This window comes from Mesorhizobium sp. M0037 (genome assembly GCF_040323635.1).
Classification (GTDB): Bacteria; Pseudomonadota; Alphaproteobacteria; order Rhizobiales; family Rhizobiaceae; genus Mesorhizobium.
This window is the reverse complement of the sequence record NZ_JAMYVB010000011.1, coordinates 1-115343: the sequence shown is the minus strand read 5'-3', so window position 1 is coordinate 115343 and position 115343 is coordinate 1. Positions and strand designations below refer to the sequence as shown.

At 59.4% G+C, this 115343-nt stretch carries 106 protein-coding genes and 6 pseudogenes (1 of these 112 running past the window's edge); 53 read left to right on the top strand and 59 right to left on the bottom strand.

Annotated elements, in window-relative coordinates; translation table 11 throughout:
- The 3 genes in view from NKJ78_RS18070 to NKJ78_RS18060 are tightly spaced (at most 50 nt apart) and all read left to right on the top strand, a layout consistent with a single transcriptional unit that may run on beyond the window.
- Positions 1-131 carry the 3' portion of an MOSC domain-containing protein gene (locus NKJ78_RS18070; RefSeq protein WP_352562599.1) on the top strand. 361 nt of this gene lie to the left of the window's left edge, so 131 of the gene's 492 nt are visible here — the last part of the coding sequence; the start codon falls outside the window, past its left edge; its stop codon occupies positions 129-131.
- Between the two features lie 5 nt (positions 132-136).
- Positions 137-1087: a PDR/VanB family oxidoreductase gene (locus tag NKJ78_RS18065; protein WP_023697831.1), complete on the top strand. Its 951-nt coding sequence runs from the start codon at positions 137-139 to the stop codon at positions 1085-1087.
- A 50-nt stretch (positions 1088-1137) separates the two neighbouring features.
- Complete coding sequence (locus NKJ78_RS18060; protein ID WP_352562562.1) at positions 1138-3534, top strand: transketolase; 2397 nt, start codon at positions 1138-1140, stop codon at positions 3532-3534.
- A 169-nt stretch (positions 3535-3703) separates the two neighbouring features.
- Here NKJ78_RS18060 and NKJ78_RS18055 read toward each other — a convergent pair whose 3' ends face one another.
- The 3 genes from NKJ78_RS18055 to gmd form a co-directional block, all read right to left on the bottom strand.
- Positions 3704-5125, bottom strand: a complete 1422-nt coding sequence (locus NKJ78_RS18055) for a phosphomannomutase (protein ID WP_352562561.1) — start codon at positions 5123-5125, stop codon at positions 3704-3706.
- Between the two features lie 340 nt (positions 5126-5465).
- Positions 5466-6410, bottom strand: a complete 945-nt coding sequence (fcl, locus tag NKJ78_RS18050; protein WP_352562560.1) for a GDP-L-fucose synthase — start codon at positions 6408-6410, stop codon at positions 5466-5468.
- Positions 6410-7480 (bottom strand): GDP-mannose 4,6-dehydratase, encoded by a 1071-nt coding sequence (gene gmd / locus NKJ78_RS18045; protein ID WP_352562559.1) that lies wholly within the window; start codon positions 7478-7480, stop codon positions 6410-6412. The genes fcl and gmd overlap by 1 nt, the downstream gene beginning before the upstream one ends.
- A 973-nt stretch (positions 7481-8453) precedes the next feature.
- Between gmd and NKJ78_RS18040 the strand changes: the two genes are divergently transcribed.
- From NKJ78_RS18040 to NKJ78_RS18030, 3 genes and pseudogenes are all read left to right on the top strand, one after another.
- Entirely contained in the window at positions 8454-9440 is a 987-nt protein-coding gene (locus NKJ78_RS18040) for a nodulation protein NodZ (protein ID WP_352562558.1), read from the top strand.
- Positions 9441-9680: 240 nt separating this feature from the next.
- Positions 9681-11096 carry a mannose-1-phosphate guanylyltransferase/mannose-6-phosphate isomerase gene (locus tag NKJ78_RS18035; RefSeq protein WP_023808367.1) on the top strand — a complete coding sequence of 472 codons (1416 nt, stop codon included), beginning with the start codon at positions 9681-9683 and terminating at the stop codon, positions 11094-11096.
- A 211-nt stretch (positions 11097-11307) separates the two neighbouring features.
- Positions 11308-12349, top strand: a pseudogene (locus NKJ78_RS18030) (IS481 family transposase).
- Here NKJ78_RS18030 and NKJ78_RS18025 read toward each other — a convergent pair.
- The 4 genes from NKJ78_RS18025 to NKJ78_RS18010 form a co-directional block, all read right to left on the bottom strand.
- A complete protein-coding gene (locus NKJ78_RS18025) occupies positions 12346-13902 on the bottom strand; it encodes an E2 ligase fold family C protein (protein WP_352562557.1) in 1557 nt (518 codons plus the stop codon). The pseudogene NKJ78_RS18030 and the gene NKJ78_RS18025 sit on opposite strands and share 4 nt — an antisense overlap.
- A 3-nt stretch (positions 13903-13905) precedes the next feature.
- Entirely contained in the window at positions 13906-14292 is a 387-nt protein-coding gene (locus NKJ78_RS18020) for a hypothetical protein (protein ID WP_245261414.1), read from the bottom strand.
- A 98-nt stretch (positions 14293-14390) separates the two neighbouring features.
- On the bottom strand, positions 14391-15008 hold the full coding sequence (locus tag NKJ78_RS18015; RefSeq protein WP_023746214.1) for a putative metal-binding protein: 618 nt from the start codon (positions 15006-15008) through the stop codon (positions 14391-14393).
- Complete coding sequence (locus NKJ78_RS18010; RefSeq protein ID WP_352562556.1) at positions 15001-15297, bottom strand: DUF2604 domain-containing protein; 297 nt, start codon at positions 15295-15297, stop codon at positions 15001-15003. The genes NKJ78_RS18015 and NKJ78_RS18010 overlap by 8 nt, the downstream gene beginning before the upstream one ends.
- Before the next feature lie 244 nt (positions 15298-15541).
- Between NKJ78_RS18010 and NKJ78_RS18005 the strand changes: the two are divergent.
- Positions 15542-16113 (top strand): annotated as a pseudogene (locus NKJ78_RS18005) (DUF6088 family protein).
- A gap of 435 nt (positions 16114-16548) precedes the next feature.
- Here NKJ78_RS18005 and NKJ78_RS18000 read toward each other — a convergent pair.
- The 10 genes from NKJ78_RS18000 to NKJ78_RS17955 form a co-directional block, all read right to left on the bottom strand.
- The gene (locus NKJ78_RS18000) at positions 16549-16728 is read right to left on the bottom strand and encodes a hypothetical protein (protein ID WP_023807860.1); all 180 of its coding nucleotides are present in this window, start codon (positions 16726-16728) and stop codon (positions 16549-16551) included.
- Positions 16729-17039: 311 nt separating this feature from the next.
- On the bottom strand, positions 17040-20414 hold the full coding sequence (locus tag NKJ78_RS17995; RefSeq protein WP_352562555.1) for a P-loop domain-containing protein: 3375 nt from the start codon (positions 20412-20414) through the stop codon (positions 17040-17042).
- Positions 20411-22570, bottom strand: a complete 2160-nt coding sequence (locus tag NKJ78_RS17990) for a trypsin-like serine peptidase (RefSeq protein ID WP_352562554.1) — start codon at positions 22568-22570, stop codon at positions 20411-20413. Before NKJ78_RS17990 ends, NKJ78_RS17995 begins: the two co-directional genes overlap by 4 nt.
- Positions 22571-22601: 31 nt before the next feature.
- Positions 22602-23780: a trypsin-like serine peptidase gene (locus tag NKJ78_RS17985; protein ID WP_023672411.1), complete on the bottom strand. Its 1179-nt coding sequence runs from the start codon at positions 23778-23780 to the stop codon at positions 22602-22604.
- Positions 23777-27619 carry a DNA/RNA non-specific endonuclease gene (locus NKJ78_RS17980; protein WP_352562553.1) on the bottom strand — a complete coding sequence of 1281 codons (3843 nt, stop codon included), beginning with the start codon at positions 27617-27619 and terminating at the stop codon, positions 23777-23779. Before NKJ78_RS17980 ends, NKJ78_RS17985 begins: the two co-directional genes overlap by 4 nt.
- 118 nt (positions 27620-27737) lie before the next feature.
- Positions 27738-28580, bottom strand: coding sequence for a matrixin family metalloprotease (locus NKJ78_RS17975; protein ID WP_352562552.1), 843 nt, complete (start codon positions 28578-28580; stop codon positions 27738-27740).
- A 259-nt stretch (positions 28581-28839) separates the two neighbouring features.
- Positions 28840-29775, bottom strand: coding sequence for a hypothetical protein (locus NKJ78_RS17970; protein WP_196814844.1), 936 nt, complete (start codon positions 29773-29775; stop codon positions 28840-28842).
- A gap of 179 nt (positions 29776-29954) precedes the next feature.
- Positions 29955-30872: a DUF3616 domain-containing protein gene (locus NKJ78_RS17965; RefSeq protein ID WP_023669242.1), complete on the bottom strand. Its 918-nt coding sequence runs from the start codon at positions 30870-30872 to the stop codon at positions 29955-29957.
- 36 nt (positions 30873-30908) lie between these two features.
- Positions 30909-32981 (bottom strand): N-acetylmuramoyl-L-alanine amidase, encoded by a 2073-nt coding sequence (locus NKJ78_RS17960; protein ID WP_050588652.1) that lies wholly within the window; start codon positions 32979-32981, stop codon positions 30909-30911.
- Positions 32982-33146: 165 nt separating this feature from the next.
- Complete coding sequence (locus tag NKJ78_RS17955) at positions 33147-33344, bottom strand: hypothetical protein (protein ID WP_155924196.1); 198 nt, start codon at positions 33342-33344, stop codon at positions 33147-33149.
- Between NKJ78_RS17955 and NKJ78_RS17950 the strand changes: the two genes are divergently transcribed.
- The 6 genes and pseudogenes from NKJ78_RS17950 to NKJ78_RS30815 all read left to right on the top strand — a co-directional run.
- A complete protein-coding gene (locus NKJ78_RS17950) occupies positions 33343-34971 on the top strand; it encodes an AfsR/SARP family transcriptional regulator (protein ID WP_352562551.1) in 1629 nt (542 codons plus the stop codon). The two genes, NKJ78_RS17955 and NKJ78_RS17950, sit on opposite strands and share 2 nt — an antisense overlap.
- A gap of 230 nt (positions 34972-35201) precedes the next feature.
- Positions 35202-36524, top strand: a complete 1323-nt coding sequence (locus NKJ78_RS17945; protein WP_023827285.1) for a DegT/DnrJ/EryC1/StrS family aminotransferase — start codon at positions 35202-35204, stop codon at positions 36522-36524.
- A gap of 241 nt (positions 36525-36765) precedes the next feature.
- Positions 36766-38115, top strand: a complete 1350-nt coding sequence (locus NKJ78_RS17940; protein WP_352562550.1) for a hypothetical protein — start codon at positions 36766-36768, stop codon at positions 38113-38115.
- A 178-nt stretch (positions 38116-38293) separates the two neighbouring features.
- On the top strand, positions 38294-39334 hold the full coding sequence (locus tag NKJ78_RS17935; protein ID WP_352562549.1) for a hypothetical protein: 1041 nt from the start codon (positions 38294-38296) through the stop codon (positions 39332-39334).
- A gap of 80 nt (positions 39335-39414) precedes the next feature.
- The gene (locus NKJ78_RS17930; protein ID WP_155922515.1) at positions 39415-40044 is read left to right on the top strand and encodes a hypothetical protein; all 630 of its coding nucleotides are present in this window, start codon (positions 39415-39417) and stop codon (positions 40042-40044) included.
- A gap of 313 nt (positions 40045-40357) precedes the next feature.
- Positions 40358-40546, top strand: a pseudogene (locus NKJ78_RS30815) (ATP-binding protein); the annotation flags it as partial.
- 452 nt (positions 40547-40998) lie between these two features.
- Here the strand turns inward: NKJ78_RS30815 and NKJ78_RS17920 are convergent.
- From NKJ78_RS17920 to NKJ78_RS17910, 3 genes are read right to left on the bottom strand one after another with little or no spacing between them, the layout of a single operon-like run.
- Entirely contained in the window at positions 40999-41613 is a 615-nt protein-coding gene (locus NKJ78_RS17920; protein ID WP_352562548.1) for a hypothetical protein, read from the bottom strand.
- A 39-nt stretch (positions 41614-41652) separates the two neighbouring features.
- The gene (locus NKJ78_RS17915; protein WP_352562547.1) at positions 41653-43248 is read right to left on the bottom strand and encodes a S8/S53 family peptidase; all 1596 of its coding nucleotides are present in this window, start codon (positions 43246-43248) and stop codon (positions 41653-41655) included.
- Positions 43241-44374 (bottom strand): AAA family ATPase, encoded by a 1134-nt coding sequence (locus NKJ78_RS17910; protein WP_352562546.1) that lies wholly within the window; start codon positions 44372-44374, stop codon positions 43241-43243. Before NKJ78_RS17910 ends, NKJ78_RS17915 begins: the two co-directional genes overlap by 8 nt.
- Positions 44375-44537: 163 nt before the next feature.
- Between NKJ78_RS17910 and NKJ78_RS17905 the strand changes: the two genes are divergently transcribed.
- The 18 genes from NKJ78_RS17905 to NKJ78_RS17820 all read left to right on the top strand — a co-directional run bounded on the left by NKJ78_RS17905 (position 44538) and on the right by NKJ78_RS17820 (position 62028).
- The gene (locus tag NKJ78_RS17905; protein ID WP_023818714.1) at positions 44538-44906 is read left to right on the top strand and encodes a multiubiquitin domain-containing protein; all 369 of its coding nucleotides are present in this window, start codon (positions 44538-44540) and stop codon (positions 44904-44906) included.
- 1 nt (position 44907) lies between these two features.
- A complete protein-coding gene (locus tag NKJ78_RS17900) occupies positions 44908-45303 on the top strand; it encodes an E2/UBC family protein (protein WP_023818713.1) in 396 nt (131 codons plus the stop codon).
- Positions 45300-46694, top strand: coding sequence for a HesA/MoeB/ThiF family protein (locus NKJ78_RS17895; RefSeq protein WP_352562545.1), 1395 nt, complete (start codon positions 45300-45302; stop codon positions 46692-46694). The genes NKJ78_RS17900 and NKJ78_RS17895 overlap by 4 nt, the downstream gene beginning before the upstream one ends.
- Positions 46691-47059 carry a ubiquitination-like system serine protease family protein gene (locus NKJ78_RS17890; RefSeq protein ID WP_352562544.1) on the top strand — a complete coding sequence of 123 codons (369 nt, stop codon included), beginning with the start codon at positions 46691-46693 and terminating at the stop codon, positions 47057-47059. The genes NKJ78_RS17895 and NKJ78_RS17890 overlap by 4 nt, the downstream gene beginning before the upstream one ends.
- Before the next feature lie 754 nt (positions 47060-47813).
- Positions 47814-49844: a conjugal transfer protein TraG gene (locus tag NKJ78_RS17885; protein WP_023818710.1), complete on the top strand. Its 2031-nt coding sequence runs from the start codon at positions 47814-47816 to the stop codon at positions 49842-49844.
- Between the two features lie 117 nt (positions 49845-49961).
- Positions 49962-50375: a CopG family transcriptional regulator gene (locus NKJ78_RS17880; protein ID WP_023669258.1), complete on the top strand. Its 414-nt coding sequence runs from the start codon at positions 49962-49964 to the stop codon at positions 50373-50375.
- The gene (gene trbB, locus NKJ78_RS17875) at positions 50372-51340 is read left to right on the top strand and encodes a P-type conjugative transfer ATPase TrbB (RefSeq protein WP_023669259.1); all 969 of its coding nucleotides are present in this window, start codon (positions 50372-50374) and stop codon (positions 51338-51340) included. Before NKJ78_RS17880 ends, trbB begins: the two co-directional genes overlap by 4 nt.
- A gap of 11 nt (positions 51341-51351) precedes the next feature.
- Positions 51352-51660 carry a TrbC/VirB2 family type IV secretion system protein gene (locus NKJ78_RS17870; RefSeq protein WP_023669260.1) on the top strand — a complete coding sequence of 103 codons (309 nt, stop codon included), beginning with the start codon at positions 51352-51354 and terminating at the stop codon, positions 51658-51660.
- A complete protein-coding gene (locus NKJ78_RS17865; protein WP_352562543.1) occupies positions 51660-51932 on the top strand; it encodes a VirB3 family type IV secretion system protein in 273 nt (90 codons plus the stop codon). The genes NKJ78_RS17870 and NKJ78_RS17865 overlap by 1 nt, the downstream gene beginning before the upstream one ends.
- On the top strand, positions 51926-54376 hold the full coding sequence (gene trbE, locus NKJ78_RS17860; protein WP_352562542.1) for a conjugal transfer protein TrbE: 2451 nt from the start codon (positions 51926-51928) through the stop codon (positions 54374-54376). The genes NKJ78_RS17865 and trbE overlap by 7 nt, the downstream gene beginning before the upstream one ends.
- Complete coding sequence (gene trbJ / locus NKJ78_RS17855) at positions 54373-55098, top strand: P-type conjugative transfer protein TrbJ (RefSeq protein ID WP_023818708.1); 726 nt, start codon at positions 54373-54375, stop codon at positions 55096-55098. The genes trbE and trbJ overlap by 4 nt, the downstream gene beginning before the upstream one ends.
- A 36-nt stretch (positions 55099-55134) precedes the next feature.
- Positions 55135-56457, top strand: a complete 1323-nt coding sequence (gene trbL / locus NKJ78_RS17850) for a P-type conjugative transfer protein TrbL (protein ID WP_352562541.1) — start codon at positions 55135-55137, stop codon at positions 56455-56457.
- Positions 56458-57189 (top strand): conjugal transfer protein TrbF, encoded by a 732-nt coding sequence (gene trbF, locus NKJ78_RS17845; RefSeq protein ID WP_023724108.1) that lies wholly within the window; start codon positions 56458-56460, stop codon positions 57187-57189.
- A complete protein-coding gene (trbG, locus tag NKJ78_RS17840; RefSeq protein ID WP_352562540.1) occupies positions 57179-58207 on the top strand; it encodes a P-type conjugative transfer protein TrbG in 1029 nt (342 codons plus the stop codon). Before trbF ends, trbG begins: the two co-directional genes overlap by 11 nt.
- Positions 58208-58217: 10 nt before the next feature.
- Complete coding sequence (locus tag NKJ78_RS17835) at positions 58218-59435, top strand: TraB/TrbI/VirB10 family type IV secretion system protein (protein WP_352562539.1); 1218 nt, start codon at positions 58218-58220, stop codon at positions 59433-59435.
- 13 nt (positions 59436-59448) lie between these two features.
- Positions 59449-59727, top strand: coding sequence for a DUF2274 domain-containing protein (locus tag NKJ78_RS17830; RefSeq protein WP_023689356.1), 279 nt, complete (start codon positions 59449-59451; stop codon positions 59725-59727).
- 684 nt (positions 59728-60411) lie between these two features.
- Entirely contained in the window at positions 60412-60705 is a 294-nt protein-coding gene (locus NKJ78_RS17825; protein WP_023689355.1) for a helix-turn-helix domain-containing protein, read from the top strand.
- A complete protein-coding gene (locus tag NKJ78_RS17820; protein WP_352562538.1) occupies positions 60706-62028 on the top strand; it encodes a type II toxin-antitoxin system HipA family toxin in 1323 nt (440 codons plus the stop codon).
- 263 nt (positions 62029-62291) lie between these two features.
- Here the strand turns inward: NKJ78_RS17820 and NKJ78_RS17815 are convergent, their stop codons facing one another.
- The 5 genes from NKJ78_RS17815 to NKJ78_RS17795 all read right to left on the bottom strand — a co-directional run bounded on the left by NKJ78_RS17815 (position 62292) and on the right by NKJ78_RS17795 (position 66421).
- Complete coding sequence (locus NKJ78_RS17815) at positions 62292-63602, bottom strand: tyrosine-type recombinase/integrase (RefSeq protein WP_023747221.1); 1311 nt, start codon at positions 63600-63602, stop codon at positions 62292-62294.
- 781 nt (positions 63603-64383) lie between these two features.
- On the bottom strand, positions 64384-64587 hold the full coding sequence (locus NKJ78_RS17810; protein WP_352500210.1) for a hypothetical protein: 204 nt from the start codon (positions 64585-64587) through the stop codon (positions 64384-64386).
- Between the two features lie 690 nt (positions 64588-65277).
- On the bottom strand, positions 65278-65556 hold the full coding sequence (locus NKJ78_RS17805; protein ID WP_023817018.1) for a class I SAM-dependent methyltransferase: 279 nt from the start codon (positions 65554-65556) through the stop codon (positions 65278-65280).
- Positions 65553-65864, bottom strand: coding sequence for a hypothetical protein (locus NKJ78_RS17800; RefSeq protein WP_156941094.1), 312 nt, complete (start codon positions 65862-65864; stop codon positions 65553-65555). The genes NKJ78_RS17805 and NKJ78_RS17800 overlap by 4 nt, the downstream gene beginning before the upstream one ends.
- Before the next feature lie 419 nt (positions 65865-66283).
- Positions 66284-66421 (bottom strand): hypothetical protein, encoded by a 138-nt coding sequence (locus NKJ78_RS17795; RefSeq protein WP_196814950.1) that lies wholly within the window; start codon positions 66419-66421, stop codon positions 66284-66286.
- Positions 66422-66606: 185 nt separating this feature from the next.
- Between NKJ78_RS17795 and NKJ78_RS17790 the strand changes: the two genes are divergently transcribed.
- Complete coding sequence (locus NKJ78_RS17790) at positions 66607-66771, top strand: hypothetical protein (RefSeq protein ID WP_352562537.1); 165 nt, start codon at positions 66607-66609, stop codon at positions 66769-66771.
- A gap of 91 nt (positions 66772-66862) precedes the next feature.
- Here NKJ78_RS17790 and NKJ78_RS17785 read toward each other — a convergent pair whose 3' ends face one another.
- From NKJ78_RS17785 to NKJ78_RS17775, 3 genes are all read right to left on the bottom strand, one after another.
- A complete protein-coding gene (locus tag NKJ78_RS17785; RefSeq protein ID WP_031198824.1) occupies positions 66863-67156 on the bottom strand; it encodes a helix-turn-helix domain-containing protein in 294 nt (97 codons plus the stop codon).
- A gap of 56 nt (positions 67157-67212) precedes the next feature.
- On the bottom strand, positions 67213-67392 hold the full coding sequence (locus NKJ78_RS17780) for a hypothetical protein (RefSeq protein WP_023806874.1): 180 nt from the start codon (positions 67390-67392) through the stop codon (positions 67213-67215).
- 159 nt (positions 67393-67551) lie between these two features.
- The gene (locus NKJ78_RS17775) at positions 67552-67755 is read right to left on the bottom strand and encodes a CsbD family protein (protein ID WP_352562536.1); all 204 of its coding nucleotides are present in this window, start codon (positions 67753-67755) and stop codon (positions 67552-67554) included.
- A gap of 299 nt (positions 67756-68054) precedes the next feature.
- Between NKJ78_RS17775 and NKJ78_RS17770 the strand changes: the two genes are divergently transcribed.
- From NKJ78_RS17770 to NKJ78_RS17745, 6 genes are all read left to right on the top strand, one after another.
- Positions 68055-70490, top strand: a complete 2436-nt coding sequence (locus NKJ78_RS17770; RefSeq protein WP_352562535.1) for a hybrid sensor histidine kinase/response regulator — start codon at positions 68055-68057, stop codon at positions 70488-70490.
- A gap of 5 nt (positions 70491-70495) precedes the next feature.
- Positions 70496-70873, top strand: a complete 378-nt coding sequence (locus NKJ78_RS17765; RefSeq protein ID WP_031198823.1) for a response regulator — start codon at positions 70496-70498, stop codon at positions 70871-70873.
- Between the two features lie 257 nt (positions 70874-71130).
- A complete protein-coding gene (locus NKJ78_RS17760) occupies positions 71131-71523 on the top strand; it encodes a response regulator transcription factor (RefSeq protein WP_023822643.1) in 393 nt (130 codons plus the stop codon).
- Entirely contained in the window at positions 71523-73265 is a 1743-nt protein-coding gene (locus tag NKJ78_RS17755; protein WP_023817026.1) for a YaiO family outer membrane beta-barrel protein, read from the top strand. Before NKJ78_RS17760 ends, NKJ78_RS17755 begins: the two co-directional genes overlap by 1 nt.
- 2 nt (positions 73266-73267) lie before the next feature.
- Positions 73268-74305 carry a HEAT repeat domain-containing protein gene (locus NKJ78_RS17750; protein WP_023817027.1) on the top strand — a complete coding sequence of 346 codons (1038 nt, stop codon included), beginning with the start codon at positions 73268-73270 and terminating at the stop codon, positions 74303-74305.
- Positions 74305-75729, top strand: a complete 1425-nt coding sequence (locus NKJ78_RS17745; RefSeq protein WP_023817028.1) for a glycosyltransferase family 2 protein — start codon at positions 74305-74307, stop codon at positions 75727-75729. The genes NKJ78_RS17750 and NKJ78_RS17745 overlap by 1 nt, the downstream gene beginning before the upstream one ends.
- Before the next feature lie 15 nt (positions 75730-75744).
- Here the strand turns inward: NKJ78_RS17745 and NKJ78_RS17740 are convergent, their stop codons facing one another.
- Positions 75745-76029 (bottom strand): Hpt domain-containing protein, encoded by a 285-nt coding sequence (locus NKJ78_RS17740; protein WP_023806859.1) that lies wholly within the window; start codon positions 76027-76029, stop codon positions 75745-75747.
- A gap of 424 nt (positions 76030-76453) precedes the next feature.
- Here NKJ78_RS17740 and NKJ78_RS17735 point away from each other — a divergent pair, with 424 nt between their 5' ends.
- Positions 76454-76717 (top strand): hypothetical protein, encoded by a 264-nt coding sequence (locus tag NKJ78_RS17735; RefSeq protein WP_155921680.1) that lies wholly within the window; start codon positions 76454-76456, stop codon positions 76715-76717.
- A 7-nt stretch (positions 76718-76724) separates the two neighbouring features.
- Here the strand turns inward: NKJ78_RS17735 and NKJ78_RS17730 are convergent, their stop codons facing one another.
- From NKJ78_RS17730 to NKJ78_RS17715, 4 genes are all read right to left on the bottom strand, one after another.
- Complete coding sequence (locus tag NKJ78_RS17730) at positions 76725-77723, bottom strand: hypothetical protein (protein ID WP_155921679.1); 999 nt, start codon at positions 77721-77723, stop codon at positions 76725-76727.
- An 809-nt stretch (positions 77724-78532) separates the two neighbouring features.
- On the bottom strand, positions 78533-79666 hold the full coding sequence (locus NKJ78_RS17725; protein ID WP_352562534.1) for a hypothetical protein: 1134 nt from the start codon (positions 79664-79666) through the stop codon (positions 78533-78535).
- A gap of 491 nt (positions 79667-80157) precedes the next feature.
- Positions 80158-80700: a hypothetical protein gene (locus NKJ78_RS17720; RefSeq protein WP_352562533.1), complete on the bottom strand. Its 543-nt coding sequence runs from the start codon at positions 80698-80700 to the stop codon at positions 80158-80160.
- 225 nt (positions 80701-80925) lie between these two features.
- Positions 80926-82188: a hypothetical protein gene (locus NKJ78_RS17715; RefSeq protein ID WP_023817031.1), complete on the bottom strand. Its 1263-nt coding sequence runs from the start codon at positions 82186-82188 to the stop codon at positions 80926-80928.
- A 550-nt stretch (positions 82189-82738) separates the two neighbouring features.
- Here NKJ78_RS17715 and NKJ78_RS17710 point away from each other — a divergent pair.
- From NKJ78_RS17710 to NKJ78_RS17690, 5 genes are all read left to right on the top strand, one after another.
- The gene (locus NKJ78_RS17710) at positions 82739-84079 is read left to right on the top strand and encodes a DUF6600 domain-containing protein (RefSeq protein ID WP_352562532.1); all 1341 of its coding nucleotides are present in this window, start codon (positions 82739-82741) and stop codon (positions 84077-84079) included.
- A gap of 261 nt (positions 84080-84340) precedes the next feature.
- Positions 84341-84565 (top strand): DUF768 domain-containing protein, encoded by a 225-nt coding sequence (locus NKJ78_RS17705; RefSeq protein WP_023806853.1) that lies wholly within the window; start codon positions 84341-84343, stop codon positions 84563-84565.
- 178 nt (positions 84566-84743) lie between these two features.
- A complete protein-coding gene (locus NKJ78_RS17700; RefSeq protein WP_196814948.1) occupies positions 84744-85811 on the top strand; it encodes a glycosyltransferase family 2 protein in 1068 nt (355 codons plus the stop codon).
- A complete protein-coding gene (locus NKJ78_RS17695) occupies positions 85786-86478 on the top strand; it encodes a class I SAM-dependent methyltransferase (RefSeq protein ID WP_352562531.1) in 693 nt (230 codons plus the stop codon). The genes NKJ78_RS17700 and NKJ78_RS17695 overlap by 26 nt, the downstream gene beginning before the upstream one ends.
- Positions 86456-86905, top strand: a complete 450-nt coding sequence (locus NKJ78_RS17690; protein ID WP_352562530.1) for a GtrA family protein — start codon at positions 86456-86458, stop codon at positions 86903-86905. Before NKJ78_RS17695 ends, NKJ78_RS17690 begins: the two co-directional genes overlap by 23 nt.
- 472 nt (positions 86906-87377) lie before the next feature.
- Here NKJ78_RS17690 and NKJ78_RS17685 read toward each other — a convergent pair whose 3' ends face one another.
- Together NKJ78_RS17685 and NKJ78_RS17680 are read right to left on the bottom strand one after the other, a co-directional pair.
- Positions 87378-88001: a hypothetical protein gene (locus tag NKJ78_RS17685; RefSeq protein ID WP_352500585.1), complete on the bottom strand. Its 624-nt coding sequence runs from the start codon at positions 87999-88001 to the stop codon at positions 87378-87380.
- The gene (locus tag NKJ78_RS17680) at positions 87988-89226 is read right to left on the bottom strand and encodes a putative hexosyltransferase (protein ID WP_352562529.1); all 1239 of its coding nucleotides are present in this window, start codon (positions 89224-89226) and stop codon (positions 87988-87990) included. Before NKJ78_RS17680 ends, NKJ78_RS17685 begins: the two co-directional genes overlap by 14 nt.
- A 923-nt stretch (positions 89227-90149) precedes the next feature.
- On the opposite strand from NKJ78_RS17680, the gene NKJ78_RS17675 reads away from it, so the two are divergent.
- Positions 90150-90548 carry a response regulator gene (locus NKJ78_RS17675; RefSeq protein ID WP_023806847.1) on the top strand — a complete coding sequence of 133 codons (399 nt, stop codon included), beginning with the start codon at positions 90150-90152 and terminating at the stop codon, positions 90546-90548.
- Between the two features lie 207 nt (positions 90549-90755).
- On the opposite strand, the gene NKJ78_RS17670 is transcribed toward NKJ78_RS17675, so the two are convergent.
- The 12 genes from NKJ78_RS17670 to NKJ78_RS17615 all read right to left on the bottom strand — a co-directional run bounded on the left by NKJ78_RS17670 (position 90756) and on the right by NKJ78_RS17615 (position 103634).
- Positions 90756-92963 carry a hybrid sensor histidine kinase/response regulator gene (locus NKJ78_RS17670; RefSeq protein ID WP_352562528.1) on the bottom strand — a complete coding sequence of 736 codons (2208 nt, stop codon included), beginning with the start codon at positions 92961-92963 and terminating at the stop codon, positions 90756-90758.
- Between the two features lie 88 nt (positions 92964-93051).
- Entirely contained in the window at positions 93052-93693 is a 642-nt protein-coding gene (locus NKJ78_RS17665; RefSeq protein WP_023807121.1) for a chemotaxis protein CheX, read from the bottom strand.
- Complete coding sequence (locus NKJ78_RS17660) at positions 93690-94067, bottom strand: response regulator transcription factor (RefSeq protein ID WP_050588969.1); 378 nt, start codon at positions 94065-94067, stop codon at positions 93690-93692. The genes NKJ78_RS17665 and NKJ78_RS17660 overlap by 4 nt, the downstream gene beginning before the upstream one ends.
- A gap of 57 nt (positions 94068-94124) precedes the next feature.
- The gene (locus NKJ78_RS17655) at positions 94125-94379 is read right to left on the bottom strand and encodes a hypothetical protein (protein WP_023807123.1); all 255 of its coding nucleotides are present in this window, start codon (positions 94377-94379) and stop codon (positions 94125-94127) included.
- Positions 94376-96601, bottom strand: a complete 2226-nt coding sequence (locus NKJ78_RS17650; RefSeq protein WP_023807124.1) for a chemotaxis protein CheA — start codon at positions 96599-96601, stop codon at positions 94376-94378. Before NKJ78_RS17650 ends, NKJ78_RS17655 begins: the two co-directional genes overlap by 4 nt.
- Complete coding sequence (locus tag NKJ78_RS17645) at positions 96594-96989, bottom strand: response regulator (protein WP_352562527.1); 396 nt, start codon at positions 96987-96989, stop codon at positions 96594-96596. Before NKJ78_RS17645 ends, NKJ78_RS17650 begins: the two co-directional genes overlap by 8 nt.
- Entirely contained in the window at positions 96986-97822 is an 837-nt protein-coding gene (locus NKJ78_RS17640; RefSeq protein ID WP_352562526.1) for a CheR family methyltransferase, read from the bottom strand. The genes NKJ78_RS17645 and NKJ78_RS17640 overlap by 4 nt, the downstream gene beginning before the upstream one ends.
- Positions 97819-98442, bottom strand: coding sequence for a HEAT repeat domain-containing protein (locus NKJ78_RS17635; RefSeq protein ID WP_352562525.1), 624 nt, complete (start codon positions 98440-98442; stop codon positions 97819-97821). The genes NKJ78_RS17640 and NKJ78_RS17635 overlap by 4 nt, the downstream gene beginning before the upstream one ends.
- Positions 98433-99518 carry a chemotaxis-specific protein-glutamate methyltransferase CheB gene (cheB, locus tag NKJ78_RS17630; RefSeq protein WP_352562524.1) on the bottom strand — a complete coding sequence of 362 codons (1086 nt, stop codon included), beginning with the start codon at positions 99516-99518 and terminating at the stop codon, positions 98433-98435. Before cheB ends, NKJ78_RS17635 begins: the two co-directional genes overlap by 10 nt.
- Entirely contained in the window at positions 99515-101011 is a 1497-nt protein-coding gene (locus tag NKJ78_RS17625) for a chemotaxis protein CheW (RefSeq protein WP_352562523.1), read from the bottom strand. Before NKJ78_RS17625 ends, cheB begins: the two co-directional genes overlap by 4 nt.
- On the bottom strand, positions 101004-102920 hold the full coding sequence (locus tag NKJ78_RS17620) for a methyl-accepting chemotaxis protein (RefSeq protein WP_352562522.1): 1917 nt from the start codon (positions 102918-102920) through the stop codon (positions 101004-101006). The genes NKJ78_RS17625 and NKJ78_RS17620 overlap by 8 nt, the downstream gene beginning before the upstream one ends.
- Positions 102921-103445: 525 nt before the next feature.
- On the bottom strand, positions 103446-103634 hold the full coding sequence (locus NKJ78_RS17615) for a DUF3606 domain-containing protein (protein ID WP_352562521.1): 189 nt from the start codon (positions 103632-103634) through the stop codon (positions 103446-103448).
- Between the two features lie 299 nt (positions 103635-103933).
- Here NKJ78_RS17615 and NKJ78_RS17610 point away from each other — a divergent pair, with 299 nt between their 5' ends.
- The 4 genes from NKJ78_RS17610 (at position 103934) to NKJ78_RS17595 (ending at position 105868) form a co-directional block, all read left to right on the top strand.
- The gene (locus tag NKJ78_RS17610) at positions 103934-104092 is read left to right on the top strand and encodes a hypothetical protein (protein ID WP_352562520.1); all 159 of its coding nucleotides are present in this window, start codon (positions 103934-103936) and stop codon (positions 104090-104092) included.
- Positions 104093-104230: 138 nt separating this feature from the next.
- Positions 104231-104965 carry a Crp/Fnr family transcriptional regulator gene (locus NKJ78_RS17605; RefSeq protein ID WP_352562519.1) on the top strand — a complete coding sequence of 245 codons (735 nt, stop codon included), beginning with the start codon at positions 104231-104233 and terminating at the stop codon, positions 104963-104965.
- 31 nt (positions 104966-104996) lie between these two features.
- Positions 104997-105269, top strand: coding sequence for a DUF6894 family protein (locus NKJ78_RS17600; protein ID WP_352514570.1), 273 nt, complete (start codon positions 104997-104999; stop codon positions 105267-105269).
- Between the two features lie 407 nt (positions 105270-105676).
- The gene (locus NKJ78_RS17595; protein ID WP_023807135.1) at positions 105677-105868 is read left to right on the top strand and encodes a hypothetical protein; all 192 of its coding nucleotides are present in this window, start codon (positions 105677-105679) and stop codon (positions 105866-105868) included.
- A gap of 696 nt (positions 105869-106564) precedes the next feature.
- Here NKJ78_RS17595 and NKJ78_RS17585 read toward each other — a convergent pair.
- The 3 genes and pseudogenes from NKJ78_RS17585 to NKJ78_RS17575 all read right to left on the bottom strand — a co-directional run.
- Positions 106565-106795 (bottom strand): annotated as a pseudogene (locus tag NKJ78_RS17585) (integrase core domain-containing protein); the annotation flags it as partial.
- Positions 106765-106947, bottom strand: coding sequence for a hypothetical protein (locus tag NKJ78_RS17580; protein ID WP_023806370.1), 183 nt, complete (start codon positions 106945-106947; stop codon positions 106765-106767). The gene NKJ78_RS17580 and the pseudogene NKJ78_RS17585, both read right to left, overlap by 31 nt.
- Before the next feature lie 367 nt (positions 106948-107314).
- A complete protein-coding gene (locus tag NKJ78_RS17575; protein WP_023806369.1) occupies positions 107315-108355 on the bottom strand; it encodes an IS110 family RNA-guided transposase in 1041 nt (346 codons plus the stop codon).
- A 126-nt stretch (positions 108356-108481) separates the two neighbouring features.
- Here NKJ78_RS17575 and NKJ78_RS17570 point away from each other — a divergent pair, with 126 nt between their 5' ends.
- The gene (locus NKJ78_RS17570; protein WP_081727491.1) at positions 108482-108823 is read left to right on the top strand and encodes a helix-turn-helix domain-containing protein; all 342 of its coding nucleotides are present in this window, start codon (positions 108482-108484) and stop codon (positions 108821-108823) included.
- Positions 108824-108857: 34 nt separating this feature from the next.
- Entirely contained in the window at positions 108858-109079 is a 222-nt protein-coding gene (locus tag NKJ78_RS17565; protein WP_023806368.1) for a hypothetical protein, read from the top strand.
- Between the two features lie 536 nt (positions 109080-109615).
- Here the strand turns inward: NKJ78_RS17565 and NKJ78_RS17560 are convergent.
- The 3 genes from NKJ78_RS17560 to hxsD form a co-directional block, all read right to left on the bottom strand.
- Positions 109616-109840: a hypothetical protein gene (locus NKJ78_RS17560; protein WP_023806367.1), complete on the bottom strand. Its 225-nt coding sequence runs from the start codon at positions 109838-109840 to the stop codon at positions 109616-109618.
- 100 nt (positions 109841-109940) lie between these two features.
- The gene (locus NKJ78_RS17555; RefSeq protein WP_352562518.1) at positions 109941-110162 is read right to left on the bottom strand and encodes a hypothetical protein; all 222 of its coding nucleotides are present in this window, start codon (positions 110160-110162) and stop codon (positions 109941-109943) included.
- Positions 110163-110193: 31 nt separating this feature from the next.
- Positions 110194-110526, bottom strand: coding sequence for a His-Xaa-Ser system protein HxsD (gene hxsD, locus NKJ78_RS17550; RefSeq protein ID WP_352562598.1), 333 nt, complete (start codon positions 110524-110526; stop codon positions 110194-110196).
- A 50-nt stretch (positions 110527-110576) separates the two neighbouring features.
- Between hxsD and NKJ78_RS17545 the strand changes: the two genes are divergently transcribed.
- A complete protein-coding gene (locus tag NKJ78_RS17545) occupies positions 110577-110909 on the top strand; it encodes a sunset domain-containing protein (protein WP_031198880.1) in 333 nt (110 codons plus the stop codon).
- A gap of 14 nt (positions 110910-110923) precedes the next feature.
- Here NKJ78_RS17545 and NKJ78_RS17540 read toward each other — a convergent pair whose 3' ends face one another.
- The 4 genes and pseudogenes from NKJ78_RS17540 to NKJ78_RS17525 all read right to left on the bottom strand — a co-directional run.
- Positions 110924-111322, bottom strand: a complete 399-nt coding sequence (locus NKJ78_RS17540) for a PIN-like domain-containing protein (protein WP_023806363.1) — start codon at positions 111320-111322, stop codon at positions 110924-110926.
- Positions 111319-112029: a hypothetical protein gene (locus tag NKJ78_RS17535; protein WP_023822826.1), complete on the bottom strand. Its 711-nt coding sequence runs from the start codon at positions 112027-112029 to the stop codon at positions 111319-111321. The genes NKJ78_RS17540 and NKJ78_RS17535 overlap by 4 nt, the downstream gene beginning before the upstream one ends.
- A 110-nt stretch (positions 112030-112139) precedes the next feature.
- Positions 112140-112310 (bottom strand): hypothetical protein, encoded by a 171-nt coding sequence (locus NKJ78_RS17530; RefSeq protein ID WP_352460860.1) that lies wholly within the window; start codon positions 112308-112310, stop codon positions 112140-112142.
- Positions 112311-112451: 141 nt separating this feature from the next.
- Positions 112452-112679, bottom strand: a pseudogene (locus NKJ78_RS17525) (helix-turn-helix domain-containing protein); the annotation flags it as partial.
- A 525-nt stretch (positions 112680-113204) separates the two neighbouring features.
- Between NKJ78_RS17525 and NKJ78_RS17520 the strand changes: the two are divergent.
- On the top strand, positions 113205-113435 hold the full coding sequence (locus NKJ78_RS17520) for a hypothetical protein (protein WP_023806360.1): 231 nt from the start codon (positions 113205-113207) through the stop codon (positions 113433-113435).
- A gap of 274 nt (positions 113436-113709) precedes the next feature.
- Here NKJ78_RS17520 and NKJ78_RS17515 read toward each other — a convergent pair whose 3' ends face one another.
- Together NKJ78_RS17515 and NKJ78_RS17510 are read right to left on the bottom strand one after the other, a co-directional pair.
- Entirely contained in the window at positions 113710-115023 is a 1314-nt protein-coding gene (locus tag NKJ78_RS17515) for an HlyD family type I secretion periplasmic adaptor subunit (RefSeq protein ID WP_023806359.1), read from the bottom strand.
- A pseudogene (locus NKJ78_RS17510) lies at positions 115010-115343 on the bottom strand (type I secretion system permease/ATPase); the annotation flags it as partial. The gene NKJ78_RS17515 and the pseudogene NKJ78_RS17510, both read right to left, overlap by 14 nt.

Genomic DNA, 115343 nt, shown 5'->3' with positions numbered 1-115343 from the left:
AGTATATCGAGGAGTTGCTCGGGCTTCCGGGTCTCTACGAGGGGCTTCTGAACCGCTCCGGCCTGAACTGCACAATCGAGGTCGGGGGCGTGATCCGCCCCGGTGATCTGATCTTGCCCATCGACGAGTGAACGCCATGGCCTCGCCGCGCATCATCATGAAGCTGACCGTGACCGCCGCCCGCAAGGAGCCGGGCGACGTGCTGGTCATCGACCTGAAACACCCACGCAAACCTGTGCTGCCGGCGTTCGAAGCGGGTTCTCACGTCGACGTCCATCTGCCTGAAGGGAAGGTGCGTCAGTATTCACTTTGCGGCGACCCGACCGAGCTTGGCCGCTACACCATCGCGGTGAAGCGCGAGAATGACGGCCGTGGCGGCTCGGCGTGGATCCACGAAACCATTGCCGTCGGCTCCACACTGCCTGTCTCCGCGCCACGCAACCATTTTGCGCTCAAGCCAGGCGAGGGGCCGACTTTGCTGCTGGCAGGGGGAATCGGGATCACCCCGATTCTGGCCATGGCGCGCGCGCTCACCCGGCAGGCCAAGCCCTTCGAGTTGCACTATTTCACCCGCAGCCGGGCGCTCACGCCACTCTTGGCGGCGATCGGGAGCGATCTTCCTGGCGGCAATGTGCGGATCCATTTCGACGACGAGCCTCAGACCCGGCAGAACATCGCCGCGCTGCTGGCGAACCGTTCGGACGACGCGCAGACATACTACTGCGGACCGCCTGGCTTCATGGCGGTTGTGGGGCGCGCGGCTCAACACTGGCCCGAGGGTACTGTTCATTTCGAAACTTTCCAGCCTCCCGAGTTTGATGGCGCGCCACCGGAACCATTCGTCATAGAACTGGCTGAGGGCAGGGTGGTTGAGGTTTCGGCTGAGACCACGGCACTGGCCGCCTTGCGTGCGGCCGGTGTGCCGTTGATGGCCTCGTGTGAGAACGGGGTGTGCGGGACCTGCGAATGCGCAATGCTGGCGGGACAGCCGATCCATCGGGATGCCGTCCTGTCCAAGGAGGCACGCGGCCACCGCTTCATCCCCTGCGTGTCGCGCGCGACAGGTGTGTTGAAACTCGATCTTTGACCATTTGGGCGGGGTCCTGTGAGACCGGCAGCTGATTTGCGGGGAACTGAATGACGAGGAAACTGGAATATCTGCACGAGATCGAGCGCTGCGTCTCCTGGCTCGCAGCCTGGACGATCCACCACGCCAACCACGTCCGCGAGGGCGATGAGATCAAGGTCGGGGGGCATCAGGCCTCGTCCGCGTCGCTGAGTACCATCATGACCGCGCTCTACGGTTCGGTCCTGCGCCCGCAGGATCGGGTGGCGGTCAAACCCCATGCGGCGCCGATCTTCCATGCACTTCAGTATCTGGCGGGCAACCAGACCCACGAAAAGCTCATGAACTTCCGCGGCTACAAGGGCGCGCAGAGCTACCCTTCGCGGACGAAGGATGTCGACGATGTCGACTTCTCGACCGGGTCGGTGGGTCTCGGCGTTGCTCAGACGCTGTTCTCGTCGCTGGTGCAGGACTACGTCTCGGGTCACGGCTGGATGAAGGAGCGTGCCGAGGGCCGAATGGTCAGCCTGATCGGCGACGCCGAGATGGATGAGGGCAACATCTACGAGGCCCTGATCGAAGGCTGGAAGCACGGGCTCAGGAACTGCTGGTGGGTGGTCGACTACAATCGCCAGTCGCTCGACGCCGTGATCCGGGAGGGCCTCTGGCAGCGTTTCGAGCAGATTTTTCGCAACTTCGGCTGGGACGTGATGGTCCTGCGCCACGGGGCTCTGCAAGAGGCTGCCTTTGCCGAGCCGGGGGGCGAGAAGCTGCTCGAGTGGATAGAGCGCTGTCCGAACCAGCTCTATTCGGCGCTGACCTTCCAAGGGGGTGCTGCCTGGCGCAAGCGGCTGCTCGACGAGATCGGAGACCAAGGGCCGGTCACCACTCTGATCGAACGCCGCTCCGACGACGAGTTGCAGGCGTTGATGACGAACCTTGGCGGGCATGACATGCCGAGCCTCCTCGAAGCCTTCGAGGCGGCGTCCAGGCATGACCGTCCCGTCTGCTTCATCTGTTACACCATCAAGGGCTACGGTCTGCCGCTTGCCGGACACAAGGACAACCACGCGGGGCAGATGACGCCCACGCAGATGGAAGACTACCGCCTGCAAATGGGCGTAAAGCGGGGTGAGGAGTGGGACAAATGGGCGGCCGCCACCTTGCCGGAAGCGGAACTTGACGCCTTCTTCGCAAAGGCGCCGTTCTTCAGTGAGGGGCATAGGAGGCTGTCTGCGCCGCCGGTGCCGGTGCCTGAAACCCTTCCGTCACCGGGGCAGCCCGGCAAGCCGCTCTCGACCCAGATGGGGTTCGGCCAGATCCTGAACGACATCGCACGCGAGCGCAGCCTGCTTGCCGACCGCATTGTCACCACCTCGCCCGATGTGACGGTCTCGACCAATCTCGGTGGCTGGGTCAACCGGCGCGGCCTTTTCGCCCGGGAGACCATGGCGGACACCTTCAAGGCCGAACGCATTCCGTCGACCTTTACCTGGGAATTTGGGCCGAACGGGCAGCACCTCGAGCTCGGGATCGCCGAGTCGAACCTGATGATCATGCTCGGGGCGCTCGGTCTCTCGCACTCGATCAATGGCGTGCGCCTGCTGCCGATCGGGACAGTCTATGATCCCTTCATCTACCGATCGGCCGACCAGCTAAACTACGCCTGCTATCAGGATGCGCGCTTCATGCTGGTCGCAACGCCCTCGGGCGTGACGCTAGCGCCCGAGGGCGGAGCACACCAGTCGATCGGCACCCCATTGATCGGCATGGCGCAGGATGGGCTTTGCGCCTTCGAACCGGCCTTCGTCGACGAACTGTCCGTGATCATGCGCTTTGCCTTCGATTACATGCAACGTAATGGCGAGGGGGATCCGGATGAGACGACGTGGCTGCGTGATCAGACCGGAGGATCGGTCTATCTTCGCCTGTCAACCCGGCCGCTCGAGCAGCCGCTGCGCGACATGAACCCGGCGCTCGCGCGGGACATCGTCAATGGCGCCTATTGGCTGCGTCCGCCTGGGCCCAACGCGAGTGTCGTCATTGCTTATCAAGGCGTCGTCGCGCCGGAGGCGATTGCCGCGACGGGTCTTCTGGCGGAGGACCGGCGCGATGTCGGGCTGCTCGCGATCACCTCCGCGGACCGGCTTAATGCGGGCTGGCAGGCGGCGGAACGTGCCCGGCAGCGTGGCGCGATTGGCGCCCTGAGTCATATCGAGCGGCTGCTCGCGCCGCTATCGCGTGACTGCGGCATCGTCACCGTGATCGACGGCCACCCGGCGACGCTCGCGTGGCTCGGTGGGGTTAACGGGCATCGCGTGAAGGCGCTCGGGGTCGAGCAGTTCGGCCAGACGGGGACTATTGCGGACCTATACCGTCACCACGGCCTGGACACCAACGCCATCGTACATGCGGCGCAGGCGGTCAGTGCGGGACCGGCTGTTCGCTACCGGAAGGCGCTGCCTTGACCATGAGCTACCGGATGCTCCGTGGCTGGTACGGATCGGCTGTTTCCACGGGCGTTCCGGTTCGCTTCAAAGCGGACAGGGGCCGGGACACTGTGGACGTTCTGATCGCGCTTGAGTAGCTTGTGCGACCTGGAGGGTCACCTGGAATACGCAGGGAGGCGGCTTTTATTTAGCCTTGCGTCCAATTACGAATTCGATTCAATCCAGTCCGGAGCAAAAGCTCCGCGTCCTCCCGATTTTCGGCTTCGACGTAGCACCGCATTTCCGGGGCATTTCCGGATGGTCGCAAATGCAAGACACGCTTATCCGCGAGAGTGATACGAAGTCCGTCAACATCGCTAACCTTGCTTACCACTCCAATCGACCCGACGAAGGCGGCGATGTTAGTTTCCGCTGTACGAAGGTATGTCATGAGGCGAGTGCTGCTTTCGACGGAAAAATTTTCCAAGCGATCCGCCGCCGCCGCCGGCAATTGAAAGGAACTGCCAATCTCCGACAGTGGCTGCCCACTTGTATTAACAAGGGAAAGTGCCGCCAGGATGGGGAGAAAACTGTCGCGTGTAGGTAGCGCTGGCAGTTTAGTTCCGTTCGGGTCAAAGTCCGTGCCGGTCAACAAACCACCGTTTGCTTCGAAACCAACCACGCGCTCGTGACCCGACGCAACCAAATCGAGCATGGCAGCAATAACAAATGGCGATCCAACCTTGGTACGCACGACTTTAAAAGAACCTGCGGTCTCGATACCAGAGTTTGATGTGACCGGCGTGACGACTGCCTTCGCTTGCAGGAAGTTCGCCGTAATCAGGCCTAACAAATCACCGCGAAGGGGGTCTCCATGGTCGTCAGCTACCAGTGGGCGGTCACCATCGCCATCTGCCGAGACGACCGCATCAAGCCGATGCTCTTTGGCCCAGAGCTTGAACTGTTGAGCAGTCTCGTCAGAGACCGCTTCAGTGTCGACAGGAATGAAAACTTCCGAACGTCCCAGGGTTACGACCGTCGCACAGTGATATGAGAGAATGTCAACCAAGAGATCGCGCGCGACTGTGCTGTGCTGATATACGCCCACCGTTAAGCCCTTTAGAGCATTAATCTCCATAAGCTTTCGATTGCGCGCCATGAACAAGGCCTTGCATTCGGCCTCCCGGTGCTGCCGACGTGCAACAGCACCTTCAAGGACGTATCCGCGCTTCTCCAACTGCAAGGCGATGCGCGTTATCTCCCGCTCATCACCTTTGTCGATCTCACCGTCGGGTCGATAGAATTTTATTCCATTACGGTCGGCCGGAATGTGCGAGCCTGTGATCATCAAACAACCACTCTTACGCGCCTGAGCATACAGTGCCAGGGCAGGGGTGGGGACTGCGCCGCAATCGACCACGATGAAGCCGAGCGCGGACAGCGCCGCCGCACAGACGGCGGCGATGGCCGGACTCGAGGCGCGAAAGTCGCGCCCTATGAGTATCTCGTCGCCAATTCTGGCCAGGCCGGATTCCAACAGGAATGTCGCGAATGCCGTTGCATATAGGGCAGAGGCGGCTCCTGCCAATTCTGTCGCTAGGCCCCGTAATCCACTTGTTCCGAAATTCATACCTAGTCCGACGTTGCTGACCGTGTTTTTACTCAAACCTTGGCCTGTTCGGAATGCCTACCGACAAATGCCTGCGATAAAAACAGAAGTACATTTCGTTACCATTGACGGGTTCGGTTCTCGACGGCTACGCTTTTGTGAGGATTGATGCGGTCGGCGTCAGCGAGGGCAGCGCACCGTGACATTCACGGCGACGATTCGGGCGGATGGCGCTGAGGTCCGGCAGGGCCTCCTCGCCGCTGCCTCACATGAATGCTCGCCAATCGAGTTGTCTCCGTCCCAATTCATGCTCTGGGTCGCAAAAGCGCCACAGGCCTGAGATGCAGCAAATCCTCATTGTCTATCGCCGTTCGGTGTAGCTGCCGTTCAGAAATGCATGATAGGCACTCTCGATGCCTTCCATGAGACTGATCTTTGCCGCCCATCCCAAAGTGCGCAGCTTGTCGACGCTCATCAGCTTTCGCGGTGTGCCGTCGGGTTTAGAGTTATCATGCACGATCTCCCCAGTAAATCCGACTACACCGCAGATCATTCTGGTCAGCTCTAGGATCGTGATGTCCTGTCCGTAGCCGAGATTGACGTGGTCATGGCCAGAGTAGTTCTTCAGAAGGAAGACTAATGCGTCGGCGCAGTCGTCCACGTGCATGAATTCCCGGCGTGGTGTGCCCGTGCCCCAGATGGTGATTTGCTTATCACTTATGAGCTTAGCTTCATGCGCTTTCCGGATCAGCGCTGGAATGACGTGGCCTGACTGCAAGTCATAATTGTCACCTGGCCCGTAGAGATTCGTCGGCATAGCCGAGATGTAGTCGCGGCCATATTGCTGACGATAGGCTTGAGCCAGTTTGATGCCGGTGATCTTGGCGACGGCGTACCATTCGTTGGTTCGCTCTAGTGGCCCGGTCAAGAGCGCGTTCTCAGGAATCGGCTGGGGTGCCATCTTCGGATAGATGCAAGACGAGCCGAGGAAGAGGACGCGGTCGACATTGTTATCGTGGGCTGCCGCGAAGATATTGGACTCGATCACCAGATTGTCGTAAAGAAAGTCGACCGGATAGGTAGAGTTCGCGAGAATACCGCCTACCTTTGCCGCCGCCATGACAATAGCGTCCGGTTTCGTCACTGCCACGAAGTTCTCGACCTCAGTCTGTCGCTTGAGATCTAGCTCTTCCCGAGGGGCGGCCACAACTTTGCAGTCTTCAGACGCGAGGCGGCGTACAACAGCGCTGCCTACCATACCTTTGTGGCCCGCGACCCACACGGTTTTTCCCTTCAGATCATACATTACGCTTCCTTCATTATTACCGATGTCTGCATGACCTTTAGGTCTTCCCGGACCATTTCCGCGGCAAGCTCGCGCACGGATGTCTCATGCACCCAACCGAGCTTCTCCTTCGCCTTGGTAGCGTCACCCAGGAGAAGATCGACTTCCGTGGGGCGGAAGTAGCGTGGGTCTACTTGGACTAGGCATCTGCCGGTCTCTACATCATAGCCCTTTTCGTCGACTCCCTGGCCACGCCATTCGATCTCGACGCCGACATCTTCGAAGACCCACTCGACGAATTGGCGGACAGGGGTCGTTTTACCCGTAGCCAGCACGTAATCATCCGGTTGATCCTGCTGCATCATCATCCACATACCTCGCACGTACTCACGCGCATGGCCCCAATCGCGTTGAGCATCGAGATTGCCGAGATAAAGCTTGTCCTGCTTGCCCAGGTAGATAGCAGCGGCAGCGCGTGTGATCTTGCGCGTCACAAAAGTTTCGCCACGAAGGGGGCTTTCGTGATTAAAAAGAATGCCGTTGGAAGCGTGCATACCATAGCCCTCGCGATAATTGACGACCATCCAGTAGGCGTAGAGCTTGGCGGCGGCGTAAGGGCTGCGCGGATAAAAGGGCGTCGTTTCGTTCTGCGGTACGGACTGCACGAGGCCGTATAGCTCTGAAGTCGAGGCTTGATAGAAGCGGGTCTTGTCCGTCAGACCGAGGAGGCGAATCGCCTCAAGAAGTCGCAATGTACCGATACCGTCCGCGTTCGCTGTGTACTCAGGTGTTTCGAACGACACCTGGACATGGCTCTGAGCAGCCAAGTTGTAAATTTCATCTGGCTGAGATTCCTGAACCACGCGGATGAGGTTAGTCGAATCAGTGAGATCACCGTAATGCAAGACTAGGCGCGGATCGGATTCGTGCGGGTCTTGGTAGACGTCTTCGATACGACCCGTGTTGAAGGAAGAGGAACGTCGCTTAATCCCATGAACGACGTAGCCTTTTTTGAGAAGAAGACGGGCAAGATAGGCACCATCCTGTCCAGTTATGCCCGTAATAAGAGCAACTTTCCTGCTATCACCCATTCTATTCCTGCTCTATTAAAGTTTAAAGTTTCGGCTTCGGCTCGCCACGCCGACACAATGTGCGGCCCGCCCCTTGCTCTATGGAGCACTTCGACAGATGCGGCGCGCGGCTCGTCATTGACAGTCCGCCAGCCGAGCACACCTGCTCTTGCTTGGAGTCACAGCAAAATAGAGTTGCGCCGCTAACCTGACGGATTCGTACATGCGGTCAGAGTGCCGCTCAGCTCACGCCGTGAGCGACTGTACTCCAAGCACCTTGCAGCTGATTTGCTCATCTATCAGCGAGTGAGGACGCCTTTCTTTCTTGCTTCAGCGTCTTCTAATGGGAATTGTTTGGATCAGTGAAATCGATTGTTTGGATAAAGTGCATCCACAGAATGGATGGTCTGACCGAGCAGCGAGAGCGCATCGCCGGCCCGGAGTCGGAGGCGCGAGCTTCCGTTCGGAGCGAGGACAAAGTTCGTGGCCCCGAGCCCTCACCACAGCATCCGGCACAGGTCGTGCAGAACTTTGGGAGCCGACTGCAGATTCTGTCGATCAGCTGGCTCCAGGCGCGTCGAGCCGTCGACCTCATCTCGCCCGGTACCGGTTGCTGTATGCAGCCTTGCACCTTGGCGTACGGCGTCGACGGAATGATTTGCTTCGGCAGGCAGTGTCGCAGCGTTTCCCGGCTGTTTCGGCTCTATTGGCCGGGCCCGCGTCAGCCGAGCCCTTCATCATGGCATCCAACACATGGATGGCCGGCATCCACTCAATAGATTTTACATATGCCGCGGAGGCCCAGTAGAGAAGGCTGAACCGGAAGCGAGGGCATCGGCTTCAAGCTGTGCGAGCGTCACGGGATTAGTGGGCAGTGCTGAGTGAGCTCTTCTGCCCTATGGCCCGGCCTCTGCCAAGCGCCCCGCGTCAGGGTCTACGTGTCGACTAAGGATACCAAACCGGGCAACCTCCTCTCTGAACGAGATTTCCGAAAATGCATGTTAGTGGATTGGAAAAGTGCCGGTTCGTCGTCTCTCGGAGGCGTACGGGGTTCGGTGATTGTCTGTGGTCATTGGCGGCCGCTTGGCGCTACGCGCAGCGGTCGGGACGAACTCTAGTCATCGACTGGCGGGGGGCCTGCTACCTCGACCAACCCTTCACAAATGCGTTTCCGGTGTTCTTCCAGCCGATCAATGACATCGCTGGCGTGCCGGCTATTTCCGACGACCGGATCAACGACGTTTCCTTCCCTGGTCCATTCTTCCCGGAGTGGTGGAACAGGCCGGCGATCGAGTGCCTTTACCGGCCAGATGAGCAGATTTTCCAAGAGCGCGATGAGTTGGGCGAGCTCTTTCAGGCCGAACACGATGTCGAAGCGAACACAGTAGTGTGTGACGCTTGTCTGATGTGGCGGTGCGATGAGGATGCAGAGCGGCAGGTGTTCCAGAGTGTCCAGCCTCGGCCAGAAATTCAAGCCCGCATAGATGCCATTTATCAGGAATGTTTTGAGGGGCACAGCATCATCGGGATTCATGTTCGGCACGGTAACGGTGAAGACATCATGGAGCATGCGCCCTACTGGGCCGATCCGGAGCTCGCCGTTCGGCAAGTGTGCGCTGCAATTGACAAGGCTAAGGCGTTACCGCACCCCAGGCCTGTGCGGCTGTTCTTATGCACCGACAGCGCGCGGATACTGGATCTTCTGTCGGCCAGGTTTCCCGATCTGCTCACTGTCCCGAAGCACTTCGGATCCAATCAAGGTGGCCCTTTACACACTGCAGCACTCGGGATTGACGGCGGAATTTCCGCCCTCGTTGAGATGTATCTTCTCGGGCGCTGCGATACCGTAATTCGGTTTCCCCCGACGAGCGCCTTTACACGATATGCACGCCTTTTCGCACCACGGGTAATTGAATTCGATCTGAAAGAGCCAAGTCGTTTGATTTTGATAGAAGGCAGCCAAGTCTCTGATCTCAGTTAAGACCCGCCACCTGCGCAATTCGGCAGACGCAACCAACAGGCATAGTTGAATGCGCATTTCTCACCGACGCCAGTGGAGGCGTCGTACATTACCGATACCGTCGTCATCTGACGCCGCCTGCAACGTGCCAGAACTTCGCTGTTACGCGGGGGCCGCAGACAAGCCAGAGCGACGGCGATCGTGACGCTGACGCTCGAAAGAACGCGGGCGATCACTCCAGAGACGAAATTGAGGTTGGTTATGAAAGTCATTCCCGTGATCATCAGCGGCGGAGCCGGATCGCGGCTATGGCCCGCCTCAAGGCAATCGCACCCCAAACCTTTCCTCAAAGTGGCGGATGGATATTCTCTCATTCAGCACACTGTGCTGCGCGCCGCTTCGATAGAAGGTGTCGTGGAACTCGTCGCTGTGACATCCGGGGACCACCTCTTCCTGACCAAGGACGAATTTGACGAACTGGATTCCGTGGTCCTGCCACGCACCTTTCTGCTCGAGCCCGAAGCTCGGGATACGGCCGCCGCCGTGGCTGCAGCCGCGATCCATGCGAGGGCAACGCAAGGCCCTGACGCGATCCTGTGCGTCTTTCCGGCCGATCACCTGATTAGCAACCTGCCTGCGTTTTTAGACGTGATGGGCCTGGCCATGGAACATGCGAAGCTCGGGCGGATCGCCACATTGGGCATCACCCCAACCAGACCGGACACCGCATTCGGCTACATCGAAGCAGATGGTGAGAACGTCGTCCGTTTCGTTGAAAAACCGGATCTGGATACAGCCAAAGCCTATGTCGCGTCTCAACGCTTCTTCTGGAACGCCGGTATCTTCTGCTTCAGTGCGCAAACCATGCTCGACGAGATGGTTTTGCATTGTCCCGAGGTGCTCCAAGCCGTCGCCGACAGCTACCAGAACGCCCGCGCCAGTCAATGCCAAGGCTTTGCCAAAATCGAACTCGCGCCTGAGCATTTCGGTTCCGCGCCGCGAATCTCGCTCGACCACGCTGTCATGGAGAAGACTAACAGACTTGCCGTGATTCCCTGCCACATGGATTGGAACGACATCGGATCTTGGAACGCAATGGCCGATTTAATCGCCCCCGACGAAAGCGGGAACAGGATACGCGGCGATGTGCACATGGTCGACACGACCGGCACCTATGTGAGCTCCGACAAGCGCGTCATCGGCACGGTGGGCGTAAGCGATCTGGTGATCGTTGATTCCCCGGACGCTTTGCTTGTCACATCCCGCGACCGCGTTCAGGACGTTAAGAAGCTCTTCGAGAGCCTCAAGGCTTCGGGACATGAAGCCCATCTGGTCCATAGCACGGTACACCGGCCCTGGGGTACCTTTACGGTTCTGGAGGAAGGCGAGCGCTTCAAGATCAAACGCATCGAGGTGAAGCCCGGTCGCCAGTTGAGCCTGCAGATGCACTATCATCGTTCGGAGCACTGGGTCGTGGTCAGCGGCTCCGCCAAGATCGTCAATGGCGAGCAGGAGTTGTTCCTAGGGACAAACGAATCTACTTACATCCCCTGCGGCCATAAGCATCGGCTCGAGAACCCAGGCAGAATTGACCTGGTGATCATTGAAGTGCAGAGCGGCGATTATCTCGCCGAAGATGATATCGTTCGCTTCGACGACGAATATGGTCGAACGTAGATAACAGTACAAAAACCTTAAACGACGAGCCGTCGCTCAAGGATCTCTGTCGTGGGTTCTGGGCCTGACATTGGCAAGCAGCGGGCCGAGCGTGTCATAGTATCCGCCCCGCACTCTCATCAGGCACTCGATCGTGGTCGAAAACATCGGTGAGCGCTTGACAGCGCGCCGTCCGCGGTAACGAAGACCTCAGATCTTTCTTAGATGTTTGATCCCAGGCTTTGATGGCGCATACTTTTCGTCCGAATCAAAGGATGCGCTATGGGGCCAGGTTCTTCATGGGAGCGCCACGACGACAGAGGCGATCCGTCGAGCGATACAGCATAGTCAAGAGAGTCTGAGGGCGCTGGCGAAGCGCTACGGCATCAATCAGAAGACGGTTAGGAAGTGGAGGAACCGGACGTCGGCCGCCGATCTTCCGACTGGCCCCAGAGATCCGAAGTCGTGTGCTATCGACTGAGGAAGAGGCGGTCATCGTCGCCTTTCGGCGTTATACGCTGCTGCCACTGGACGATTGCCTCTATGCTCTCCAACCGACGATCCCGCATCTGTCGCGGTCATCCTTGCATCGCTGCCTGCAGCGTCACGGGATAGGCAGGTTGCCGGATGTCGAGGGCGACAAGCCGGCAAGGAAGAAGTTCAAGGCCTATCCAATCGGCTACTTCCATATCGACGTCGCCGAGGTCCGAACCGAGCAGGGCAAGCTGCATATGTTCGTGGCCATAGATCGGACCTCGAAGTTCGCTTTCGTCGAGCTGCACGAGAAGGCAACGACAGCGGTCTCCGCCGATTTCCTGCGCCATCTTCTTGATGCTGTCCCTTACAAGATCCACACAGTGCTTACCGACAACGGCATTCAGTTCACGACCCCAGGTGCCGGCGGCTCGGCCGTTCCGCTGATCAAGCAAGCCATGGCGGCGGGAGAAATCATATGGGCGCACGCCTTCGAACATACTTGCGCCAAGGCCGATATCGACCACCGAACGACAAAGCCAAGGCACCCATGGACCAACGGCCAGGTCGAACGCATGAACCGCACGATCAAGGATGCGACCGTCAAACGCTTCTACTACGAGAGCCATGACCAACTGCGCCAGCATCTCGCCGATTTCGTCTTAGCCTATAATTTCGGCCGTCGACTGAAGACCCTCAAGGGCCTCACGCCCTTTGAATACATCTGCAAAATCTGGACAAAAGAGCCCGAGCGATTCAGGCTCGATCCAACCCATCAAACCTTGGGACTAAACACCTAGGCGGATCCGTTGCTCAGCTGTTCAACGGCACAGCCGTATTTCAGCCTGTAGGCGGCAATGAAATCCTCATCGCTGCAGATGCAGCGGCCGCTGGAATCTTTGGCTTTCGGATCATGGAGGTAAGAACCAAGGGGGCGCAGTAGATTCACGCGAGTGCTGGTCGTCGGACTCATCGGAAAACCCGCACTATGCTTGACCAGGTCTGCGGCAAGCATGATGCCGGCAAGCGCTGATTGAAAGGCCATCGGAACCACGGTTCGAAGGAGACGACTTCCATCGCTAAGCTGGAACACCAGGCCGCCGCAGATAACCTGCTGATAAAAGGACCGGAGGGGCTGGCCAACAAACGCGGCGAGCGGCTCAAACGGCACAGCCATCGCCGTAGCCACCCGAGCTACGAACTCATTGGGGACTCCGGTATTGGTCTGCAGGAGCGTTTTTACCTCCTCGTGTGCTTCCGGCATTCCGAGTTCCTCCGCGACCAGTTGGTGTTCGTCCTTGGATTTCCCGGTCGGCATGTACATGCAGCAAAGGCAAGCCTGGCCGTCATCGAAACCATGCCGCGAGATGCCTAGATCTTGCTCCTGAGTCCAGGCGTTCGCGATCCATCGGGGCAGAGCACCTTGGACAGCTAGACGGTCGGCGGCGGTGTCAAGCGCCACACCCACTCGGTCGAATACCCAATCGCCCCGGCGCGCAACATATTCTGCCCACTTCATAGGGTGCGCCTCCACTTCAAGGGCGGTGGACCGAAGGGCTTGGGTTGCTAGGGCCGCCTTAGAGAGGCCGACCTCCGCCTGACCTGCCAACACGTAGCGCTGCAGGTTTGAGAGTTCGATAGCTTCGTGATCAACTACATGCAGGCGCCCCGACAGACCGGATTGCCTCGCCAGCGCCCAGAGCGAGCCATGGCCTATCGCGCCGAGCCCAACGAGGTGCGTTTCGCCAAGGTCGACAGGGAAATTTAAGGGGCTGGAATCGCCGGCGTTGCTCTTGTTGTAGGTGCATAAAGAGAGGTCGATGTTCTCGTCCAGCTCGGCGCCGGTCAACTGGGAAGCAAAGACGGTTCGAAAGACGTTGGCGGCGGCAAAGCAGCTTGCGGCGCCGGCTCCATAGGGCAGCAAGCTCGAGCCAGAGCCCACCGGGTCCGTACGCGACAGCTTTGCCGCCCAACCCTGCGATCCCATGAAAAACGTTGGGCACCGAAGTGATGGGTGCACCGCGCCTGCAGCTACACAGACCGTCGCATACTTGCCGGAACGCCGGATGCTGATTTTTGGATTGATCGACTTTGCCAAGCGCTCGAGCGCTTGGGCTTGAGAGCTCGCGGCCATGTCCAGGGGGAGTATGGCCAGAACCGGATAAAGTCTGGCAAGCAACCTAAGCGTAAGGTCAAGCGTCGCCTGGCCCTCGGCACACGAAGCGGCTTGGCTGTCGAAGGCCACAGCCACGACCTGCTTTTCGAGGGCTGCTTTGAAGTCGCATAGATGAAAGTCGGCCAGCACCTGAGAAGCTGCCGTGGCGGCGCGGTCGATGAAGTTAGCGAGTGCCATCGTTCAACCCGTTATCGTGATCATCCGCCTGAGTGCCGCGGATGGGACCTCATTCCAGTTCGCCTTCGCGTCAAGTCGATAGGCGGCGACCCGAGCAAGATCGAAAGGCTCGCGGGCGAAATTGGGCACCACCAGCGACAGACACCCAACCGTCGTAGCGACCGCGTAGGCGTCGTCGGTCGTCGAATGGTAGGCTCGGCCCGGATGGCTATGGATCTGGGCGAAGAGTTTAAGGCTGCTCTTGTAGAGCCAGACATTGAGCCGGTGTAGTTCTTCGGCCGGAACTATCACGCAAACGCCGTCGCCCGTCCGAATGTGACGCTGTGCCGGTATAACGGTCTCTGTTACGCCAAAGTGCTGGTCCTGCTGAACGCCGACCCAGAGCGCCATCCCCTCATGGCCCTGTCGCCCAACTGAGCGCAGGTGCGCCTGGACACTTGAAAGACAGTCTCGGGGAAGAGCGACTGTCCCGACATCCTTGAGCTCGGTCATTCTGGAATGGCGGGTAGGGGTGCTATCATGGCTCCCACTGAGATTTGGAACTGATACTGAAGCTGCTCCACGGGACCGGTCCCGTACTTGATGATCTTGTCCAGGATGAAGGCCAAACAGCCTTCGCCAGAACCCCGGTGGAGAAGCCATGAATCACCTGAATGGGCTGGATTGTCGTGGTATTCCCGGACGCCTGACATGCACAGGAATGGCGTGTGTTCCGCACTGTTGGCCTGGATGAAGTCCGACAGCGACAGAGCGTTCTGCTGCATGAGGACCAAAATCATATCCGGTGGGGTTCCGGGTAGATGCGGTCGTCTCAGCATCCTGAGCAGCAAATCCTTCCGGGCAATCGGCCGGCGTATAAAGGGGTCTACGAAGACCACCGACGGAGGTCGGAGGTCGTAATTGGAGAAGTCGATCTCGACAGCTGCACCGATGATCTGTGGCTTTATCTTCGGCGGTACGAAGATGAAGAAGGCCGTCGGGAAGCTCGCCTCGATCAGGAAACAACCCTGAGCCCGGTAAATACCTGCTTGTGTTTGGAACCAGCCGATCTGCCGACCGAACTTCGCTCGGGACACCTCCGGGTCCACAGTTTGGAGTTCAGGCACCTGCGACGCCCGCCTTCAGGCTGAGGAACAGGGTCACAGTGGTCGCGAAACCGAAATCGCCAACTTTTTTGTCGACGTCGAGCAAGGTGCCGGCCTCGTCCTTGAATTCCCAATTCTCGGCCGGTTGGGCGACGTTCTGCGTATTTTTAAGCGCTTTGGTGCGGACGACGTGAAGCGGCTGGTTGGGATTGGCTTCGACCTGTGTGGGCTGGCCGTTCACCACCACCGTGATCTCGATCTTCCCGGGGCCGCCGCCGTGATTTTCGCCCTTGCCCGAATCCTTCGACATTGTCCTACTCCTGTGGCTTACCAACGGGCCCCAAGCCGCCAGTGCAGACCTGCTAGTGAGCGGGCTGGCGGTCCTCAATCGTCCACTCGGCGCCACGGACCGCGAGTACGCGAAAGACAAGGGATAACATCGAATCGATGCTGTCTCCTTTTATGGGGACTTGTGCGGCAAGTAAACGGCCGAAACTGCTCTTCACAACTATAATCGATTTGAGCATTGGCAAAATACCGGCCCCCACCTATTCATAAACCCGCTGCCGCTTGCTCATTCCACTGGCCGCGTGCAACTCGGGCACTCAGTGATTCAGTTGGCAACATGCAAAATGGACCCACGCCGCAATATCCAACGTCGAAGTCGGCAATACCCCCGCAAGTTGTCCCTGCTCGTTTGGAATAACGCGCCTGGGTTGGCCTCGCTCTCGCCCTCTCCTGACAACGTCGCCCAGGCCCTCGCTCGCGAGATCGGCTCGCGGGTGCAGATCGCGGGCGCTCGCGCTGCGAGCGTGCTTGGCCTCTGCACCCAAGTTCCGGCCAGGAGCACTTACCTGGCCGATGGCCTTCTCGTCGCGTTGTTGTGGATCTGCGTCACGCCTCCCCGAAGCATCTGATCGCCCCGGGCAGCGCCGCTGGCACCGTCGTGCACGCTCTGCGTCACCTGGATCCAATGCTTGCGCACGACGTTGCCCAGGTGGCCGCGCGCCAGCTATCGGTGAGCGACAAGAAAGCACTTGTCGCTGGCGCCACTCGGGCACCTGCATGGATGCGGCCGACGCTCGTCGCCATCGCCAACAACGCAAGTGGTGCCCTTGGTGGATAAGGTTGCCCTCTTGCCGTCCGAAATGCGACTGCGGACCTGCGCTCCGACTACCGTGGCATGCCGCCGTATGTTCGATGAAAAGCCACTGTCGTGCGACGAAGTCGTTTCGCGTCACCGGAAATTTAAAGAAACCACCAAAGCCTCGTCGCCCGTTCTGCAGAAGCCGGACGAGTAATTCAAGTCTGAGCAGCGTACGGCCGAATACAGGGCCCGTTCCAATTGGGGCAATCGGCCGGCACTGGCGGTGGCGTGATGGCGACAGGAACAGTTCTCGATCTTTTTACTTCGCCAACCACTGCTTTGCGCCCCCGTCTCGGCCGTCCAGGGCCTCGTAGCCGCCGCCTGAAAGCGGACGTCCCCGACAGCGAAATTCAGTTCGAGTTTGTGCTTGAGCGGACAAGTTTGCCTTCGGATCGCTCTATCTTAGCAGGGGCGTCACGAACCCACGGTCGATCGATTTGGTTGCGCCGCCGCCAGATCTCGGCCAGAGGAGGTCTCGTGGCGCATGAGAGAGCGCTCTATGGCGCGGATGATCGCGATCAGCAGCAGATTGATCACGAGGTAGAGCACGCCGGCAATGGCGAAGATCTCGAAAATCGCGAAGGTCTGGCTCATCAGCCGCTTGGCGAGGTGAAGCCGTCGAGAACTGGCGCGGCGTCGCTGCTGAAACCGGCATCGGCAAGGCCGAAGTCAACCGCATGGCGTCGGCGTTCGAACACGACGACCTGTCCCAGGCGCTTGCGTAGAAGTGTAGATGTCATCCCTGAAACGCAGGCGCTTCTCGGGCTGACAGCGTAACGCCAGTGGAACGCCTGGTCGGCACAGGAAGCGCCCGAGCCGGCCCGGGCCGATGGACGGAGGCGGGATCATGCGCAGCCGGTTCTTGAGACCGCGAACGCCACATTTGTTCGGGCATCTGGCCATTGTCACCCGTTGCGAGTATGCCCGGGAACGACCATCTCGACATTTACCATTTTCGTGCGTGCCTGCCGTCGGATCTTGTCCAAACTCTGGATGTCAACATTTCGATTGGCATCGATCAACTCGCACAGGCGCCGAACTACAGAATCAAAGTCGCCCGCACGATCAGCAAGCATCAAGTATTCGATCAGGTCCGCAGGTATCCGGGAGCGCCGTAGCGTCGACGTGATCTGGCCGAAGAACCCCTGGCGCCCGGGGTCGTATCGATCTGATGAAACCTCCTGCCCTACCACCTGTTGCCAAGTTTGGGGCAAGCAGGCGTTGAGCAAATAGGCGAACGGCACGATCCACTCAGGCTGCCTGACGGAACAGTACTGTCGCGCGAAACGCTGAATTCGGCTGCGGTCACCCCAGGTCGCGATCGCGCTCAAAAGGGTTGTCGCCTCAGCGATGACGTCGCGCTCCTTGAGTATCTGCCTTGGAACCTCCGCCATCGAGCCGCGCTCGATAGCGTCTCTATGCTCGGTTGCAAGAGCGCGGAATTTGTCGGAGGCTCCGCGTCCGCGCGAACCGCTGCCGCCCGCCCAGTGGACGAGAATGGCATATTCGGCAAATGAGATTCCGCCCAGTATGCGATCCTTTTCCGCCTTTGCCCAGATCGTCAGTGCAGTGCCTTGGGTTTCGAAACCGACCTGCAGCAGGAATCGTAGCGAGCATTCCCGCATACGGCCCTGGCCGGAAGCGCCGGCGAGCGAATCGCCGAGGCGCCATTCGATGTGGGCGAAAAGCGTGGGGTCGTAGAGTCCTGCGGTGATCAACGACTGCGTCAGCGCATGCCAGTTGTCGTTGCCGCGGCTGCTGTACAGCGAATCGATCAACGCAGGATAGCGTTGGGTCCAATACGCTGGCGGGCGTTCGCCGGCAAGCGAGAGCTGGGCTACGTAGAATGCGAATTGGGTGAGATCGAACTGGGCCGAGGGGATCACCAGAGCGGCCGGGTCGAGGCGCGACCAGAAGCCGCATTTGATCTGGATTGCCTGCCAAGCACTCTGCTGTCCAACATCGTCGGACGAGGCCGGCCTGTCGCGCTCGGCCAGAAGCTGTACACGCGGCTCGATCCTGCGGTCGTTTATGCCGCGCAGACCGCTGCCGGTGCGACCGAGATGCTCCCACAAGAGATCATCCGGGAGCTGACTCATATGGTCGAATTCGAGTGATCGTTTGCCAAACTTCGCTTGAATCAGATTCCAGGCTGGAGAACCGGTTTCGAAATCCTGGATGTCGACCACGAACTCGGGGAGGTAACCGTGAAGGCTCCGATCCGAGTAGATTTCCTCTTTGTCGCCCCGCAGCAGGACATAGTATACGTGCTCGACGGGGTCCCGGTCGGCGTAGTAAACAATCAGCGCCTCGACTACCCGGTTGAACCTCTCCGGATCGCGGCGGCGCATCAGCGGGAGCGTGCGCGCCCTGAGTTCCCTGCGGTGACGAATGCTGTCACCGCCGGGCTGTCCTTCGACGAGCCATGTCTCCCGGGACAAGAGATCAAAAGCCACCTCAGCTTCCGACGCATCAAGTCCGCAGACCGGCGCCAGCACCTCCCGCGCCATGTGGCGCGTGACGTTGCGCGCAACCAGCCCGGGCCATGCAAGCTTGCGGGCGCGTTCGTCGCGGACATGGTCCAGGATGCGCCGCTCATAGAGTGCGGCGACGAACTTGTCGTCGGCGCTTTCGCCCAGCCGGACGATGTCGTCGACGACGGTCGCTCGCATGTCGGGCTTCGTGTCGCGCACCATCTCGACCGCTACTCGCAGGCTGAGCGGCTCCCGGCGGCTGTCGGGGTCCTTCTTGCGCCCCGCAATCCGCCGCGACCAGCTTTCAACCCATTCATTGGGGAGCAGGTCTTTGCCCAACTGCTCGACCATGCCCCGCGCGTCGTCTACTGAGAGCGGTTGTAGCTTCAGCGGGGTGACCTCAAACGCATCGCCGACCGAAAGCTGGTCGACACCAGACCTTCCCGCGGCAACAACGCAGAATTCGAGAAATGGATCCTCGGAATCGGCGCCCAGGGTACGCAGCAAGATGACGACGCCCTCCGTCGCTGCCAGGTCGGACTCCACTATCTCCAGCGTGTCGAGCACCAGCAGGAACGTCGCGGCGCCATTCAACCTGAGCGCAGTTCTGATGATGCTGCGAAACGTCTTGCACCATTGCCTGAGGTCGCCGGTCGCCCGGCCCATGAGCGACTGCCGCATTTGTTCGCTCAATTGATGGAGAGGCTGCTCAGCGTTCGGATACTGGAAGGACAGTTGACGGCAGATTTCCAGCAGCATCAAGCCGGGGCCGCGAGGCTGGACATCCGAGCGGTCGAAGTCGAGATACGCGAACGGAAATTGCTGCCGGGAAAGCGTCGCATGATCGTAGAGGAACTTCGCCACCAGCGCCGTCTTGCCTAGGCCGCCGCGCGCGACAAGAGAAAGCAGCCTCGGCTTGCTGCGGATTACGCGATGAAAGCCGCGGCTGGCCGATTCCAGGACGGAGTGCGAAGCCAGCTCATCGACAACGCTGCGCAAAATGAGCAGTTCCTCGGCCCGCCCGACGAACCGGTCTCCCACGCTCTTTGGCGCCTTGGCCGGATCTACTCCGATCAGAATGCCGAGCGGGATCAGGATTTCCGCCAGGCCGGCACGTCGCCGGCATTCCGCCAGCGAGGGGACGGAGGGCGAGATGTTCATGACGCCCTCGAGTTCTTCGCGGGCGGCCGTGATCGCACGGCGGTGATTGGCCAAGAGCGCATCCGAGACGCTGCGTCCGCGGAGGAATTCGCGCAGATACGTGTCGGCGAGTTTCTCGAGCTCGGCGTTCGGGGTCGACAGCATGGCGCGGTCGTCGGCCTCGTACTCACCAAGCAAGCTAGGCAGCGCGAGTGTCGCGTCGACCGAATTCAGCAATCGCTGTCGCTCGGCATTCAAAAGACGCAGGTGTTTGGCGCCCGAAGCAGAAACAAGAACCGACTGGCGAAGCAGCCATGCTCGCGTCCTGACGTCAGGGTTTAGTGCATCGAGGTGGTAATTGTAGCTGATGGCCGCGCGCAGCAACGCCCCAGAAATATCAAGCGGGGGTGTCGCGGCATCGGCAGGCGTGGACAGGCCCGCTGCCTCAAGCGCCGGCAAGTCGGGACCGCCTTTCTGCGCTCCGAACTCCGACACGTCCGAGCCTGGTCGTGCCGGCTCGAACGATGGTAGGTTGGGGCCCGTCCACGCCGCGTCGAACCGAACGATCGTCTCCAGAGCAGTCTTTCCGACCGCTTTCTCCAACTGGTCGCGAATGTCCGACCTTGCGAGGAGATTGGTCAGATAGTCGGCGGAGAGGCTTTTCATAGCTTGTGCCCGCTGCTCTGGTAGGCGCCGGCAATGAGATTTGCCAGAATCTGCTGACAAACACTCAACGGCGTGTGGTCAAGATTGCCCTTTGCGTGTTCGCCCTGCAGAACGCCGGGCACCAGCAGCAGTACGCCCGATGCAAGGGCGAGCGGATCCTGCAGGATGCCGGCCTCGTCAAAAGCTGCCTGAAATGTGGCCGAGATATGCTGGACTTGCACGTCGGCCGGAGAAAACGTCTCGACGGACATGTCTTGCGAGGTCAGGAACTCTGGAACGGCTCCTAGGAATAACCACTGCAGCTCGGCGCGCACGTCCGTCACCGCACCCTCATCAATGTCGGCGCCGATAAGGCCGGCTGTGAACTTGCGGACCTGAGATGACAGCGGACGCTGGTCGAGGTCGTCCAACAGTATCCAAGTTTTCGCCCATTTCACGGACGACACCATCACCGGCGGATTCGCGTTTGCGATGGCGAGATCCTCTTGTGTGTTGGGACGCCCGAGCGCGATGTTGTCCTGAACAATTCGTTTCAAGACTTCGGTCGTGTTGACCGTGGTCGTGCGGTGCGCGGCGAGCCGCTTGGAAAACCACTCCGGCATCTCCTGGGATTCCCAGCGATCGACCTTGTCCCCGTCCTTGGCGTCTTTTGGCAAGTCAACGCTGGGCCTTGGTGGGAAGGCGCCAAGGTCTTCCTTCGACATCCCGAATCCGGCTGCGAGCGCGAGCACGAAGTCCTCCAGAGTTTCGGGAATGAGCTCGGTGTCGCCGCCCAACACGATAATATTCTGCGTTCCATCGGCCGCCAGAAAGGTCCTCACGATGTCCGCCGTGAACGACTTTCCGGCACCCTTCTGTAGCGCATCGGCGACATAAACCCTGTTGCTGCGGCTCCTTGTCTGGGGCGATGGACTTGTCGCGTTGTCGAGCCACGTCTGAAGCTTATCCCTGCCCAGCACCGGAACCAAGGCACTTCCGGGCCGTGTCACGCGCCAGATCGATTTTGCCGCTCGCTGCACGGAGTTGATCGGAAGATGTGTGAGGACTTTCGGATGGATTGCATCGATGCGGACGGCCAGATTTCCCTTGAGTACCCCTGCAGGCCTGTATGCAGCGCTGTGGATGCCGATCAGTTCCATCCGGCTGTTGAGACAGGGGGCGCCAGAAGAGCCCTCGTCAGTTTCCAACTCGTAGATCACACGGGTGTTGGGATCCCAGTTGCCGAGTATCCTGCCGAATGCGTGCTGCATTGACATGCCTTGCGGATGCTGCGGCATGACGACCTGGCTCTCGACTGCGTAGGCCGGCGGCGCAGGCATGTCCACGGCGAACCAGCCACGTCGCGCCCTGAAGCCGCCGCTGACGGGGAGGTTTCCAACAGCTTCGTCCAGCCTGATAAGCCCGAAATCAAGATCGGTTGCCAGCTGCGCGAGCTCTTCGTCGTTCAGCGCCGCCACGGTGCCCGCCCATGGAACGGGCGAGCTTTGTGCAACCAACCAGTTGGTTGGGTGCAATCCAACCACGCGCACGCCATGGAGATTGGCGAGGTCGGCCGTGCCCTGAATCGGATCACCCGCCCAATAGTCGAAAACGACCTTAAACGATTGAGGCACCTGGGCGGACCGACCTGATGAAAGCAGCGGGTCGAAGGTGTGTAGAGCCGTCAAGATCAGGTCGGGACCCACGAGAAAGGCGGTCCCGCTTGTCGAGACAGCTTGACCTTGGGCGTTGAGGAATGTTCCCACCACAATGGCCACCCGTGGGCGGACCTTGGTAAACAGCTCTGAAAGTCCTCGGTCGGTGATGAAATGGCTGCGCTTTTTCAGCAGCGCCTGGAGGGCGTTTGGCGTCGCGGCCGGCATTCGAACCGATCGCGCCAATGCCGCTATCCTTTCCTGGTGATCCCCCGACCATGAGATTTCGAAGAAGAGCCTCTCGGCGAGATCGCACGCAAGTCCCTTTTCGTTGAATTCATGAAGGAGCGCCCGAAACAGGGCAAGCACGGGGTCAGCCTGCCCGGCGGACTTCTCCTTCACGAACGCCTCGTAGTCGGGAACAATCTCGAAGGCGCGCACTTCCCGTTCAAGACGGCTCGGCGCGACGTCACGCGCGCACGCAGTGGCAAAGACGTCCAGTTCTGCTGGCGTCAGCTTCATGTTCGCAGTCTCGGGGCAAGACGCTGGCTTTTCATGGCCGCGGCAGCAGATTGCCCAGTTCGGGGTGGTTCACGATGTCATCCGCCGGGATGGCGCGGTTGCCGGACTTGGAGTCTCCCCAGTAGTGCAGCGCGCGGACGTCCGGCGCGGCAAAGCCGACGACGGCGGCCCCCGAATAGCCGCCGACCGTGGAGGCGTCGTGGACGATGTGCGTCTGTTCCGGGGCTACCGGGTCCATCAACTCGCCGAAACTCACGCGCTTACGCTCGTCCGGGCGGCCGAATACCGCCATGATGTCGTCGGGCACGCTCTCCAGATAGCCGGGGTGGCCGACGATATATAGTCGGTCGATGTCGAACACATCGGCGCGTGATACGGCAAGGGGAGACGGGCCGGCGCCATGCACACATTCGACGCGCAGCAGCGCGGCGTCGACAGGATCGGAATCGGAGGCCACAAACGGCACGTCCATTATCCGGTAGAGGATCTGCCTTGCCGCACCGTTGTCGAAGGCGAAGTCGAGCAGCACCTCGTAGTCACCCTTCATGCGGGCCTTGTTCGTGCCAGGGAAACGCCGCGCGATGCGTACGCCACCGTCAGGCGGGAACAGGACGTGGCGGTTGGTCAGCGCCAGATCAGGGCCGATCAGGAATGCCGTTCCCTGGACCCAGGGAGGCCGGTTGGCAATGAGCCGGTCGGTGACCCGCACTGCAGCGGTTGCCGACGTGACCGTCCAAAGGTTCTTGAAGTGCTCATCGGCGAGCAGTTTCCACAGACCGGCCTCCGGGTAGACGCCAATGTCCTCCAACCCCTCCGACAGCACCCTGACCGCAGGGCGGCCGCGCACATGGACCACCGCCTCCAGAGCGATCGCCTCGGCTTGGTTGAGTGCTCCGTTGGACGCTACGTCGAGTTTCAGAAGCGCCCGGTTGGCGCTGGCGACGATGGTACGGGCGATCCCTTCCGCCTCCGCGGGGCCGATAGGTCGGCCTTCCTGGACACGCGAGGCCATCAGTCGCCTGGCGATGGCTAGGACGTCGCGGTCAGCGGGACCGCCGCTGGACGCGCCACCCGACTCCGCGCCAGTGCTTTCGAGACTACCCATCGGTTTCGCCACACCGCCTGCCTCAAGCTGGCCCGGGGCGCGCCCAAGGATCTTGTGTACGCGGCTCGCTGTATGCTCAAGCCGCAGCGTGTCGATATCGCTCATGGCCGCCCTCCCGTGGCGGTGGTGCGTGTCAGAGACGGCCCCAATTGTGTCCGCAAGCCCCTGGAGATCCGCGCCGGTGGCATGGCTTCCAGACTGCCCTCGCGGGCACGCGCCATGCGGGCACGGTCGAGCCCCATGCAGGCAAGCTCCAGCAAGCCCTGATTGTCGCTAAACAGCGGGGCCACCGCCTCGAGCTGGCTGAAGGCTCCGGTCTCCGCCAGCAGATCCCGCACCTGATCCGTCGTCGAGCGAGCACCGGCCGCTTCGGGTGCCCCCGCGAAGTCGGGCGCGCGGCGCAGCAGCGCTTCGGCGTTGACGATCCCTGCCCCATACTCGTCCGTGTCGAAGCCGGGTGGTACGTGGGCGCTTCGTTGCACTGTCGCCTTGAACACAGACTGCAACTTCGTTCCGGGCCTGAGGTTCTGAACAAGCTGGTTGCGCCCATGGTGGGCAAGCCAGCACGCGGCGACGCCAGCCAGGTGAGCGACCGCGTACGATGTTCCCTCGCCGCCGCCCACCTTGCCGGCATTGGTCGGATCGCGCGCGTCAGCGCGCAGCACAAGTTCTGCTGGGCCGGAGATATCCACGGCCTGGCCGTGGCTCGAGCCTTTCCAGGGCAGCATCTTCTCATTGATGCCGCCAACCGCCACGACCTCGTCATAGCGCGCCGGCCAGACGACCGTCCCGACGCAGTTGCCGGCTGCTGCGAGGACGATGATGTTGGCGTCCACCGCCTTACGGACCGCGGCTTGCAATGCCGAACCAAAAAGCCCGCCCAGGCTCATGGTGATCACATGCGCGCCCTGCAGCCTGGCATGGTTGATCGCCTGGGCCACGCGGCTCTGGTCGATAACGACGACGGAGGTGATGGCGCGGATCGGTATCAGGGTGGCCTCCGGCGCGCTGCCGCTCATCGCGCCAGCCTCGGGACTGGCAACCACGCTGCCAGTCGAGGTGCCGTGGCCAATGTTGCCAGAGCCCTTCATCGGATCGACGGGCGGTTTGCCGGGCTCGATGAAATTGGCCGAGCGCTTGTCCTTGTCGACTTTCGTGGGCATTTCGGTGTGGGTTGGCACCACACCGGTGTCCGGCTGGAACACGAGGATGCCCTTGCCGCCGCGCGGGCGCCCCTGCGCCTGCGAGAATGCCCAGGCCTGGCGAACATTGGTCTTGTTGATTGCCCAGTCCGGGTCCAGCGGAGCGTCGTCCTTCTCGTCCACCCAACACCAGAAGGCAAAATTCGCGCTCTCGGCGGTGCCGTCCGCCGGCGGCGCCGCGCCGACGGCGAAATAGTTGGTCGACAGGTCCGGCTCCACCGTTTCGCTGCCGAGCAGATGGTTGAGGTGGCGAGCGACGTCGAACAGGTCCGAGCGATCAGTGGCGACCACGCCTGGGATGGTGATGAGACGGAAACGGTCGAGCTGAGGATCGGCATCGAACAGCGGCCCGACCTCGACATCGAGGTTGAGCGCTCGGCTGACCTCAGCGCGAATAGTGCTGTCGGTCATCGGGGTCGACAGGGTGACGACGAGCCGAATATCGTCGGCGGAGGGCTTTTGGCTTTTCTGCACGTCGCCCCAGAAGGCCACAATATCGGCGATGTCGGCGCCGGCCGGCGGAGGCGGCGCGGCCGGACCTTCGCCGGCCGCCAGCCCGGCGGCGACCCCGGCCGACGCCATGATGCCGGCGCCCTCGGCGGTGGTGAACTGGTCCGCATCACGGATCTTGCGGGCGAAATCGACGCCTGCGAGTTGCTCGATTTCGGCGATCGGGCGCATGTACTTGACCCACTTGTCGGGCACCACCAACTCGGTGTCGACGCCCGACAGGTCCTGTTCCAGTGTGAAGCCGTAGCTCTGCAGCCGGCCCTCGGTGCTGGCGACAATCAGCTTCCAGAACTTTCGAGGGATCTTGATCGCGATCTCGCCCTCCGTGTCGACGCCGCGAAAGATCGGATCGTCCCCGGCGAGAACAGGTCCGCCGAAGACCGCCAGGTTCTCGGTTCGCGCGCTCTTCAGCACCAGGTTCTCAAGCGCGCCCCAATTGTCGGCCTCCTCGTCGGGCCGATTGAAACGGGCTGTCTGCGGGGAGCAGTTGGTGACATGAAACGTGTCGCCATTGGCGTTCTGCATCTCGGCGTAGGTGTCGCCCCAGGCGACGTCCTCCCGCCGCACGATATGACCCTTGTCGAAGGCCTTGCGGTCCTTGTTGTAGAACTTGTCCGGCAATTGCTCGGTGTCGAGGATTCGCCCATCGCCGAACCATTTCTCGCTATCGTCCTTGCCCATGCCGCCGAGGCCCTTGCGGCCATAGTCCGCTTGTGGCCGATTGCCCGGCCTCTTCCTGGCGGGATCGGCGCTGACATTTGCCGCCGCGAAAAGGGCCAGCCGTCGCGCCTTGTGCATAACCACTGAGAAGTGATGGTAGGAGATTTCGTGGCTGCCATCCGCCATGCGGACCAGTTCGTTCGGGCGTCGCGGCTTCGGCATGGGGACGGAGACCCCAAGGAATGTCGGATTATAGCCTTTGCGTGTCGAATAGTCGGTCTCGTGCACCGGCTCGACGGCGCGCTCGACGATAACCGTCGCGGTAGCGTTGGATTGTTGCGTGGTCACGGACGCGGCACCGAGTTGCGCCTGGCCGAGGCGGACCGTGATTTCGAGCGGTATGGTGATGCGCGTTTCTTCGCCATTCGCGGCCATTGCACGTCCTCCTGAGCCAGATGATGGGGATGCGTCCGCGGTGATAGGCCCAGTCGTGATGTCGACGGGCTCGGGCCGAGCCGAGCCGGTGGACACTTGGCGCCAGGCGTCGTCCCATGCGGTCGCCCTGCGCGTGACCGGGCCTGCGAAGGTCACGCCCGTGTCGATGACGCGCCCGTCGGCGGCCAGGGCGCCCGCGGGAACGCAATAGTTTGCGACGGCGTAACGCCCACCGAAGTGGAGACCGAGCACATCGCCGGTCTCAAGATCGAGCACGCACGACCCCGAATTGCCGCCGAGCGTGGAACTGTCATGGAGGGCAGCATCGACGACGCGGTTGTAGTAGGTGTCGACGGCTGCGATCTCGCGTATCTTTCCGGGTTGAAGGCGCTTGATGCCGTAGACCCCCGCGAACACATCGTTCTGGATGTCGGCGGGGTTGCGAATGTCGAAGGTCGGATAGCCGATCACGGCGACTTCCTTGCCCGTCATCGCGCCGGGATCGAGGGTTGAGAGACGCAGATGCTGGCGGATCGCGGGTAGACCTTCGACCTCAAGGAGGGCCATGTCCCAATGGGGGTGGATCATAGCAACCCGCAACACCTGCAGATAGGCCGTCGCTGGGAGACCGCGCTCCTTCAGGAAATCGATGCCTGCTTCGAGCCCCTGAATGAAATTCAGACCCGACGTCCCGAGGCCCTCCGCGAATGTCTCCGCGACATGCCGGTTGGTCATGAGCAGTCGGGGTCCGACCACGAAGCCGGTGCCGCCATAAGGCAGCGTGGGGTGATTTGGCAGTTCAATCCGGCCGATGCCGGGGAACTTCGCCTTCAGTCGGTCGCGGAGTTCCGGCTTGTTCAGATGCAGCCAATCGGGGTGTCGTGTGCTGAAGTCGCCGCCCACAATGTCAATGGCGGGTCGCTTCGCCGGCAAGATGACCGCTTCAAGATGGTAGCGTTCACGGGGATCGAGCATTTCGCCACGGTCCAGCTTCTGAAGTGTGGTGCGGGTCAGAGTTTCAGCCGCCCCCGCGCTTTCCGGCCCAGAAGCACCGGGCATCATTTCTTCGATCGTTTTGGACGCCGTCGTCTTCGTGAGGAATTCGCGCAGCTGATTTTGCGATGCAAAGGAAGTCATGACCGATTCGATGCCTCTTGCGTCAATTTCCAGTGCAGAACTATCTGAGTTCAGAATATGGGTGGTTTGCCGACGGTTTGGGTCTGCACTGGCGAAACCCGCTCCGCTGTCGCGAATCTCAAGCCCCGGGCAATGGCGCGACAACGGTCCGCGTTGCCGCAAGCGCCAGCGCGCTTTCGGTGGCCGCGCCGCTCGCATGAAATGGCTTTACAATTCTGATCGGTGTCCCATTGATCTCCGTCAACACGCCGTTCCACACCATCTGATAAAGGCGCTTGAGATCGAATGTGTCCTGGGAGGTTAGCTTACTGTCGTTGCCGTAATTCATTATGCTGAATTTCTTATGCTCCCCGAAAATCTCGGCAGGCCAGTCGGTTTCGCTGATCAATGCAAAAAAATGTCTCAAGCCAAATATGTGGCCGATCTCATGGATAAGCGTTTCGACCTGTTCTTCCGAAGGCTGTTCGAACATACGCGGATAAAGCGTTAGCTTGTGACGCCCTGCGTCTGGGAAAAACGCACTGGCCAGCACGCACCCATTGTCATCGCAATCGTCCGTCGATCTCATGACGACTTCGAAGTCCCAGGAATCGTCGCGCTTGGCAAATTTGACGGGAGCCGAGTCGCCCCACTTTAAGATGGCTTGGCCGAGCAGTTCTTCTACAGCCGCTTTCGCCGCGGCCTGATTTTCAAACACTGCGAAGGAATTGTCACGGAAACGCCAGCGCAGTGTGGTGCCCTTGGCCCACAGCGGAATAAAGCCCTCGGACGCATCGACCACAATTTCTAGCGGCGTGCGTCCGTGTGGCGTTGTGTGCCCCCTCTTTTCCGTGTCGCAACGCACACCCTCTCTAATAATGTGGGCGTCTTTGACTTGCGCCTTTTTCGTTCTCGTCAGTTTGAACGGATTGGCGTTACCAGCTTGTTTGGACGCCGTAGTCTTCGCGTGTGAACGTGCCATCGACCTATCCTCCAATACGTTCGGTGCATGCGCTTGACGTCAGTTTTACGCATCTTACACATTACGGCAGTTAGAAATTATAATATATGTCATACTTGTTTGTATGATACAACAGTATATTATGATAAAAAACAGTATCTATGCGACTCAACACAAGACCTTTGGCAGTTCGATCAAGCTGATCTGTGCTGCCAGAAATAACTTACGTGTGTCGCGGTGACGAGAAACACCTGCCGCTGCAGTTGACCTTCTTGTTTGCCTATCCAGCTTTCACCGAGACGTGTATGTGGGACGAGTCCTCAAAGAAAACCCAGTCGCAACCCGCATCCACCGCCAGGCGAGCTAGCCTGCCGAGCTTTGCACCGTCGACCGGATTGGTCGTGAGGTCGGCGGCCCTGCCTTCGTAATGGAGCGAGGCGTCGGCATGTTCATTGTCCTCATCCCAAGCCTCCGTAACCCGCAGCTTGGCGCCGGGCCATTCCGACGCAACCACATTGGCAAGGGAATCCAGTTTGCTCTTGAGGCGGGGCGTCATCATGCGATCCGCGCCGGTGTTTTCCTCGTCCTTGAATACGATCTTGGCGTTTGTATTCGTGACAAGACCGGCGAATTCGGGATCGGTGCGTGTAATTTTTTTAGTGATCGGGCCGCAGGTCACCAACTCCGATGCGTTGGGGACCTTTTGACCCTGCGATAGGTCGCCAGTGGTAAATGTCGCAGGACCGCCGCCTACCCGTCTATCGGATGAAGGCCTGATGCCGAAATATGCGTACGCCGCTGATACTGCCAGGCCAAGCCAGGTGGAGCCGATATCGGAAAGGGTCGAACTGGCCTTTGGGTAGAGCATAACGCCGACAACGAGTGCGGCCAAGCCGGTTGCGATCCATGCCAGAAGGTAGAGCACAACAACGGTGTTGGTCGCGTAGACGGCGGCTTTGGATTCCGGCGCGAAGGAACCAACGGTGGGCGCATTTCCTGGTTCGGTAACCGTCAGGTGGGCAATGACCAATGCAGAGACCAAGCCGCCTACGGTGGTGACGACATACTTGAAGCCGTCTCCAAATAACGGAGATGCCGGCTCGCATACCGGCATGGACCGACAATTTTCGACGACCAACGAAATCACATAAAACGTCGAAAACGAAAACAGGCACAGAAGAAGTACTGCGATAACACTGCCGAAGAATGCAGTCATCGGAGAGTTCATACCCTTAGCTCCAGGTTACATCGTAAGTGTTTCTGCGATTGGCGGTGAGACGCTGACGACACACCTGCCGCTTTTCATTTGCTGTCAGCTCACGGTACTCGGCGGCTAGGCCCCGCAGCCGCATCTCGTTGATCGCCACGATCCGAGTTCGTAGTTCTCGCTGCCGCTCAGAGGGGAACGTCAATGCTGGAGAAGCCGCGCTGATCTGAAGGGGGATCCTCCTCCTCGACTTCCGCACAACGGTCTCCATCGTCACTGATAATCTGGAGCGCGCGTCCGTCCTGGAGCACCATGGCAACTTCCGGATCAAGACCGGAGAGATTCGGTTGTGTCTCCCAAGCCACCGCTTTGTGCTCGGGCTCCCCATCCCACCAGTAGAGCGCGTAATCGACGGCTGCCGCGTCACTGGCCTTGCCAGCAACGATCAAATAGCGATCCCCAACCCGTTCCAGGCTGCGAATGCCGCGCCCATCCAGGTCGAGCATCGCCGTATCGCCGAATTCAGCCAGACTGTCTTTCGCGGCGAGCACCAGGTCGGCGTTCTTCAGCTTCACAACCGCCGCCTTGCCGTCGACGAGATTACGAAACCCGAACAGCAAGCCTCCATCGGGTGCGGCGGCGAGACCCTCGATGTTGATGCGACCGTCGGATGATCCTGAAAGCTTCACCAGCTGCGGCTTCAGATCCTCGCGCAAGACCCCCGTCGGTTCGAGCGTCGTGCCGCCGTTGCCCTGCACAATCCGGGTCGCGAAGATCACCTTTCTCTTTTTGTCGCTACCGCCCGAGCTATTGGACTGGGAGGCAGTCCAATAGACCGTGTCGCCTCTCGCAGTGGCGCCCTCGAGATCAGACTTCTCGTACCCGGTGAATGTCGTAAGATCCACGGAAGCAGAGATGGTGGGTGATCCGCGCTCATAAATCCGGATCACATTCGACTCGTCGCTTGCGACGGCGAACCTTGATGGGCCGATAAACGCTCCGCCGGAGGGCTCGCAAATCCCACTGTATCGCTGCAGGTCGGCCGTCGATCCGGCCGCTGCGGCTCCGCAAAAGAAAACGATAGCGATGCCGACGCTCCTGTTCATAGCTGCCTCCTTGCTGCCGTCTGTCGAACCCGCCGGCTAGACAATCCCGATTTCAATCAAAAGCGCGCAGGCATCGCCGTACCATTTTGCCGCCCGGTCGAGATGATCGCCATAAGTGCGCAGACCCCACGGACTATGCGCGCTGCTGTAAAGTCCGCCGGCGTTGAACGCGGCTGCCACGAAGATCGGATCAATGCCGCTCTTGTCGAGCCGGATCCGTATTTCTGCAGCGCCAAGATCAAGATTGGTCGCAAAGTCATACAGCGGATGACTGTCCGGTTTGGGGTGGGGTTTGGCCGGATACACCGGTGCGACCGCAAAAGGATCGTAGTTGAGGCCGAACGCCGTGCCTTTCGAGCGGATGACCCAGCGCGCCGTCGTGCCGAGCGATTGCACGGGGCCCGCCGAATAGTCCCCAAGCGTCGGCGGATTGACGTCATCGTTCTCGACATGCGCCTCCCAGCGAAATGTCTTCGGGCCTGTGAACTTGTCGGCTTTGTAGATGTGCGTCTCGGTCGCCACCGTCATCAAGAGCAGCGCCGGCGGTATGCCGTGTTTGGCGCTCGCGGCAAGCAGCTCCGAGCCCATGTATTGCATGATCTTCCTTATCGTATCGAGACTTTGCTCCGAACGCTGTTGCTCGACGGTGCCGTTCTCGCGGGTGGCAAGGCCACGCGCGTCGTACCGCCATTCCCTTGTTCCGTTGCCGAAAGGATGCCAATCCTTCTCATCCATTGGCGGGACGGCCGTCGGCGCGAAAGCAATCGAGGGCGCGCTGACAGTCTGCATGCGGTCCGATCTTGCAACATTGAGGGCAGTCGTGGCATGATCGGCATCGAGCCGCACGGCAGATACAGCGAGGTCAAGAAGAAGCTGGCTTGGATTGCGCAGCCGGCTCGGGCGGGGGTTGGCCTTCGGCCAGGAATAGTTTTTGGTCGTGCCGCTCGAATAAGTTTCAAAATGCAGCATGTTCAATCGGCCGACAGTGCCGATCCGCTGCCCGGCGTTCACCCGGTCGCCGACGCTCAGGCCGAGCGATGCGAGCGAGTTGGGCGAGACTTCGCCGTAGTTGACCACATATCCATCGTGCTGCACCAGGAGCGCGTTGGTGTTTTCATAGAAGGGGTAGAAATTTGCGATTCTGCCGTCTTCAACGGCGACGATCGCGTCTCCTTCGGAACAATAGAGATCGATCGCGCAGTGATAGCGGGCGCCGCCGCTTCGATCGGCAAGGAAGCGACGTGAGGCGTTGGCACCCGAAGCGCCTCCGCCGACCAGTCGCGTGTTGACTTCCAAGGCGCGCGGATGGCGCGTCACAACAGGCCAATAGACTGTGCTTGCTGTGGACGCGGCGAACGCAATCGGGTCCCCGGTCGGGATCGGCAGGGCCTGCTCGGCAGCGGTGCCGGCGTCGGCATGCGCTGCAAAGTGATGATCGATGGACCTGAGCGCGTCGTCCATGGCCTCTGGAGCTAGCTTGCTCGCGGCTCCCGCCTTTGCCGCTGCGACAAAGGTGACGTCGGGCATTGCGCGCCTGCGCGATCCCCTGCTGTAGAAGGCGACGCGGTCGAGGAACGTTTGCCAGCCATTTGGCCGCCCGCGCAGGACGCTGGGGCAGTTTTTGCCGGTCCAGTCATGATGCTGGCGCAGGCCCTCGGGCACGGTGATGCCGAGCTGCATGCCCAGAAACACGCAAAGCCGTGCCGCCCGGTCGTATGCGGCTGCTTCATTCATGCCGCGATGCATGCAGATCTCGATGCCAATGCTGGATGCATTGGCGGCAGCATGGGCGTGCCAGCCCATCTCGTTGACCGGGAGATGCTGGTAGATCTCGTTGTCGTCCACCGTGAAGTGCCACGATACCTTGCGCGCGACTGCGTCGCTGCCGCGAATGTATCGATTGTGCGCGTCGGCATCGGCGCCCGGACCGGGGTTGTCGGTGTTGTGAATGGTAATAGTGGTCGGCCGTATCCGTGTGCCAGGCCGCGTCGGGAAACCCGGTGGCAAGAGGTCGACAATGATGCCCAGCGGATCGGCGGATGCCGCGCTGGTTGCCCGGTGCGAGCCGGTATTCGATCTGACCTTTGTTTTCGGTGCCTGGGTATCCAACGCATCCTCCTTCGATGGGCAATTCAATCGTTCGAACGATCTCACCAAATCGGCTTTGCAAAATTGTTCGTTCGAGATGCTCGCAATCCTAGATCAGGAAAAAAATCGCGGGCGTGAAAACACCGTGAAATACATCGATGCGAGCTTAAGGGGTGAATGGAGCCGCTATTGTGCGTGTGTCAGCTCACGCTTACCCAGCAACTCTTGCCGAACGGACTTCGCTCCCTTCAGCAGCAGGATTTTGCTTTTCCCCACGAGGATCAGCAAGGACGCATGAACATTTGCTTCTTCTAATGGATAGCGGGACGCAGAAAATTGCAGTAAGTAAATATGGGGCACAGAATACTTCTGCAGGGCGGACATGCTAAAGCTAAATGCTCTCGGCAGGCTTACCCTCACCGATGAGGGGGGGCGTGATTTCGCGCCACAAGGTGGCAAGGCGCGCGGCGCGATTGCTCTTTTGGCCGTCGCGCCTGGTCACACCCGCACGCGGGCATGGCTGCAGCAGCGCCTGTGGAGCGACCGGGCCGCGGAACAAGCGGCAGGCAGTTTGCGGGCGGCCCTTAGTGAGATACGCCGCGCGTTGGGGCCGCACGGCCAACTGCTGGTGGCCTCGCGCCATGCCGTTACTCTAGACCCAGCGAGCTTCAAGGTCGTGTATGAAGCGTCTGCCGACATGAGGCGGGCAGGCACGGTCGAGGCCTTTGAAGACGTCGACGTGCACGACCATGAATTCGAACATGTTATCCGCGACGTGCGCAGCCATGTCCTCGAGAGATGGATGCAGCAGCGTAGGGCAGCGCCGCGCCGAAGACGCATCGTGCTGGTGCGTAGCGATGCACGAGGAGCGCCAGCGGCCGATGTCGGCGCACGATTGTTGCAGAATCGGATTCTGAGCGCATTGCGGCAGATGGACGATTTGGAGATCATGAGTGCGGACGGGGACGGCGGCGCGGATGATCTCGATGCACCCGCAGGCCAACCGCAGGCGATGCTCTTGATCCGGGTGCTTTCCGTTGCGGTTGGTGGTGACGTTTTCCTGTCCTGCGAAATTCAGAATGGAAGACGGCTGTGGTCCGACAATGCAAGCGTACCTGGCGCCATCGGCGCGATGCACGAGTCGGTCGACTTGGATAGGCTTGCGCTCAACACAGTCGAACGGGTTTGCGAAGCTTTTGCCGAATCGGCATCGATTGATGGAGCGGATGCTTGCGCATCTGTCCTGGCGCACCAGGCGCGGAACCTGTTTTTTCGTCTTGACAAGAAAAGCCTCGTTGCTGCTGACAGCCTGTTCAAGCGCGCCTTTGAGATAGAGCCGCGCGGCCGGTACCTGGTGTGGCGGGGCTTCTTGCGCAATGCCGCATTCTTTCAACATCGAACGATGTCATTCCTGGACAACGTTGCGCCGGTCACCGAGCTCGCTGCGGAGGCGCTCCGCCACTCGCCCGACGATGCCGTTGTCCAGACAATCAGTTCGCAGATTGAATATATTCACCAAGGCAATCTGCGGACCCCGCTCGTGATGGCGCAGCGCGGCGTCGAGCGCGATCCGACGGACCCGTTGGGATGGGCGCTGCTCTCCAACGCCCTGAGCACAAACGGCAAGTTGGAAGAAGGATACCACACAGCCCGGCGTGCTCTGGAACTTACAAAGCACAGTCCCTATCAGTTCTATTTCGAGCATTTCGCTTGCATGGCCGCAACCGCTCTGGCTGACTACGATCAGGCGCTGCTGCACGCCAGAACGGCGCTTCGCTTCCGCCCGGATTTTGTCTCGACACGGCGTTATGAGGTGGCCTTGCAGCTGCGCCGCGTTGAAGTGCCCCAGCTTCGCCAAGCTGTTAAGGCTCTGCGAGAGCAGGAGCCCGACTTTGCTCCAGCGGCGCTGCTTGATCCGGCCTATCCGGTCAACACGCTGCGGCGGCTGCCGATCATGGCAGCAATAGAAAAGAAGGCTGCGGGCCGGGCCGATGACTGGCTGGAAGCGTAGCTGGCCCATCCGCTAGCGACGCGGTCTGGCGTCCTACCGCCGTTGCGTGAAATCGTCGTGAATTCGTCCCCGACGGCCTGAAGAGCCCCAGCGCCCACTATCCTTTTTTTCCTGAAGCGCATTTACTCGAAGAAAGCTTCAATCGCGTTCAGCTAGGAGGCCTTGTTGCCTGGGTGGACAAACAAACTGCCCGAACGTCGCGATCGCCTCGGGCGTGAAGAAATCGACGCATGTCGCGCACGACAACCCGCGACCAGAAAGGACAGCCTGTGACCGCACCTGAGCGACGCAGATTTGACAGTGCCGAGCGGCAACTGCTTGACGCCGCGTTGGCAGGGCAGGAACTATGGCCCTATACCAGCAGCGGCGATCCAAAGCGGAATTTCTGGAACGAGGCCCGTGAGGCTTTGGAAAACTACTATAGCGACACGAGCGGCGAGCGTCTCCGCGCCGTCCCGGCGGGATCTGGCACCGCCGCCATCCACGTCGCGCTTGGCGGCCTCCAAATTCCCGCCGGAACGGAGGTTATCGTTCCACCAATCACCGACATGGGAACTGTCATGCCGGTGATCTTTCAGAACGCGATTCCCGTGTTCGCCGATCTTGATCCGAATACCGGATTGCTGACGGCCGAAACGATCGCGCGCGTCGCTACCAGTCGCACTTCGGCGGTCATTGTCGTGCACCTGGGGGGCTCGCCTGCAGATATGGATCCGATTCTTGATTTCTGTCGGCAACACAATATCAAAGTGATCGAAGATGCTGCGCAGGCTCAGGGGGCCAGCTATAAAGGACGTCCCGCGGGAACGCGAGGCGATGCTGGCTGCTTCAGCCTCAACTCCCAAAAACACATCACGTGTGGCGAGGGCGGCTTTGTCCTCGTAAGGAGCGAGGATGATTTCCTGCGGTGCCTCAACTTCTCCGACAAGCACCGCAACCGGACCGGCGTCACGGATCCCAATAGCGAGCACTACATATACAACGGGTCAGGTGTGAATTACCGGATGAGCGACCTGGAGTTCGCCATGCTCCTGGCGCAGCTTCCCAAATTGGCTAAAGTAGCGGCTCGCTTTACAGCCGTTGGCCAACGGCTTGATGAGAGGCTGTCAAAGATCCCCGGTGTGCGGCCGCAGCAACACCACGGCAAAGCGATCTCCAGCTATTTCTTTCAAATGTTTCGCTTGGAGCCGGATCTTGTAGCGCGCCGGGAAGATGTGCTGAAGGCAATGCGCGCCGCTGCGACTTCGGTCGGCATGGGCGTCGGTAAATCCTACGGCGATGAGACCCTTTATCGGACTGGGGTGTTCAGGAACCGAAACTTTTTCGACACTTTCGGACAACCCAACAACGAAACTCCAATCTGGCCGGCCGAGCTGGTTGCGCGACAAATCTTTCCGGATATCCCCGAGACTGTCTTTGACTATAAGCAGACACACTGCCCGGAAGCTGAAAGGTGGATCGAAAGCTCGTTGCAGATAGTGTTCCACGACGGCCATGAACCACATCACGCCGACATCGTTGCTGATGCAATTGAGACCGTACTGTCTATCTAACACGGATCGCCCAGAAAATGGACAGTGGGACGGGGTATCGTCGAAGGCGAGAGCGATCCCCTGAGGTAGAACACCGTCGCCCGAAGCAACGGTTTGCCAGACCTTATGCCTGACGACACTGAGGGACCTTGCGGTATTAAAATAACGATCACTGCAGGTATAACATAATCTGGCAGACCGGTGACTACACCAATGGGGGACGCGGATGCGTGTCTGTGCAAATGCTATAACGCTGATTTGGATGTTGCTCGGCATCTTTGCTATTGCGCCTCGGCCGGCTCACGCCGCCTGCGACGTTGCGGAGAACGCCTCGCTCGATACGGCGGCGAGTATCCTCTTCAACTGCTCAAGCACTATGGCTCTTGCTGGTCTGCCTGCCGGGGAGAAGGAGTTCGTTGCCAATTTTTCCTTTCCGAAGACCCTCCCAGCCGTGGAGACTCCATGGCGTGGGATCGACTTTCGAGTACAGCCTGAGCGTTACCTTCGCACTCTTCTTGCCTATGGGCTGAAGGATAATGTCTCTATTGACTGGAGGATCGAGAAAGGATCGCAAAGTTGGTGCCACGCGCCGTGGTTTCAGGACATTCGCGAGCGCATTCACGGTATGACCCGCGAGCGAGGATCGCGCCTCTTCGAACTCTCGGAGCATCAACGCTCTCGCGCCGAAAACTGGGCAATTGGGTTCTACAACGGGGTTGGATGCTATGGGCTCGGTCAGGTTTGGGGGGACCCCGCGCGACCGAAGACCAAGGGCATGGTGTTCCCGCTCAACACATTTGCAATCAAGCTGCTCTTCACCACCGCGCCGGTTTCGCGGGTGCCATATCTAACCGGGTCGAAAATATGGAACGCCGCCATTGGTGAAGGCGGCTCCGTGCAGGAAATGCGCCTTTTGCAGGTGGATGTTGCGGTGAAGGATCCAGCGGCTGGCGCCCTGACAGGTTGGGTTTTTGGCACGTTCATGTACGACGCCTATGCACCTGGTGACGATGTCTGGTCAAAGCTCGTTCCCGTGGGACTGATGTGGGGAAACGACCCTGAACTGACTGCCAAGAAGTATCAGGAAGATGGAGGCACCGTGCAGGAGAGCTGGGTCAATCCCACGGTAGCTGCCCGGTTTTTCTCGCTGCCTCGGCACCATCTTGGACTGTTTGGGCGCCTCAATGGACCCGTCGACAACTTCAAGTCTGCATGCCTTGCCTGCCATGCGCGTGCCCTCGATTGGGGTCGGGGAATTCCGCCTGAAGGCCCTGTTTTTGATGAAATGAATGGCCTTTTGCCGTTCACCATCAATCCTTACGATGAACAGGCGCTGAGACATTATTTCAAGAATCGCGCACCCACAGAACCATTCGTCGCCGAGACCCAGTCGCTCGACTATTCACTCCAGCTTGCGGGTGGCATTTTCAATTTTCGCCGTTGGGTGGATCTAAAGTTTTCATCCCAGGCCGCGGAAACGCGCGATGTTGCCCCTTACATTTTTGAAGCAGAAAAGAGCGGCAACGCCGAAGCAGCACTGTCCAGGATACTGCCGCCGACACAAGACAGGTCCCACGTGGGTCCTTCGCCGTTTTCCCGCGACGAACCATGAAGAACGCTTACCGCAACTTGCCGGTGTGAGGTCTCCCACCGCAGGGTGAGCACCTAGAGGAACGACGTTGATGCGTGCAATTGTGACTTTCGCTTGGCTTTGTGCGTGGACGGGCTGTTGTCTTGCACAGTCGACCACAATTGTATCCTGGAACATAGGTCCTGGGTTGGAGGAGTCCATGCTTGGCCGGCAAGCTGACTTCGCGGGCCTGGATGCTGAATTGTCACCCGATGTGGTCGTAATGGTCGAGGTGATCGGGCGAACTGGCGCCGAAATCGTTGCCAATCACTTAGGGCGGTCAAACTATCACGTGGCGGGATCCGACCTATCGGTTCCAAATACAGCAGCCCACGAGGGCCTGGAGGTCGCGGTTATCTCCAAGATTCCGATGATCCGCGTCACAGAGTACGATGTGAAACTCGACGGGCGGACGCATGAGGTCTTTGGAAGCTTCGGCGGACTGCAAGTGGCGGAAGAACTTCTAACTTCGAGCGGTCTTTCGCAGGTCCAGCCAACAGGAGGCAACGACCGCGGTACCCTGCGCGTGGATCTGGCGAACGGCCTTACGATCTTTCCTGTGAATCTGAAGAGCAATATCAACAATGCATGCTCCGACGCGACGGACGCAAACCGGGCATTGGAAAATATGGCCATCGATGTTCCAGCCAAGCTCACCACAGCGATAGCACAAGGCTTTGCCCGTCAAGTAGATGCCGATAAACGCAACGCGGCCGAGCGAGAACGCGTGATCGCCGCGGTGAAGGTCGTCGCCGACAAAGCGACCGCAGAAGGCCGCACAACGATCATCGCCGGCGACTTCAATACGAGTCTTGAACAGGGCAAAGCAGGGTCCGCTTTCGCGGACTGCAATCTCCAGCCGTTTGAATGCAAGAAAGCGCCCTTTCCCGCCGCAGCCTGCGTCGCCGGCGACGGGTTCGACGATACTTTCGCAATCCTGACGACACCCCTCATCGGTGCAAGCGCGTTCACAGGGGCTGGGTCGCACTTACAAGGACACCGCTTTTGCCGACGCTGCAATCGATCACATGGCTGTGCCGGCTGGCGATCAAGCCGATTTCAAAGCGCCGACGCTTGGTTGCAACGCCGGCGTCGACCTGGCGCAGACCGATTGGGCGGCGAAAGCTTGTCAGTTGCACGGGTCCGATCACTTCGCAGTCGTGACCACCTACGACCCATAAACGGTTTTGGCGGATCCTGAGCAATCACTCATGGAAAAGGCGCGCAGCCACCCGCCAAAACGCAGCGTGTTGCACCTGCTAACTTAAAGGAGACGGAACCGTGACACTTCAAGCTGCAGATTTCTCAGAAGACCGCTGCATGGCATGCCGGCTCAAAATCGAACACGGCGCCGAAAAGTGTCCTCACTGTGGCACATCTCAAAAGAAGAGCTGGTGGGGCAATCTTGGGAACGCGTCAACGGTCTTGGCTATAATCACCGGTTTGGCGTCAATCGCCACATTTCTGGTCGTCGGACTTCCGGCACTAACCAAACAAGTGACGGAAAATCGTGCCATTGTGGCTGCCAGCTTTGTGGGCGGAGGGTCCAGCCCGGGGGAGGCCGGGTATGTTGAAATCTTGTTCGTGAACTACGGGCTCAGGTCGGCGATCGTTTTCAAGCGGTACCCGTGTTATTCCTATACCGAAGATGACAAGCAGGTAGTGGACAGCTCGGGTCAATCATATCCAGAGATATTTATTACGACCGCAGACAATACGACCGTCGACGGCCAATCCACGAAGATCATCCGCTTTGACTCCCAGGGCGGGCTTCCTCTCCCGGAAGGCTCCCAGCAGAATGTCAAAATCACCTATCAGCTCTGCGATTTACAATTCGTCGACATATCCGATGTCCCAAAACCGGGCGCAGAGCCACGCATTCAACGCTTGCAAGTGAAGGTGCCGGTATAATGTCAGTGCTGATTTCGCAGACGTTGCGCAGAATATGCTGACGAGGAAGGACGTCCCGGTGTTGCCGAGATATTCAGCTGCTGCCCGTCGTTCTGCAGGCGGCTCATTTCTCACCTAAGTGTCAGTGCCTCGACGCGCAAGAGCGCACGGTCTGGAGTGTCGGGTTTGCTCTGAGACGTCGAGAAGGATCAGCGCTAAGATATGCCAAGCATCATCACAAGCGGGTTCGCTTCTTCTCGACGGTCGAGCTGGTCAATGCGCTGGAACAGCAGAAGGCACAGGGACGATCGGGCCAGATCGCCAATAGCCCAGCGAGTGGGCCAGTGTCTTCGGCGATGCCAAGATGACAACCGCGCTACTCGACCGGCTGACCCATCATTGCCACATCCGCGAAACCGGAAACGACAGCTTCCGATTCAAAAACAGCTCTGCCCACGAGCCTAAAAAAGCGAAGGAGAAAGCCAGAACCTTGACCCTCAATCCCGAACCGAAACATACATGAAAGGCGGGTCAAATCTCGGTGGAAACGCCGGGTCAGTTCTCAGTGAAAATCAACACCATAGTCATACGGAGGCAGGCACCGAAGCGCCCCCGACCATCGAAAGATTGGGGCAGCTTGTCGAACGCGCCAAGGCAATTATCACCAAAGCAAAATCTGATAAGTGGAAGGACTAGAGATTTTGATGCAGTACACTCAGCAGTCAAGGTCGCCTTCTCATACGTTCTCCACGACGTGAATGGCAGCTTTGCGCCTCCTCTCGGTCATTGCCGTGTTGACGGGCGCTGCCCAGAAGCGGACATCCATCAAACGTCGCGCGTTGGCTCCTTTGCGCCAAAAGCGGGCGTTGCAGGAGAGAGGGGCGATGTGCCGGCCTGCCACGCTCCGCCTCATGGGGACTCCGCGATGAGGCGAAACGACAGTCGCGTCTGGGCAGGCGCATGCCGGGATCCAGCTCAGGCGTTAACCTCGATGTCGCTCTCAATGGTCGAGTTTTCGACAAACGCTCCGAGAGAGCTATGCATCTGGTTGAAGACGGCGTCATTCTCCTGGCCCGTGCCGATAGTCAGCACGAAGTTGACGCTCATTTCAGGCGTCTCGTCCGGGTTGTCGTAGCCATACAGATACAGGTCGCGCGTGTAGATGCGGGCGTAGACCAGCAGGTTATCGCCATCAAAGCTGACACCATAAAAGCGCTTGTGGTGATGCCGGATGGGGCTCCACTTGTGATCGATTTCGCGCGCCTCTTCCTCGGTAATTTTCTTGGTATCGAGCGAACCGAGCAGATTGTGGTTCTTGCCGCCGCGCTCCACCTGCAGCGCTGTCGCAAGCCTGGCGGAGAAATAGTTCGGCCCGGCGATTTCGCTGACGAGGGGGTGCGGATCCAGAACGGCTGTGAGCTTGCCGTACCCGTTGAGCTTTCCGCCTGTAAGGAGGGCGGCGGGGATGGGAAGCTCCCAGTAATAGGCCGCGCCCGTCTTGAGGGATGCCGTCCACTGCAGGGTGACCCCCTCCCGGCGGGCTGTTCCACGGCATGGAAACGCCAGGCGACCCAAAGCCAAGCGCGACATCGTATTTGGGATTGTCCGCATTGTGCAGGATCAGCGCCTTCACCAGGTCCGGCGAGGGCTCACGCAGCGCCGCCATCGTGTGGGCGGCAAGGGGTGAAGTAAGGGCCGTCGAGAAGCTGGACCGGCCGAAACGGAGCCGCCAATCGTACGCACATGCGAATAGTGGACCGTTTCCGGCTTGAGCATGCTGGCGGGCCCCGGACCAGACAGGGACACGGGGCATTTTGCGCCCGGCGTACCATCAGGCCTGTGCAGGCGTCCACCCACGGTCAGCGCCGCCTCGCAATCCGCGGGCGGCTGAATGCGCCCGCTCGGCTGGTTCCCCGTCGAGATCACGAGAAGGACGTTGTGCTTGCGCGCAAGGACGGCGAGGTCGTGCCCAAGCGCGCTCACGGAGTTCAGGTCGCAGTCCGTCCGCTGATTGAGCGACAGGTTCCAGACCTTGGTTTCCGGATGCCCGCCCATGACGATGTCAAGATAGGGGACGAGGGAGTCCGGATCGAGAAGGTAGCCCGCGTTCGCACGTGGCACCGCCTGTACGGTGCCGACCCGGCAATACAGCGGTGGCAGCTGCAGGTTGTTGTTCCAGTCATGCCCCTGTACGATCAGGTAGCTGACCATATTGCCATGGGCCGCATCGGCAACTCCAGCCGGCACGAGCGGCTGCGCCTTCCAGGCCTCTGCCGCGCCATACGACGCAGCCGTCAGGCCGCCATCGACGACGCCGACGATCGGCATTGCGGCAAGTGAGGAGGGGAGCGGCCGCGGCGGTTCAGTGCCTTGGCCGGGCGAGGTCGAGGTGATCACCGGCAACGGGTCGAGGCGGAATACTGCCGCAGACCCCAGAATGGAGGCCAGATGGTCCTTGTCGCGCACCGTCACGCCCACCTTTGCGCGATGCCGGGCCCGGTAGTCGCGCAGGGCAAATGCTATACGGTCCGTCAGAGTCGTGACGAGCCTCTGACGCTGATTGGCTTCATCGCCGGGAGCAACGGGGAGGGCGGGCAGTTGCAGAAGCGGCGCCTGCGGCAGGCTCCCCAGAACCTGCTCATTGCGCAGACGGGCTATCTCCTGCAGGACAACCTCGACGCTGTCATTGCTCCGATATGGCATGAACCACAGGGTAAAAGCCCTGCCTTCGGGCGTCTCCGGCGCCAAGTCCCACAGCTGGTCAACGCTATAGCCGTGCGAGACGTCATTCACATCATACGCCCGGACATCCTCAACGCGTGAGATGTCGACCATGTCGCGGTCGTCGTCCGCCGCCATCATGAGGTTAGAGTAGAACGCGAGCCGCTTCGTCTCGATCTCTATGAGATACCCCGACCGATAAGGTGCAATGATCGAAGCACCGCGATTAGCGTGGAAAATGTCGGTCGGGGTCCAAGTCGTGGCCCGCGAGTCGCTGAACATCGACGCATAGATCATCGTCCGCCCCGCCGCAGACGGCAAAGCTTCTCTACGACGGCTCAAGTTAGCGAACGCATCGCCGAGCGCGTTTCGCTGATCGTCCAGCCGCTCGAAGCGGATTCCCGTGCGGCTCTTCGACCGGCCAGTTATGCCTTCCGGGCGCGGGTCCTTGGTGAACCGCAGGACCGGATTGAGGATCGGGCGCCGTGGTTGCTCGTCAGCCATCTACCTCCCCGTCCTCTCCCTTCAGGTATCTGTGTGCCATCTGACGGCTCACACCGACCATTCTCGCGATTTCCGTTACTGGAAGTTTCGCACGGTCATGGAGCGTCAGGGCAAGCTGCTTCTTATCATCGGTTGTGAGTTTCCGTGTATCAGCAAGAGAAGGGCTTCCACACCTTGATGAAAGCAGCGCCACGAGAAGATTTGGCAGGTTTATTTCTGCCTTATCCAGAACCGCTCGGCGACGTGCGCTTAAGGAAATATTCTGGATATCTGCTCCGGTCAGGCCGTCCGATACGATCGCCAGTGTTTCCGCGTCAGCTATGCCTTCTGGCGAATCAAGTCGTAGAAACGCCTTCCACATCTCCGCGCGCGTGGCGGTTGATGGTAGGCCTAATTCAAGCTTGTACGGAAACCGGCGGAAGATCGCAGGATCGAGAAGGTGAGGATGATTGGTCGCGCCAATGACAATGACGTCGTTTGTCAGCGTATCCAGGCCCTGAATGACGGCATTGACCACGCGCTTGAGCTCGCCCAGCTCATGCCTGTCGTCGCGCAGCTTCGCGATCGCATCCATCTCATCGAGGAACAGAACGGCGTTCCGGACCGGAATGAAATCAAATATCCCGCGCACGTTTTTCGCGGTCTCGCCTAGCCGTGACGAAATCACCGCATCCAGCCTCGCCACGTACAAGGGACGGCCAAGCTGCGCCGCGATATGGGAGGCGAGCAAGGACTTGCCGGTCCCAGGCTCGCCGAAAATCAGCAGCCGGATGGGCGCGTCCACCCCAGCCTGTTCCAGCTGGTCGTGATTCTGAGCGTCTTCAATGAACTGCCCTACGACATGCCCGGCCGCCTCATCAAGGATCACAGGCGTCGTCGGCGCCACGCCCTCCTCAAGGAGCGGAAGTCGCGTTCCGGCGTCGACCGGAAGAGTCTCGACATAGCCAGACGTTTGAAGCGGAACGCCTTTTTTTCGGACAACGGCCTGCACTGCGCGTGCGCCGTCGACGTCTTTCGTGTCGAGCAGCTGCTTGGAGAGCCCGTTCGCAGTCCTGCGGACCTGGGTGTAGTCCGCCGACATCGCGGCCTGGAGGAGGGTGATGAGTGTTTTTGTGCTGATTTCCATGCTCAAAGTGTCATCCTTTTCAGCCACTTAGTCAACACTTTTTTCTCATGTGTAAACGTATCTTGCCAAAACGTAAACTCATATGCTAAGGATTGATCAAGGGTCGGAGATCGACCTCCGGCGCGGCATCGCCCGCCGAACACAAAGACCTAGGAACGCGAAGATGACTGACACCGAAGATGAACGCCGCGAGATCGCGGAACTGAAGCATGACGCGGCTGAGCTGGAGCGCGACATCGAGGAGCTTGAAGAGCTTATCGACCTCGAAGAGCAGGCCAAGGCGGGCCAGAAGCCCAAGAAGGCAAAGAAGTACCGTCTGCGGATCGACAAGGAGAAGAAGGTCGTCGAGGTACACCAGATGACCGGGACGCAGATCCTGGCCCTGGTGAACAAGGCGCCCGACAAGTACCTGCTGTCGATGAAGGTGCACGGCGCCGGCTTCCAGCCGGTGGCTCCCGATCAGGTGGTGGTTTTCCACGTCGACCACGTGGAGCGCTTCCAGACTCTCGCCCTCGATCCCTCGGAAGGTTGATATGCGCAAGGCATTTCAGCTTTCGGAAGAAGACGAGGAGTGCCTCGCGCAGGGCGGCCGTGTCTGGGAAGCCATCCGGGAAGGTGATGCCAAGTGGCTGATCCTTCCCGGTCACCAGATCCCGGACGGCTACAACGTGAGCACGGCCACGGCCGCGCTCCGCATTCCGCCGAACTACCCGGATGAGCAGATCGATATGGTCTATTTTGACCCGCCGATCTCCCTCAAAAGCGACCGCATGATCGCCAACCTGTCCCCGCTGGCGCTCGACGGCAGGCAGTACCAGCAATGGTCACGCCATCGCACGGCGGAAAATCCGTGGCGGCCGGGCATCGACAATGTCTGCACGCACCTGCTGCAGGTGGACACATGGCTTCAGCGAGAGCTTGCGAAATGAGGGCGATCAAGCTGCGCATGACCGGGTGCCAGCAGCAGGCCCTCAAGGCGCACCTTCTGCCCGGCGACGGCCTTGAGGCCGTCGCTGTGGCCCTTTGCGGGCGCAGGCGCGGCGATGCGGTGCACGCGGTGAGTGTCCTCGAGATCCTCCCCATCCCCTACGACGAATGCAGCGTACGGCGGCCTGATCGGGTGACCTGGTCGACCCGGCGGATGATCCCCTTGCTTGAGCGTGCGGCCAAATACGATCTCGCAGTCCTGAAGATTCACAGCCACCCCGGCGGCTATCGGGCTTTTTCGTCCGTAGACGACGAGTCCGACGCTGACATTTTCAATTCGGTCTATGGCTGGACCGACAGCGCCTTTCCGCATGTAAGTGCGGTGATGCTGCCCGACGGCGAAATGTTTGGGCGGGCTATTCTCCCCGATGGCAGCATGCAGCCGCTCGACGCTATCTCGGTCGTCGGCGACGACATCAAGATTTTCACCCCGGTGACCTCGGCTGCGACGCCCGGCTTCGCGCGGCGGCACGCCCAGATGTTCGGGGCCGGCACCGTGAGCCGTCTCAGGTTGATGTCGGCCGCCGTCGTCGGCTGCTCGGGAACCGGCAGCCCGCTGATCGAGCAGCTCGCACGCCTCGGGTTTGGTCGACTCGTGCTGATCGATCCCGACGTCGTTGAGGAGAAGAACCTCAATCGCATCCTCAACAGCACGCGCGAAGACAGCTACCTTGAGCGCCCGAAGGTCGAAGTGATGGCGCGATCGATTGCCGCCATGAGCTTCGGCACCGAGCTGAAGATCATCCGCGCCGACCTCAGCACGCCAGCCGGCATCGAGGCCGTCGCCCAATGCGATGTCCTGTTCGGCTGCATGGACGGCGTCGAAGGCCGTGCGATCCTGAACCGCATCGCTGCCTTCTACACCATTCCGTACTTCGACCTTGGCGTGAAGCTCGAAGCTGACGGGAAGGGCGGCGTCGATGAAGCCGTTGGGGCTATCCACTATCTGCGTCCCGATGGCGACACCTTGATGGACCGCCGCGTCTTTACCCAGAAGCAGCTGATGGCCGAGGGCCTGAGGCGGACCGATCCCGCCGCCTATCGCGACCAAGTCGCCCGCGGTTACATTCGCGGCGTCTCGGAGGATCGTCCCGCCGTGATCAGCATCAACATGCAGGTTGCGAGCATCGCTGTGAACGAGTTTCTGGCGCGCCTCCATCCGTACCGGCTAGACGACAACGCCTCGACCGCCATTGTCCGCGTCAACTTCGTTGGCTCCGAAGTGATCCGCAGCGCGGAAGGCGAACCGTCAGGCATGTTCTCAAAATGGGTTGGGCGGGGCGACGCAACGCCGCTGCTGAACATGCCGGCGTTGAGCGAGGAGGAGTCGTGAACCCCATCCTGACCTTGCTGCTCGCCGCTTGGGCCTGGTTCGTTTCAGCGCCCTCGCGGCTGTTTAACCGCCTGTTCCGCCGGCAGGTTATCTGGCTCTTTGAGCACGTGGAGGATTTCCCCGACGAGCCCGCCCCCGGCCGCGTGTACCTTGCCGGCGATGCCGGCGAGTTCTGGGGCGCCGCGATGACGTGCCCATGTGGTTGCGGCGAGACGATCGAACTCAATCTTCTGCCCCAGGTCCGGCCACGGTGGTCCGTGCCGTCCGCAGCGAGCGGCCCGGCAACGCTCATGCCTTCGGTCTGGCGGCGCAGCGGCTGCAAAAGTCATTTCATCGTCCGGAAGGGGCAGATCGTCTGGTGTTGAAGGCGGGCCCATCTGTCCACCGCACCCACTGTCCGTAAGTTACATTATCACTCTGTCTGCATCAGCCGGACAGTCAGGCATAAAGGGCGTCTATAGTGTCATGACGCGGCATTGGCCTGACCACCGCACCGCCGCTCTTGCCATAGCCGCCGCCCCCCAGCCACTAGGCTGTGTTCCTAGTATCGCATTTCCGGCGCCGCCCGAGCCACCGAACACGGATACACCACCAGCAGTAGTGGTAGAGCTGTACTGCGGGCCGTCATCACCGCCGGTAATGTTTCCGAGGAGCATGCAATTGTAACGGATAGGCGTTGTGAGCGCACCACCTACGCCTCCCAACCCCAGCCCTAACGCAGTTCAATGCGCGCCTGGCGAAAAGAGCGCGTGGTCGGACTCTCGTGCCAAGTTCTTGCCAGCGCACGAGATCAACTAAGTGCTCGAGCGGGTGAACGGAATCGAACCCTTGTCGTAAGCTTGGAAAGCTGATGATGTCAGCTTAGGGCCAATTCCGGACCTGTTCTTTCGTCGTTAGCATGTCCGCTTCTCGCTGGAACTTCCCGATAGCGTACCGTCTGCCACCGGCCCCAAACAAGTCATTCGCTCGTCGCCTTCGCGATGACACTTCTTGGCGCCCAATCTTCCAAGCCTGCAACGTTCACTGCATCGCACGGGCGCGTATATTGGGTATCTTCGATTTTCTGAAACGTCACGTCATGCTGCTTCCATCTACTACCAAACAGTGGAGGCTGTGCCCGTGACACCGACGAAGCTCCTTGTCGGCCAGATCGTAGTTGTGTTCGCCATCGTCGTCGTTGGCGTATGGGCGGCAACGCAATGGTGCGCCCACATGCTGGACTTTCAGCCGCAGCTTGGCGCGCCATGGTTTGCCGCGGCGGCCCGGCCGATCTACAAGCCGTGGAAACTGTTCGAATGGTGGTTTCACTTCGACGCCTATGCGCCTGAGGTCTTCGACAAGGCCGGCATGCTTGCCGGAGCCAGCGGATTCTTGGGGTGTGCGGCCGCAATAGCTGGCTCCCTCTGGCGCGCGCGGCAGAGGGGGTTGGTCACCACCTACGGTTCCTCACGATGGGCCGCGGCTCGGGAAATCGAGAAGGCAGGCCTGTTTGAGCCGGCCGGCGTTTTCCTTGGCAAACTGAAGGATCACTATCTGCGACATGACGGGCCGGAACATGTCATGGCCTTTGCGCCGACACGTTCGGGCAAGGGCGTGGGATTGGTCGTTCCAACGCTTCTTTCCTGGACCGGCTCGGCCGTCATTCACGACATCAAAGGCGAGAACTGGCAGCTGACTTCCGGCTGGCGGTCGAAGTTCTCTTTCTGCCTCCTGTTCAATCCGACCGACTCGAGATCGGCGCGCTATAACCCGCTGCTGGAAGTGCGCAGGGGTTCAGATGAGGTCCGCGACGTTCAGAACATCGCGGACATTCTCGTCGATCCGGAAGGCGCGCTGGAGCGGCGGAATCATTGGGAGAAGACTAGTCATTCACTCTTGGTCGGGGCCATCTTGCACGTGCTCTACGCGGAAGAAGAAAAGACGCTCGCGCGCGTCGCCACTTTCCTGTCGGATCCGCAACGCTCGTTTGCCGCGACACTGCTGCGGATGATGACCACCAACCACCTCGGCACGGCGGACACACCTCGGGTCCATCCCGTCGTGGCCTCGGCGGCTCGCGAGGTGCTGAACAAGTCAGAGAACGAGCGTTCTGGCGTTCTCTCGACCGCAATGTCGTTTCTCGGGCTCTATCGTGATCCGACGGTTGCCTCGGCAACATCGGCCTGCGACTGGCGCATTGCCGACCTCATGGATGCGGAACGACCGATGTCGCTCTATCTAGTGGTGCCGCCATCGGATATTTCGCGCACCAAGCCACTGGTGCGACTGGTGCTCAATCAGATCGGCAGGCGACTGACGGAGCGGCTGGAAGGTGACCCGAAGAAAAGCCGCAAGTACCAACTGCTCATGATGCTGGACGAATTTCCGGCTCTTGGTCGCCTCGACTTCTTCGAGACCGCGCTCGCCTTCATGGCGGGTTACGGCATCCGCGCCTATCTGATCGCGCAATCCTTGAACCAGATCTCCAAAGCCTATGGCGAGAACAACGCCATTCTCGACAATTGCCATGTGCGCATTGCCTTTTCCTCCAACGACGAGCGCACGGCCAAACGCATATCGGATGCGCTCGGTACGGCGACGGAACTCAGGTCCATGCGCAACTACGCCGGCCACCGGCTGGCGCCCTGGCTTTCGCACGTCATGGTCAGTCGCCAGGAGACCGCTCGCCCGCTGCTGACGCCTGGCGAAGTGATGCAGTTGCCGCAAGCTGACGAATTAATCCTTGTTTCCGGGTTGCCGCCGATCCGCGCCCAGAAGTTGCGCTATTACCAGGATCCGAATTTCACCGAACGGGTGCTGCCGGCGCCGGTGTTGCGCGACGGTCTGTACGCGGACTGTCCTGCGTCGCGCCCCGACGATTGGAGCGGACAAGTCCGCAGTGTTGACCGCCGTCTCGCTGCCGATGACGAACACGCCGGCGCGGCAATCGAAGAAGGGAGCGGCGTGCAACAGCAGCGTCATCCCGGCCTGCCTGAAGACCACGTCGTCGTCTCTCGGGAGCCTGATCAGGATGACCTCTTCAATCTGTCGGACGATGACGCCGAGGCACTCGCAGACAAGCGCGTCATGGACCGGGTTTCTACCGCGGCGAGCGCCTACGGCCTCAACGAGGGAAGGGGCGACGACAAGGACATCATCCCCGGCTTCTGAACGCTTTCCGCAACTGAGGCGTATCTCGGCGTAGATAACGCCCATAAGCGATTTTGCGGATCTCGGCGATGTTCGTTCGCACCGGCGCATCAGCGCCGGCCAGTCGGAACGAGACGTATGAAGCCCCGTCGCATTCGCCACCAGTTTCTGCTCGAACCCGAATTGAGCGAGAAGCTGGAAACCCTCAGCCGCAACCCGTCGACCACGAAATCGGCAATCGTCGCGAAAGCGGTCGAGGCCTTCATCGAACGGCGTGGTGAAAACGAGCTCGACCAGCGCTACGGCAAGCGGCTGGACCGTCTTTCCCGCGATCTCGACCATGTCAGGCGCGACGCCGAAATAACTCTGGAGAGCCTCGCGCTCTTAATCCGCTTTTCAATCACGCTTCATGCGCACACGCCAATTCCGGATCGGGCGACACAGGCGATCGCCCAAGAGCGCTTTGACAAATTCGTCGAGCAGGTCGGTCGCCAGATAGCCTCCGGGAAGCGCTCGCTTGGTTACGGCAATGGTAACGGAGGCGAAGGATGAACTCTCATCCCGCAGCGGACCACCGCCGCCGAGCCATGCTGCGCACAGCCATGGGCGCCGCGATCACCGAGGCCCTTGCCGATCCGACCGTCATCGAGGTGATGGTCAACCCCGACGGCGCGCTGAGGCTCGACCGGTTGGGAGAAGGCCGGGTCGATACAGGCGTGCATATGCATCCTGCCGAGGCGGAACGCATCATCCGGCTCGTCGCCTCCCATGTACGCGCCGAGGCGCATGCAGATAGTCCGATTGTCAGTGCCGAATTGCCATCAGGCGAGCGCTTCGAGGGTCTGCTACCGCCGGTCGTGCTGGCGCCATGCTTCGCCATCCGCAAACCGGCGGCAAAACTCTACACGCTGGCCAACTACGTCGCCGATCGCGTCATGCTCCCGCTGCAGGCTGATGCCCTGAGGAAGGCAGTGCGCGAGCGGCGCAACATCCTGGTCGCCGGCGGCACATCGTCGGGCAAAACGACACTTACCAATGCTCTACTGGCAGAAGTCGCCGAATGCGATGAGCGGGTGATCCTGATTGAGGACACCCGCGAGCTGCAATGCGCGGCCAAGGACTGCGTTGCCATGAGGACGAGGCGGGGCTCCATCACACTCGCCGATCTCGTACGCTCGACCTTACGGCTGAGGCCCGACCGCATCATCGTCGGCGAAGTCAGAGGCGCGGAAGCGCTCGATATGCTGAAGGCATGGAACACCGGACATCCCGGCGGCATTGCCACGGTTCACGCCAATTCGGCACGCTCCGCACTCTATCGTATTGAGCAGCTCGCCCAGGAAGCGGTTGTCACCGTTCCCCGCCGGCTGATCGCCGATGCCGTCGACTTGGTCATCTTTATTGCCGGAAGAGGACCCGCGCGCCGCGTTGACGCGATCGCCGAGGTCACGGGTCTCGACGGCAGCGGCGATTACGCCGTCACCCCGCTCACACTTCCGCAACTCCAGCAGCTCTGAAAGGTCACCTCATGCGCAAGAAGCTTCGCTTTCTTTCGTTCGCCGCCGTCGCGCTTCTTCTCACGGCCCAGGCCCACGCTGCCGGCTCCGGCATGCCGTGGGAACAGCCGCTGCAGCAGATTCTGGAATCGGTGCAGGGGCCGGTCGCCAAGATCCTCGCGGTGATCATCATCATCACCACCGGTCTGACCCTTGCCTTCGGCGACACGGCAGGCGGTTTCCGCCGGCTGATCCAGATCGTCTTCGGCCTGTCGATCGCCTTCGCGGCCTCGAGCTTCTTTCTTTCCTTCTTCTCCTTTGGCGGCGGGGCAGTCGTCTGATGAGCACCGGAGAGCAGCATATCGAAGGCTTCGAGGTTCTGGTCCATCGGGCGCTCACCGAGCCGATCCTGCTCGGCGGCGCGCCGCGGGCGGTGGCGATCCTCAATGGCACGGTGGCCGCGGCCATCGGCATAGGCCTGCAGCAGTGGATTGCCGGTCTGATCCTCTGGATCGCCGGCCACACGCTCGCGGTCTTTGCCGCACGGCGTGATCCGGATTTTGCCAGCGTGCTTGTCCGTCATCTTCGTCAAAAGGGCTGGCTTGCATGCTGAAGCTTTCCGAATACCGCGGCAAAGCCGACCGGCTTGCCGACCATCTGCCCTGGGCAGCACTCGTCGCGCCCGGCATCGTGCTCAATAAGGATGGCAGCTTCCAACGGACATTGCGGTTTCGTGGCCCCGACCTTGAAAGCGCGACGGAGGCCGAACTCATCGGCATATGCGCGCGGGCAAACAATGCGCTGAGAAGGCTCGGCTCTGGCTGGGCATTATTCTTCGAGGCCGAGCGCATCGAAGCGCTGGGCTATGCGAGCTCGGCCCTTCCCGATGCTGCCTCATGGCTGATCGATGAGGAACGGCGCGCGGCCTTCGAGGGCAAGGTCGCGCATTTCGAGAGCATCTATCATCTGACCTTGGTCTTCATGCCTGGGCCCGATGGCCAAGCGCGCGCGGAAAGTGCTCTCGTCGACTCGCATGACTTGGGAGGGGAAAGAGACTGGCGCCAGGAGCTTGCCCGGTTCCGAGACGAGACTGACCGCGTTCTCGATCTTCTTTCGGGCTTCGTGCCCGAGGTGCGCGCGCTCGACGATGCCGAGACCCTGACGTACCTGCACGGCACGATCTCGACACGCCGTCATCCGGTCGCCGTGCCGGAAACGCCAATGTATCTCGACGGCGTCCTGGTTGACGCGCCGCTGACCGGCGGCCTAGAGCCGATGCTGGGCGAGCAGCATCTGCGCACGCTCACAGTTCTCGGCTTTCCGAACGTCACCCGGCCAGGAATCCTTGATGCGCTCAATAACCAGGATTTCGCCTATCGCTGGGTGACGCGCTTCATTCCACTCGACAAGGCGGAAGCCACGAAGACGCTGACTCGGCTCCGGCGGCAGTGGTTTGCCAAGCGCAAATCGATCGCGGCTATTCTGCGCGAGGTGGTGACCAACGAACCGGTGCCTCTCGTCGACAGCGACGCCGACAACAAGGCGCTCGATGCCGATGCAGCACTGCAGGTATTGGGCGGCGATCATGTCGGCTTCGGCTATCTCACCACAACGGTGACGGTGTGGGATCAGAACCGTAAAGCCGCCGCGGAAAAGCTTCGCGCCGTCGAGCGGATCGTCAACGGGCTCGGCTTCACCACCATTCGCGAAAGCATCAATGCCGTCGAAGCGTGGCTTGGTTCATTGCCGGGTCATGTCTACGCCAACGTTCGCCAGCCGCTCGTTCACACGCTTAACCTTGCCCATCTCGTGCCGCTGTCGTCCGTGTGGGCAGGTCCAGCGGAGAACGAGCACCTTGCCGAGGTCACCGGCGATTACGCTCCGCCGCTTCTTTTCGCCGAAACCAGCGGCTCGACGCCGTTTCGGCTTTCGACCCATATCGGCGATGTCGGCCACATGCTGATTGTCGGGCCGACCGGTGCCGGCAAGTCGGTTCTGCTTGCCCTGATCGCTTTGCAGTTCCGGCGCTACGCTGGCGCGCAAATCTATGTCTTCGACAAAGGCAATTCGGCCCGCGCCGCCGCGCTTGCCATGGGCGGCGACCACCATGCGTTGGGTGCGAATGGTGCGCTTGGTTTCCAGCCGCTGCGCCACATCGACGACCCGGCCACACAGAGCTGGGCGGCCGAATGGATCGCCGGCCTCATTGCCCACGAGAATGTCACCGTCACCCCGGAGGTGAAGGAGGCAATCTGGTCGGCGCTCACCAGCCTCGCCACCGCGCCGGCGCAGGAACGCACGCTGACTGGCCTGTCGGTCCTGCTTCAGTCCAATGCGCTCAAATCGGCATTGATGCCCTACACGCTCGACGGACCATTCGGCCGCCTGCTCGATGCCGATGACGACCGGCTGGCCATCTCGGATGTGCAGTGTTTCGAAACCCAGGAGCTGATGCACAGCCAAGGCGCTGTGCTGCCTGTGCTCACCTATCTGTTCCATCGTCTTGAGGACCGGTTTGACGGGCGGCCGACGCTGCTCATGCTCGACGAGGCCTGGGTCTATCTCGACAACCCGCTCTTTGCCGCCCGCATCCGCGAATGGCTTAAGGTGCTGCGTAAGAAAAACGTCTCCGTCATCTTCGCGACGCAGTCGCTTGCCGACATCGCCGGCTCTTCTATCGCACCCGCAATCATCGAGAGCTGCCCGCAGCGCATTTTTCTCCCCAATGATCGTGCGGTGGAGCCGCAGGCACGGGCAGCCTATGAGCGCTTCGGTCTTAATGAGCGACAGATCGAATTGGTCGCCCGCGCCACGCCGAAGCGCCACTACTATCTGCAGTCGCGCCGCGGCAATCGCCTCTTCGAGCTCGGGCTAGGCCCGATCGCTCTTGCGCTTTGCGGCGCCTCCGACCCGGCCGCGCAGACCCTGATCGACAATATTCTTTCCGAAGAAGGGCAGGGCAGCTTTGCCGCCCGTTTCTTCAGTGCGCGCGGCCTGGATTGGGCTGCCGAGCTTCTCCAGCAATTTCCTCAACCTAACAAGGAGCAATCGTCATGATCGGACGCCGCCTTTTTACTAGCCTGGTCACCGTTTCCCTGATTGCCAAACCGATGGCTGACTACGTCCAGCCGGCCTATGCGCTCATCGTGTTTGACCCGTCCAACTATACGCAGAATGTGCTGTCGGCAGCACGCGCATTGGAGCAGATCAACAACCAAATCCAGTCGCTTCAGAACCAGGCGACCATGCTGCAGAACATGGCGCGCAACCTTCAGCGCCTGGATTTCTCTTCCGTGGGCCAGCTTACCGGCTCGCTCCAACGGATTGACGGTCTGATGACCCAGGCGAGCGGCCTGAGCTTCGATCTCGACAAGCTGCAGGACCAGTGGCGCCAGCAATATCCGGAAAGCTACGACGCCACCATCAAGGTCAGCAATGTGGCGAGCGCCGCGCGCGAGCGCTGGCAGAGCGCCATGCAGGCGTTCCGCCAGACCATGAGCGCGCAGTCGCAGATCGTCGAGAACGTGCAGGCCGATGGCGACCTGCTTGCCGATCTCGTCAATCGCAGTCAGGGCGCGGCAGGTGTCCTCGAGGCAAGCCAGGCTACCAATCAGCTGATCGCGCTTTCGACCAAGCAGCAGATGCAGATCCAGACGCTGCTTGCGACCCAGTTCCGGGCCGAAGCCGAGGATGCGGCGCGCAAGGCGCAGTCTGAGGAAGCCGCTCGCGAGACGACGAAGCGTTTCCTGGGCACCGGCACGGCTTATCCCGGCAACTGAGCGGCAGTTCTTCAAGACAACGAGGAAGGCGGCGACATGAACGACCTCGGAGTCATCGATCGCTTCATGGAGACCTTTACCCGCTACATTGACAGTGGGTTCGGTCTGCTTTCGGGCGACGTCGCCTTTCTCACCACCATTCTGATCGGCATTGACGTCACGCTCGCGGGCTTGGTCTGGGCGTTCGGCGGCGAGCCCAACATTCTCGGCCGGCTTGTTCGCAAAGTGCTCTATGTCGGCGCCTTCGCCTTCGTCCTGAACAATTTCAAGAACCTCGCCGACATAATTTACCGCTCCTTTGCCGGTCTCGGCATCAACGCATCGGCCGGCAACCTGTCCGCCGACAGTCTCCTGCGGCCAGGCCGCATTGCCGCGGCCGGCTTCGAGGGCGCCTGGCCGCTCCTCAATCAAGCGAGCCAGCTAGTAGGCTTCCCCGAGATTTTCGGTAACGCGCTCACCATCTTCGTGCTGCTTCTGGCCTGGTTCTTGGTCCTCATCGCCTTCTTCATTCTTTCCATCCAGCTCTTCATCACCATCCTCGAGTTCAAGCTCACCACGCTGGCCGGCTTCGTCCTGGTGCCCTTCGCGCTCTGGAACCGCTCGGCGTTCCTGGCCGAGCGCGTGCTCGGCAATGTGATTTCGTCGGGCATCAAGGTGATGGTGCTTGCCGTCATCGTCGGCATCGGCTCCACGCTCTTTGGCGAGTTCGCTTCCGCCCTGCAGGGCCAGGAGCCGAACCTGGCGGCGGCCATGTCTCAGGTGCTGGGTGCGCTGGCGCTGCTTGGGCTCGGCATTTTCGGCCCCGGGATTGCCTCGGGTCTTGTTTCCGGCGCGCCGCAGCTTGGCGCCGGCGCGGCACTTGGAACAACGGCGGCCGCAGCTGGATCAACGCTCGTTGCCGGAGGCGCTACGTTTGCCGGCGCGCGCATGGCAACAGGCGGCGGCCTCGCCGCAGTCCGTGCCGGCGCCGCCATGGGGTCCGCTGCCACCGTCGCTTGGCAAACGGGGCGCGCGACATCGCCCGAGTCCGGGCTGTCCGGGGTAGCTGCTGGGCTGCATGGGGTTGCGAGTGCCGTTAGCGGCGCCGCGATGCGGGGAATGCGATCCGCAGCAGAACCATTCCGCCGTAGTGCCGACGCCGGTCGCGATGCCGGCTGGACCGCGACCGGCGGCATGCCGACCGCGTCAAAGACAGGAACCTCGCCCGCTGCAGCCTCTGACCCCGCGCCGGTCTGGGCAAGGCGTCTGCGTTCCGAACAGACCGCACGCGCCCATCGCAATGCTGCCACGCAGGCGGTGCGCGATGGAGATCGGGGCGGAAGCGGCGCCAATCCCTCCCTCAATGACAAGGAAGACTAGATGCTCTTCAAGCGACCCGTTCAGCGTTATGGAAAGACGCCCGAACCCGTAACACCCTACCAGAAGGCCAGCCAACTCTGGGATGAGCGCATCGGCACGGCGCGCGTCCAGGCCAAGAACTGGCGCTTCATGGCCTTTGGCTGCCTGGCTCTGACGACGGGGCTTTCCGGTGGGCTTCTGTGGCAGTCGATGCAGGGCCGCGTCGTGCCTTATGTCGTCGAGGTCGACCGCTTTGGCGAGGCGCACGCGGTCGCGCCGGCAGTCCAAAACTACCAGCCCGACGATGCCCAGATCGCCTGGCATCTCAGCCGCTTCATCCAGAATGTCCGTTCGGTTTCCACCGATGCGGTTCTGGTGCGGCAGAATTGGCTGTCGGCCTACGACTTTGCCACCGACCGAGCGGCGCTCTTCCTCAACGAGTATGCCAAGGCGAACGACCCTTTCGGCCAAATCGGCACGCGCAGCGTGTCAGTGCAGGTGACCAGCGTGGTCAGGGCTTCCGACAGCTCGTTCCAGGTCAAATGGACCGAGCAGGTGTTCGAGCGCGGCAGCCTCGCCAGCACGACGCGCTGGATCGGGATCCTCACCATCCTCATCCGCCCGCCTAGGACAACCGAGCAGCTGCGCAAGAACCCGCTCGGCGTCTTCATCAACGCCATCGACTGGTCGCGCGAGCTCGACAGCGCCGCGCCAACCCCCGTTTCCCCTAAGGAGCCCGCCAATGACAAATAGAGCCCCATTGCTTCGTGCTGCCTTGATCCTGTCGGCGTCTGCTGCGGTTCTTTCGGCCTGTGCCTCGAAGCCAGTGCCGCCGCCTCAGATTTCCTTTGACCACGAGGACTTCAAACCAGCCGCGATCGAGAAGGCGCCGGAGAAGCCGGTCAAGGTCGTGGAAGTGCCGAAACCGTTACCGTTGCCTGGTCAGTTGATGCCCGCACCCGGCAAGCCCGCCCCAGATAAGCGCTCGCCGGAAGAACAGGTCGCCGATGCCAACAAGGCGGCGACGCAACAACCCACCAAGTTTGGCTATGTCAATGCGGTGCAGGTTTACCCCTTTGCCGACGGCGCGCTCTACCAGCTCTACGCCGCGCCGGAGCGCGTCACCGATATCTCATTGCAGCGGGGCGAGAAGCTGACCTCGGTCTCAGCCGGCGATACGGTCCGTTGGGTGATCGGTGACACCGCTAGTGGCTCAGGCGATGACCAGCGCACTCATGTGCTGGTGAAGCCATTCGCGCCGGGGCTTGCCACCAATCTGGTCATCACGACGGACAGGCGATCCTATCACCTGCAGCTTCAAAGCACTGAGAAAACTGCCATGGCGGCGCTCTCCTGGATTTACAGCGAAGACCAACTCGTGGCGCTTCGGCGGCGCAACGCTCAGGCAGAGGCTGAAATGCCCGCGGCCTCGAACGTAGCACTCGAAAACATCCGCTTCCGCTATTCGATCACCGGCGACACGCCGCCGTGGAGACCGACGCGCGCCTTCGATGATGGCAGCAAGGTCTACATAGAGTTCCCGAAGCGCATTGATCAGGGCGAGGCGCCACCGCTCTTCATCGTCGGTGCTGACGGGGACAACCAGCTCGTCAACTATCGGATGCACGGCAACTACTACATCGTCGAGCGCCTCTTTGCCGCGGCTGAACTCCGTCTCGGCGCCAAGCAGCAGCAGGTGGTGCGCATCACCAGGACCGACGGACGGCAACTGCCGCGGCGGATATCGCTCTTTTCGCGTTTTGGCAGGTGAGGGGAGGCTCATGACCGACACGTCCCGCCCCAATGTTCCGCCCAAACTCGATCCCGAACAGCTGCAGCTGCGGGCCTCACCGCGCCGGGCCGTGCGCTTCAAGCGCGGCATAATCGTCGCGATCGCAGCTGTTGGCTCCGCCACCATCTTTGGCGTCACGATGATGGCGCTGCAGGGGCCGGCACTGCGCCTGAAGCAGCAGGCTGAAGAGCTTTACAGCACCGACCGCAACCCGACCGCCGAGGGACTTGAATCGCTGCCCAAGGACTATTCCGGGAGCAAGCCGAAGGCTCCGGTGCTTGGACCGCCGCTGCCCGGGGATCTCGGCCGTCCTATTCTCGAGCACCAGCGCCAGCTTGGCATCGCACCTGGGCAAGACGTTTCCGCCGAGGCGCAGCGGCTTGCACAACAAGCGATTGAGGCGCGCGAGTCGCAAGTCCTCTTCCGCATCGAAAACCGGCCCCAGCAGACGGAAGCTTTTGGCAATGGGCAGGGCGGACGTTCGCCTTTCGAGACGGCGTCTCCGCAGCCAGATACCGAAGGCCAGCGAGCTTCCGTCGCGCCGGCCGAGGGCGACCAGAACAATCAACAGCGCAAGCTCGATTTCATCGATCAACGGAACACCGGCGGGATCTACAACTCGCATGCACTGCAGACGCCGGCTTCGCCCTATCAGATCATGGCCGGTAGCGTGATCGCTGCAAGCCTGATCACCGGCATCAATTCCGATCTGCCCGGCCTTGTCGTCGCCCAGATCACCGAGAATGTGCACGACAGCGTCACCGGCAGCATCCTGCTCATCCCGCAGGGCTCACGGCTGATCGGCACCTACGACAGCGTTGTAGCCTTTGGGCAAAGGCGCGCTCTGTTGGTGTGGCAACGCATCGTGATGCCGGACGGCTCCTCTACCGAAATCGACAATCTGCCCGTGACCGACGCGGCCGGCTATGCCGGGCTCGAGGACAAGGTGGATTTCCATACTTGGCAGTTGATCAAGGGCGTCGCTGTAGCCACATTGCTGGGGGTTGGTACCGAGTTGAGCTTTGGGGAAAATGAAAGCGACTTGGTCAAGGCAATTCGTGAATCCACCCAGCAGAACGTCAGTCAAGCGGGCCAACGGATCACTGAAAAGAACCTGAACGTCCAACCCACGATCACCGTGCGCCCTGGTTGGCCGTTGCGCGTCATCGTCCACAAGGACCTCGTGTTGCGGCCATACACGGGGTGAACAGGAGGACTTCATGGCTAACCTGAAACTCGGAAAACTTCCGGACCGGACACCTTCGAAGATCACCATCACCGTTGGCGCCGACTTGAGCCAAGCACTCAACGACTATGCCGCACTTTACCGTGAGACCTATGGCGAGTCCGAAACGGTGGCGGAACTGATCCCCTTTATGCTGGTCGGGTTCCTGGAAGGCGACCGGGCGTTTGCCAAGGCCAGAAAGGAAGGTCTGCCGGGCGCCGGCGCGTCGGAGAAACCACGAAGGCAATCATCTTCCACACTGGACAACGGTTAGCGCTTGGTGTCGTTTTGGAGCACGCTAGGTTCTTGATCCTGACCGCGTTGCCGCCGGTCCGTACTCCACCAGTTCGAGTGCCTCCTCCTTTGTGCAGGAATTCGCCTGAGCGAGTTCGAGCGCCTCTTCAAGGAAGCGATGATTGCGCTCCTGTACATCGAGGTGCGCCGGCGTCGGAAAGCACGCGACAATCCATTGCCACACGCGGTGTTGAAACGAGCCTGAAGGCATGTCTAATTCCCAGCGGCTACCTTGAGAAGACACTGAGTCTGAGGGAGATTCAAGTTTCAGGGGAACAACTAAGCCTGCTAGACAATAAGTGCATAAAAGCCGTGGCTTTTTCTTGCGGCCGGCCTCGTTCTCTTCGGACAAAAATCGATCTTGTCACGATGCCGCCAGACCGGATGCTGAATGACAGCTTCTCGCCAACAGTAATTGAATAGCGGACCAGACCGCTCCCGGCCCCGACAAGTTGTTGAGTTCTCGACCAGCGGTCATTCTCGATGGTACCGTGGCGAAAGGTCGATCGCACATTGTTGCGTGGCGCAATGATTTTATATAGGATGGTATATGAAGGTTGCCGATATGTGAACCTATATAGCGTTAAATTGATATAGTAACGTATATTGATACAGTCATATACGGGCGTATATCAGGCTAGCTCATACAGAAATCGTATACGCCATGAAGATCAGAACAGCTCGCGACATTGGAATCCTGATCAAGGAGGCCCGCACCCGGCGCGGCCTGTCACAGGCTGCCTTGGCCAAAATGATCACCACGACGCAGACGTGGGTGTCGTGGATCGAGAACGGCAAGCCCAGCGCCGAGATCGGCAACGTGCTGCTGGCGCTGACCACGCTTGGTGTGGAGATGGACTTTCAGATCCCGCCGGCGCCGACGTCGGCTGATCATCATCATAATGCCGATGAACGGCATGTCGACGATGACGACGACGAGATTCCCTACAAGCTCTAGATGACGATGATCATGATGAACCCGATCGACACCCTCGACGTCTATATCGCTGGCAGACCGGTTGGGGGGCTCCACCACCTGCAGGGCGGCAAGCTTTCGTTCTCCTATCACGAGGCATGGATGGAAGGCCGGGTGGCGATCCCGCTCTCCCTGTCCATGCCGACGATCACCAGGACCTACGAGGGCAAGGTCGTCGAGGCATTCCTCTGGGGCCTACTGCCGGATAATGAGCAGACCCTCGCCAGATGGGCGCAGAGGTTCCAGGTCTCCGCCCGAAACCCGTTTGCCCTGCTCAAGAATGTCGGCCGCGACTGCGCCGGCGCCGTCCAGTTCCTTTCGCGTGGCGACCAGATTTCCCGCGGCGAGAACGTGGAGTTGCTCACCGAGGCGCAGATCGGCGACCGCCTGCGCGATCTGCGCAAGGATGGTGCAGCGACCCGGCGCATCGGCGATCCTGGTCAGTTCAGTCTCGCTGGTGCGCAGGCAAAGACGGCGTTCCATTTCGATAAGGGCAGCAATCGCTGGGGGATCCCTCTAGGCGACACGCCCACGACACACATCTTCAAGCCGCCTTTGCCGCACTTGCACGGGCATACCGAGAACGACCATTTCTGCCTGCAGCTTGCATCCAAGCTCGGCATGGACGCTGCACATAGCCAGGTTCTCGACTTCGCAGGCGAAAAGGCAATCGTTATCGAGCGCTACGACCGCCGCAACAACGAGGGCAAGACCATCCGCATCCATCAGGAGGACATGTGCCAGGCCCTGTCGGTGATGCCGACGCTCAAGTACGAGAACCAGGGTGGGCCAGGTATCACGACGATCTCCAGAAAGGTGCTGTCGGCCTCCCTCGACCCCGTCCAAGACCGTCAGATCTTCATGGCCGCGAACGTCTTCAACTGGATCATCGCCGGCACGGACGCGCATGCAAAGAACTACTCGATGCTGCTCGGAGCCCAGGGCGAGGCCCGCCTAGCTCCGCTCTACGACATCTCCTCCATTCTGCCGCACCTCGGGGGAGAGATCCAATCTGAGATGCGCGACCTTAAACTGGCGATGAAGATCGACAGAGTCTATCCCATCGAGGAAATCATGCCGCGCCACTGGGGGCGCTGTGCGTCCTCAGCAAAGGTTGGCGGCGAGTACACGGTGCGGACGATCCGCCATCAGCTCGCGGTGATGCCCGATATGGCATCGGAGTGCGCCCAAGAGCTTCGCCAGGAGGGGATCATCCATGAGATCGTTGGTCGCCTCGTCGACGCGATCGCGACGCGCATCAAGGGCTTGTCCCGGATCTATGGAGAGGAAGGTTGTGGAGGTTAAAGTCGGGCGGGGATAGCGGATCCACGGACTAATGCCGCGAAACGGACGGACCGCACACTGCCCACGGGATTCTCGCTCTAATAGCGCGCGGCCCCGGGCCGGGTAGATGGCCGGTTTCGGAACCGGCCATCGGCAGCTTGAATGACGGAAATGGGGTCGGCTGCAGAACGGCAGCTTCCCGCCGAACGCGGTCAACTTTCTCTCCGGAAAATCTGACAATGCGGGCCTACGATTTGGCGTCGAGTTGTGGCGTTTTTCGACGGTCAGTATGATTTCCGGCGGTTGGAGATTTGTATCGGCGTTTGATGAACGGCCGCTGTTGGGTTCAAAGTGGATGGTCGCGTTGGTGTGTGGACAGCAGGCTTGCGGCGTCCCTCGATTGAGATCACCCGCAGGTTTTTGCTCTTGAGTTCATCCAGATAATCGGCCCACCACTGCATCATCTCGACGCGCTCGTCCCAGTGCTCTGCCCGGGCGTAGGCGCGCCGAACGTCGTTGTTCTCAATGTGGGCCAGCTGCCGCTCTATCGCGTCAGGATGCCACTTGCCGCATTCGTTCAGCAGAGTTGATGCCGTTGCTCGAAAACCATGCGCGGTAGCTTCTTCCTTGCTGTAACCCATACGACGCAGTGCGGCGTTAAGGGTATTGTCGGAAATCGGACGCGAAGCCGATCGAACACTAGGAAACAGCAGCGATCCATCACCAGAGATTTCTCTCAGTGAAGTCAGGACGCTGATCGCTTGCTTTGATAGGGGTATGCGGTGCGGCCGTCGCATTTTCATGCGTGCTTCAGGGATCGTCCACACCGAGCTTTCAAAATCGAACTCTTCCCATTCAGCGGCGCGAAGCTCGCCTGGGCGGGGAAACAGCAGCGCTATCAGCTTCAGACCGGCTCGCGTTGTAGGCTGTCCGTCAAATGCATGGATCGCCCTCAGCAAACCGCCCAAGGCCTTCGGATCGGTAATCGCGGCGCGAGACGTTACCTTCGGACTGATGAGTGCGCCTCTGAGGGCGAAGGTCGGATCTGTCTCGGCGCGTGCGGTCGCGATCGCGTATCGAAACACGCTGCCGATGGTGGAGCGCAGTCGCCTGGCCGACTCATATCGACCGCGAACCTCCACGCGACGGAGGGCGGTAAGGATGCTGGCCGGCTCGATCTCCCGAATGCACTTGTCGCCGATTATCGGATAGGCAAAGTCGAGCAGCCATTTGACCTTGCTGATCGTCCGGTCGGCACGTCCCTCCTTCTTCAGCTTGTCAACATATTCGTCCGCGATTGAGCGAAAGGAGTCCTTTGCCGAATCGGCCTTCCGCAAGCTGCGTTCCTTTCCAGGGTCGACGCCAGCTAGCAGGAGCCTTTTAGCATCATCGCGCGCCTCCCGTGCCTCGGCGAGAGAGATAAGGGGATAGCTGCCCAGCGCGAGCAGTTTCTGCTTGCCGTCAAAGCGGTAGGCGAGCCGCCAGAGGCGAGAGCCCGTGGGCTGTACCCATAGCTGCAGCCCGCCCCCGTCAGACAATTTCGCGAGTTTGGAAGCAGGGCGGGCGTTTCGACATTTCACGTCGGATAGGGCCATTCGTCAGGTCTCCCTTGGCTGTTTCGATACCATCAGGATGTCGAATACCAACGGAAATACCATCCCCCCGCCTCGTTGGATCAAATGCGCCCGAAGCGCTCTCTGTCACGCCTAATTGCGCAATGCGACAGCAAAAGATCAATAATTCCAGTCGCTTGCAGAAGCTGCAGCGTAGACGGTTCGGCTAAACGGAGTGTCGGGAGAAGAGGGGATGGTGCCCAGAGGCGGAATTCAAGTGAAGAAAATCCCGTTTTGCTTTCAGATACTTAGGGGAATGTTAGCCGCATCTGCTACCAACATAAATACCAACAAAATATTCCTGTGGATTGGTTCGGTTCCTGCTATTTCTCTCAATGCCTTGCACCTGCACCTTGTCTCTTCCGGTTTAGTCTACATCCTTCTTGGTCATACCTCATCATGCGGGGTCGAGTGAAGACCACGGCTGGCCAAGACGACTTAATCAGAACGGATGGCCATTGCGCCCAATATCGGGATCGCTTTAGGCGGTTTCTGAAAGCCGACATCGTGCGAAGAACAGGTGGCTATTTACGGGTCCTGAGACCTTGGCCCATACCACCGCTTTATAGGGTGGACGCGGCGCAGCGAAAAGCGCCGCCAGCCGTTCCTCATGTTGCTCCAGGCTGATGATGTGATCCGCGAACACAGACTTTTTTGGATTTGCCGCAGGCACAAGCTCTTTCGCAACCGGTGCGATTTGGCTGCTCAAACCTGACAATGAAGCGGTTTTTTCGCTACTCCGCATTTCTGACTCGATATATCTCTATATCTCTTGCGCCTCGTGCAAGCTCTGCCGGGCCTGTTGCAGTGATTGATGCAAGTTCGCCAGCAATTCGTCGGCGTCGGCCGTCGGACTGCCTTCGTGATCCAGTAAGCCAACGATAATATCCTGCTTGGAAACGATGCTCTCGTTGTGAACGAATTGGCCCATAAAATACATGAGCCGGCTCTGTGCCGGTGTGGGCATGGGCCTTCTCCCTGGTCGGGCGAAAGCCTGATGATCGCTCCCAAGCGCCTCGTGCCTGTTTGTTTTTGATTTTTCGAGGCGACGCAGCAGTGTGCGCTCGTTAGCAGGCAATGGGAACCGGCCAGGCAATTGCAGCATCCACGCTGCGCACGCCGCCCTGACCGCGCGTGCCGGTCCCCTGGCGTCGCTCGGCCGCTACTTCAGTGTTTCTGGTTGACAATCGTGGCCGGCGCACCGCATTTTCGCGTTGAGGGACAAACCTGGGGATCCTGCATGAAGAAGACTTATCAGAAGCCTGAATTAAAGAAGCGTGAGAAGCTCTCGGCCGTAACGGCTGTGTGCACGCCATCAACCTGCACCGATGAGTGAGAACCTTTAGGCCCCAAGGCGCTTTGCCGAAATTCGCTAGAGAGGGACTGCAGTGAAGAAAGAATACAGCAAGCCAGTACTGACCAAACGTGGGCGTCTCAGCGCAGTGACGGCGCAATTGGCACCCAGTGTTGAACCCAGAGGAGCCTAGGCAAACCACGGCCCTGCAACAAAGCCAGTTGGCTTCGGCAGCGGGCTTCTCCGCTTCCAGGCGCCGAAACCTATCTTCGTATGCCTGTCACAACGAGCCAGGCGGTTTCCGTGCTCGGTCTCCGCACTTCAGGGTCGCTGAACCCTGCCTCTCGCAAGGCAGCAATGACCTCATCCGGCTCGCGAGGTGTAAAAAACATCGGCCGGCATGTTCATCCGGTCCATATGTGCCTTCGGGAGGAAGCCCAGCACGACGCGACCGCCTGGTTTGAGGACGCGATGGAGCTCTGCGGATCCAGCTCTAAGGCTTTGCCAGAAGTACACTGTGTGGACGCTGAGAGCCTTGTCGAATGTGCTATCCGGCAAGGGCAAGTCCTCGACTAGCCCGGTTCGGAACTCGGCTCGTCCGGCGCGCACTGCATCGGCGAACCGGTGGGAGGCAGCGTTCACGACATCTGCGAGCGATCAACACCGCAAACGAATGCTGCCTCACGGTTAAGTTGCGGCAGTAAAACTGCGCCGCCGAAACCGACCTCCACGGCACGATCTGCCGTTACCAGTTGCAAATGATCGAGAGCGTAGCCGTTGAGCCGGGCATTGCCCCGGTTCATTCCGGCCCGGACCAGCCAGCCGCCGGTTCGGTCGGCCAGGACAGTGGTTTCGCTATAAATCGTGGCGCCATCCGATCCCACATGGCGCTCGTTGGGGGGAACTCGCCCCCGTCGGATCAGCCGCCTCTGTTGGACCTGATTATCCAATGATAATCCCAAGAGTATCAAGTCATGCGTGGAGTGGTGCCAAGTTTTTGCCCATCGTCTTCGCCCTCCGGAAGATGGAAGACAGCAACAGTCGGGCCCGTGCTTTCCTTCCTGGGGTGGCGCGGGCCGCCGTCGCCTAGCCTTTGCACGAGCCGGTGATGATGGACGCGAATTTGTTGCTGCTGCGAGCCACACCTACCATTTGGCGGAGCTCTTCGCATATCTCTCTCGCGTCTTGGCGCGAAATCTCGGAGAGATAGCGCAGGATTATGGCCTCTTCAGTCAAGGCCTCCTGAATGTGATTCAATTCCGACAGCTTCCGATCGATAGAGCTCATCCATGCACCATGCGCCTAGAAGCGGTGGCGCGCAAACGCTGGTTCGATACTGAAAAATGAAGGCTGCCCAGTTTTTCCTGCCTCACTGATCCAGTTCGAGCGGCTCATGGTCCGGTTGCTCGTGCCCCATGACCTGGCGGAAGTCACGCCGGTCGACCCGCTGGCCGCAGATGGGGCGCGCATAGAATTCCCAGTCAGGGTCATGTGGCTTGCCGGGCATGGGCGGTCCGAGGTCGGCTATTCTGGTTATGCCCGGCCTAACCCGTCGCAGCGGCAAAAGTTCCGGAAAGGCGTGCCCGTTGTCCGATCGCCCGCTCGCATTTTTGTACAACATATTCCCGACTTCCATTAGCATCCCCTCATGGCAACTCTGCGGTACGGCGTAAGGCGGGAACCGGATGGGACGTGGCGGTGTTCGACGTGTTCACCGGGCTGCCGGCTATTGTAGCGGGCCGCCCATCTGTCGACCTTCCCGACATGGAGTATGCCGAAGAGCTGGCCGCCATCCTGAATGCCAACGACCTGAAGCAGAGGCTATCTCAAGGGAGGTTCCCCGGAGGGTTCGCCTGACTGAAGTCGGAACAAAGTCAGTGAACAACCGCCCTTGTCAGCGGCCGCTTTAGAGATCGGGTTGCAGAGGAGGGTACACAGGCTTTTCCCCTTATCCTTTTTTCTCCCGGCGGCGCCACTGTCTATTATCGGCGGCGAGGCCGCTATCGCCTTCTGAGCGGGCTAGCGATGGAGTGCCTTCGACGGTGAAGACGATTCCGGCATCCTCAAACGCTTTGCGGATGGCGGCGAGGTTGTGGGGACGCGGTTTCCTGAATTCGTTCTCAAGATCGCTGATCACCATTTCGCTAAGATTGGCCTTTGCGGCAAGTCGCACACGTGACCAGTTCAGTAGGGCTCGTGCTGCTCTGGATTGATCTGCGGAGGGTACGGTTCGGCTGTCCATAGACAGTCGAACATTCAGTATCGCTAAAATGTTCCTCCTGACCTTCTGCGATTTCTCTAACGGCGTGAGGCCGGCTTCTCGGATAACGCGGCGGGGTTTTCCAATAACTTTGCGGAACGCTGATCTGCACGCCGCAATGTCTTCTTTTTCGGCTTGGTCTTCTCAACCAGATCTGGCCTTTTCGCTATCAGGTAGTCAGCCTTGTTCGTTCGATAGTCTTCTTTGTGGATGGACATTGCTACGATCTCCATTGTAGAAATCAACGCGGCTGGAAGCCGACACGTTCCCATAAATCGCTTGTTCAAGGCCGAGCCGAACGGCACACGGATGCCAAAAACACGAAAAGGGCGCGGTTTGTGACCGCGCCCTTATTTGACTAGGTTCAACTGTCCTGCCTACGAGTCTTGTCGACCATACCAGTCGTCGACGTCTCGCCGCACGCGATCCTTCTCAATGCCGTAGCGCTCCTGGATCGTACCTTCGAGCTTATCGCGGTTGCCGGCTATGCGGTCGAGATCATCATCAGTGAGCTTGCCCCACTGCTCCTTGACCTTGCCTTTGAATTGCTTCCAATTTCCTTCGACGCGGTTCCAGTCCATGATGGCGATCTCCTTTCGTTGTCCTTTCGAACAACGGTCGTAGTGGCCATCAGGTTCCGCTGCAGGTAAGCGCGCTTGCTGGTGATCTAGCAATGGAAACTTCGCCTCTGTCCGGGAGCAGTTAGAGCAGAACAATGCAGCAGGGGCGTCTGCGCAGGTCATCGCCCTTAACGCCTTCTGACTGACTGCTTGAGAAGCGCGAGCAATCAAGGCGCTACCACCGTGCCACCGACCGTCTGTATTTTCTTTAGATCTCGGATAGGTTTTGCCGGTATTTGTCGGGAAAAGGAGCCGAAGTGATGACCGACATCTGGCATTCACTCCTCGCCAACCTTGCCTTGGTCTCCATTCTCGTGGTCGCCTGGGACCTTGTGGCGGATTTCACCGGGCGCTTCTCGCGGCGGATGCAGTCGCTGCTTCTCGGCTTGGTCATGTGCGTTGGCGCGGTCATCTCCATGGCGACGGCCCTGTCCGTCTCCGGCTTCGTCGTCGATCTGCGCGCCGCCTTCATTGCTGCGGCCGCGTTCTTCGGCGGATGGCCGGCAATGCTCATCGCCACGGCCGGCTCCATTGCCTATCGCGCCCATCTGGGCGGGCAGGGTGCAGGTGCTGGTGTCATGGGTATCCTCATTACCGCAATTGTCGGCATCGCGTGGCACCACTTCGTCGCGGCCCGATCGCGCACCATGTACGACATATTCGGTCTTAGCGTAACGGTCGCTCTCGCCGGGCTTATCACGCTCCTGGTCATCCCAGCGCAAGCCCTTACCGGTCTTGTGCAGCAGAGCACGTTCCCGTCCCTCGTATTCCGCTTCCTAAGCACAATCATCATCGGCGTCCTGCTCGACCGGCAGCAGCGCCGGCGGGAGCTCTTGATGTCCAACATGACCTACCGGGCCATGGTTCGAGAACTGCCGGATTGCCTGAACATAAAGGATGTCGACGGCCGTTTCATCGCCGCCAACCCCGCCACCGCCGAAATGGTTCGCGCCGCTTCGGTCGACGATCTGATCGGCAAGACGGATTTCGATTTCTACCCCAGGGATGTAGCCGAGCGCTTCCGGCAAGATGAGATGGGCGCACTGGAGGCCGGGCAGACGTTGCGGATCGACCAGCCGGCGCTTTTCCCGGACGGCCGGCAAGGTTGGCTCTACACGCTGAAGGCGCCCTTCCGCGACGAGGCGGGCAACATCGTTGGCGTCATCACCTACAATCGCGACATCACCGAGCAGAAGCGTGCCGCCCAGCTCAAGAACGATTTCATTTCCACGGTCAGCCACGAATTGCGCACCCCATTGACCTCCATCCGCGGCTCGCTTGGCCTGATCGCGGCCGGTGTTGCCGGCGAACTGCCGCCGAAGGCCGCCAATCTCGTCAACATCGCCCACACCAATAGCGAAAGGCTGGTTCTCCTCATCAACGACATTCTGGATATCGAGAAGATCGAATCGGGCGTGATCACCTTCAAGATCAAGCAGATGTCTGTCCGTCAGGTGCTAGAGCAGGCCATTGCCGCCAGCTCCAACTACATGGCTGACAGCCGGATCAAGATCGTTCTGATCGACGATGCCCCACGCGCTGAGGCCAACATCGATCCGGATCGCCTGCATCAGGTGATGGCGAACCTTCTGTCGAACGCGATCAAGTTCTCGCATGCTGATGGCACCGTCACGGTGAAATTCCAGCGTCGTGACGGCGACATGCTGCGTATTTCCGTCATGGATCAGGGCACTGGCATCCCGGAGGCTTTCCGCGGCCGTATATTCGGAAAATTCGAGCAGGCGGACGCTTCCAGCACCCGTAAGATAGGCGGCACCGGCCTCGGGTTGAGCATCGTCAAGGCCATCACCGAAAAACTGGGCGGAGCCATTTCCTTCGAAACGGAGGAAGGCAAGGGAACCTCGTTCCACCTCGACCTTGCAGAAGCACGCAGGCACCACCCAAGGCCGTATCCGCCACCGCACCTGACGCGGAAGCCCGATGGCCGCCTACGGGTTCTGATCTGTGAAGACGAATCCGACGTCGCCGCCGTGATTGCGGCACTCTTGGATGCGGAGGGCTTTTCAAGCGACATCGCACCCGATATCGCCACGGCAACGGCGCTTCTGAGGTCCCGCGAATACGTGGCCTTGACCCTCGACATCAAGCTGGCGGGGGAATCCGGTATCAAGCTCTTCCACGACATTAGGGCATCGCCGGTCAATTCCGACATTGCGGTCATCGTCATCTCCGCCGTTGCCGATGAGGCCAGGGGGTCGCTGAACGGCAGCGCCGTCGGTATTGTCGACTGGCTGGAGAAGCCGGTGGATTCAAAGCGGCTTCACGCCGCCCTTGCCAAGATCCTTGCTGGCAGGACCGAGCAGAGGCCGAAGATTCTGCATCTCGAGGACGACGAGGGCGTGCTTGCGGTGATGTCGGAGGGGTTGGGTTCGGGGGTCTCGATCACTTCTGCGAAGACCCTCAAGGACGCCCGGGAGGCGATCGGCCGGCATCGCTTCGATCTGGTGATCCTGGATATTGCACTCCCCGACGGATCGGGGTTGGACCTGCTGGCCGATCTGCCGCTCGAGACTGGGGTCATCGTGTTTTCGGCGGCGGAGCTAGACCAGAAACTAGGTGATCGCGTGCAGGCCATCCTGACCAAGACCAGGGCGTCGGAAACCGATGTGGCAAAGCTGGTCAGGAGCATGTTGGTTTCGTCCCGCACCCAACCTGCCGCGCACGCCAAGGAGTGACGCTCATGCCCGCAAGGATTCTCTATGTGGATGACGAGGACGATATCCGCGAAATCGCCCAGATGTCGCTGGAACTCGAGCCGGAGTTCGAGGTGCTGTCCTGCCCGTCCGGCTTGCAGGCGCTCGCCGATGCCGCCGAATGGCGACCCGACCTTATTCTGCTCGACGTAATGATGCCGGACATGGACGGACCAGAGACGCTGCGGCGCCTGGCCGGGTCTGGGGCGACGGCTTCGATACCCGTGGTGTTCATCACCGCGCGCACCCAGACCCATGAGGTCGAACGCTATCTGGCGATGGGGGCGGTAGGGGTCATCGCGAAGCCGTTCGACCCGCTTGCGCTTGCCGGTGAAGTCAAAAGATTGCTTCGACGGCGCGCCTGAGTCGACGTTTGGCTTGAGCACCGAGCGCAGTCTGGCTGCAGACTGAGCGACGTCGTTCACGGCTCCTATACCATGTCTCCTTATTCATCTACTGATTGTGCCGAGATGCAGGCGTAGCGAATCAGGTGGTCTATAATTGCCTAGGATCGGCGGATGTCGATGAGAGTTGAGAACAATGTTTCTCTGCATGAGCCGCGTTGGCGGATGTGGTTCATGGATTGATCACTCCGGGGGGCGACGGAACCGGAGCAAGGCTGTTGAACGGAGCGAAGGCAAGAGTTCTGATTTGCGATGACGATCCCCTTTTGATCGAACTGATGGAATTCAGGCTCATGGCAAAGGGATACGAGGTCATCAAAGCAGTAGACGGGGCGGAAGCGCTCTTGAAGGCGGAGCATGAGGCGCCCGATATCATCGTGCTCGACGCGATGATGCCCAAGGCCGACGGCCTAGAGGTTCTTGCCCGCATAAAGAGCGAACCGGCTTTGTCGGAAATCCCGGTGGTAATGCTGACCGCCCGCAAGGGCGAAAAAGACATCGTCTCCGCTCTTGAGAAGGGGGCCGACGACTACCTTGTGAAACCCTTCATTCCCGAGGAACTCCTGGCCCGGCTTGCGCGTCTCTTGGCGCGGAAGAGCGGGAAGCGCTGATGAGGCGCGGCCGGTGCGCCACGGTTGCAGCATGCGTCTTCCTGGCGGTTGCGGCAGTGCCCGCCGCGACGCTGGCCCAGACGGTCGAGGAACTGTACGCCTCCGGCGTGAAGGCCAGGCAGGCCCAGCATTTCGACGAGGCGGCGCAGCTGCTTAGGCGTGCGCTGGCGCTCAAGCCGGACAATGCCGACGCCGTGGTGCAACTTGGCTTCACCGAACTTGGCCGCAACAATCTGCCGGCGGCGCGTGAAGCGTTTTCCAAGGCGCTTGCGATTGCGCCGGAATATCTGGATGCCAGCTTCGGCATGGCTCAGGTCGAGTTCCGGTCGGGCAATCTGGACACTGCCCTGCCGCTGGCCGAAAAAGTCTCGCGTGCCCAGCCCGACAATGCCGATGCGAGTACGCTTGTCGCCAGCATCCACAAGGCCCAGCAAGCCGGCAGCAGCAAAGCGAAGCCTGCGACCGTGAGAAAGAGGCTGCGTCCGCCGCGGCCGGATCCCGTCGCCGGCCTGATGGAGAAGGGCCAGAGATTGCGGGCGGCGGGACAATTGCCCGAGGCGCAGAACGCCTACCGCCGAGCGCTGCGGCTGGCGCCGAAAAACACCGACATCCTGGTCGCCATGGGTCTCGTGGCTGGATCCCAACAGAAATTTGACGAAGCCGGGAATTTTTTCGACCGGGCGCTGGCCATCAGGCCCGGACTTCTCGACGCCCGTTTAGGCAAGGTCCGTCTGGCGATCTGGCAGAACGACGTGCCGCGAGCCCGCACAATGATCGGTGATGTGCTTGGCGCTGAACGTGACAATACCGAACTGATCGCTCTCGATGCGCGGATTTCCATGCTGGAGCAGGATGACACGCGGGCCGAGCAATCGTTTCTGCGGGTGTTGGCGGTCGATCCGCGCAACGCTGAGGCGCTTGTGGGGATCGGCGATCTGCGCCGAGCGCGTGGCGACGATGCTGGCGCGCGAGCCGCCTACCGCCAGGCGCTTGCCCTCGAACCCGGCTCGCGCGATGTCGAGCAGAGGCTCGCCGCGCCGCCGCCACGCAAATGGCGGCTCGATCTGGGCAGCGAAGTGAGCGATCTCACCGAGGGGCTTGGTGGCTGGACCGACAGTTCGGCTGGCCTAGCATATCGGCTCAGCGCGCAAACGACAATTTCGGGCCGCACCCGGGTGGCGACCCGCTTCGGCCACACCGACTTCCAGATCGAGGGCCGCATCGACCAGGCTTTCTCGCCCACTGTTTCAGCGCATGCGCTGGTGGCTGCGACGCCGGATGCCGATTTCCTCGCGCGCTACTCGATCGGAGCCGGCGCTTCATGGCAGATCCTCGCGCCCGCCAAAGCGTTTGGCCCGTTCTCGCTTAACGTCGATACCCGTTATGACCATTTTGCCAACACCGAGATCACCACCATCTCGCCCTGGGTGCAGGCCTATGTCCTGGATGGCCGGCTCGGGCTTTCGGCACGTTGGGTCCACGCAGCCGACGACATTGGCACGCGCGCCGATGGTTATGTCCTGCGAGTCGATCTTGCAGTTACCCCTAGCGTCAATGTTTTTGGTGGTTTTGGGGATGCCCCCGAGATCTCCGACGGCACGCTGGTGCCTACGCGTACCGTCTTTGGGGGCATCTCCTGGGACGTTTCCGACCCGCTGACGCTGCGCAGTAGCCTCGCCCATGAGCAGCGCCCGACATTCGACCTAACCACATTCGGGCTCGGCCTGACTGCGCGGTTCTGATCATGTTGTACGTCTGGTACCTGTCCATCCTGCTCAGTGCCCTTTCCCTGGTGATCATGCTTCTGCTGATCGGGCGCCGGGTGCTGCACGAGCGCCGGGGGACGGAGGGCGCCGATCAGCGGCGCCTTCTTCTAACGGCGCTGATCGCCTTCACCGAAAATCGCGATCGCGAGGCATTGAAGACAGCGCTGCTTGCGGTGCCGGCAAGGGTGGCGATCGATGCCGGCTTCGAGTTTATCTCGCTGCTGCGCGGCGAGGAGCACGACGAGCTGCTTTCAGCCTTCAACGAATGTGGCCTGCCGACCCTTGTCGGCACCCAGCTTGAAAAAGGCAACGGCGCCGAACGCATCCACGCGGCCGAGATGCTGGCCGCGCTGCGTTCGGAGGACGCGGTGGCAAACCTGCTTTCGGCGCTCGATCGCGACCGGTCGCGCGAGGTCAGGATCGCCGTCGCGATTGCGCTGTGCGATATCGGCGCCCTGCCGCCGCTGGTCATAACGCTACGCAAGATCGGCGTGGCGGGGCAGCGCTCACGGCGCGTGATCGAGCTTTTCAGGCGCTTTCCGTCAAAGCGGTTCGACGAGCTTGAGGATTACGGCAGCCGTGAGGACGCGGTGCCTTTTATCAGGGCGGCGGCAATCGATGCGCTTGCTCGCAACGGCGGCTTCCGGTTTGGTGAGTTCTTTGCTCGCGCGGCTGGCGATCCGTCACCGGAGGTCGCCGCAGCCGCATTGCGGGCACTCGGCCTGACGGGACATGCCAATGCGCCGGCCATCCTGGCCAAGGCGATGGAAAATGGCGGCTGGGATGTGCGTGCCGACGCTGCCGATGCAGCGGGCCGCCTCGGCCTGTTTGAACTCGCCGCGCCGCTCGCTCAGCTGATGGACGACGAGGCATGGACCGTGCGTTATGCCGCCGCTAACGCATTGCGCTCGCTCGGCCAGCAGGGAGAACAGGTGCTGCGCGAGATCGCCGCCAGCGAGGTCTCGCGCCGCCAGCGCACGGCCTCACTGATCCTTGCCGAGGGGCCGGCCGCGTGATGTTCGACTGGAGCCAAGAGATCATCCTGGGTGCCTCCATCCTGTCTTGGTTCATCATTGGGGCAGGGCTGGCGCAGACGGCGGTATACCTCCTGCAACTCATCATTGCCGCCTACGCGCTGTCCAAGCGCCCGCCAGTCGCGCGATCGGCGCTGCTGTGGCACCGTTATGGCGACGTCGCGCCGCCGATCGCGCTGCTGGTGCCCGCCTACAATGAGGAAGTTAACGTAGTCGAGAGCGTGCACTCGATGCTGGCGCTCGAATATCCGAATTTCGAGGTGCTCGTCATCAATGACGGCTCGAAGGATCAGACTCTGCAGCGCCTTATCGAAGGCTTCAAGCTGGTGAAATTCCACCGGCCTTATGAGGACGCCCTGGCGCACAAGCCGATTCGCGGGCTCTATTCCTCGTTGATTACCGAACGGCTGTTCGTGGTCGACAAGGAAAATGGCGGCAAGGCAGATGCCCAGAATGCCGGTATCAATGTCTGCCGCGCGCCGCTGTTTTGCGTGATCGACGGCGATTCCATCCTCGAGCCCGATGCGCTGATGCGTGCCGCGCAGCCCTTCATCGACGATCCAGAGCGCACCATTGCCGTGGGCGGCACGATTCGGATTGCCAACGGCTCCAGGATCGAAGGTGGCAGGGTGCGCGAGGTCCGGCTGCCGCGCCGGCTATTGCCGCTGCTGCAGGTGGTCGAATATTTGCGGGCCTTTCTCATGGCGCGGCTTGCATGGAGCCGCATCAACTCGCTGATGCTGGTGTCCGGCGCCTTTGGTCTGTTTCGCCGCACGGAAGTTGTGGCAGTTGGCGGCTTCACCAGTGGGTCGATGGGTGAAGATTTGGACCTCGTGATCAAGCTGCATCGCCACATGATGGACACCAAGCGAAGATACAGCATCCAGTTCATTCCTGAGCCGGTGTGCTGGACCGAAGCGCCGGAGTCACTTCGCGTTCTGGCAAGGCAGCGTACGCGCTGGCAGCGCGGTGCGCTCGAATGCTTCTTCCGTTACCGCTCCATGCTCTTCAACCCCCGCTATGGGCGCGTTGGCTTCCTCGGGTTTGGCCACATACTGATTGTCGATGTGCTAGGGCCGATATCGGAGGTGCTGGGCTATGTGCTGATCCCGACCTTCTGGCTGCTCGGCATCCTTTCGACCGAATATCTCTTGGCATTCACGTCGCTGGTTTTCACCTACGGGGTTTGCGTGAGCGTGTGTTCGCTGGTCCTCGAAGAGGCCGAGCTTCAACGTTTTCCGCGCGCGCGGGATCTCGCCTTGCTCACGGCCGTGGCTGTGATCGAGAATTTCGGTTACCGCCAGCTCAACAATCTCTGGCGCGTGAAGGGATGGTGGCAATATCTGCGCGCCGACCAAAGCTGGGGCGAGATGACCAGGACCGGCCTGACTGGCCCCAAGAAGTGAGTCCAGCCAGTTGAATCACCGCAGCGTCCGCTCGATTTCAGTTATAAGCGCATCGATCGCGGCATGCACGGCTCCGTCATCCGCCTGCTCGATCAGCGATGTTTCCAGTGCCGATGCCTGCAGGCTGACCTCCGCAAACCCGAAGGTTCCCGCGGCTCCAGCGAGCGAGTGCGCCGTCCCAATCAGCGGGTCGTTGGAGCCCTTCAAAAGGACTGTGTGACGCGCCGCCTTCAACTCCGCTAGTTGAGCGGCGCACCGGGCCAGGAAACGTTGCCGTAGGGGGGCGAAGGGATCTTCCAAAATGGGAGGCGCTCCACGGCCAGGTTTCAGAGGTATTCAAGCAGAAAATTCGGTGGAGTGAAACGAGCTGCTTGGCACGTCAGAGCGGACTAGAGTGGGCCGTGCCCCAACAAACGGCAGCTTCGCGCCTGATTGCAGTCGCCCAACCAGCTAGGTTCGTCACCGCAAAGCGGACGTTCAGTAGATCGCGGCAGCGCCCGAGTCGTCTTTGTGACGGCTTCCGCTTGGTGCAAGTTGAGAACTGCTCCGAGTTCTTGTGATTATCGCTAAGGTAGCTGACACCCGACGAGAAAGCGTGTAGACTTCGGCCATCCGCTAGGACGGAAACTATTAGTGCCGGAGATACGGGTGCTTGTCACGGCTCTCCTTTCCAAGGGCCGCTCATCGCGCTAATGTGCCTGTCTGCCTCTTCTCGGGGACGATGATGGACAATCGAAATCTTCTTAGAATAGTTATACTAAGCGGCTGGGTTCTCTCGGGGACTATAGCGCTGGCAGTAATAATATCCATAATCGCGTTGTCGTTTCAAGGTAAGCAAATACCGCAAATTCTTGGCAATTTCGGTGGAGTAATAATAGGATTCTTCTTTGGTCAATTTGCTTCATTCGTAAAAGATGCGCTACTTCCAAGCGACAAAGCGGTGTCGGATGTAAGAGGAAATATCGCCAGTGGAAACGAAGAAAAGTAGAAAATTGCTATTTGATAGTGTTTAACGCATCACTTAGAGAAACAGTCATGCATTTTGTCCATGTTAAATTGCCCGAAAATACGACAGCGAGGGAGTTCGAAGCATCTGCGGCGTTCTCTTTTTTCGCTTCGTCAACTGCCCAAAAAGCGTCCGACTTTGGAGCTGTTAGGTACGATCTTGAGGTTTTATCTGCGAGAGTGCGAATGTAGGCTTTATACTCGTTAACGACATTCTCGTAGTCTGTAGTAGCTTCATTCTCCATTACGATGGCGCAGCGCCAATGAGACGTCACAGAGAAAATCTTCCTGTTTAGGATGTAGGTGCCCGTGGTCTTATCCCAAATAGCGACATGAATATTGACGTCACCTACAAAGCAGTTCGCGTTGGGGATGTCTCGAAAGTAATCTAACCCTTCTCTGGCCGAGTCTCCCGGTTCAAATAGAAAACCCTTTGGTATGCTAAATAAAAGGTTCCCTTTCACTGAGCGTTCTACGTCAGGTCGTGTGCGACGAATTTCACTTTTATCATAGGTATAAAAAAGTCCATCAAAAATAACAGGATTACCATACTCAAGCTCATGATGCGGTTCATCTACTTTGCACTTAGTATAAACATGGTATTCGGTTCCCATGAGTAACGCGTAGCCGATATTGCCTGTTGGGAGCCGGGTGGAAATTGCAAAGTAGTCACCGATGACATCGATCGAGGTGGACGCCGAACCAAATGCACTTTGTATTTCTTTGGTCAGATCGATAAGTAGCTTCGCCTTCTCGGCAAATTCTGTATTTGGTGACGCCTTTATTAATTCGCAGACTGCTGATATCAAATCTCGTTGCAATAGCAGCCTGTCAGCCTGCGGATATCGCTGTATCAGGTCGGTGACTGTCTGTTTTATCGGCTGTTCCTGGTTAACGATTCCGCTAGCCTCGTTGGTTACGACGACGTGTTGGGACGGCGCCGCACATTGCATCTGCGCTTGCGCGGGCAAACAGAGCAACACAACCACGAACGTCGCGAGTAGGTACGAGAACCTCATTAGGGCGTTCTCCAACTTACGTTCAGCAAACCCTCAATCTATTTCGCGCAACATCTGCAGGATGAGCGGCGCTTTAGATGGCAAGAATGACGCGAAGGACTGGCATTGGCAAGCCCGGACCGGACCGCCCGCGCCCAAATCTCTCGGAGGCCGGCAGTATCGCTCCTTCGGAATCGTCGACTAGGGACGCGTTCTGCCGAGCGACTTTGATCTGAATAGACCAACAACAAGGCTCGCGATGTGAGTTGCCACAAGCACGCCGCATAACTAAATGCGAGAGTGACAGTGGAGTCGATCTAGCCAGACATCCTATTTGTCTGGAGTTTCCCTTGGCGCGGCCGCCGTGGTGTCGGCAGCCCATCTTTCGGTACTTGCTAATCCGCGCCCTCTGTTATCGCCAAATACTGTTCATCGCTCAATGGCTCTTCCCGGGCCGCCTGGGCCCATTTTGATCGGCAGGCGGTATGTCTGGTTTGCCTGCCGATGACCCTGAGAGCAGAATGACCGCTTTCGGCCCAAAATCTGCCGGTCAGCAATGCGCCCCATTTCCGGATGTCGTGGTTGCGCCAGAGGGCGAACATACAGCCAAAGGCCGCCCGTAGAAACAGCCGCAGATGCACGCTCGCATCGGCACCGACGGATTCCCAGCCACAGTAAACGGGGCGCTCATCCTAGGATGAACTGAACGAGTTGCATGCCGAAGATGAGCAGTGCCATCAGCCCCAGGTGAAGCGAAGGGCCCGGCCCGGGATGCTACTCCGTTTCGGTTTCTTTTCGGCTCAATTCAGCGCTTTGGCCTGTTTTTCAATTTTGGCCATTCGCACTCTTTGCGCCTCTACCTCAGCTTGAACTACCTCGGACTCCTTGATCGCGGTATCACAAGCTGTGCGAACTAGCTTTGCCGTCTTAAGGACGGAGGCCTTCGTGGTTTTTTGCATCTCAAGGACTCTAACGACATTTCCCAAATTCAGGTGTAGGCGGGCGTTTTTGGCATCTTTGACCTTCTTTTGCGCCGCATTCACCAGGCCGACGATTTTATCCAATTGGCTTCGAGCCCGTTCATTTCGGCGAAAGGTCGCCAGAGCCAAGGCCCGCTCAATATTTTGAAGCTTCAGCAGGTCGGGCTCGTAATCGTCGATTGAGAATTGATAGCGGTAGTACCATCGCAGGAGTTCGGGTTTCGCAATGGTGGCGTAGAGCGCTGCTGCATTCGCCTCGTCCACATCGCGTTTGTCGCTCGTCTCGATGATCTTACCGACTTGCTCGTGGCGCAAGACAAGACAGTTGTCGGCAGTTCCGCAGAGGTTGGCGAGTGAAACCCAAAGCAGCCCTGATGTGCCGCCACGGTTGGACATCTGGGTCGTCAACCCCTCAATTGCCGGCTGGAAACCGATCTTGGTCTTGCATTGCACCAGGCTTAGATCATGCAAATAGTCGGCTGTGGCGATGGCGATCTGCCTAGCCTTCCTGTCGTACGTGATACCGGCCCGCATCGTGTTCCACTCCTCCTCCAATTTCTCGAAGGTCTTGGGCTGATCTGTCGAGCCAAAGGGGTTCAAGGATGAGAGGAACGAGTCGACCGAGTCTTTGGTGGTTTCGCGCAGACCCTCGGCTTGACACCGCGCTTCATCTATGGTGTTCCGCAGGGCGGTCTCAACGCCTTCCGTAGCCTTGGCGATGCTGTCGTCGATCAGCGGCTTCGCTTGTTTGATCAATTCCAGAATTTGAATTCTGATTGCCTCGGGCATCGTTGCGATGAGCTCGCGAGTGGGTCCGTCAAGCCCGGCCACTGCCCGAGCCTCAAAGGAAAGCCCCGCCCTAGGTTCAAAGGGAAGAATTGCCGATGTAGCGTGGCAGACTGAACTAAGAAAAGAGACTGACAAGCCAATATTGATCCAAAAAAGCTTGCGCATGATGACGTCCCCCCGACGAGCTTTATCTAATACGAATACACCAAGAGCCCCAAGTTGGACAGGGAAGCGGACGTGATCGAAATCTCTTTCGAGAACAGTATCCGTGAGTGGTCTGCCGATCTGACTCGAGTTCAGTAGCGCAACCGACGATTTGCGACTACTTTTGCCCCGACCAACAATGCGCCGGGATCAAGGGGCAGCACTGCCGGCTGCTGCCTAAGCGGCTTTGCATTGAACGGCTTGATGTACCGACCGGAAGACTAACGAGCAGGTCGCCAGCGTCGGACGGGTTGAAAGGCTTGTCGTGCTCACCCCGGCTGTCTGTTCCTCCAATGGGGTTGCTTCGAATGGCAGTTTGCCGGTTTAAGCAGCACGAACGGACTGTCGCTCCCTGCCAAAGCTGCCGGACCGGAATGCGCCGCGTGCCGGACATTCCGAACCGACGTTCGATTCCTAAAAAGCGGACGTTGCCATGAGATCTCTGGCGTCGATCACCGAATGTCCCCTTGCGACGAGAGCCTGGAATTCGTCCCACATACGGATATGACGGCCTGGGTCCCTGCGAAGTGCCTTCGGTACCTCATTCCCATGACGGAATGCTGCCCGGGTGGCGCCGCCATCTGCATTGCGCCACTCAAGATGAGGTCAGGAATGAACTCAAACCTGTTCGGCGCAGGCACTAACTGAGGCGTCAGACAGATCCATTGATTTTCAATAATGGCGACCGAGTGGAGGATCAGGTCTTCACCATGAGGCAACCATCCAGTGACCTGCCTGCTTTTGCCATCCGGGTCATTGGCAGCTTGCTCACCGCAATTTCGGTGACAGTCATAAGGCACGAAGCCAGTCGCCAAAAGCTCTTCCGCGGGCGGCCGAGAAACAACTACGCGCGGCAGCGCGCTCACCTCCTCATAGGTGGCCGCCTCTATTTTCGATGGCGGGAAGGCCATAGACTCCACGTTTCGTCGGATCAGATTCGCAAGTTCGATGCTCTCGGCGGTTCCCGCTGCCACAGTAGTTGCTTCCTGTTTCATAAAGGGGACCCAATTCGGCTTCGGGCGACAGACTTGATCGTTCGACGCCCCTACCTGCTGCTTCTAATTCAAGAATGGTACCAGATGTTGATGACCGGAGTTAAAAGCAGTCGTCACACAGTCGCAAAAAAGGCACCTCAGGTTGCTGTTAGTCCGCTTTTGAGCGCAGAACTCAGGATGCGGACTTAGGAATCGATCTTGAAGCCTCTCCAATCCGGCTAACAATCATAGCAGAAAGCCGTAATTGCCGAGCAGAAGCCGAATGTATTCGGGGGCTATTTCATAAACCTGCCTTGAAATGAGCGCGCCGTCAGGATGCGCTTGGATGTGCTCACCGCTTTCGACGTCGTAATAGTTGAGAGCGATTTCTGCGGGCCATGGGAATTCTGGCTCAAACGGTACCTCTGCAAACGGATTGAAATAGACCTGAAACCCATCGAGATGGGTTTCACGATGAAACGATGAGTGCTGAATAAGCACATCTGAACCGCCGATCTGATGCTGGCTCTCTCGTCGTTGCGTGAGGAGGTAGTTCAGCGCGGCGAGCTGAGACCGGTGCGTCCCGACTTGCCAGAGCTCCGAACCGGGCGCAAGCCTGTCCTTGTCGATCACCCTGTAACGGGTCGACCGGATGAGCCTATCAATCTTACTTTCAACGACCGCCTTTCCAAAGGTACCGACCGTAGAAAAGAAAACGGCGCTGATCTCTTTGAACGAATCGTTCGTGAAAATTCCCATCTCAACTCGCGCACCCGAAGGCTTCAGGAGAGAGGTTATCTTGTCTTGCTTTCCTAGGTCTGGCCCTTCGAGCAAAGGCGGCGCCAAGCCAAAAAGGACCATGTTGATGAGTTCGTTGTTTTGGGTGAGTGAGAGGTCGCTATCGAAGGGGGCGATTGCAATGACAAAAGGCCGACTGCGCACGTGGCTCATCGAGGAATACGGGTGCTTCTTTCCATTGCTTCCGCGGTAAAGATCCAGCTTGTCCCTGATCTTCCCAGCAAGTTTCAGTGCACCACGGGTTTTGAAATCTTGCTCGTTGAAGGTCTTCTTCTGCTTCTCGGTCGGAGGCTGGTCAGAGACGACAGCCTCTATGTTGAACTCGTGGTTTCCGGGTCCTCGGACGAAGAAATCCGGCGCTGACTTTGAAAAGTCGACACCGCACCCCAAATCGGTCAGCGCTCTGTTCAGATAGAGTTCCCACATCGAGGAATTGAATGTCGTTTGAAATTCGTTGATGAATTTCTGGCTCTCTCCCCTTCGATCCAGCAGGCCTGTCGCCCAGTTTTGAATGATAGGCTGGACCTTTGCGTAGTGAGGGTCGGCCGAGATGCGACGAAAGTAATTGTGGAGCTTTTCTTCCCGGAATCGCGGTGTAAACAAGTCCAACATTCCTGTCCCGTTCGTGTGTTTCGGTCGCGTATCGCGCTGGTCATGCGCCACTATGGGAGCCTTGCTCTGACGATGTTCCTTCTGCAGCTGGAAAGGCAAGAAACCCCCTCTTGGAATCGCTTAGTGCCTATAGAAGCAAAGGTACACTAAACTGCAATGGTAGGCCCGAAGGACTGCCATTGGATCGGGATGGGGAAGGGCATCCTGCATCTTTGTTCTAAATAGCTCCCCATGTCCGCTAAGGGTCGGCTGAAGAACGGCAGCTTCTCGCAACGTACTACCGAAACCGGACGGTTTGGAAACGGCCCAAAAGCCGCCAGTCTGCAACGCGCCTCTTCTAAGCCACTCGCGAGCGCACTCCTCAAAACAAGCCATTCGTTCATCCGACCTAGCACAAGGATACCTAGCCAGATGGAACTCCCTGCGCAGTGCACCAGAGGTACAGCGCGACGCTGGGTTTCTCTTCCCGTTGCATTGCGTCTTCGGCAAGCATTTGTGACGGCGGTGATGACAAACCGCCTCAATTGATGGCCAGTATCATTGTGCGACGCCCAGCCGTTGTGATGCGGGGCAACGTTCGCAACGTGGAACAATCCGACAGCCGGCGAGTTTCTAAGATGAAGGGCGATCTGTTTCGGAGGAAGACAGGATGAAACGCGTCCTTGCCCAAAATGGGGTGCGACTGATGTTGGGGGGCGTGGCCGCCTTTCTGCTCACCGTCGCCGAGATTCCCAACCCGATTACCCCGTTGTCGCTTGTGGCCAACGCGAGGGCTGCCACCCAGGTTTCGATCAGCATATTCTACGAAGAATTGTCTTCCCATGGTGATTGGGTTTCGTACCACGGCGCGTCCGTTTTCGTGCCAGTTGATGTACCTGACGATTGGCGTCCATATACCGTTGGACACTGGGCCTATACCGAGCAGTATGGCTGGCTGTGGGTATCCGACGAACCATTCGGCTGGGCGACCTACCATTACGGCCGGTGGGGCTATGCCGACGACATCGGCTGGTACTGGGTTCCGGGCACCCGTTGGGCGCCAGCATGGGTGAGTTGGCGTCGTGACAGGGAGCACATGATTTGGGCTCCGCTGCCGCCGCGCCGCGATCCGGATTTGATTTCAATTGAGGTGACTTTCGACACGACGCCTGATTATTACTGGGTTGTGGTCCCCACCCGCGAATTCCTTGCTGCCGACATTTCTACCGTCGTTGTCCGTGATGAGCCGGAGTTTGTGCGCATCGTGGAGGCGGCCGAGCCGGCCGGCGACGTGACGTTCCAGAACAACGTGGTTATCAACAAAATCATTGATGTCGATGTGATCGAAAAAGAGACGAGCCAGAAGGTGACTACCGTCAAGGTCAGCAAGACCGACGCGCTAGAGCAGTCCGGCAAACTGGAAAACAATACGGTCGCTGTCTTTGAGGGGGAGGTGAAAGCCGACACCAAGGCCAAACCCGCCAAGCTCAAAGACATCGACGAGGTGAAGCAGGTTCAGGCTGGCCGGAAATCCAAGCCGACCGAAGGCGCTTCAACGACCGAGCAGGCTAAGCCCGAAGAAACGACTAAGCCTGAGGAGCCGAAGGTCAGTGAGCAGCCCGCCGCCGAGCAGCAGCAGGCCGAGCCGGAGCAAGCGGCCAAGCCTCAGAAGCCGAAGGCCAAGGAGCAACCCGCGGCCGAGCAGCAGCAGGCCGAGCCGGAACAGGCGGCCAAGCCTCAGAAGCCGAAGGCCAAGGAGCAGCCCGCGGCCGAGCAGCAGCAGGCCGAGCCCGAGCAGGCGGCAAAGCCTCAGAAGCCTAAGGCCAAGGAGCAGCCCGCGGCCGAGCAGCAGCAGGCCGAGCCGGAACAGGCGGCCAAGCCTCAGAAGCCGAAGGCCAAGGAGCAGCCCGCCGCCGAGCAGCAGCAAGCCGAGCCCGAGCAGGCGGCCAAGCCCAAGCCACAGAAGCAAAAAAACAAGGCGTGCGATCCGCAGAGTGACGCGAACTGCTAGCTGTGCGCGGCACCGCAATTATTCCATCGCGGTGCCGCTGAACGGGAATGCGCGGCAAGCTGCGAACCCTCGCCACTTTCCTTCGCTGCCGCCTGCTCTGCTCTAGACCGGCTGGAAGCGCAGAACCCCGTCAACGAACACAGGGTGGACATGCAACCTGAAGAGGGTGAGACATCACCTCGCCCGAGACTATTTCGAAAGGCCTGACATCTGCCGAGACAAACCTAGGATGGGTACAGAGGTCGTTATCCAGAAACCACCATGAGCAGCCGCGGTGCCGACTTTATATACAAATGGATTTCCGAACATATGCCGGAAGGACCAACCGACGACCCGGGCCGGCTTGTGACCGATATGGCAGACCAGGCCCTGCGGGCCGCCGCCGTCGAAGGCATCCCAATTCAGGAGATCGATGAAGAGATCGGTAGCGTTTATGAAGCGATCATCCACGCCGTTGAACATCGCGACGGCGGTCTCGCGGATTAAAGATGTTGTGGGTGCCGAAGGCGGTTCGCGGTCGCGACAGGGCTGCAGATATGGACTATTGAGTTTTGGGCAGGCGCCGGCAACGCGCCTGTCTTTCCAACCGATTCGCCAGTGTCTGAAATTTCTAAATTAGCTGCGCCTTATGGAACTTTGGTGCGGGCTTTTCATTTTCATCCGCATGCGAGCCTCTGTGATCCAAAGCGTCGGGACGGGAGTGAACGCGTCGCCGCGCTACTCGCTGGTCCTGCCGATATATAATGAAGAACAAGTGCTGCCCCGACTGATCGAACGGATCAGATCACTAATCAGTCGGCTGGACGGAGAGACCGAGGCGATTTTTGTCGATGACGGTAGTCATGACGGCAGCGTCAAATACCTTCGGCGGGTGGTCACCGCCGAACCTCGCTTCCGGCTTATCGAGCTTTCCCGTAATTTCGGACACCAGATTGCGATCACGGCAGGCATGGATGCTGCTGCGGGGGATGCCGTCATCGTCATGGATGCCGACCTGCAAGATCCACCGGAGGTCGTTCTTGATCTCGTGGCAAAGTGGAAGGAAGGTTTCGAGATCGTGTACGCCCGCCGTGTCAAGCGCGAGGGCGAATCGTGGTTCAAGCGGCTTAGCGCCGATCTTTTCTACCGTGTCCTGGAGAAGATGACGGCGGTCAACATCCCGCGCAACGTCGGGGACTTCCGCCTGGTCGGCCGCCATGCGCTGGATGTCTTCAGACACATGCCTGAACATGATCGCTTCGTCAGAGGCATGTTCGGCTGGATGGGCTTCAAGCAAGCGGCGGTGCCATTCGAACGCCCTCCGAGGACCATCGGCCAGACCAAATACCCTTTCTGGAAGATGATGCACCTTGCCGTTCACGCCGTTGTCAGCTTCTCGGAAAAGCCGCTCCACTTTGCGCTTTGGGGCGGATCGGCGATTTCCGCACTTGCCCTGACCTTTGGCGCTTACGCCGTGTTCGCCTGGATTTTTGAAACCGGCGTCATTGCCGGCTGGACGTCGACCGTGGTGATCGTATCGTTTCTGTGTGGCATCAATCTTTTCATGACCGGCGTGGTCGGCCTCTATGTCGGTAGTATCCACGCCGAGGTGAAACGCCGCCCTCTTTACGTGATCAATCGGCTTACCGGCTTCGACGAGCCGATGCCTGCCTTCGCTGGTGGGCGCCGGAGATCATTTCGCAAGCCCAAGAACGGAGTCGCTCCCGGTGGCCGAACTCTTCGACAGCTATAGATCCAGTTATGCAGAGACGATCGATGGGTCGATCAGCTTTTCCGGACTCAAGCACGATTTCTTTTTGGCTGCAAAGGCCGACCTGCTGCGGCGCCTAGTCTCCGAGCGAGGACTTCGTCGCCGGGGAGCCATGGTGCGGGCGCTTGATGTGGGTTGCGGTGTCGGTTCGCTCCATCCTTATCTAGACGGCGCTTTCGATCGCCTGGATGGCTGCGACGTCTCGCAAGGGTCGATCCAGCGCGCCAGCGAGGACAATCCGGGCGTCGTCTATAGGACATGCACCACGACGGGCCTGCCTTATGACGACTGCGTGTTCGACTTGGCCTTTGCCAGTTGTGTTGTTCATCATGTTTCGCCCGCATCCTGGCTCGATTTTTTTCGCGAGATGCGACGGGTCGTGCGGCAAGGCGGCGTCGCCTGCATCATCGAGCACAATCCCTATAATCCACTGACGCGTCTGGCGGTGCTCCGGTGTCCGTTCGACCAAGACGCGGTCCTGCTCAACGCGGTCAGAGCAGTGGCCCTCTTTCGACAAGCAGGCTTTAGGGAGGTTCGATCCGAGCACTTCCTGCTGCTCCCGTCGACCGGCGGGTTCGCCAGACAGGTTGAGCGTGCCCTGGCGCTGCTGCCGCTTGGAGCCCAGTATGCGTGTAGTGGGCGTGTCTGAGCATCGATCTGCCGGCGGCGGCACCCTAAAGCTTCTGGCCCGCTTCGGCCTGGTCGGCATCGCCGCCACAATCCTGTATGCCGCCTTGGCAACCGCCTTTGTCAAATCGGAACGGTTCGGCTTCAGCCCCGTCCGAGCGTCCCTTGCAGCTTACGCAGCCGCGGCGTTGTTTTCCTATCTCGCGCACAGGTCAGTAACCTTCATGTCGCGTGGGTCGCACAGATCAGAGGCTCCGCGTTTTCTCTTGCTGGCGGCGATCGGCTTGGCGATCGCCTATGGCGCGCCGGCGCTTTTGACGGCGAAGCTGGGCCTGCCCCTCATCTTTCCCATCATGATTACCTGCTTGCTTGTACCCGGGATCAATTTCGTCGTGCTCGACCGATGGGTCTTTGCGGAACACATTCCCGATCAGACCGGCGATGGCTGATACGCAATCCGCCAGAAAGATTCGTTCTACCAGGACGACGTGACGATCAGTGATGTGCCCTCTACGCAGGGTGGTGATCACCGAATGGTTTGTCGCCGCAGACAAGCCCTAATTTCATTAATCTTCCGTTCCGAAGGGAGCCCTGCGTCCCGTACCGATCAGCCGTTCGAGGCGAACGACGCGCAAAAGAAAACGTGACCCCGGCGGACGCTGCGCAGTGCCGCAATCCCGGCGACCAATGATCTCGAGCCCGCCGCGCTCTACCCTATCGCGATTGGCTGCCGGCCAGTGGCGAGGAGGCACGCGACGGCTCTCCTCCATCCGGGAGGTGCAGGCACATGGATGATCACGGAACTGTTGTGCTGCTGAAATAGGGCAACTCCAGAAAGTCGTGAAGCGGTGTTCCTTCCGGAATTGCGTTAAATAAAGAGTTAGAGCACTTCACCGTTTGCACAAAACGGTGAAGTGCTCTCTAGCCGGCGTCGAGCCGAAACGATACCAATTTAATAGCGCGTTTGTAGATCTTGCTGGCGGCTGGGCTTGGCGGAATCCCGTCGCGATAATCGAAAGTCACTTCGAGTACCTTTGCGCTAGCAAACGCTGCGTGCGGGATCGCGAACGAGATCGTCGTCGGGTCTTTGCTCGACAGTGTTACCTCGTGTACGCGAACTCCGTTCACCGAGATGATTACCCTTTGGGTGGTCTGTGGTGGACGAATGACGGCGGACATTTGTAGCGTTGCCGTAAGCTCGTCGCGAAGCTGAGGTATTTCCAGTCTCAACCGAGAGGTCTCGCCCAGCGAATGGGTTCCGTCGGCTACCGGGCCCGACCAACCGCAGACCATCATGCCGGCTGCTTGTTTGGCGCCGTCGGATCGAAACGATACCGTCTGGCCAGGAGTGTAGCTGCCAACCGCATCGCGATTGAGGCACGTTGTCGTGCGATCGATGTAATAGGCCCGATAATCGGCGTTGACATCTGGATTGAGAGCGAGTGCGAGGATGATGATCTCGGACACGGCCAGAACCAACGCCAGCGCGTAGCCGCGAGTCGAGCCAGCACGGCCATAGAGTGACAGGCTGTCAGACCAGGGCAAGATAGCCTCCAATCCACGCCAAAGTCATGAAATAAGATGCGCTCAGGAAAAGAGCCAAAATCACCAGATAGGTCAGCTTCGATACCGACAGCAGCTCGGCAATCAACATCAGCAGCGGCGCAAGCCCAATGACGTATCTAACCATGGAAGCCAGGTTGGTGATCAACGGCAGGATGATGCTGCTCGCACAGAAGAGCGCAGCGCCATATCGCCTGCGGGCCGCCAGAACGACCGATAGGGTCAGCCCTATAATCGCTGCGAGCGCGCTCCATTGCGGCGCCGTGGGCAGCCAGCCTTTTGTCGGAACAGCAGCGAGACCGTCCCATAGAAAAAGGAGCGGATCGCCAGCAACCCGCCCAAACGCGCGCTGGACGTGCAAGAACGCAAACCCATCCCCGACAGTGAGATACAAAAAGAGCATGTAAGCAAACAAGCCGGCGGGCGAGATGAAGATAGCTACGAGCATATCCGGACGACCAAGCACCCATCGCGGGAAAGATACCGCCGACCCGCCCTGCTGGCGGTGCTGCTCGAACATTTGGATGACCATTGCAAACACAGCAAGGACCCCGACCAGCCTCGTTGCCGACAACAAAGCGCATGTAACGCCAGCGGCCAGGTAGTTGGAGCGCTTGAGTGCCAAAAAGACGCACGACGTCAGGAGCACGAAAAGAGGTTCGGTAAGGAACGTGGTGAAGTGGAAGGAGAACGGCCCGCTAAGCAGAAAAGCGCAATACAGTATGTAAGCGCGGACGTTCTTCTCCAGAAGTGGCCATGCCATAAGGCAGGCGGCGTAGCTGCATGCAATCGAGGTGATCGTCGCGATCAGAATCGTGGAAAAAGGGAAAGCAAACCGAAGGGTCGTCACGAGCATGGGATACAATGGAAAGAAGCCCCAGCGTCCGACGTTGCTTTGGCCTGGAATAGGAAAACGCTCGTAGCCGTGTTCGGAAATGTCCACATACCACGCGCAGTCCCACCTGCAGAGCCCACGCGCATAAGCTTCGAAGCCTGGTACTGCCGAGACTGAATGGAATGCAGCATACCGAATGACAAGCCCGCTGATCATGAACAGGAGCGGAACCGAAGCGGCGATGACCCAAAGGCGACCGCCAGCGTTTGCGCGGGCCAAGTCTCCAAGCGCCAGTTGTGTCTCCACAGGTGAGGCCGCCAGACTCTCCGATGGCGAGCCTGTGTTCGCCTGCTCGATGGCGCTGCCAGCCATAAAAATCGGTCCCTCGAAAGCATCAAGATCATCAACCAGACTTGAAGCCCCGTCTGCGACTGAACTTAAGGATCAACGATGCCGCGCCGCTTCGGTTCCTTCTGCAGCAGGAAGTCCTTGAGTCAGGTCGACCGATCACACCAGCCGAGGAAGGGAGCGATATTCGCGCTTCGACGGCACCGTTTCCTTGCAACGGGCGGCCTTCTTCATCGACATGCATGGCTCAGTGGGCGGCCGGGCCGCGCTGGGCACCCCTCCGGTAACGGGCGCCTTGAAGGCGATCTCGCCATCCGCCAAGCCTTTGAGTGTTTGTGCTGGCCGGCCACGGCCGACTTCTAGGGCCGACGTTAGGCGGAAAGCTGCCGCTCACGTGGCGGACGCGGGTTCGCGCCCAACGTCGGCCTTGAGCAGACCATAGCCGCTACCAGGGCCTAGGTCAAATCGCGCCATTGACACTCAGGCACACCGTTGTTTGAAGTAGGAGCCTGTGCCATCAAGACCCCGTTCGGGTAAGGCGCTAACGTTCTCGATGGCGGTAGGGCTGGCGACGTTAGATTGTGCTTGATGCCTTTGGCTTCCCGCACGAGGGCGGACCAACTTGCTCCTAGCAGCCCTATTAACTCCAGGCTTGCGGCTCCGTGGTGTCGGTTTCTTCGATAAGCCTTTGGACAAGGCGACGCTCGGGCTCAGACATCATGCTGCCTAGGATCCTTCCCAACCGCTCGCAGACCCCTTCCTAACTATAACATTTGATATAAGTTCCCACCTAAGTGGCTGTTTTTGTGAGGGGCCATTGCGTTCGAAGCCGCAGACTCCGGATCACAGCCTGCTATCCCCAGAATAACATATGTTATTATGCGAGGAACATTCGAGGCCTGCGGCCGTTGAATTACTGAGCAATTACTCACGGGGCAGGGCTTTCAATGCCGTCGGGTTCCGTCCTGATCGTAGAGGATGAGAGCATGATCCTCTTAGACATCGAGAACTCCCTCCGCGAGGCCGGGTTCGAGGTGATCGCCGTCTTAAAGGGCCTTGAAGCCATTGCGACTTTTGATCGTGAGCCTGAGCGAGTTGCGGCTCTGCTGACAGATATCAGACTTGGAGACGGCCCTACCGGGTGGGATGTGGCCCGGCACCTCCGAGCCGCCAATCCTACCATGCCAGTGATATACATGAGTGGCGATGGCGCGGACGACTGGCCGTCGCTTGGCGTACCCAACAGCCTGATGATCACCAAGCCGTTTGTTATGCCGCAGATCATTACCGGGCTGGCAACTCTCCTCAATCAACAAGGAGTGGACCAACTCCCAGCCTCAGAATAGCTGCGGCTGGTAGCTAGCTGTTTGATCCCGAGCTCGAAGGAGAGGTGCTCAATGTCAGGCCGCGGTGAAGGGACCTTTCGCGACGGCGAGGGCCTGATTTGCGGCGCCCCACCGACTCTAAGGCAGTATCTTCGGCTGCTCGGCAAATAAGACATCTCGAGCGCGCTACCCCTTGCCTGAAAACCGGAACGGCCGGTTACCGAATGGCTAGTTATCCAGAACCAATCTGACTTTCTGGGCGAGAGCTTGGAGGGTAGCGGGTTTCTGCAGGAGTTGAACGTTTGGATCGATGATCCCATTGCGAACTATGGCATCACGTGCGTAACCGGACGTAAAGAGCACCCTCAAGTCAGGCCGCAATTCAACGGCAGCATCCGCAAATTCCCGACCGTTCATTCCGGGCATGACAACATCCGTCAGCAGCAAGGAAACGTCTCCTCGATCCTCAAGAATGCGCAGGCCTTCCACCCCATTCTCAGCAGAAATCACCGAATAGTCGAGATCCTCGAGCATTTGCATTGTCAGTTGTCTTACACTCGCCTCGTCCTCGACGACGAGGATCAATTCCTCTGGCTTGCCATTGGCAACGTCTTGGCTGTTCGCCCGCCGTGCTCCATCGGCGGGACCATTGTGCCTTGGCAACCAGATGCTGATGGTAGTCCCCACCCCCAGTTTTGAATCGATGTTGACATAGCCACCGGACTGCTTGACGAAGCCAAACACCTGACTCAGCCCAAGGCCGGTTCCCTTGCCGACACCTTTGGTGGTAAAAAACGGCTCGAAGGCTCTTTCCAGAACCTCCGCGCTCATACCCGAGCCCGTGTCCCTCACCGCAATAAGGACGTAGGGGCCGGGGGAAATGCCATGATCTGCAGCAACCGACTGGTCGACCAGGAGTGCAGAGGTTTCGATGGTCAGGGTTCCGCCCTGCGGCATGGCATCGCGAGCGTTGACCGCCAGATTGACGAGGACATTTTCGAGTTGACTGGGATCAGCGAGCACTGCACCGTCATCGGATTGCACGACCGTATTAAGTGTTACGTGCTCGCCCAGCGTCCGGCGCAAAAGCTCCGACATATCCTGCACCATCCGGCCGACGTCGAGGGATTCAGGGGAAAGCGGCTGCTGCCGGGAAAAAGCCAGTAGCCTTTGCGTCAGCATGGCAGCTTTGTGGGCACCCTCGGTCGCGGCTGCGATCAGTTGGTGCACGCCAGGCTCGCCGCGGTCGACGCGCCGCTGGATCAAGTTGAGTCCTGAGATGACAACTCCCAGCATGTTGTTGAAGTCGTGCGCGATACCGCCCGTGAGTTGCCCCACCGCCTCCATTTTCTGGCTTTGGCGCAGCTGATCCTCCAAATTCCTGCGGACGTTGATGTCGCGCCCGGCGGCGTAATATTGGTTGTTTCGCGGCATAAATTGCCAACTGTACCAGATGAACCTGCCATCATTGGCACGCATGCGTAAGTCGAGGTCGCGAACCACAACCCGGCTATCCGATAGTGAGAGCCGTGTCACAGCCGCAACATCTTCAGGATGAACGAAATCCTCGAAAGCCTTACCCTCGACCTCGCTTTCGTCCAAGCCGAGATGCTCGGTCCAGGCCGGATTCACACTTTGGCACTTGAGGCCGAAATCCGTTACGACGAAAAGATCCTGGCTGACGCGCCAGATCATATCGCGCTCACCGGTTGCGTCAGCTACCCGTTGCTCCAATGTCTCATTCAGGGTCTTCAGCTTCAGTTGTGAGGACAGGCGATCTGTTACATCGCGCAAAAAGGCGGTGGTGAATTGCTTGGCGCCACCTGACCAACGGCTAATCGAAGCTTCGAGATGGCGCGTCGACCCGTTGCGCCGCTTCACGGAAACTTCTCGATGAACTATTTGCTGCCCTGAGCGACTGGCGTCGTGCAATTGCGACCACCGGTCGCCTTCCACGAACAGACGGGCGCTCGGCTGACCGGCAAGCGATGCCTTGTCGATTTCGAAGAGCACCTCGGCCGCCGAATTGGCTCCCTGGATTGCCCCGGTGTCATCCAGGGTAAGAATGGCTTCCGCGGCGCTTTCCATGACCGCATCATAACGGGCATTCTGCCGTTGGCGCAGCACCGCTTCCCGCCGCATCGCCCCCGTCACATCCGAAATCTGAATAAGGCATTCATACGCACCTATCGCCCCGATTGGTCGGATGGAAATGCTATGGATCAGCGGCTGGCCCGCTCGCGTCCGCAACCCTAGCAGGGCTGGGTGGAGTGTAGGGGTCAGCAGGCTGGAGGCCCCGGCTTCCAAAGCCTCGTTTACCGCGACGAGGATTGGGCCGAGCGGCCGGCCGGGAAAAAGCTCCTCCATTGATTTTCCGGTCGCCTCGGTCGTCCGTATATTGCTGGCTGCGGCGATCCAGGCATTCCAGGCGGTCACTTGCCTTTGATAACCGAGCACGATTATACCGCAATCGAGTGCATCTAATATCGGCGTCGAATTATCGTGAGAAGTGTTCAACATGGCACTATTTATCGGTCCCACCGATCCGCTCAATAAACTCGCACAAGAGGCCCTTCAAAACCGCTAGGGAAGGCATGTCCATCAGCATAGCAATGTAGCCCGTGATGTCATTGTCCTTGACGGTGAAGTTTATGTAGAGAAACAGCACGACCTCGCCGGGTAGGGGCGGCGGCGCCAGATTGAAGAAGTCGGTTCCAGTGCCTCGAATGACCTCAGGCAAGGAGACGCGAAGACTACGGCGCAACAGGTTGGCGATGGTGGCAAGGCAACTGTTGAGAATGATGTTGCCCGTCTCTGCGAGTGCTTCCTGTTCAAGGTCGATGATGTCTTCCAATGAATGGTCCGGACCGGCTACAGCACGCACAAGTTCGAGACTTCGCTCCTCCGGGAAAATAAGCAGCGCGCGACCAGTGATATCACCTTCGAAAACCTGGTGAACGGCAACCAGACGGTCCATCTCGCGTTCGTCCAAGATATCGATGGCTTGCTGCCTGCCGACGAGGTTGATTCTTGGGACCGACAGGAACACCTGTCGTCCAACCATCTCGCGGAGATTCTTGGCGGCTCGGCTGACGGCGATGTTCACCAGTTCAGTGAGGGCATCCCTCTCCAGTTCCTCCAAGACAAGGTCGGCCGGAGTTATCATTGATCGTCCTGATCAACGGGAGTGTCTGGTTTGCCGAGAAACGCAACCAGGTCCGGGCCATTCACTGGCTTGGTCAGGAAGGAAGCGCCCAGCGCCTTTGCACCTTCGACGATTTCGTGCTGCTGATTAGCGGAAATCAGTGCCAATCGCATTGACGGATCCTGGGCACGAAAGTCCGCCGCCAAGGCAAGCCCATCGCGGCCGGGCATATTGTAATCCATCAACACGATATCAGCCGCGAACTCACTCGCCAGTTGAAGCGCCTCATCAGCGTTGCCGGCCTCTTTGCGCACCCATGTCGGATAGTTCTTGGCGAGAATCTTGACCAAGGCCATTCTCGCAAGCTTGCTGTCGTCGACGATCAAAACGTTCATTACGACCTTCATTTCAGCTGGGGTTAGGGATATCGCATAAAAGGCAATAATTGTGAACTAGCGGCCATGCACTGCCGTGAAGCCCCGATGAAAAAAGCTTTCGAGAAATGGCGAGCCCGCCGGCCCAATGACCCTCACGCGGGCCGCCATCAGGACTTGCAGAACGGCAGCATGGATCTTGGTGCACTTCCGCCAGTCAACCAAGGTGTTGCCTGACTCAACCAGCATTGCCAGCAGGGTTTCGCTGTCTTCTAAAGTGCAGTCACCCTCAAGCCGGATCGATCCGTCGCTGGGGTCGGAAATGACGGTCATTTCAGCAAAGCCTCCACATCGAGAACAAGCATGACGCGGCCATCACCCAAAATTGTGACGCCTGCAACGCCTTCTACACCCGCGAGCACCCCCTCGATGGGCCTCATCAGTATATCCATTGTCTCCCCGACATCATCGACCTCTATCCCGCACATGTCGTTCCCGACCAGGACGACTAGGACTTGGAAATCGTCGGCGATCGTTTCCGACGGCGTTTCGCCAAGCGTCGCCGCAAGACTAACGAGCGGGATGGTATGGCCGCGATGCCCGAACACGCGCGCGGCGCCAACCATCGAGACATCACCGCGCGAAAGTCGACGGGTTTCGATGACTTTCTCAAGCGGAACGCCAAAAGCTTGTTTGACCACTTCCACGGTGACGAGGGGCGTCATCAGGATGGAGTAGGGCAGGGTGAATTTTGCGATCGTCCCGCTTCCGGGCTTCGTCTCAATGCCAACCGATCCGCCGAGCGCCTCGATCGCCGATCGCACCGCGTCCATCCCAACACCACGGCCGGAGACCGTGTTGACAGTTGCGGCTGTCGAGAACCCCGGATTGAACAGCAATTCCAACGCATCGTCATCGGAAAGCGAGGCGAACCCGGTCGTCAGGCCGCGTTCTGCGGCAACCCGTCGAACTCTCGCGAAATCCACACCTCGACCATCGTCTTCCACCTCAACGACAATGCTGTCGCCGACTTTCGCTGCACGCAGGCAGATCGTGGCATGCGGTGGCTTCCCCGTCCTGATGCGCTCGTCCGCCGGTTCCACACCATGGTCGATTGCATTGCGAACAACATGCATAATCGGCTCTCCAAGAGCCTCGACGATGGTCTTGTCGGCTTCGGTGTTCTCCCCTTCTGTCACGAGAACCACTGACTTACCTGTTTCGGTCGCAAGGTCTCGCACTAAGCGCTGAAACCTCTGGAACACCTGTCGCATGGGCAAGACACGGATGCTCAAGACAGAACGCTGCAACTCACCGACCAACCTCTCCAGTCGGGATTGTTGTTCCTCCAACACGGCCGCCAAATCCGCCGAAGGAGTTCCACTCCGGGCTAGGGTTGCGGCATGCGTTATGGCATTCTTGGCAACCGACAGTTCGCCGGCCAAATTCACTAAGGCATCAATGCGTTCGACGCTCACCCGCAGTGAACGGGCCGCATTTGAGTTCGGGATGGCGAGGCGGGAATCCCGGTTCACGGAGAATTCGAGGACTTGGGCATCGTCTCCCAAAACCCGGTCGATCAGGAGGACGAGAGCTTGTCGTCCCTCTGGATCGTCCGCGTCCGGCACACTACTATCGTAGCGTTCCAGCGCATCCTTGTGCCGGACGCTGCGAGCCAGGATGTTCATCACCACGCGCCGCGCGGCGCCTACGCGGCCGGCCAGACCTGTGGTCGCGACCTGGGAAAGGAGTTGGGACTGCGCTTCGAGCACCAGCCGCGCCATCCGGCTAAGTCCTGCGCGCTGATCGGGGACGGCAGAAGAAAGCTCGCGGATCTCGAGGAGGCTCGAAGAGTCCGAGCTTATCGCTTGGGTATGGCGCAGCAAAGCGTCCTTCGGGGCAGAGGACAACGCTGTGAAGAGCAGGTTGCACTCGAAGGGATCACCTTCCCTCAACGAAGGCCAGACATGAACCTGTTCCACATGAAGAGCTAACAGGCCAGGCAGGCCGGCAACCAACGCAAGGGGATCTTCGCCGCGAAAGAAGCACTGTGGATCGGGCTGGAACAACAACCCGGTTGAGGCTCGGGCTGCGACATCATGGTTGGCGTTCAAAAGAGATGTCAGCCACCCCGTCGCCAATAAAGCGGCCGGGCTCTTCCCCGGAGGTTCTTCACATAGTGCCGCTTGCAAGCGGCGGACCATCTCATCCGCGGTCGACCCTGCATCCTCCGGGACAATTCCCTTTACCTCAATGCCATCGAGCCAGCCGGTGACTTGATCCAATGCCCAGAGACAGTTGCCGATATCCGCAGTGCTTAACGTCCTCGTACCGGTCCGGGCGGAAGCGAGCAGTTCCTCAGCCGCGTGCAGACCCCTCGCCATATCTGGAAAATCGACGATGCCGGCCCCGCCCTTGAGGGTGTGAAACGACCGAAAAGCACTGTCCAGCCTAGTGTGATCGCCTGATTCACCTTCGAGCGCCAGAAGATCCAGTGTAGCCTGCTGCACAGACTCGCGGCACTCCACCAGGAACTGCTCAAGAAGTTCAGTCATGGGTTGATCCGGCAAGCAAGGCAACGAGCTCCAACAGGTTCTGCCCAGCGACGGGCTTGGCGGCGTAGAAGTTCGCTCCGGCAATTTGGGCAGCTCGCAGGTCATGGAGCCCGGCTTCCGTACTGATGATGAGCACGGGGGTGGACGCAAACGGTTCGCCGCGTTGCCGAAGCACCCTTACAAAGCTGAGGCCATCCATGACCGGCATGTTGATGTCCACGATCAGAAGGTCGACGATCTCGAACCCAAGCAGCTGCTCCAAGGCTTCCACCCCGTTCAAAGCCTCGAACACCTCATAGCCCGCTGGCTCCAGCACGCTTCGATAATACAGGCGCACGAGAGCTGCGTCATCGACCACCAGGACGCGATGGAGGGTAGGTTTGCTCACCGCCCGACCTCTGGTTTCTGATAGACAATACCATCTTCGAACCGACGGATTTCGAACAGCGGAGAGATACGGCTCATCGACTCCGTGTGGCCAAGGCAAATGTAGCCGCCGGGTAAAAGGCTTTCATAGAGGTTGTCTGCAGCAATGCGACGCGAAGCGTCGTCGAAGTAGATGAGGACGTTTCGGCAAAAAATGACATCGAATTGGCCGTGGTGCCTGGTCTCCTTAGATTCTATTAGATTGACACTGGAAAATTGCACCGACTCTCTCAACTCATCGACAAGCCGCCACCGATCGTCGGCTTCTTGGTGAAAGTAGCGGTCGATGACCTGGGCGGGCAAGCGCATCAGTGCGCGCTTGCCATAAAAGCCGCGCTTGGCCGCGGCAAGCGCTTCGGTATCGATATCTGAGCCGCAAATCTCGATGCTGTAGGCGTCGACCAGCGGCCACTTGTCCAAGAGCCACATCGCAATCGAATAGGGTTCTTCCCCAGTCGCGCAAGGTACCGACCACAAACGCAACTGGTCCTTCCCATAGCCAGCTGCGATTCTTTCACGCAGCAAATCCTTCGTGAGACACCGAAATTGATGATCTTCCCGGTTGAAATAAGTCTCATTGACGGTAAAGGCGTTGACGAACTTCTCGATCTCACCCTCGGCATCAATACGAAGTTTGGCGAAATACCTTTCGAAAGAAGGAGAGGCGGTTGCGTTTGCACGATCAGCAATCCGGCGCTCTATGTAATAGCGCTTCGATACCGAATAGACCATGCCGGTGCGTCGATAGAGGAAGTCTCCCAGTCGACGGATCTCTTCGTCCGTGATCTCGATCACTGAGGGGCGTTCCGCGCCCCGATCCGGAGGGCCGCGGTTTTGGCGGCGAAATCCAAAAAGGGATCCGAGGGAAAACGCGCGGCGCACTGGAGCAACAAGGCAACGTGGTCAGGCGCCGCCACCTCCGCCATGACGTCGATCGCGGCAGCGCAAACGTTGCCATTGCAATCATTAGCCAGGAGGGGAACCAGCAAATCAATGACCGTTGAAGGCTGCTGCGCGCGAACGAGTTCGCAGGCGAGGATGCGAACGTCCGGCTCCAGGTCACTGAGCAGTCCGGTCAACCGCGGCAGGAGCTGATCTTGCAATGCGCGCAAGGCGTCTAGTGCCCCGGTGCGCAAGCGGGCATCGTCGGATCGTAGGTATTGCAGAGCAACGTCGACGCTTGCCGCATTGGCTGATCGCACAAGGGCTGTAAACAAAGCCTGCAGCACGCCATCAACCGCTTCACTCTGAATCGCGCTGGAGATCACACCGGCGTTGTCAGAGGTGACAATAAACTCGCGAGCCGCCGCTCGCCTTTCCTCACTGTTCCGACTCGTCAACGAAGAAAATGCATCCGTGGGCGATGCCTCGCGGATCCCGGCTTGGTTGGGAAGCTCTTTGCGGATCAGAGGCAAGGCACAACCTTCATCAATTGCCGGGCTATCTCGGGTAGCGGCAGAATCCAATCTGCACCACCGCCCTTGACCAATTCCCCGGGCATCCCCCAAACCACTGCGGTTTCTTCCGCTTCGGCGATCGTCGTTCCGCCTCGCTCGTGCAGGAGTTTCATAGCACTGGCGCCGTCATTGCCCATTCCGGTCATCAGAATACCGATAAGGTCGCCGGGAGGTATTTGTTCCATGGCACTTCGAACAAGCCGGTCGGCGCTTGGATGCCAGGGATAGTCGACCTGGGACGGGACATTCATGGCAAAGACGACGCCTCCTCGGCGCGATACAATCATGTCCGCCCCACCCCGCGCAATGTAAGCGACACCAGGCACGACTTCCGTCGGGCGGGTAACCTCCACGATCTCGATGGCGCTCAGGCTGTTCAAACGTTTGGCCAGTGCGCCCGTGAAGGATTCTGGCATGTGCTGAGCAACCAAAATTGGCCAGGAGAACGATGCTGGCAGCGCTCCGACAACAGCCTCCAGTGCTGGCGGCCCTCCGGTCGAAACGCCGATGAGCACCAGCCCGTTTACGCCAGTTTTTAGAATGGGTTCTTTTGACGCTATTGGGGCGGGATGGGGACCTGTCGGCAGCGTCTGCCCTATACGGTGGCGTATACGTTCCTGCAATCGCAGCGTGGGTTTGATGCTGGTGACGGCGGCGGTTCGAATCTTGTCGAGCAGATCGTCTTTCATCTGATCGACGCGTAAGGACAATGTTCCCGAGGGCTTCGCAATGAAATCGAATGCGCCGAGGCGAAGCGCTTGCAGGGTCTCATCGGCGCTCTGTGATGTCACCGACGATACCATGACGACCGGGGTCGGCCTTTCCAGCATGATACGATCAAGGCACATAAAGCCGTTCATCTGCGGCATGTGGACATCGAGCGTGATCACATTGGGGCGGAAGGCGTGCAGGCGCTCCAGTCCTTCGGCGCCATTTCGAGCGGTTTCAACTTGGAATTCGGATGCGTCCGACAGCATTCCGGCAAGCAGCTTTCGAACGAGGGCAGAGTCGTCGATGATCAGAACCTTGATCAAGTCTGCAGCTTGGTTTGAAAAGAGTCCAAAAAGGTGCGCTCGGCACGCGTGAGCAGTTCGGTTGGATCAAGCAGCATGAGGATGCGAAGGCCTTCATCCAGGCTGACGATCGACTGGATCAGGCGCGTAGTTTCTCCCGCCAGATCCGGCGCCCGAGCGAGCGCTGATGCATCGACGCCCAGGACTTCCGAGACGCTGTCGACGATGATGCCGGCGCGGTGGGAACCGGATTTGACCACAATCAGACGCGTCCGGCCACGATTCTCAAGCGGAGGCATGTCGAAGCGCTTCCGCTGATCGATGACAGGCAGCACCTCGCCGCGCAAATTGATGACCCCTTCAAGAAATTTGGGCGTCTTTGGAACCCGCGTCACACGCTCCGGCACCAGTGCAACTTCCTCGACGGCCTCAATGGGCAAGGCGAATTCGCCGGCGCCAAGTTGGAAGGCTAGCAGCTTGATCTCGTCGCGCTTTGAACCTTCTGTCGATGCGGAGCCGTCTCGCGCCGGAGCTTGCACATGACCCAGACCACGCATGGTTTCCTCGCTGAGCAACAAATCCGGGTGCAAGACCGAAACCAGCCGGCTATCCGCCTCGCTCCGATAAATTGCCTTGACCTTAGCCTCACCGCCAATTCTGGCTGCCATAATTGGCGGCACGGGTTCCAGCCTCAGAGGATCGATGGCGATGCTCTGCTTGACAGCGTCGACAACGACGCCGACGGCGGTGCCGCGGACATACGCGACGATGACCTTCTCATTTCCCTGAAGCTCGTTAGCGAGGCCAAACAGTGCTCTTAGGGACAAAATTGGCAGCAGTCCGTCACGGAACGGTATCAAACCAGGAACCTGCGCATCCGCGCCCGGCAGAGAAGTCAGGCCTCGGGGGATATTGAAGACCTCCTGCACCACGGCAAACGGAAATGCGTAATCCTGCCCATCCACTACGAACGTTGCCAGCATTTCTCGACCTACAGCGCCTATCGCACTTATATCAGGAACCAACGTGCGGCTGCGGCCGGTTACACGATCCCGGGCTTGGGGGGTAAACGCCCCTTCGAGCAGGGTATCAACGTTGAGAATCCTCACCGCCTCGCCATCATTTGAGAAGACACTATCATCGCCGCTGCTCACCGCGGCGCCCTTGAGTGAATGACGCTGCTCGATGCGGCTTGCCTGTACGTTGACGATCCCTTCGACAGTGCTGACAAGCAGCGCATACGGCGCGGGTGCGTCGATGACCACGGCTCGCGCCGAATCCGACAGAGGTTCAGAAGCAAGTCGCAGCAAGCGGCTCAAGTCCGCAATTGGCACAATTGACCCACGCAAGTTCGCTAATCCGCACAAAGCCGCTGGGGCTTGCGGCACCTGTGCCATTTCGGGTACCCTGACGATCTCGGCCACCCGATCGACCGGAACCGCGTAAGTATGCTCGGAGCAGCGAACCGCCAGGAATCGTTTGGGTAGCGCCGCTGGCGCGCCTTGCTCAGACATTTTGTGACTTGAGCTCTTCAGCGAGGGAGGCAATCTCCTCAATCGCCGCAGCCAGGTCCTCAGCTCCTCGCGCTTGCTCTTGGGCAGCGGTCGATGCCTCTCTAGACGCTGCACCGGCTTCCTCTGCAGCTGTTGCAATCTGCTTTGCGCCAGCTGACGCCTGGCTCGCCGCAGCGAGTATGTCGGTTGCGCCAGAATTGATCGCTTTGCTCGCCTCGACGAGCTGCGCCAGCTCTTCTTTGGTCTTCTCAAATACCGCTAAGGTGGCGCGACTATTCTGAATCTCGACTTCCGACAGGCCGCAGATCCGCTCGAGATCGCCACGCAGTGAAGATATCTGCTCGATAATTCCGCGAACCGTATCCTTCACTTTGTCCAAGGATTGCGATGCTTCGCGCGCCAGCCCGCGAATGTCTTTGGACACCAAAGAGAAGCCGCTGCCATAGTCGCCCGCCCTGGCTGCTTCGACCGCTCCACTGACGGCAAGCATGCTGGTCTGAACCGCGACTAACGTGATCGCATCGACGATCTTCTCGATCTTGCGGCCAGTTACCTCCAAACTAAGCAACGCAGATACGCTCGCTGTCGTGTCCTGCAGGGAACCCGTCAATCCGTTAATAAGGCTTTCGACCGCCGCGTAAGTTTCCCTCAGCGACTGTTCCATCGCTGCAACACGCTCCTCGGCTGCAACTGCATTTTCTTTTGCAAGGGCAGCACTTTGCTCGATCTGGCTCAGCGAGGCCGAACTTTCGTGGGTGGCCGCCGCCTGTTGCTGGGCGCCACGGTTGATCTGCTCGACCGCAGCCAGAATCTGACCGGCGGCCCCCGAGAGCTCCTGAATATTCGCGGACAGCTGTTCGGCTGCCGAGGACGCCTGCTCGGCGGCTTTTCCCGCGTCTCCGCCGCGCAATAGATTAGCCAAGCGTGCCAGCGCGTGCGCCGCCGTTTGGCCTTCAACAAGCGCCTGCGTCTGCTGTTGGATCGCTGCCTGCGATTCCGCAGCTGCAGCCGACTGCTGCTCCGCGGCACTGGCAACTTGCTCGGCACCTTTTTGCGCCTCGGTGGCAGCTTTTTCGGCTTCAACCGAAGCCAGCGAGATGGCGCGGCTGCCGAGCGCGATCTCGCCCGCGGTTTCCCGCATGGCGCGAAGGTTTCGCAGCACGACGTTTGAGGCCTTTGCTTCGGATACCGCAGCGTGAGCGGCTGCAGCGACTCCGGCCGCAACCGCGCTGACCTCTTTTTGGATGCTGGTGGAGAGCGCCTGAACTTCACGTGCGCTGGTGTCGGATATCTGCGCCAGCGACCTTACTTCTTCAGCGACTACGGCAAATCCGCGGCCATGATCGCCGGCGCGAGCGGCTTCGATAGCGGCGTTTAGGGCAAACAGATTCGTCTGGTCCGAGATGCGGCTGACCGTGCGGCCTATAGCGCCGACTTCTTCAGCGCGTTTTTCGATAACGGCAAGCAATTGTGCCGAGCTTTCCTGGCGAGCGGCATTTCGTTCAATCGCAGTGACCGCATTCATCACCTGATTCGTCACATCGGCAAGCAAGCCCTGCACCGATTCCGATCGCCTTTGCGAATCCTCGGCTAAGCGTCGTCCCACGGCTAGCGTTTGCGTGGAGTCGCTGATTGTGCGCAGTTGTTCTTCAGCCGCGCCTGATGCTTCCTCCGCACCCGCGGCGATCTGTTCCATCGATCGCCGTAATTCTTCAGCGGCGGCCGATGCCTCGGTGATGCCGCTGGCCAGTTCCTCAGTGGCGGCGGCAAACCGTTCGGCAATTTGTCCGTGAGGTAGGTCTGATTTGATGCTTTGGCGTGATCTGGCCGGCAAATCTGCTTTTTCGGGATGCAAACCCTTGTCTGGTCCAGTGCGTTTCGCGATCCTTGACGTCTTGACGAGAGACATATTGGATTGAAATCCTATTTCGCGGTAGCGGCGTTTGCCTGATTTCTATCTCATCGCCGGTAAGCGCGCCACCGCAGATAGCTTGGCCACGTGCTCAGACTTCAAGTTGGCGAGGCAATCCTTCTGGATTGCGGTCGGCCACTATCGACTGGCCGCGTTATAAGCGGTCCGCTATTCGATGAACGATGCCATTGCGGTAGGTTCGCTTTCTCCCAAAATGAGAGATCATCGAGGGAGGGGCCCACCGCGCAACTGAGATAAAACCGCGACCAGTTTGTCTTGGCCGCAGATGCGGCAACTCGGGAATTCAGTCGAACCCATACCCATACCCGGACGCCACCCATTTTGGAACCGAAGGCGCCCGGCCTTGCAAGCCTGGAAGCCGCTGAACATGAGGTCAAGGGCGCCGCTTCTAGGCGACACTGTGACTTCTCAACGTCCGATAGCGGATCATCCGCGTTCGTGGCGTGAGATGAGTCACAGTCTCTTCATTCTTCGATCTGATATCCTGGCACGTTCGTTCTGCTACCTGTTTCCAAGAAGCTTAGCCTCACGCTCCAGCGTATCGCGGTCATTGCCATGCTTCATGATGAGCTGGCGCACGTCGGGGATGCTGAGACCGAATTTGCTGGCGAGATAGCCGACCTCATACTCTTCGTCACCAGACACCCGGCTGCGATCCCGATTATCTGTTTTACTCTTGTCGTCTGGCATGATGATTCAGCTCCGTTCCGATAACCCACAACGCGAAACACGCCGTTTTGTTGCCGCCATGCCGATTCCGGAGCAGTTCTCGCTTTTCAATCGAGCTTGTGGGGGCATCTTGGCGGCGAGGAAGACCTGCCGCATGCTTCGCTGCAGGATTTCCGTGAGGATGGAAATAATTGCCCTACTTAGTATTTGACTCGCTCCTGTCCGTCCGAAAGCGTACAAGGGCCAGGTCGTCAGCTGAACAGTAATGGGCGCTGACGCTTGGGAGCGACCACTCTTGCCCTGAAGCGAGAGCAAACGCGATGACAGAAGAACGTCGTCCCGGCCTTAAACCCGAGATCGTCAGCGCGCTTGCGCTGGAAGCCGGGGCCACGGAGCAGCAGATCACCGAGATAATTTCGTTGGTCGGCTTCGATCGTTCCTCGATGTTGCGGGAAGCTCGCCTGCTTAAGAAGAGGTAAGTGAAGCACGTAATTGTCGGTTTTGTACCGAGGCGGACAGACTCTGCTGCTGGCGCTATCCCAACTGCATCGTCTGCAAATTGCCTTGGGCGCCGATGACTGAGGGACGCGTGCTCTCGCCCGTGAGGAGCGAGCGCTATGGACCTGCATCTTGATACAAACAAAAATGCGCTTCTGCGGCGCTTCGATCCTGCCGATCTGGATCGTCTCAAGCCGCATCTGCGCAACACCTTCCTCGATCTACGCACGCCGCTCGAAAATGCCGGGCAAAAAATCGAACATGTTTATTTCCCTTGCAGCGGCCTTGCCTCGGTGGTGGCTAGGAAGAACAGGGGCGCCGACGCAGAAGTCGGCATCATCGGGTTCGAAGGCATGACCGGCTCGGCTCTTGTGATGGGCGACGACCAGGCCACGCATGATTGCTTTATTCAGATGACCGGCGAGGTGTTGGTGATCGACGCCTCGCAGTTCAAAGCGGCTTTAAAGGCGAGCAACACACTTCGGCCGTTTCTGATGCGCTACGTCCACGCTTTTCATATACAATCCACCTACACCGCTCTGATCAATGCGCGATGCAAAATCGAGGATCGTTTGGCTCGATGGCTTCTGATGTGTGACGACCGTGTTGTTGGCAATAGACTTTTCATCACCCATGAATACCTGTCCGTGATGCTCGGTGTGAGGCGCCCTGGAGTCACGGTCGCAGTGCAGATGATTGAGGGGCGCGGGCTCATACAATCCCGGCGTGGTGAAGTGGTCATTCGCGACCGAAAAGGTCTGATCGATCTCGCAAACGGTAGCTATGGGGAACCGGAAGCGGAATACAGGCGGCTCGTCGGCGAAATCGAGATCCAGCCGCAGATTGTCCCTTGACGGGAACCGACGTTGACCCAGGTTTGGGCAAATGGCCCTCTATTATTTCGACCTCGATGACAATGGCTTAGTCTACCATGACGACCAGGGCACCCATTGTTCGGCCTTCGATCAAGTCAAGGAGGAAGCCGTTCGCACTCTCGTTGAAATGATCAAGGAGAGCCTGCCAGATGGCGATCACCACAGGTTGACGATCAAGGTCCGCGATGACGGAGGCGGCGTGGTCTTGCAGGTCTCGCTGAACTTTGAGGTTGAGGCAGAGCGCCGTTACGGCGGTGGCAGTTCTCCCGATTCTCACGTCTGACAGCGTCCACGCAAATCAAGCGCCGCCAGAAACGCGCGCGCCGCGGCATGGCACGCATTATGCGATGGGCCATTGGAAACGAGAGTCCATGCTTGTCGGCAAAGATCGCCACTGCATATGGATCGCCAATCTGAACCCGGATCGAGCACTCTTTGCGCCTTAAGCATTACCGCCCCTCAAACCTGTTCAAAATGGCCCGACGTGAACCCGCGCCGCTGCGGCTATGTGATATCCGCTCAGCCGACAAGCGCCGGTGACAAAGCCGACAACCGCGCGGCTAACCTTGGTAAAAAACGTACATCAAAAGTTCTCCATCGGCCTATGGTTGCAAGGGAGCTAGGTGATTTATGCGCTGCTGGCGTTTGAGAGTTCGCCAGCTCTTGCTCATCCTCGGGAGGTTTACCATCATGGGCAAGGACCGTGAATGCGGTCAGATTTCGGCCTTCGATTTCGCCATGGTGCGCCAGGCCTTTCGGCAGTCGGCAAGCGAACAAGGGATCGCAGAGGGTCGATGGCCCGATCATGCGAAGCGGCTCTTCCAACAGCTAACCGATGAAGACCCCAACGATGACATGATCGGCTACATCATCGCGCCTTAGTACTGCTCGCGCTATCGCCGCACTGGGCCGATCCCTCGATAGTCATAGACCGCAGGTGGACCTTTGTTGCGTCCCTTCGGGACGTCTACGAAGGTCCCTCTGAGCCATTTGGCTTGGCTATTTCGCAAAGTCACCACTCGGTTAACCGCCCTTGCGGCGGCTTCGAACGGCGTCAACGCTCAACTTGGTGGGTCGCCTGCAACACGTCGTCTTCGATCTCTTCCACCCGATATGAGCTCATAGCCACCCCGGCCGAAATTCTACGCAGTGATGGACGATACCCTGCGATGGCGGGACCGCGCACTTGTATGAAAGTGCTATACGAGGAACTTAGCTGGCGGCATTCGCTTATGCATTCATGAGCACACGCGGCGTCAACTTCCTCGATCGCTGGATCGGCAACAATCTCCCCGAAACGGCTAAGGTCGACGCCGTCTCGATAAGTGAGTACACACACAAATTGTATGCCGACGCTAAAGCCTTGGGTATCAAACGCGAAGAGATCGACGAAGAAGTTGACGGCATATATCGGACGCTGGTCGATGCTGGGGTCCACTTTGATGCTGGCTTAACCGAATGAGCGTTCGCGGCCTTAAGTTTCTGGACAGGTGGGTGGCCGAGCAACTGCCCATTGTGGCGCGGGGCGATCCTATCGCCGCCAGCGACTTGGCGGATCCAATTAATAATGTTTAAGGTTTGATGGGTTGGATCGAGCCTGAATCGTTCGGGCTCTTTTGTCCAGATTTTGCAGATGTATTCAAAGGGCGTGAGGCCCTTGAGGGTCTTCAGTCGACGGCCGAAATTATAGGCTAAGACGAAATCGGCGAGATGCTGGCGCAGTTGGTCATGGCTCTCGTAGTAGAAGCGTTTGACGGTCGCATCCTTGATCGTGCGGTTCATGCGTTCGACCTGGCCGTTGGTCCATGGGCTGGGTTCGGCGCCGCGAGGATCGCGGCCAGCAATTCAGCCGACGCGTCCAGACCTGCCACTGCCTTGTGCAGCGCAGTGGTCGCGGCTGCTTGGTGATCTTCTGGCTTGCCGTTGTCGTTTGCGAGATCGGCCTTCACTGGCATCTTCATGGCGCGACTATGCGCCTTGCGGGAGCGGTCTACAACCGCACGACCTTATCGAGATGCCGGCGAATACGCTGGCCTTCCGCGAAGGCTACGGCGTAGGATTCCAGTTCGAATGATCGGTTGCTCTCTTTCCCCTCCTCAACCACGCGGCCTTGGACTAATGACCTGCCTCCTGCCGGTTTCAGCGTTCTCTTCGTGGTCGAACAGTGCTCGCCACAGCATGGCATCGGACGCTGCGGCTCCCAATGTCAGCAACGCAGTCCGCTTCGGTGGAAGGGCTGCATAGCTCCTGGCGGGTTTGCCGCTGCTCGTCCCGGCAAGGGACAAGATTACCGTCGAGCGACGGATTTCTTCGGGTTCACCTCTATCTTCATGCGACGGCCCCCGCTTCTGCGGCCGACCATCGGAAGGATACGCCATCCACCCACATGCGGTGCATGACTACTGCTAGCTTTCGTGCGACGGCGATCTTTGCCTTCTTCAAGCCGCTGCGCTTGGCGATCCGGAGGCCCCAGGCTTTGAGCCCCGACCACTTCTCGACCCTCGTCAGGAGCGTGCCGGCGGCCTCAAATAAATAGGTACGGACAAGACTGTCTCCGCATTTTGAGATGCCCCTCTTGCGATCGATTTCACCCGACTGATAACATCGCGGTGTCAGGCCGAAGTACGCGCCAACGCTTCTGGATTTCGCAAACTTGGACGGATCATCGACCGCTGTCACGAACGCGAGGGCCGTGAGGACGCCCACGCCAGGAATGGCCATAAGCTGCCGGCACACAGCACTCCCTCGAGCACGGCTCATCAGTTGGCGGTCAAGCTGCCGAATCTGCTCCTTCAGGCAGGAATGGACGCACAGCATCGACCGGACGGTTTGATTGAGCATTGGGTCGCTATTGTCGCACGCCTCATCCACGAGCCGTTCGAACGGCTCGCCCGTTCGTCTTGACAGAATGACGCCAAAAGTTTTGAGAATGCCCCTGATCTGGTTGGTGACCTCTACCCGCATTCCGACGAGTTGAGCTCGTGCTCCAAGCATCGAGCGGACGGCGTGGCTGTCGAGACTCTTTACCCCGACCTCCCTATACCAGCCCGCCTTGACGATCTGAGCCAATCCATAGGCATCATTCTTGTCGGTCTTGTTTACCTGGCCACTCATGGTCGCCTGCGCATGGCGGGAATCAAGGCACAGCACCGGCAGCCCCATAGCCTTCAAGGCGTGCCAGTGCCAGGTCGACAAGGGACCGCTTTCGAGCCCTATGCGTACAACATCTGGTGCTTTGGATCTGATGTTTCCGGCTATGTCTTCTGGCGTCGATAGGCACTTTCCTTGCCAGACAAGCTTACCGTCATTGCCGATAACGCACAGGTGGGTCATCTCCTGCGAGACGTCTAACCCAACAAATTGGTCCATGTTGGCCTCCATGAGAATCACTGACGGCGAAGAATCTAGCATCGCCCGCAATTACCCCATGTCAGCATAGCGCCGGCCGCATGACGGGACGCGGGACCGACTGTCCCCGTCCGCGGGGTCCGCATCATGCATCAGGGATCGAACCCGCCCGCGGGACCGGATGCGGGCTGGGATTATGACAGCCCGGTCGCCGATCCTCTGCGATGCTCACCACCATCAGGTTCACTCAATCGAGTCCATCGTGGGGTCGCTCTGAAGCTCCGTCAACCGAAGGTTTTCCGAGAAGTGTTGTGGGAAGGTTCGACGAGGCGAGCGGCGGCTGCGCTCGGGACAAGCAAGCCAGCCGTCAGTCAACATGTGAAGCAGCTCGAGACCACGCTCGCATCACACTCTTCAAGAGATCAGCCAACCGCATCGTTCCCTTGCAGGAAGCCTTGGAACTCCTGCGAAACGTACAACTTGCTCTGACGTCTTTGATCGACTGGAAGCGTCGATCTTCGCAATGAAGAATGAGGAAAAGCAACGGATTGGGATCGCCGCGCCTTCTGTTTTCGGTTTCGTGACCTTGCCCTCTATCGAGGCGCAAGACCTGGCAGCCGAGACGATCGTCGATACCGATCCGCAGTTCGCCGCCCACGAGATGAACTTCAATGGTTGCGCTTCGCCGGCGTCGCCGGACTACTGGTGGAATTCGATTGCAACGGTCACGAGGCCGGATACGTAGCTTGCGCGCTGGGCGCCAGTCCTTTCATGGCGGCGAAGTTTTCTGTGTCGGGGCTCCCAGGCAACAACTCGGGAGCAACGAGCGAGTTGCAACCGAACCTTCCGCCGCTCGTTGACCTATGCTGGCTCGTTCCAGCATACTCCAGGCCATTGCCGCCGGCTCACGCTGGCGGGCTTTTTTGCGGCAGTCGGGAACATCCTCGCTCTGAGGCTGTTCGGTCGCACCCGGCTCTTTCTTCAGCGGTCCCGTGCCGGTGACCAAGATGGCCCCTCACTCATCGTGGTCGGCCCGCGCTCGGAAGCAAGCGCGGGCCATCCCTGCACAAGCACGGCGTCCCCAGATGTCAGCGGGCTTTTATCGTTATACTCTCATTGCTGTGTTGTCGGTGCGCTACCGCTTCTTTGAATGCACGTGCTGCTGCATCGCAAGCGACACGTGAGGAGCCGTTCACGGACAAGATGATTCCGGCTGCCTTCACTGTCAAACCGTGTTTCTCGGCGAACTCTGCGGCTGTGTACGCGCGTTGGGCTTTTTCACTACTCCGCATTTCTGACTCGATATGCCGCTTCCGCCTCGTGTAAGATCTGGCGGGTCCCTTGCAGGGTGTGGTGCATGCTCGCCAAAAGGCTAATGGCGTCGGTCGTTGGACTGCCTTCGTGATTCAGCAAACCGACGACTATATCTTGCTTGGAAACGATGCTCTGGTTGTGAGCGAGTTGCCCCGTCAAAAAAATGAGCCGGATCTCTGCCGGTGTCGGCATGGCCTTCTCCCTGGTCGGGCGAAAGCCTGATGATCGCTCCCAAGCGCCTCGTGCCTGTTTGTTTTTGGTTTTTCGAGGCGACCGCAACAGTGTGCGCTCGTTAGCGGGCAATGGCAACCGGCTGGGCAATTGAGCATCGATGGTGGGCGCGGGCCGCTTTGGATTCGTAGGCGGGGTGTGTGCTGGGAAGCTCGTGCCTGATAAATGAAGCCAGCACGGCGCGCGGCAATACCAGATATTCGCCCGCTTGGTTGGTCAGCACATACCGCTCGTCGTCCAACTGGGAAAAACGGAAGTACGCGAGCTGATATGTGTCGTCCAACGGTCGTTGGAACTCAGTTGCCGGAGCAAACTTAGTCCTCGGACTGTAGGCCCGATCTGGAAAACGCAAGCGCCAGTATCGCTTTTCTAACAGTGGCGGTTTCGGCGGCGATGCTGCTACGCAGGTCCTGATCCAAGACCTCTAGCCGCAGTCTTTCTACCGCTGCGTCGGCCGAAGTTCGCGCGGCCGCCTTGCTGAAGTTGATCGTGCATACTGCGAAGCCGCCCTCGATCGTGATCTCAACCGCAGCGTTGCCGGTTACCCGATACGCGGCGCGCTTTACACAGTCGAGGCTGAAGACTGACAGATCAAACTTGACTTGGGCAGTCTGGACGAGCTCGCTATCGCGAGAGGTGTCCGACATCAGCAATAACTGTACCCAGAGCAGTGAGACCCATGACTAGCATGGCTTGAATGGCTAGTGTGGTACGCTCGCTTTTCCGCTATCGTCTCGTCGCCGTTCTGGTGATGCTCGGGGCGACTTCCGCGGGCTATCTTGCAGTCGGCGACGATCGGCACGAGCTGCCGCGCGTTCACCATGGCGGCGATTCGTCGGCCAGCAACGCGGCTGTCCGCGAGGCGGGCTGCGGTATCAAGGGCAACATTAACGAGCGCGGCGAGCATATCTACCATATGCCGGGGCAGGAATATTACTCTGCTACGCGCGTCAACCCAGCTCGAGGAGAGCGCTGGTTCTGCTCACAATGGGAAGCGTGGTGGGCGGGCTGGCGGAAAGCGAAAGTGTAGCGAATGCCTTTAGACTACACCTTCAGTTGCTCGATGCGCGTGCTCTTTATTGGAAGTTCGAACATCGCGCCGCCCGCGACAATTTCCGATTGCTTTTCGATCGTGCTCCAAAGGGCGAGTAGCCGCTCCATCTGCTTGACGACCGGAGCCTTGTAGAGGCCCTTCGAAAGAAAAAACCCGACGAGCCGAGAGCTTCGAAATGCAGCATATTCGACCTTGTTCCGGGTAATGCGTCGATCGCCAGAAATGACGATCCAACGCCCCTCCGTGCTCAGCTGGCCGATCCAGGCCACATCTTTCACGCCGGGGCCGAACTTCTCTCTGATATGGACGATCTCATGCTCCCCGGCGAACAGGGCATTTAGCGAACGGGCGAGAGCGGGCGACAGGTTTTCGTCGACCAGGGCTTTCACGCGGCGCTCTGAAGGCTCTCTTCGAATTTCATGGCGTCTCTAACAGCGGTAGCTGAGACATCGAAAAGGCGCGCCACCTTTTCCACGGATCCTTCGGCTTCTACCGCTTGCGCAAGCGCCACGGTCGGGACGCCATATTTGGAGGCGATCGGCTGACCGAACGAACGATGGGGGTCGATCACGATGGACTGCTTGCCATTGAAGGGCCGCCAGCGCGCCACCGCGTCATTCTCGATATCCAGATCTTTGAACGTCCGCTCTATGACCTGGCGGAAAACATACTGCCGCCTCTTCAGGTCGAGTAGCTTGGTTTCACCGGAACGCTCTATTCCTTCGAGGAAGATCGTTCTGCCGTCAGTCTGGAAGCGCCTGGTTGAGAACGGGCGCTCGTCATTGACGCACTCACGTGCGTACTCGATGCAATTTCTAACCGCCAAAAGGCCGACGCCGGCCCCTGTGAATGCTTTGACAAAGCGGAGCTCGATCAGGTCACGGAATCCGATCTCGAGATGATTGTTGATGATCGGCCACTGCGATGACCATAGCGGCGCGATTCGATGCTCAACTTCTTCGCGGCGGAAGGTGTAGCCCTTCATCCACCTCGAAATATTGAGCGCAGACGTCCCTATCAGGCGCGCGGCCTCTCCGACGCTGTAGGAGCCTACCCCGAAGAATTCTGCGTCTTGAATGTTCTGGCGTACCGACATGCCGGAAGAGTTATCCACTTTCATAGACCGTGCAAGGGGTCACTTCCGCCGTCCAGCTGGCGGCAATGTATCTGTCGGTCGCATCATCAGGATCGCAGAGGACCGAGGCGTCAGTTCGTCTCGTCGACGATACTGTCATAGTCGCGGCCGATCAGTAGCAGCACGAAGCCGCAGGGCACTGTCACGCTGGTGAGGGCAATAAGGCCGAGCCATCCATAGTCCGGCTTCGCAAAATAGTAGTACCAGATAATCGCCTGCACCAGCGGAGACACGATCAACATCCAAGCACCCCATATGCCATCCGTGTTGAGCCGGATCGTTGTCGTCGCCCGATATCTGATTGCCATACGTATGCCCTCCCGTTCCCCAAAAGGCAGCTTCGCGCCGGTTTAGCGCGAACGCAAGCGCCGGCCCGGCTACGGCTTTGCGAGCCTCACGCCGGCGCCTCCTCCATTCTGCGGAATGAGCTCAACCCCGGCAGCCTCCAGAGCGGCCTGCAGGTCGACCAGCGTGCGGTCGTATGGCGTCCGCTTGCCAGCTTCGAAATTGGCAATGGTCGTCTTGGCCACCTGGGAGGCCGCTGCCAGCTGATCCTGCGACCATCCAACAAGCGCCCGGGCTGCCCGGCATTGAGATGGTGAAATTGTCATTTTAATTAAACCTTACATTAAAAGTGCCGACTGTACGATACGTGCAGCCTTATACCATTAGTGCAACGTTATCGCAAATGCAGACCCAAATGCCTAACGCCGGCGAAGCTATGGCCGCTGCTTTCCCTTGGAAGATTTTCCCGCGGCGCCCTGCTCGGTGCCATCGCCTCTATTCCGGCCATAAGAGGCGCTGCCGGGGCGCATGTCTCGCCGCAACCGGCGCCTCTGCCCTCCCAGGAGGAACTGCTGCAAGCCTACAGTGAGATGGCTGTTCTTCGAACGTCTGCTGCTTATGCGCGACATCTACCCTGGCGAGCGCAACCCCTACCGCCTAACAGCCCTCGTGCCCTGCAACACTCTTGCGGCGCATTACCATTTCCCGCTACGATGACCGAGAGTTGTAGCCCGACATGGGAAACGGTGCCCTCGCAAGCCACGCGTGCGCTGCTCGTCTTGCAGACCGTCGGCGTTGACTTCAGGCCGCTGAGTGAACGGCAATGATCTTTCGTTCAGAAGGAAACTGCCATGCGAACGACCGAAGGTGATCGACCGCCTTCCGGCTGGTTTGTGGTCGACGTTATGCGCCGCGAAACCCGGAAGTGGGACTGGACGGCGCTTATGACCGATACGCATCCTGACGACGATCTAGAAGCTCGGATCTTTGCGAAGCAGTGCTGGGTCCGCATTCCCGGTAAGCACCGAAACCGAGATGGGGCTTGGGATATGTTCGAGGCGATGTCAGCCACGCGGCACTGACTGACTTTCATTCCGCAGAAGAGAAACGAACAGCCCGCTGCCGCTGGTGGCGGGTTTTTCATGTCGCGTTTCACCAGCCGCGCACCAGTAAAAACCGTTGACTCAGTTGCAACATGAAACGCTGACATTTCTGCATTTGAGGGTACGTTAAGATGTTGAATTCACTGCAGAAAGAAGTTGTGCCCAGAGGCAAGTGAGAAAATATGTGTGCCTTCAGGTCTCACCACGCTCAAAGAAACCAACAGAAATACAACGATATATTCTGTGGGTTATTTCATTCCTCCCGGAATGTCCGACTGATTTGGTCCGACAGCGGCTTCACGAAATAGGAAAGCGCCGTACGCTCGCCCGTCTCGACCATCGCTTCGGCCGGCATACCGGGCACGAGTGTCAGCCCCTTGAGCTTCGTCAGTTCCGCCTGCGGAACCGACAGGCGCACCAGGTAGTACGAAATGCCGTTTTTTTCATCCGTCGCCAGATCGGCTGCGATCCGGCTGACATATCCGTTCAATATCGGCGTGGTTCTCAGATTGAAGGCTGACATCCGCAGCACGGCCTTGTGACCAAGCTGGATTTGGTCGATGTCCTTCGGGGTGATTCGTACTTCAAGCGCAAGATCGTCGCCTTCCGGCACGATTAGCATGATCGGATCGGCGGGCGTAATCACTCCGCCGACCGTATGAACTGCGAGTTGTTGAATGGCGCCTGACTGCGGCGCGACGATATCGATCCGCCGCAGTTCCTGTTCAACCGCCACCTTGCGCTCAACATACTCCCCGATCTGCGCCTGAACCTCTCTGAGCTCCTGGCCGACTTCCGACTTGAAATCCTGATCGATCTGCGGGATCTGCAGGCGCGTTTCGGCTATGCGGGCTGCCGTCTGTGCCTGATCTGCGATCTTCTCACCGCGTTCGCCGCCGAAAGTGGCAACCTGGATCTTCAGGCTGTTCAACCGTTGGTCCGAGACAATGCCTTGCTTGCGCAGCCCACTTAGAACAGCAATTTCCTTTTGGAGAACCTCGATCATTTTTTCATAGGCAATTTCCTGCGCCTTGAGTCCTTCGATCTCGTGGTGATATTGAGTAATGCGTTCCGCCAATTGCGCCTGCTTCCCGTTGCGGGATTGCCTGCGGAATTCGAACAGCAGCGTCTCGCTATCTATTGCCGAAGCTACGTCCGGAACATCTCTTCGGGCGAGTAGCCAGTCCGGGAAGGCGATTTCCGCGAGATCGTCACGCTCAGCATCGAGTCGTGCCAGGTAGGCGGCCAGCTCATCGAGCCGCTTGGTGACTATGGCGAGATTGGCGCGCGTCTGGGTGGCATCGAGCCGCATGAGGATGTCGCCGGCTTTTACTTTATCCCCTTCGCGCACCAGGATTTCTCCGACCACCCCGCCAGTCGGGTGCTGCACCTTCTTGACATAGGAAACGACGACAAAGTGTCCGGACGCTACAACCGCACCGGAGAGATTCGTGAAGGTCGCCCAGGCTCCGGCTCCTCCCACAAAGATCACGCTCGCCAGAAGGCCCGCCACCAGGTGCCGGCGAATGGAGCTTGAAACGTCATTGTTCTGATCAATGCCGGACACCGGTATCCTCCATGTCAGCGCGCTCTGCCACGTGATCCTGTGTAGACTCGATGGCCTTCAGGACTTTGGAACGCGCACCGAATGCTCGCTGCCGTCCACCTTCCATCACCAACACCAAATCGACGGCGCGGATGACGCTCGGCTGATGGCAGACGACAACCGCAATGCCCTTGCGCTCGCGCACGGAGGCGATCGCCTTAGCGACTGCAGCTTCGCCTTCCGCATCGAGATGGGTATTGGGTTCATCCAGCACAACAAGGAAAGGGTCTCGATAAAGGGCACGGGCAAGACCGATAAGCTGGCGCTGCCCGGCGGAAAGT

Excerpts from the sequence above, each read along its gene's own strand:
- NKJ78_RS18065 (WP_023697831.1), top strand. The coding sequence starts at position 137 with ATGGCCTCGCCGCGCATCATCATGAAGCTGACCGTGACCGCCGCCCGC.
- NKJ78_RS18060 (WP_352562562.1), top strand. The coding sequence starts at position 1,138 with ATGACGAGGAAACTGGAATATCTGCACGAGATCGAGCGCTGCGTCTCC.
- NKJ78_RS18055 (WP_352562561.1), bottom strand. The coding sequence starts at position 5,125 with ATGAATTTCGGAACAAGTGGATTACGGGGCCTAGCGACAGAATTGGCA.
- fcl (WP_352562560.1), bottom strand. The coding sequence starts at position 6,410 with ATGTATGATCTGAAGGGAAAAACCGTGTGGGTCGCGGGCCACAAAGGT.
- gmd (WP_352562559.1), bottom strand. The coding sequence starts at position 7,480 with ATGGGTGATAGCAGGAAAGTTGCTCTTATTACGGGCATAACTGGACAG.
- NKJ78_RS18040 (WP_352562558.1), top strand. The coding sequence starts at position 8,454 with ATGCATGTTAGTGGATTGGAAAAGTGCCGGTTCGTCGTCTCTCGGAGG.
- NKJ78_RS18035 (WP_023808367.1), top strand. The coding sequence starts at position 9,681 with ATGAAAGTCATTCCCGTGATCATCAGCGGCGGAGCCGGATCGCGGCTA.
- NKJ78_RS18025 (WP_352562557.1), bottom strand. The coding sequence starts at position 13,902 with ATGGCACTCGCTAACTTCATCGACCGCGCCGCCACGGCAGCTTCTCAG.
- NKJ78_RS18020 (WP_245261414.1), bottom strand. The coding sequence starts at position 14,292 with ATGGCGCTCTGGGTCGGCGTTCAGCAGGACCAGCACTTTGGCGTAACA.
- NKJ78_RS18010 (WP_352562556.1), bottom strand. The coding sequence starts at position 15,297 with ATGTCGAAGGATTCGGGCAAGGGCGAAAATCACGGCGGCGGCCCCGGG.
- NKJ78_RS18000 (WP_023807860.1), bottom strand. The coding sequence starts at position 16,728 with ATGAGCCAGACCTTCGCGATTTTCGAGATCTTCGCCATTGCCGGCGTG.
- NKJ78_RS17995 (WP_352562555.1), bottom strand. The coding sequence starts at position 20,414 with ATGAAAAGCCTCTCCGCCGACTATCTGACCAATCTCCTCGCAAGGTCG.
- NKJ78_RS17990 (WP_352562554.1), bottom strand. The coding sequence starts at position 22,570 with ATGAAGCTGACGCCAGCAGAACTGGACGTCTTTGCCACTGCGTGCGCG.
- NKJ78_RS17985 (WP_023672411.1), bottom strand. The coding sequence starts at position 23,780 with ATGAGCGATATCGACACGCTGCGGCTTGAGCATACAGCGAGCCGCGTA.
- NKJ78_RS17980 (WP_352562553.1), bottom strand. The coding sequence starts at position 27,619 with ATGACTTCCTTTGCATCGCAAAATCAGCTGCGCGAATTCCTCACGAAG.
- NKJ78_RS17975 (WP_352562552.1), bottom strand. The coding sequence starts at position 28,580 with ATGGCACGTTCACACGCGAAGACTACGGCGTCCAAACAAGCTGGTAAC.
- NKJ78_RS17970 (WP_196814844.1), bottom strand. The coding sequence starts at position 29,775 with ATGACTGCATTCTTCGGCAGTGTTATCGCAGTACTTCTTCTGTGCCTG.
- NKJ78_RS17965 (WP_023669242.1), bottom strand. The coding sequence starts at position 30,872 with ATGAACAGGAGCGTCGGCATCGCTATCGTTTTCTTTTGCGGAGCCGCA.
- NKJ78_RS17950 (WP_352562551.1), top strand. The coding sequence starts at position 33,343 with ATGCTAAAGCTAAATGCTCTCGGCAGGCTTACCCTCACCGATGAGGGG.
- NKJ78_RS17955 (WP_155924196.1), bottom strand. The coding sequence starts at position 33,344 with ATGTCCGCCCTGCAGAAGTATTCTGTGCCCCATATTTACTTACTGCAA.
- NKJ78_RS17945 (WP_023827285.1), top strand. The coding sequence starts at position 35,202 with ATGTCGCGCACGACAACCCGCGACCAGAAAGGACAGCCTGTGACCGCA.
- NKJ78_RS17940 (WP_352562550.1), top strand. The coding sequence starts at position 36,766 with ATGTTGCTCGGCATCTTTGCTATTGCGCCTCGGCCGGCTCACGCCGCC.
- NKJ78_RS17935 (WP_352562549.1), top strand. The coding sequence starts at position 38,294 with ATGCTTGGCCGGCAAGCTGACTTCGCGGGCCTGGATGCTGAATTGTCA.
- NKJ78_RS17920 (WP_352562548.1), bottom strand. The coding sequence starts at position 41,613 with ATGTCGCGCTTGGCTTTGGGTCGCCTGGCGTTTCCATGCCGTGGAACA.
- NKJ78_RS17915 (WP_352562547.1), bottom strand. The coding sequence starts at position 43,248 with ATGGCTGACGAGCAACCACGGCGCCCGATCCTCAATCCGGTCCTGCGG.
- NKJ78_RS17910 (WP_352562546.1), bottom strand. The coding sequence starts at position 44,374 with ATGGAAATCAGCACAAAAACACTCATCACCCTCCTCCAGGCCGCGATG.
- NKJ78_RS17905 (WP_023818714.1), top strand. The coding sequence starts at position 44,538 with ATGACTGACACCGAAGATGAACGCCGCGAGATCGCGGAACTGAAGCAT.
- NKJ78_RS17900 (WP_023818713.1), top strand. The coding sequence starts at position 44,908 with ATGCGCAAGGCATTTCAGCTTTCGGAAGAAGACGAGGAGTGCCTCGCG.
- NKJ78_RS17895 (WP_352562545.1), top strand. The coding sequence starts at position 45,300 with ATGAGGGCGATCAAGCTGCGCATGACCGGGTGCCAGCAGCAGGCCCTC.
- NKJ78_RS17880 (WP_023669258.1), top strand. The coding sequence starts at position 49,962 with ATGAAGCCCCGTCGCATTCGCCACCAGTTTCTGCTCGAACCCGAATTG.
- trbB (WP_023669259.1), top strand. The coding sequence starts at position 50,372 with ATGAACTCTCATCCCGCAGCGGACCACCGCCGCCGAGCCATGCTGCGC.
- NKJ78_RS17870 (WP_023669260.1), top strand. The coding sequence starts at position 51,352 with ATGCGCAAGAAGCTTCGCTTTCTTTCGTTCGCCGCCGTCGCGCTTCTT.
- NKJ78_RS17865 (WP_352562543.1), top strand. The coding sequence starts at position 51,660 with ATGAGCACCGGAGAGCAGCATATCGAAGGCTTCGAGGTTCTGGTCCAT.
- trbE (WP_352562542.1), top strand. The coding sequence starts at position 51,926 with ATGCTGAAGCTTTCCGAATACCGCGGCAAAGCCGACCGGCTTGCCGAC.
- trbJ (WP_023818708.1), top strand. The coding sequence starts at position 54,373 with ATGATCGGACGCCGCCTTTTTACTAGCCTGGTCACCGTTTCCCTGATT.
- trbL (WP_352562541.1), top strand. The coding sequence starts at position 55,135 with ATGAACGACCTCGGAGTCATCGATCGCTTCATGGAGACCTTTACCCGC.
- trbF (WP_023724108.1), top strand. The coding sequence starts at position 56,458 with ATGCTCTTCAAGCGACCCGTTCAGCGTTATGGAAAGACGCCCGAACCC.
- trbG (WP_352562540.1), top strand. The coding sequence starts at position 57,179 with ATGACAAATAGAGCCCCATTGCTTCGTGCTGCCTTGATCCTGTCGGCG.
- NKJ78_RS17835 (WP_352562539.1), top strand. The coding sequence starts at position 58,218 with ATGACCGACACGTCCCGCCCCAATGTTCCGCCCAAACTCGATCCCGAA.
- NKJ78_RS17830 (WP_023689356.1), top strand. The coding sequence starts at position 59,449 with ATGGCTAACCTGAAACTCGGAAAACTTCCGGACCGGACACCTTCGAAG.
- NKJ78_RS17825 (WP_023689355.1), top strand. The coding sequence starts at position 60,412 with ATGAAGATCAGAACAGCTCGCGACATTGGAATCCTGATCAAGGAGGCC.
- NKJ78_RS17820 (WP_352562538.1), top strand. The coding sequence starts at position 60,706 with ATGACGATGATCATGATGAACCCGATCGACACCCTCGACGTCTATATC.
- NKJ78_RS17815 (WP_023747221.1), bottom strand. The coding sequence starts at position 63,602 with ATGGCCCTATCCGACGTGAAATGTCGAAACGCCCGCCCTGCTTCCAAA.
- NKJ78_RS17810 (WP_352500210.1), bottom strand. The coding sequence starts at position 64,587 with ATGCCCACACCGGCACAGAGCCGGCTCATGTATTTTATGGGCCAATTC.
- NKJ78_RS17795 (WP_196814950.1), bottom strand. The coding sequence starts at position 66,421 with ATGCCCGGCAAGCCACATGACCCTGACTGGGAATTCTATGCGCGCCCC.
- NKJ78_RS17785 (WP_031198824.1), bottom strand. The coding sequence starts at position 67,156 with ATGGACAGCCGAACCGTACCCTCCGCAGATCAATCCAGAGCAGCACGA.
- NKJ78_RS17780 (WP_023806874.1), bottom strand. The coding sequence starts at position 67,392 with ATGTCCATCCACAAAGAAGACTATCGAACGAACAAGGCTGACTACCTG.
- NKJ78_RS17775 (WP_352562536.1), bottom strand. The coding sequence starts at position 67,755 with ATGGACTGGAACCGCGTCGAAGGAAATTGGAAGCAATTCAAAGGCAAG.
- NKJ78_RS17770 (WP_352562535.1), top strand. The coding sequence starts at position 68,055 with ATGACCGACATCTGGCATTCACTCCTCGCCAACCTTGCCTTGGTCTCC.
- NKJ78_RS17765 (WP_031198823.1), top strand. The coding sequence starts at position 70,496 with ATGCCCGCAAGGATTCTCTATGTGGATGACGAGGACGATATCCGCGAA.
- NKJ78_RS17755 (WP_023817026.1), top strand. The coding sequence starts at position 71,523 with ATGAGGCGCGGCCGGTGCGCCACGGTTGCAGCATGCGTCTTCCTGGCG.
- NKJ78_RS17750 (WP_023817027.1), top strand. The coding sequence starts at position 73,268 with ATGTTGTACGTCTGGTACCTGTCCATCCTGCTCAGTGCCCTTTCCCTG.
- NKJ78_RS17745 (WP_023817028.1), top strand. The coding sequence starts at position 74,305 with ATGTTCGACTGGAGCCAAGAGATCATCCTGGGTGCCTCCATCCTGTCT.
- NKJ78_RS17735 (WP_155921680.1), top strand. The coding sequence starts at position 76,454 with ATGGACAATCGAAATCTTCTTAGAATAGTTATACTAAGCGGCTGGGTT.
- NKJ78_RS17725 (WP_352562534.1), bottom strand. The coding sequence starts at position 79,666 with ATGCGCAAGCTTTTTTGGATCAATATTGGCTTGTCAGTCTCTTTTCTT.
- NKJ78_RS17720 (WP_352562533.1), bottom strand. The coding sequence starts at position 80,700 with ATGAAACAGGAAGCAACTACTGTGGCAGCGGGAACCGCCGAGAGCATC.
- NKJ78_RS17710 (WP_352562532.1), top strand. The coding sequence starts at position 82,739 with ATGAAACGCGTCCTTGCCCAAAATGGGGTGCGACTGATGTTGGGGGGC.
- NKJ78_RS17705 (WP_023806853.1), top strand. The coding sequence starts at position 84,341 with ATGAGCAGCCGCGGTGCCGACTTTATATACAAATGGATTTCCGAACAT.
- NKJ78_RS17700 (WP_196814948.1), top strand. The coding sequence starts at position 84,744 with ATGCGAGCCTCTGTGATCCAAAGCGTCGGGACGGGAGTGAACGCGTCG.
- NKJ78_RS17690 (WP_352562530.1), top strand. The coding sequence starts at position 86,456 with ATGCGTGTAGTGGGCGTGTCTGAGCATCGATCTGCCGGCGGCGGCACC.
- NKJ78_RS17680 (WP_352562529.1), bottom strand. The coding sequence starts at position 89,226 with ATGGCTGGCAGCGCCATCGAGCAGGCGAACACAGGCTCGCCATCGGAG.
- NKJ78_RS17675 (WP_023806847.1), top strand. The coding sequence starts at position 90,150 with ATGCCGTCGGGTTCCGTCCTGATCGTAGAGGATGAGAGCATGATCCTC.
- NKJ78_RS17665 (WP_023807121.1), bottom strand. The coding sequence starts at position 93,693 with ATGATAACTCCGGCCGACCTTGTCTTGGAGGAACTGGAGAGGGATGCC.
- NKJ78_RS17660 (WP_050588969.1), bottom strand. The coding sequence starts at position 94,067 with ATGAACGTTTTGATCGTCGACGACAGCAAGCTTGCGAGAATGGCCTTG.
- NKJ78_RS17655 (WP_023807123.1), bottom strand. The coding sequence starts at position 94,379 with ATGACCGTCATTTCCGACCCCAGCGACGGATCGATCCGGCTTGAGGGT.
- NKJ78_RS17650 (WP_023807124.1), bottom strand. The coding sequence starts at position 96,601 with ATGACTGAACTTCTTGAGCAGTTCCTGGTGGAGTGCCGCGAGTCTGTG.
- NKJ78_RS17625 (WP_352562523.1), bottom strand. The coding sequence starts at position 101,011 with ATGTCTGAGCAAGGCGCGCCAGCGGCGCTACCCAAACGATTCCTGGCG.
- NKJ78_RS17620 (WP_352562522.1), bottom strand. The coding sequence starts at position 102,920 with ATGTCTCTCGTCAAGACGTCAAGGATCGCGAAACGCACTGGACCAGAC.
- NKJ78_RS17615 (WP_352562521.1), bottom strand. The coding sequence starts at position 103,634 with ATGCCAGACGACAAGAGTAAAACAGATAATCGGGATCGCAGCCGGGTG.
- NKJ78_RS17610 (WP_352562520.1), top strand. The coding sequence starts at position 103,934 with ATGACAGAAGAACGTCGTCCCGGCCTTAAACCCGAGATCGTCAGCGCG.
- NKJ78_RS17605 (WP_352562519.1), top strand. The coding sequence starts at position 104,231 with ATGGACCTGCATCTTGATACAAACAAAAATGCGCTTCTGCGGCGCTTC.
- NKJ78_RS17600 (WP_352514570.1), top strand. The coding sequence starts at position 104,997 with ATGGCCCTCTATTATTTCGACCTCGATGACAATGGCTTAGTCTACCAT.
- NKJ78_RS17595 (WP_023807135.1), top strand. The coding sequence starts at position 105,677 with ATGGGCAAGGACCGTGAATGCGGTCAGATTTCGGCCTTCGATTTCGCC.
- NKJ78_RS17580 (WP_023806370.1), bottom strand. The coding sequence starts at position 106,947 with ATGAAGATGCCAGTGAAGGCCGATCTCGCAAACGACAACGGCAAGCCA.
- NKJ78_RS17575 (WP_023806369.1), bottom strand. The coding sequence starts at position 108,355 with ATGGACCAATTTGTTGGGTTAGACGTCTCGCAGGAGATGACCCACCTG.
- NKJ78_RS17570 (WP_081727491.1), top strand. The coding sequence starts at position 108,482 with ATGCATCAGGGATCGAACCCGCCCGCGGGACCGGATGCGGGCTGGGAT.
- NKJ78_RS17565 (WP_023806368.1), top strand. The coding sequence starts at position 108,858 with ATGAAGAATGAGGAAAAGCAACGGATTGGGATCGCCGCGCCTTCTGTT.
- NKJ78_RS17560 (WP_023806367.1), bottom strand. The coding sequence starts at position 109,840 with ATGCCGACACCGGCAGAGATCCGGCTCATTTTTTTGACGGGGCAACTC.
- hxsD (WP_352562598.1), bottom strand. The coding sequence starts at position 110,526 with ATGTCGGACACCTCTCGCGATAGCGAGCTCGTCCAGACTGCCCAAGTC.
- NKJ78_RS17545 (WP_031198880.1), top strand. The coding sequence starts at position 110,577 with ATGGCTAGTGTGGTACGCTCGCTTTTCCGCTATCGTCTCGTCGCCGTT.
- NKJ78_RS17535 (WP_023822826.1), bottom strand. The coding sequence starts at position 112,029 with ATGTCGGTACGCCAGAACATTCAAGACGCAGAATTCTTCGGGGTAGGC.
- NKJ78_RS17530 (WP_352460860.1), bottom strand. The coding sequence starts at position 112,310 with ATGTTGATCGTGTCTCCGCTGGTGCAGGCGATTATCTGGTACTACTAT.
- NKJ78_RS17520 (WP_023806360.1), top strand. The coding sequence starts at position 113,205 with ATGCGAACGACCGAAGGTGATCGACCGCCTTCCGGCTGGTTTGTGGTC.